The sequence below is a fragment of the Marivita hallyeonensis genome, assembly GCF_900129875.1.
GTDB lineage: Bacteria > Pseudomonadota > Alphaproteobacteria > Rhodobacterales > Rhodobacteraceae > Marivita > Marivita hallyeonensis.
Genome location: NZ_FQXC01000002.1, coordinates 227,521 through 340,266, shown reverse-complemented (window position 1 = coordinate 340,266; position 112,746 = coordinate 227,521). Strand labels below are relative to the sequence as shown.

Here is a 112,746-nt window from a genome sequence, read left to right as displayed (position 1 = left end):
GGACAGGTTCGGAAATACCGTCTACAAGCATGACCAGCGCGTGTGCGAGGATTGCACGCTTGCAAGCCTGCAACCGGGGCAGGGCCCGACGGTGCGCAGCAACCGCGAACGTGTGATGAACGCGGTGACCGCGTATCAGCTGACATCGATGATGCAGGGCGTGGTCGAGCGGGGCACCGCGCGCAAGACCGTCAATCTGCCTGTCCCGACAGCGGGTAAAACCGGAACAACCAACGATGCGAAAGATGTGTGGTTCGTCGGCTTCACCTCGAACATCGTGGCAGGGTGCTACATCGGATTCGATCAGCCGCGCAGCCTTGGCAGCGGCGCTTCGGGTGGCGGCATGTGCGGCCCGGTGTTCAATGCCTTCATGCAGAAGGCCGTGGCCAAATACGGCGGCAGCCGCTTCCGCCCGCCCGAGAGCTGTCAGTTCATTAACATCGATCGCAACACCGGCGCGCGCCTCTCAGATGGGGCCAGCGGAGAGAATGTGGTGGCCGAATGCTTCCGTGAAGGCGAAGAGCCGATCTTCGGGATTCAGTTCGATGGCGGCTTTGCCATGGGGTCGAATTTCGAGCTCTACAGCTCCGACGGTCAGTCGGCGAGGCAGGTCACGACATCGAGCGGTGGCACAGCCATCGTGGGTCCGAAAGCCAGCTTTGGCACGCTGAGTTCGGGCGGTCTGTACTGATCCACCCGCCATCCTGTACCGCGTCCGTGCCTTCTTGAAGGGGGTGGACGGCTGGTCTATCACCATCGAACCGAAGGCCCGAGCAAACAGGATCGCCAATGCGCGCTGAAATCCAGAACGTCGTCGAACAAATCGAGAAATCCGTGAAGCTGCTTGAGCAGCGGCTGGATTGGGAGACGGCGCAGCATCGTTTGGAAGAGTTCAACGCCCGCGTTGAAGATCCGAACCTGTGGGATGATCCGGAGGCGGCGCAAAAACTCATGCGCGACCGTCAGATGCTGGTGGATGCCATCGAAACCTACACGTCGATCAAGCAGGACATGTCCGACAATGTCGAAATGATCGAGCTGGGCGAAATGGAGGATGATCAGGAGGTCATCACCGACGCCGAAAACGCGTTGAAAGCGCTTGCTGAGAAGGCTGCGAAGAAAGAGCTTGAAGCGCTGTTGGATGGCGAAGCCGATGGCAACGACACGTTTCTCGAAATCAATTCGGGCGCAGGGGGGACGGAATCCTGCGACTGGGCGTCGATGCTGGCGCGGATGTATGTCCGCTGGGCCGAGGCACATGGATACGAAGTCGAACTTCAGTCCGAGCAGGCGGGCGAAGAAGCCGGGATCAAATCGGCAGCCTACAAGATCAGTGGTCCGAACGCTTATGGCTGGCTGAAGTCAGAATCTGGCGTGCACCGGCTTGTGCGCATCTCGCCCTTCGACAGCGCCGCCAAGCGACACACGTCGTTCTGTTCGGTCTGGGTTTATCCGGTGGTCGACGACAATATCGAGATCGAGGTGAACCCCGCCGATATTCGCATCGACACGTTCCGATCCTCCGGGGCAGGGGGGCAGCACGTGAACACCACGGACTCCGCCGTGCGGATCACGCACCATCCCACCGGGATCGTTGTCACAAGCTCCGAGAAATCGCAGCACCAGAACCGGGACATCGCGATGAAAGCGCTCAAGTCGCGTCTCTATCAGCTAGAGCTTGATCGCAGGCATGCCGACATCAACGCAGCGCATGAAGCCAAGGGGGATGCGGGTTGGGGCAACCAGATCCGGTCCTACGTCTTGCAGCCCTACCAGATGGTGAAAGACCTGCGGACGAACTACGAAACCTCGGACACCAAGGGTGTTCTGGACGGCGATCTTGACCCGTTCATGGCGGCAACGCTGGCGCAGAACGTGTCCGGCAAGTCGCGGGCCGAGGCGCGCAGCGACTGAACCTCTGGCAAAGTCGAAACACGTGACGGTTGCCAAACGGTCCGCAAGTCGCTTTCATGGCAAGGCGCTTCGGAACATTTGGAGGCCCCATGAACACCCCCCCAGCCTTGGGTGTGCCGGAATTCGGCACGGTGACGCTGTCCACGTTGCGCGAAGCGCTCAGGCGGGGATGGGCCGATATGAAACGCGCACCCTTCTATGCGTTCATCTTCGCGGGGTTTTATGTCCTGGCGGGTTGGTTGATCCTTTGGGTCACGATGAGCACCGGCACCACCTTCTGGCTTGTTCTGGCCGCCATCGGCTTCCCGTTGATCGGACCTTTTGCGGCGGTCGGCTTCTACGATGTCAGCCGGCGGCTTGAATACGGCGCGCCGCTGAAAACATCCGAGGTGTTCGGCGTGATCCTGAACCAGTCGCGCCGGCAACTGCCGTCGATCTGCGCGATCATTATTATGGTCTTCCTGTTCTGGTTCTTCATTGGCCACATGATTTTTGCGCTGTTTCTTGGGCTGAGTACGATGACAAATGTCTCAACGTCCCTGGATGTCTACCTCACGGCAAACGGGATGATGATGCTCATTGTCGGTTCGATCGTGGGCGCACTTTTTGCGACCTTACTGTTCAACATAACGGTTCTGGCGCTGCCGCTCCTGCTCGATCGGGAAGTTGATTTCGTCACCGCGATGATCACGTCGTTCCAATACGTGCTGAAGCATCCGGTTCTCATGCTGGGCTGGGGCGCGTTCATCGCAGTTGTGACCTTCGTGTCTTTGTTGCCCGGTTTCTTGGGGCTGTTCATCACGCTGCCGCTTTTGGGCCATGCCACCTGGCATCTCTATGATCAGGTCAGAACGCCGGACACACCAGCGCCTGCCGGCTGAAGCACTGTCGTCACTGCATATGACCTGAGTCAAAGCCGTAATCACATGCCGAGCTTAGCATGTGTTTGTGGGCGCACGCAGCCGCGCGCGTTCATGGACACTTTTGTCCAGTTTGGAGGAGACTATGAAACAGAAAGTGCTACACACAGTTCTTGCGACTGCACTGTGCGCCGGGTCTGTGGTCATGGCGCAAGACGCTGACATTGGCCAAAGAACCTACGAGCAGTATTGCGCAACCTGTCACGGCATGGATGGGTCTGGTGGTGGGCCACTGACGGAAATCATGACGGCATCTGTCCCGGACCTGACGGGATTGGCGGCGGCGCATGAGGGGCAGTTCCCCATGCTCGACGTTATTCACATCATTGACGGGCGCACCGGCCTTCGGGCGCATGGAGGGCCGATGCCGGTCTATGGCGCGCTTTTCGACGAGGAAAGCCATAGCGGCACCGAATACGGTGACGTGCTCTACACACGCGGCAAAGTTCTATCCATCGCGTATTACCTCGAGTCGATCCAGAAGTAGGGAGCCACGGGGCATGCAGGTGTCCCCCATGCCTGCATGTCCTACCCGTTGGTTTCGCGTCCCATACTGACCAGTCGACCGCGCAGTTCCGTAGCGCGGGCGTCGCCGCAATCGAGTGCGAAAATGTAGGCATGGGTCAGGAAAAACCCGACGGCATCGTCGTCCGTGCTTTGCTCTGCCGCGTCTTCGTAGAGGGCCATCAAAGCGCGTTTGTCACCTTTAGCGTGCGCCTCGAGCAGCGCTTCGTGCAGCGACTGCGTCACGTTGCGCTTCGATGGTCCGCAAGGCGTTTCGCCGCCCATCTGTGGAAGCAATGCGTTGGCCCATCCATCGCCGGTGAGAAACGTCCACCGTCAAATCCGGGTGCGCGCCGTCCGCGCTGCATGCCTTCCACGACAAAGATGTCTTCCTCGAACACCACTTTCCACTGTGCGGTGTTGCGACGCCGAAGCGTTTCATCGGTGTCCTCTGAGGCGTAGTAGATATGGACGTATTCTGTGGTCTTCTCCGGTCCGTCCGGCAGCAGAATGATCGCATAGGCATGATCCCGATGAACGCCGAGCAAGACGTTCGGAAAGACCGAAAGGTATTCCGCACCGGCGTCCCACTTCTCGCCCAGCCCGACGAAATCCGGGAAGGTCGTCCCGGCCTCATCCGCAAGCTGGCGATAAACCAGAGTGCCCTGACCGGACGTCGTGCCCTCGATCTCGATGTTGTAATGGTCCTCAAGCCGCGAGTAGCTGTTCAGCCCCGGATGCACCCAGGGCAGGTGGTAGCTTTCGCAGTAGTTCTCCACCGCCAATTTCCAGTTCCCGTTCACGGTCAGATTGAACGTGCTGTCCTGTCCTCCGTGTACCATCGGCTGGTCGAATTCAGCCCATCGCGCAATCACCTCGCGCATCGCGTCTCCGAAATCCGGCGCGTCGCCCGAGAGGTTGATCCAAACCACATCGAGCCAGATGTGACTGCGGACTTCGATCAGGCCAAGCGTGTCGCGATCCATCTCCGCATGCGCATTCTGGCCGGGCCCGCCGACATGCGGGGTGGCGACGAGCTTGCCCTGCGTGCTGTAACACCAGGAATGGTAGGGGCAGCGAATGGCCCCTTCGATCTTGCGGGGCGCCTCGACAAGGATCATCCCGCGATGGCGGCAGATGTTCTGGAAAACCCGAACCACGTCATCGCGCCCCCGGATCAGGAGGAGCGGAATGCCGACAAACGTGATCGGCACCGCATCACCCGGGCTTGGCACATCCGACGCAACGGCAAGCCCCGCCCAGCCGGCTCCGAACAACGCGTCCCGCTCTTCGTCGAATTGGGTTGGATCGGTGTAGTGCGCGTTTGGCAGGCCGCGTGCCTGTGCCGTCGGTTTCTGCACGTCTGCCAGAGTTGGATCGATCACGGTCATGTGCGCCTCCCAAAGCTCAACTGGGGGCATCGTGGCGTATTGACCAACATCTGATCGCGCCCATTCACGACACGGGACGATCTGAATCGACGCCTCCGGGTTTACTGAAACGGCTCGCCGACGCGCAGATGCGTGCGCACGAGCGGCTTGAGATCCGTCGCGCTGCAGAATCCGGTCTGGCGCGCGGCGGTAAGAACTTTGCGCGTGTCCCGGCCAAGGAAATCGTAAATCAGCCGCGCCGCGCGTGCGCCGGTCGGGCTTTCACCCACGGTGCGCACTGTGTAACCCACCCAGTAATTGTTCTCATAAGACGGCACTTGCGCGAGAAAGTTGAATGTCATTGTCAAAGCCTTCCGGCGGCTGACAAGCCCCGCAATGCCACGTTCCTGCGCCATGAGGAGCCCGCGAAACTCACGCGCCGGCGCGTCAGTGGGCAGACCCAACTGCTCCATCCCGGCCTTTGCTTCATACCCGCGCAGGAATGTCGCATCATCTTTGCGATACACGTAGACCAGCCCCCGCAGAAAGCGCGTTTCGTCGAGGAAGCTTTGCCGGTGAAATTGGTAAAACCCACTTGGCAGGAGCGCTTCGGGAAAACCTGATAGACCCGCAGAAAGGAAGTCCCGGATTTCCGGATGGCTCAACAACGCCGGCTTGGTGCTTTCAATGCTTTCCAGCGGTTCGAGAATGATCCGCGCATCGACGCCGAAATAACTGCAGATCCGAAACAAGACGTCCGGACGCGGAAAGCTTTCTCCGGAGAGATAGCGGTTGAATTGTGTCCGATTGATCCCGAGCTCCCGGCACAGCGCAGAGATGGACGGCGTCGTGCGGGCCAGTGTGCGAAGGTTCGCGCCAAGTGTGTTGCGCAGTTCTGACGGACTTGGCGTCTTCAAGGACAGCTCCATGATTGCATTCAGCACAAAACTACGGCACTGGTATTTAACTGTAACGTGTCTGTCTAATATTCAACTCTCGGAAAACGTGTATTTCGCGGGTTCAAACCAAGTTTGACGCATATTGGCATCAAGGTTGATGCTAACCAGCGTCAAGGTCAATTAATTTCTGACACAAATATTGAGCCGCCGACGCGGAATTCGACATGTCCCGAAAGTCCAAAAATTAACACATTGGAGACCTAAGATGGGGAACCAAAAATATGACAACGCAGAATATGTTTGGTGTCGTGCTCTGGTCCGACGCAAACGCGCAGAAAGCCGTGATCTGGTGTGAAGACCAAGGGGAACTGGCCTATTACACACCCTGCGAAGGCAATCTGCATGACGCCCCTGCGCTCGATGCGGGCGACCTGATTCAATTCGACGTGGTGATGCAAAAGAACATGCGTCGTGCCAAGAACCCGCAACTTCTTGAGCCGTCGCACTCTCCCAATCTGCCTTCACGATTACGCGCGACACGCGAAACCGCGCAGCTGGTCGCGAAAGAAGACAGCCCGAAGGTCGTCGATCTGGCGCAATATCTCGAACCCGTGCGGGACACGCGGATCCTTCGATCCGGTTAAAGCGTCAGGCGCCGCGGGACAACGCCGCAACGCCGGTGCGCGCGATCTCGACGAGCCCCAAGGGGCGCATGAGGTCCGCGAAGGCGTCGACTTTTTCGGATGTTCCGGTGATCTGAAAGACAAAGCTGTCGAGCGTGCTGTCCACGACATGGGCGCGAAAGATATCCGCAAGACGCAAGGCTTCGACCCGTTTGTCGCCGCTGCCTTCGACCTTGATGAGGGCAAGCTCGCGCTCGACTGAACTGCCTTCCACGGTAAGATCGTGCACCTCATGCACCGGAACGATCCGGCCCAGCTGTGCCTTGATCTGTTCGATCACCTGCGGCGTGCCCGTGGTGACAATCGTGATGCGCGAGAGGTGTCCCTGATGATCCACCTCGGCGACCGTCAGGCTTTCGATGTTGTAGCCACGGCCGGAAAAAAGCCCGATGACACGGGCGAGCACGCCTGCTTCGTTGTCAACCAGCACAGCCAATGTGTGCGTTTCCTGTACGTCCGAAAACGTCGGTCGCAGATTGTATGCGGAATGCTTGGTCGACCCTTTTTTGATCTTGAGCGCTGACATGATGTTCTTCTCTGGTTCCAAAATATCTCGGGGGTGTGGGGGCAGAGCCCCCACGCGGTCGGACCGGCGATAGCCGGTCCGATACGATTACACCATCACAGCGCCTTTTGACCCAATGGCGTCCTTGGTGCTGGCTTCGCCCAACAGCATCTTGTTGTGCGGCTCGCCGGACGGGATCATCGGGAAGCAATTCTCGTGTTTCTCGACGAGGCAGTCGAAAATCACCGGACCGTCGTAATCGAGCATCTCCATGATCGCATCGTCGAGGTCCGCAGGGTCCTTGCACAGGATGCCTTTGCAGCCAAAAGCCTCGGCCAGCTTCACGAAGTCGGGCAGGGCCTCGGACCAGGAATGCGAATAGCGCTCGCCGTGCAGAAGCTCCTGCCACTGTCGCACCATGCCAAGGCGTTCGTTGTTCAGAATGAATTGCTTCACCGGAAGGCGGTACTGCACCGCGGTACCCATTTCCTGCATGTTCATCAGCCAGGAGGCTTCACCGGCCACGTTGATCACAAGCGCATCAGGGTGGGCCACTTGAACACCGATAGACGCAGGCGTGCCGTAGCCCATGGTCCCAAGGCCGCCCGAGGTCATCCAGCGGTTCGGATCCTCGAAGCCAAGGTATTGCGCTGCCCACATTTGGTGTTGGCCGACTTCGGTGCAGATATAGCGGTCACGGCCCTTGGTCAGCGCCTCGAGCCGATCCAGCGCATGCTGTGGTTTGATCGTCTTTGCGGACGGTTTGTATTTGAGGCAGTCGACCTTCCGCCACTCGTCGATCCGCGACCACCATTTCGACAGGCCTTCGCGGTTCACCTTGCGGCCACGTGACTTCCAGACCTTGAGGATATCTTCCAGCACATGCGCCACGTCGCCGATGATCGGATAGTCGACGCGGATCACTTTGTTGATGGAGGACGGGTCGATATCGACATGCGCTTTCTTCGACTTCGGGCTGAACGCATCGATGCGGCCGGTGATGCGGTCGTCGAACCGCGCCCCGATATTGATCATCAGATCGCAATCGTGCATCGCCAGATTGGCCTCGTAAAGGCCATGCATGCCCAGCATTCCAAGCCAGTTCTTGCCGGATGCTGGGTAGCAGCCCAACCCCATCAGCGTTGAGGTGATCGGAAAGCCAGTCGCTTCGACCAGTTCGCGCAGCAGCTGGCTTGCGGCCGGACCCGAGTTGATCACACCGCCGCCAGTATAGAATACCGGCCGCTCCGCACGCTCGATGGCTTCGACGAGCTGGGTGATCGTCTCCATGTCGCCTTTGACCTGTGGCTGGTAGTGGCTGACCGGCGCTTTGGCCTTTTCGGTGTAGGTCCCGCTGGCGAATTGCACATCCTTGGGAATATCCACCAGCACCGGGCCTGGGCGACCCGAGGTTGCGACATGGAAGGCCTCGTGGATAACGCCGGACAGCTTGTCGGTGTCCTTCACAAGCCAATTGTGCTTAGTGCAGGGACGAGTGATGCCCACGGTATCGGCTTCCTGAAAGGCGTCCGAGCCGATCATAAAGGTCGGCACCTGACCGGTGAGAACCACGATCGGGATCGAATCCATGAGCGCGTCGGTCAGACCTGTCACGGCATTCGTGGCACCAGGCCCCGAGGTCACGAGCACCACACCGGGCTTGCCTGTGGCGCGCGCATACCCTTCCGCGGCGTGCACCGCGCCCTGTTCGTGACGCACAAGGAAATGGCGAATGCCGTTCTGCTGAAAAATCTCGTCATAAATCGGTAGCACAGCGCCACCGGGGTATCCGAATACTGTGTCGACACCCTGATCCTTCAGGGCTTGAACCACCATTTTCGCTCCGGTCATTTGACGTGTCATCGCTATGCTCCGTTTTCAGACACTACGTTTCGTTACGCATAAAAAAGCCCCCGGTGTTCAGTCGGGGGCGCATGGGGTTCTATTGAGGTTCCGTTACCGGCCCATGCACCAACATCCTACGATGACGACTAGCTCGCGCATTTGTCGAAAGCTCCTTTTCGCGTGCGGGGACATTATGGGCATGGTCCGCGGGCGTCAACATCGAAACGCAGGAAAAAAGAACGCAGGATCGCAGAAAATTTGGCAAAAGTTGCGTTACGTCGCATCAATGTTGAAATTTTCGTTAATTCGCACGGAAAGCCATCCGGCACAGACGCACATGCGACTGCTCACCACACATCAACTGTGCGTCATCGCGCGGAGGTTCGGATTGATACAATATGGTTCGCCACGCTAGAGTGAACCGAACAGTTCAGTCATTGCGGCGAAAGGTAGATCACATGGTACGGCGTCAGAATTTCCGCATCGCTCGGTTTTCGATGGCACACGCGTCTGTATTGATGGTGCTTCTCGCTCTCGGCGCGACGCTGGACACCCAGGTCAGCCCCGCGGCGCAAGCCGCACTTGCGACACCGCAAGATCACGCGGAGCAGCCGCGCATCATAAAAGCGGCGTTTTGGTCGGTGTTCCAGTGCGATGAAGCCAAGGACGTCGACGTCTGATCAGCCGTTGACACCGGTTCCCTGCAGAACTCCGTGCTCAAGCGCATAGCGGGTCAGACCAGCGGTTGAACTGATCCCCAGTTTTCTCTTGATGTTCTTGCGGTGCGTTTCGACGGTCCGCACAGAGATATCGAGCGCGATGGCCACTTCCTTGTTCGATTTGCCTTGGGCAAGTTCGAGCAGAATCGTCTGTTCGCGGTTCGTCAGCGGTTCACGACCGCCACCGTCCGCAGGCGTCAACGCACCCTCGGCACCGGTGCACAGGTATTGCTCGCCGCGCATCACTGCGTCGATGGCGTTCTTGATCTCTTCCGTAGGCACGTCTTTCAGAACGTATCCCTTTGCCCCGTGGCCGAGCGCGGTCGAGATGTATTCCGGCGCATCATGCATCGACAGCACAAGCACGCGTGTCTCGGGACGTCGTTCCAGAACGATTTCCGTGGCCGAAAGGCCGTTCAATCCGGGCATGTTGAGGTCCATCAGCACGACATCAGGGCTCAGGATTTCCAGCCGGTCTATCAGAGCTTGTCCGTCTCCCAGTGTGGCGAGCACTTCGATATCGTCATATCCCTCAAGGATCGCCTCGATGCCTTCGGCGACCATCGGGTGATCGTCAACAATGACAACTCGGGTGCGTTCGCTCATGCCGGGGCCTCGGTGATCTGGGTCCGCCGCCGGTCTTCTGGCGGCAGGACATGGGTCAGCGGAATGTCGGCTTCGATAGTTGTGCCTTCCGAGGATGACAAGACACGCAGTTGCCCGCCCAGCTGGTCGATGCGCTCTTGCATATTACGCAACCCAATCCCGGGTCGGGCTTCGCGTCGGCCGGTCTGGAAGCCGCGCCCATTGTCTTCGATGCGCAGCGTTGCTCCGTCGCGGTGGCCGCGCAAGCTGATCTTCACCTGCGAGGCTTGTGCGTGCCGCTCCACGTTTGTCAGCGCTTCCTGGGCGATGCGGTAGAGCGCGATCTTGGCATCCTGATCCAGCCGGTTCCGGAAGACGACGGTGTCAAAATGTGTTTCGATTCCGTTTCTTGCGCGGAAATCTTCACTTAAGGATTTGATCGCGGGACCCAGTCCGAGATCATCCAGAACCCCCGGTCGCAGGTCGCGACTGATCCGGCGGACTTCGGTGATTGCGGTATTGAGGTTTTCGATGCCTTTCGCCAGCGGTTCGGACGCCGTCGCGTCTCCTTTCCTGGATCGGCGCAGAGCCACGTCCAAGGCGTATTTCACGCCAACGAGGATCTGGCTGATCCCATCGTGCAATTCGCGCGCGACGCGCCCGCGTTCCTCTTCCTGCGCATCGAGAACGCGCTGCGTGAGTTCCCGCAGTTTCGCGTCCGACAGTTTGCGTTCACGGACGTTCAGGAACACACCGGTCAGAAAAACCATCAGCAACGCCGCAAGTGTAATGGCCGAGATATAGACAAAGGTCTGCTGCACCCGCGCTTCGACTTCGGCGCGGGCAACGGCCACGGATTCGACCACGTCATCAATGAAGACACCGGTCCCGACAGCCCATCGCCAACTGGGAAAAGAGGTGACATAGGTGATCATCCGCGCTTCTTCGCCGCTGGATGGTTTCGGCCACAGGTGTTCGACGTAGCCAGCACCTTGGCGCGCTGTCTCGATGAACTCCTGCACGACCAACGTGCCTTCGCTGTCCTCCAGATCGAGCCAGTTTCCGTTGATCAGTTCGGTCTGCCGAGGGCTGACGAGGTTTGTGCCATCATAGTCATAGACGAAAAAGAATCCCTCATCCCCGTAGATCATCGCACTGAGGATCTGGGCGACCTGATCGCGCGCTTGCATATCGTTCGGCGGGGCAGAGCCGTAGATGAAGTAGAACCCGTTGCGGGCTTGCGTCACGTAGTTGCGCAGCTCGCGTTTCTTGGCTTCGATCAGTTGCGTCTCAAGAACCGCGATTTCCCGATCCGCCATTTCGCGCGACTGGTTGGCGACCAGCCATGCAATCGCAGCGGCGGACAGGATCAGCGGAACCGAGGCCAGGAGAAACAGTCTCTGACCGTTGGTGATGCGAAGGCGACTAAAGCTCCAAGCCATGATCAAGCGCTATCGCAGGCGAGGGACGAATCAAAGTCACGTTGTCAATCTGATAGCGCTATCGGTTTGAAAAAGTGACCGGATGCACCTCATTTTTTGGCGATCCTACGTATCTCTGGGTATTTGCATGCGACTTAAGTCTGTCTAGTGTCGCCGCTACTTAACGATCCGCGCGGGGGCGGACTTGCTGCCTTTGCGCATCCAGAACTCAGGGGAGGTAATACATGGATCGTCGTTCATTCCTACGGACGTCTACCGTCGGCGCAGGTGCTGCGGCCGCGACAACACTGGCAACACCACTCGTTGCTCAGGGCACACGGACGCTCACAATGGTCACATCCTGGCCGCGTGGCTTTGCGGTTCTCGATGATGCGGCCTCGTATTTCGAAACAATGGTGCGCGAAATGTCCGGTGGCAGCCTTGTCATCGACAAGAAAGCACCTGGTGAACTTGTGGGTGCGTTCGAAGTCTTCGACGCGGTGTCGTCCGGTCAGGCCGACCTTTACCACTCTGCCGACTACTACTTCATCGGTCAGCACCCGGGCTATGCCTACTTCACAGCCGTGCCGTTCGGTGGCACCGCTCAGGAAGTCACGAACTGGTACTACCATGGCGGCGGCGAAGAACTGCATGACGAGCTTGGTTCGATCTTCAACCTGAAAGGTCTGCTGGCGGGTAACTCCGGTTCGCAGTCCGGTGGTTGGTTCCGCAATGAAATCACATCCGCAGACGACTTCAACGGTCTGAAGTTCCGTATGCCGGGCCTCGGCGGTCAGGTTCTGACACGCATGGGTGCATCGGTTCAGAACATTCCAGGCGGCGAACTGTACCAGGCTCTGTCCTCCGGTGCTCTCGACGGTCTGGAGTGGGTTGGCCCGATGGCTGACGAACGCGCCGGTTTCCAGGAAGTCGCGAAGGTTTACTACACCGCTGGTTTCCACGAGCCGGGCTCTGCGCTTGCGGCATCGGTGAACCTCGACGTCTGGAACGAGCTGTCCGATCAGCACAAGGCGATCATGCGCTACGCCTCCATGGCGACCACGCATCTCCAGCTGTCCGAAACGCTGGCGAACAACGGTGCCGCTTTGGCCCGTTTGCAGGCACAGGGCGTCAAGACGCTTCAGTTCTCGGACGATGTCTGGGATGCCTTCGGCGCGGCTTCCGCGGAAGTCATGGACGAGAACATGGGCGACGAACTCTTCGCCAAGATCCGCGCGTCGTTCGAGGAAAGCCTCGCAACATCCGCATCCTGGATCAACAAGTCCGACGGCTACTACGTCGAACAGCGCGTGCGCGTTCTGGGCGGCTGATCTCGACTTTCGAGACACAAAAAACTGGGGGTCCCTGCTGTGCGGGGACCCTCCTTGGCGTATAACGCCCAAGACCGCAGGTCGGCACGGATCGTCCGGCATGGCGCAAGGGACGGGGGAATACCATGGAAGAGGTTCAGGCAGTCAGCTTTGGCACCGCCTTGGCAGCCTTGGGAAGCGGGATCGTCTGGGTGCTCCAGAACATCGCCGCGTCATTCTACAATTTCGGCTACGCGATCACGCATCCGTCGCTCTGGCTCGACTGGAGCGACAAAGAAGCCATCATGCGCTTCGTGTATTACGGCGGGTCGGTCGAATTCTTCTTCGTGGTCTTCACCACATTCCTGATCGTCACGGCGATTGGCATGTGGCGCAACGATTTCATGTGGCTCTGCGTCCGTGGGCTCGAAGGCATGGCCAATACAATCGGCCGGTTCTTCGCCTGGGCCGGTCTCTTGATGGTGATCCAGCAGGTGGTCATCGTCTTCATGCAGCGGATTTTCACCCGTCCCGACATCTCGATGGGGTTCGGTATCCCGGTTGCCTTCGACATCTCGTGGTGGGCCGAAGAGCTCAAGCTTTACAACGCTTTGGTGGTCACGCTTTGCCTGACCTACACCTTCGTTCAGGGTGGCCATGTCCGGGTTGACCTGATCTATTCCGCCGTGTCGCACCGCACAAAGCGGGTGATCGACATGGTGGGCAGTCTGATCTTCATGATGCCGATGGCCATCATGATCTGGCTCTACGCTTGGTTCTTCATGTGGCGCCATCTAATCGTGCCCAATCCTTCCGCCTCCGAAAGCCTGGACCGGCTGCTGAACAAGTCTCGCGCGTTGCGCTGGAACGTCGAAACGATCGGCTTCAGCCCGTCGGGCTTCAACGGCTATTTCCTGTTCAAGGTTCTGCTGGTCGCGATGTGCGGCCTGATCTTCCTGCAAGCCGTGGCGTTCTTTTACCGATCCTTCCTCGAATGGAAGGAAGGTGAAGAGAGCGCAGACAAGTATCTCGACAAAGACGTGCTCGAACAGGGTGAAGAACCCTACGACCACGCGGAACTCTAAGGGCGGAGACAGTCATGCTTTTTGGACTTGATGGCGTCGAGATCGGCCTGATCATCGTATTCCTGACGCTTTTCGGCGCAATTCTGTCCGGCTTCCCCGTGGCCTTTGCCATTGCTGGTGCCGGTGCCATATCCTTTGGGATCATCGCTTCGCTAGACAGCGCGGGGCTGCTGATTCACCAGGCGATTGACACCTCGTCGGCGGCTTATGCCGCTTTGGTGTCTGATGGAGCGAACCCCAACTCGATTTCGATATTCCGAAATCCGGAGTTGCCGCGAATAGAAGAGCCCGTCTTCCCGCAAGGCTGGGAGGTCGCGATGGAGCGCAACGTCGCTTTCATCGTGAACCGGATCAACGAACGGGTTCTCGCGGGTCAGTCCATCGAGACGCTTCTGGCGGTTCTGATGTTTGTTCTCATGGGCATTGTGCTGGAGCGGTCGAAAATCGCGAACGATTTGCTCACCACTATGGCACGTGTTTTCGGTCCGCTTCCGGGTGGCTTGGCCGTGTCGATCGTCGTCGTGGGAGCTTTCCTTGCGGCCTCGACCGGCATCGTCGGGGCGACTGTTGTGACCATGGGGTTGCTGGCACTGCCGACGATGCTTCGCAACAATTACTCGCCTGAACTTGCCACGGGTGTGATTGCGGCGTCGGGAACGCTTGGGCAGATTATTCCGCCGTCAATTGTGATCGTCCTTCTGGGCACGCTGGCGGGGGACATCTATTCCGCGGCGCAGGAAAACCGGGCAGTCCTTGCAGGCTGTACCGATGCACTCACTTATCTGGGCGAACCTGCGGTGGTATCCGTCGGCACGCTGTTCCAGGCAGCGCTTCTGCCTGGTATCCTGCTTGCCGGGCTCTACGGGGCCTATGCTTTTGGCTTCGCAATGCTCAACCCGTCAAAAGCGCCGCCGGTCGAGCTTGGCTCGACAAACGCAGAACCCATTACACGTGGGGAGGGCCTGACCTGGTTCCTGTTTGTACCGGTTGCACTGGTGGCGGGAACACTTCTTCTGGGACAGGTCAACGTCATCGGTTCGCAATCCATGCAAGTGGACAGCTTTTCGGACGTAGGGCAGTCGGCGAGCCTCCGTACAAATGTTGGCCCGGAATGCCAGGCATCCATGATCGAGTTGCATGGTCAGGAAGCCTGGGACGCGGCGCAGGAAGAGCAGGCCAGCATCGACGCGGCCGGGGGTGTTGCGCAAAGCGTGCGTCTGACCGAGGAAGAAATGACGGCGGCCATTGCTGCGAAAGTTGCAAATGCTGCACCGATCGGAACCGGTATCGCAGTTCTCGTGGTTCTGTTTGGCCTCGCGCTCAGCATGGCCAGAGGCGTGTCGCCAAGTGCCGATCCGCGTCCCATCATTGTCGGCGCTGGCGGTCTGCTTTTGCTTTTGCTCGTCGATATCCTGTTCATTTCGCCGACGACATCGGCGATGGGCACTGTCGTTTTGATGGCGATTCCGTCGGTCATCGCTTTGTGGGGCACGACCTACGCGGTCAAGATCATGTCGAAGAACGAATTGATCCGCGTGGTGTTCCCGCCGCTGGTGCTGATCGTCGCTGTGCTCGGATCGATCCTTGGCGGCATCACCAACCCGACGCCGGCTGCGGCGCTTGGTGCGGCAGGTGCCATCATGCTGGCGGCTTACCGAAAGCTGAAAGAGCAGGACAAATCCGGCAAGATCATCATCAATTCCACCTTCGCGGTGGCGATCATGATCCTGATCGGCATCAACTTCGATTTGCGGATCAACCTTGACGAAGTGTCGGCGGAAAGCTGGATCGGCTTCCTCGTCGCCTATGCCGCCTACCTCTACGCTTTCTTCGGTCTGCTGTTCAGCTGCTGGGTGCTTTACCGAAGTGGCGTTCTCAGTCCAGCGGTGCGCGAAACGGCCAAAGTCACCAGCATGGTGTTCACCATCTTGATCGCGTCACAGCTGTTGAACCTCGTCGTGATCAGCTTCGGCGGTGAGCATTACATTCAGGACTTCCTGAAGAGTTTCGACAACGAATTCCGCGTCTTCCTGATCGTGATGCTGATCATGTTTGTCCTCGGCTTCGTGCTCGACTTCCTTGAGATCATCTACATCGTGGTGCCGATTGTCGGACCCGTGATCTACGGGGGATCGTTCGATCCGGCTTGGGTGACGATCATGATTGCAGTGAACCTGCAGACCTCCTTCCTGACACCTCCATTCGGCTTTGCGCTGTTCTATCTGCGCGGCGTCGCGCCGAAGGAAGTGACAACTGCGCATATCTATCGTGGGGTCATCCCCTTCGTGCTCATTCAGGTTGTCGGGCTTGCGATACTTTGGTTCTTCCCCGGCATCGTGACGATCATACCAGACTTGATCCCGAACTGATCTGCGCAGAACTCAAATACAAAAGGCCGCCCAGATCGGGCGGCCTTGTTGATTTCACAGACTTAAGCGTTACGCCGCGTCCGCGTCTTCCTTGGTGTCATGCTCTGTGCCAGCCTCATGCTCGGGCGGAGAGTATGTCGTGTAAAGACGCAGCATGCCGGTGCCGGTATTCTTGAAGTTGTGATACTTGCCGGACGGCACGATGGCGACATCGCCAGCCGAGATCTCCATCTCGTCGTCGCCAATCTTGGCTTTGCCCATGCCGTCGACGAAGTAGAGCAGCTGGTCGTGGCCTTCATGGGTTTCCCCACCGATTTCGCCACCTTCGGGGATCGCCATCAGGACCAGTTGCGTCTCGTCGCCGGTCCAAATCACCTCGCGGAATTGATCGTTGTCACGCGCCAGTTTGGCAATGGGCAGTACCAGTTTGTCTCGTTCAGCCATGTCTCGCTCCTTTCGAATATGCGAAAGGGTAACGCGCGCAATGGCAGAGCGTTCCGGAGTGCCGTCACAGATTCCGCAGGACCGCAGAGTGCGGTCGATTTTATGCGCGCAGATCCGGCAGCGAGATATTCGCGACCTGTTCGGCAATTGGATCGGTCGACATGGGATGCGTGTCCGCCGAATACGCATCTTTGTGCTTGAACGGCTCCCACGCGCCGTGGCGGTAGACTTCCAGGCCCGAGAAGGATGCTTTGTAGCCCATCTTGGGACTGCCCGGCACCCAATAGCCTAGGTAGACATAGGGCAGACCTGCTTCCCGCGCGATCTCCACATGATCGAGGATCATATAGGTGCCAAGGCTCTGCGCTGGCACGTCGGGGGCGTAGAACGAATAGACCATGCTCAAACCATCATCGAGCACATCCGTCAGGCACACTGCCTGCAAGTCACGCGTCTCTTCATTTGTGTACTCGATGACCCGCGACCGGATCGGTGTTTCTTCGACCATGGCTGCAAAGTCGAACACATCCATATCCGCCATTCCGCCGTCGGCGTGCCGGGCATCCAGATATGTGCGGAACAGATCGTACTGGTCTTCGGTCGCCCAGGCGCTGGACGCCCGACGGCGCAAATGATCGTTGCGCCGGATTGTTCGGCGCTGGCTGCGCGATGCGCGGAATTTCGCCACGTCAATGCGGGCCGATAGACACGCCGCGCAGTCCGAGCAGGACGGGCGATAGAGTACGTTCTGCGACCGGCGAAAGCCCTGCTTCGACAACCCGTTGTTCAACTTGTCCGCTTGCTCTCCCTGCAATGCCGTAAACAGCTTGCGCTCCATCCGACCGGGCAGGTACGGGCAAGGCTGTGGAGCCGTCACATAGAACTGTGGCGCAATGGGCAGCGAGTGGCGCATGAGTGTTCCGTCTTCGGTGTGTGGCAAACCGTAGCCCAACGGCTTCTTCCCGCCAACCCCCCAGAAAAGGGGGGCTAGCGCTCCAGCACAAGTCGCCCGTTTGCGATCTCGAGCCGGGCAAACCGGTTGAGATATTCCATGCCCAGAAGCGACTTGGTCATCTCTCCTTCGTTGACGAAGGCCCGGACGTTTCGGTCGTGAAAGGGACCCAGCGCCACATCGTCCAGCCGAACCGGCGCGGTGCGTACCACGCCATTTGCCGTCATCGCCTCAGAGTAGAAGATCATGTCTTCATCATCCAACCCGACCCGTGCGGCATCGGCCTGTGTCAGCACCATGCTTGTCGCGCCGGTGTCAACGACAAAGCGCACGGGTGTCTCGTTGATGTCCAGTGTCAGATAGTAATGCCCATCGGGGCCGCGCGGCACCTCGATCCGACCGGCATCGGTCATCACCATCTGCTGCGGATGGACCGTCTGTCGGATATCGCCCCACAACCCCACCGCCGCGACAGTGCCAAGAAAGATCAGACCCCACAGCGCCCCTTGCTGCAACGTCTTGTTCAGGCTCTGCCGGTTCTGGACAAAGAACCAGAACACCAGAACCGCGCCCAGCAGGACGAGATACGCCAGATTGCCATATTCCATCGTGGACATGCTGCTTCCTCACAAGGTCTTACATGAAATGTAGGGCGCAACCCGCGTATTTTGTAGGTCCGTGGCCTATCCGCCAAGGGTAAGGCCAAAACCCTGAATACCGTCCAGCACAAATTGCACGGAAAGCGCCGCCAACAACATGCCCAAAAGCCGCGTCACGACCACGATTCCGGTTTTGCCCAAAGCCCGTTCAATGGCCGTGGCGCTCAGAAAGAAGAGGAACACCAGCGTCAGCACACCGACCATGACACCCAGCACCGATACAATGCCGACCGTCCCGTCGGCTTCGCCGGTCAACAGGATGATGGACGCGATGGCCCCCGGACCGGCGATTAGCGGGATGGCGATCGGGAACACGGACGGGTCGGGCGCATCTTCGGCTTCCGCCTGATCCTCGCGGCGCTTCGTGCGGCGTTCGAACAACATGTCGAGCGCGGTCAGAAACAACAGGATACCGCCCGCAATCCGGAACGCGGGCATTGAAATACCGATGAAGACCAGCACCTGTTCGCCGAGAAACGCGAAGAGAAACAGCAATCCGGCCGCAATCACCGTCGCTCGCACCGCAATCGCGCGCCGCTGCTGCACTGTCATGCCAGGGGTGAGCGCGATGAAGATCGGTGTCAGGCCGATCGGGTCGATGACCACGAACAGCGTGACAAAGGCGGATATGAGGAAGGCGGGATCCATGACCGCTCGCTACCGGTGTGAGGCCCGTCTGGCAAGACGATGTCTCGGAACGCGCCTAGACCTGTTCCGCCATCTCCAGCTTCTCGAGCGCCTTTTCCCACAGCGCTTCGGCTCGGTGCAGACCCTCCATCACCTCGGCGTATTTCTTGTTCCAGGTTTCCAACTCACCGGTCCGCCCATCCTCGTAGAGCGCGGGGTCAGCGAGTTTCGTGGCAAGCTGCTCGCGCATCTGTTCGATTTTCTCCACCCGTGCTTCGCATTTGCGCACCTCGGCACGCAGGGCCAGCAGTGTGTCGCGGTCGGGTCGGGCAGGGCGCGCAGGCTTTGCCTTGTCGGTTTTCGCCGGCTTGTCTGCGGCAAGAAGCATCGTGCGATACGCGTCGAGATCGTCGTCGTAGGGCGCAACGGTGCCGTCTTTTACCAGCCACAAGCGATCCGCGACCATGGACAGAAGGTGCATGTCGTGGCTGACCAGAATGACCGCGCCGGAATACGCGGTGAGCGCTTCCACCAGAGCCTCACGGCTTTCGATGTCGAGGTGGTTGGTCGGTTCATCGAGGATCAGCAGATGCGGCGCGTCAATCGTGGCCAGAAGGAGCGACAGTCGCGCCTTTTGACCGCCCGAGAGCCGCCCGACCAGCGTCTCCGCCTGATCGGTCCCCAAACCAAATCCTGCCAGTCGCGCGCGATGCTTGCCCGGCACCTCATCCGGACGCACGCGCCGGAGATGATCGAGCGGCGTCTCGTCGACATGAAGTTCGTCGACCTGATGCTGCGCAAAGAACCCGATGCGCAGTTTCGACGACCGCGTGATCCGTCCCGCCATCAACGGCAACCTGTCGGACAAGAGCTTGGCCAATGTGGACTTGCCCTGTCCGTTCTTGCCCAAAAGCGCGATCCGGTCATCCTGATCGATGCGCAGGTCCAGCCGTTTCAGGACTTCCGTATCGCCGTAGCCCGTCACACCGTTCTCGACCCGGATAATCGGCGGCGACAGCTCATCCGGCTGCGGAAAGGAAAACACCCGCTTCGCCGCCTCTTCGGGTGCCGCGACCATGTCCATCCGTGCGATGGCTTTCAGCCGCGATTGCGCTTGTTTGGCCTTGTCCGCCTTGTAGCGGAACCGGTCCACATAGGACTGAAGATGGGCGACTCGCGCCGCCTGTTTCTTGGCAACCGCTGCCGCTTGCGCCCGCCGCTCGGCCCGCTGGCGCGCGAACTGGTCATAGGGGCCCTGGTAAAAGGTCAATGCGCGGTTTTCGAGATGCAGAATGGAACCGACGGCGCGGTTCAGAAGCTCCCGGTCGTGGCTGATGACGATGACCGTGTAGGGGTATTTCGCCAGATAGCTTTCCAGCCAGAGCGCCCCTTCGAGATCAAGATAGTTGGTCGGTTCATCGAGCAACAGCAAATCCGGCTGGGCAAAGAGAACACCCGCAAGTGCGACGCGCATACGCCAACCGCCAGAAAAGGCGGAACACGGCATCCGCTGCTCGGCATCGTCAAAGCCAAGGCCCTTGAGGATCGACGCCGCGCGCGCCTCGGCTGACCACGCGTCGATATCGGCAAGCCGCGTCTGCACCTCGGCAATCCGCGCCCCGTCGGTCGCTGTTTCTGCCTCGGCCATCAGGGCGGCCCGTTCGGTGTCGGCCTCCAGCACAGTGTCGATCAGAGACACGTCGGACCCCGGCACCTCCTGGCTGACGCCGCCGATCCGCGCACCGCGCGGGACCGAGATTGCCCCGCCTTCAAGTGCCAGCTCACCCCGTATCAACCGGAAAAGCGTTGTCTTGCCAGCGCCATTCGGCCCAACCAGACCAACCTTGTGGCCATCGGGAATAACCGCCGATGCGCCCTCGAACAAAGGTCGCCCGTCCACGGAATAGGTGATGTCCTCGATCTTCAACATGCCCCGCCCATAGCAACGGTCGCCTGAACAAACCAGCACCTCTCTCTTCTTCGTTTCAAAAATACCTCGGAGGTGCGGAGGCAGAGCCTCTGCGAGCCCCGGCAGGGGCTTTCCAATGCCAGACCTGCGTGTTAACGGGCGCGTCAAACACAACCCTCAAAGGATGGAGCGACCCAAATGGCCCTCGAACGGACCTTCTCGATCATCAAACCCGACGCCACCCGCCGCAACCTGACCGGCAAGATCAACGCCAAGTTCGAAGAAGCGGGCCTGCGCATCATCGCGCAGAAGCGCATTCATCTGACCAAGGCACAGGCGGGCAAGTTCTACGCCGTCCACGCCGAGCGTCCGTTCTACGACGAACTGTGCGAATTCATGGCGTCCGAACCGATCGTGGCGCAGGTTCTGGAAGGCGAAAACGCTATCTCGAAGAACCGCGAAGTCATGGGCGCCACTAACCCTGCGGATGCAGCGCCGGGCACGATCCGCGCCGAGTTCGCGGAATCCGTGGGCGAAAACTCGGTCCACGGCTCCGACGCACCCGAAACCGCTGCAGAAGAGATTGCCTTCTTCTTCTCAGGCCTCGAACTGGTCGGTTAAACCCAATCCCCGTAGGTCGGACAAACGTGTCCGACCTACCGCTTCTGGCCGACGCCGATCTGGTCCAGAAACCGCTCGATCCCGGTCGGCACCGCATCCGACCGTGCCGCCACTTCGGCCTTCAGCGCATCGAACCGTACGCGCAGCGCCTTCTTCTCCTCCCCCTTGCAATCGTTCCACGGCCGTCCCTGCAAACCCATATGCAGGACGTAGTAACCGATGAAATGCGGACGTATCCCGGACAGGAGCAACCGCTTGTAGGCCTCATCTGCGCCCATCTCGCGCAGTGCTTCTGCCGATGGGATGCCTGCCTTAGCGCAGGCCTCATCCATGGCGGGGCCCAGATTGCGGATGGAGGAGACGGGTTCTGCCATCACACCGCCTCCGCCAAAAGTGCTGCGAACCGGCAAAGCCGCTGCAGCGCGTCTTCGAACCATGCATCGTCAACCGTCATCGCCACGCGCACATGCCCTGCCGCCGATGTGCCAAAGCTTTCGCCGGGCATGACAGCGATGTACTCTGCGTCGAGCAAAGCGTTGGCAAAGGCTTCTCCGGAGAGGCCGGTCGCGCGGACGTCCAGCATGACATACATCGCGCCCTGCGCCGGGACCGCCTGCACCAGTTGCTGACCCTTAAGCACCCGCGCCGCAATCTCCCGCCGGCGCAGGAACGGGGCGGCCACCTCTGGTTCAAGTATGGGATTTCGCAACGCGAATAGTGCCGCATCCTGTATGAAGCCCGGCACGCCGTAGGTCGTGTTTGTCGCCAGATCGACAAGTGCCGAAATGGCGTCTTCGGGTCCGATCACCCACCCACAGCGGCTTCCGGTCATGGCGTGGCTTTTGGACATGGAGCCGATCACCAGCGTGCGCTCAACCATCCCTGGCAAGGCCCGCGGCGACAGATGCGCGCCATCCCAGACCTGCGTGTCATACACCTCGTCCGAGATCAGCCACATGTCGCAGGTCTTCACGACATCGGCGATCATCTCAAGCGTGTCGCGCGGGTAGACCGCGCCAGTGGGGTTGTTCGGCGTATTGATCAAGAGCGAAGCCGCGCCGTTGGCGGCGGCCTCAAGATCCGCACGATCAGGCAGAAATCCTGTCTCGGCCTCGGTCGGAACCGCGCGCGGAACCGCTCCTGCCGACCGCACGACGCCGGGATAGGTGGCATAGAAAGGGTCCACGATCAGTGTCGTATCGCCGGGTGAACAGGCTGCCATATGCGCGGCAAAGAGTGCCGCCTGACCGCCGGGCGTAATCAGAACATTCTCGCGTGTTGTCGCAACCCCGCTTTGTGCGGTCACCCGCGCCGCCACCGCGTCGCGCAGCGCGCTCACACCTGGGACCGATGCATAGCCCGTGTGCCCTCCCACGGCGCTGTCATACATGGCGCGCAGGATCGACGGGTCTGTACGAATGTCATGCTCGCCAATGGTCAGCTCGATCACGTCGTCACCCGCCTCGACCATCGCGCGAGCGCGGTAGAACACGTCCCACCCGTCCGACCCGCCGCCATTCAGCGTGGTGATGCGGTGCGATAGCGTTGGCATACCTGTCTCCAAAACCTTTCGCGTTTCCTGCCAGAGCCTGCCGCGGAAAGTCCAGTTCAGTCTTCGAGTGGCACATCCCCCATCAGGTAACGCGGTCCCGCGCCTCGCTGCGCCGCCCGGTCCACCGGGTTATAGAGCGCGCAGCTCTCCAATGAGAGGCAGCCGCACCCGATACACCCGTCAAGCCGCTCCCGCAGCGCCTGCATCTGCAAGATGCGGGCGTCCAGAACGGTGCGGAACTCGGCTGACAAACGCGCCCAATCGGCCTTGGTCGGTGTTCGCTTCTCGGGCAGCCGGGCCAGCGCATCGCGGATCTCCGCAATCGAAAACCCGAGGCCTTGTGCGATCATCACGAATGAAAGGCGACGGATGTCAGACCGCGCGAACTGACGTGTCCCGCCCGCGGTGCGAAACGGACTGACGAGCCCCTGATCTTCGTAAAACCGGATGGCCGAGACATTCAGACCAGTGCGCGTCGCGATTTGCCCGATACTTAACCCACGATTTCTTAAATCATTCATATATTTGGATTCTTTTCGGTTGATCTAAACAATTGTTGATATCCTACGCTAATCGCATCTCACCGAAAAGGATAAAGGACCCTCCGCCATGACCACACGATTGGAACATATCAATATCTCCGTCCCCGACGCCCGTGCCACGGCCGAAGTGCTTGGCACGCTCTTCGGTTGGGAAACCCGGTGGGAGGGCGACACCCCCGGCAAGGGATATTCTGTCCATGTTGGAACGGGCGACAGCTACATCGCGCTTTACAGCCCCGGTCACGCCATGTCCGATCACCGTCCCAAGAAGTACACGCAATACGGCGGACTGAACCATATCGGACTGACGGTCGACGATCTGGATGCCGCAGAGGCCAAGGTTCGTGCAGCGGGGTACATGCCACATCTCCATGCCGATTACGAGCCCGGACGGCGGTTCTATTTCGATGGTCCGGACGGCGTTGAATACGAGATCGTCAGCTACGCCTGAGACGCGGTTTCGAAACCGTGTGACCAAGCGTTTTCTAAATTGCTTGGTCCGACGCTTTGACGACACACAGGGAAAAACACTTGACCCAATGCGCTGCCCGCCGCTAGGCACGTGGCATGACCAAGATCGCAACATCTATTTGCTGCATTATCCGCTAACCCATCTGGCGGACCGGTCCTCTATTCCCTTCACGAACAGACCTTGATACGTCCGCCGCGATACCGCTCCGCGAGGACTTCGCCATGACCATCCGCCTGACAAACACGGCAACGCGCAAGAAAGAGGAGTTCGTCCCCCTCGATCCGAAAAACGTGCGCATGTATGTCTGCGGACCCACTGTCTACGACCGCGCGCATATCGGAAACGCGCGCCCAGTCATCGTGTTCGATGTGTTGTTCCGGCTCCTGCGCCATGTCTACGGCGCGGATCACGTGACCTACGTCCGCAACTTCACCGACGTCGATGACAAGATCAACGCGCGTGCCGCCGACTCCGGTCGCTCGATCGGCGAGATCACCGCCGAGACGACGCAGTGGTACCTCGATGACATGGCCGCCATCGGCGCGCTAGAGCCGACGCACATGCCCCGCGCAACCGCCTACATCGCCGAGATGATCGCGATGATCGAAGACCTGATCGCCAAGGGCCATGCCTACGAGGCCGAGGGTCATGTGCTTTTCGCCGTCGACTCGTGGAAAGACGGCTACGGCAAGCTGTCCGGTCGGTCCGTCGATGACATGATCGCAGGCGCCCGGGTCGAGGTCGCGCCCTACAAGCGCAACCCGATGGACTTCGTCATGTGGAAGCCGTCTTCGGACGATCTGCCCGGATGGGACAGCCCGTGGGGCCGGGGGCGTCCCGGATGGCACATCGAATGCTCTGCCATGGCCTATGATCTGCTGGGCGAGAGCTTCGACATCCACGGCGGTGGCAACGATCTGTTGTTCCCGCACCACGAGAACGAGATCGCGCAATCGAAATGCGCGGGCCACGGCTTTGCGCGCTACTGGCTGCACAACGAGATGTTGCAGGTCGAAGGCAAGAAGATGTCCAAGTCGCTGGGCAATTTCTTCACCATCCGCGACCTGCTGGATCAGGGTGTCCCGGGTGAGGTGATCCGGTTCGTGTTCCTGTCCACGCATTATCGGAAACCGATGGATTGGACGGAAAAAAAGCGGAAGGAAGCCGAGGCTACGCTTCGAAAGTGGCGCGACTTGGCCGCCAGAGCAGATCTACTGGACCCGCCGAAGCCCGTTCCGACGGTTGTCGACGCATTGCGCGATGACCTGAACACCCCGAAAGCTCTTACTGAACTGCATAGACTTGCTGCCGAAGCGTCTGACAAGGCAGGGCCTCATCTTGATCTTTTCGTTGTTTCTGCTCGGCTATTGGGCCTCTTGACGGAACAACTTGCCGGTTGGCACGAGACAAAGATTGACCTGTCCGATTACGCGAACCGGCTGTCGCAACTTCGCGCAGATGCGATGGCGACTAAGGATTTCAGCGCCGTGGACGCCATGAAAGCGGCATTGTCGGATGCTGGCGTCGAAGTCCGAATGTCAAAAACTGGGGTCGAGCTTGTCCCGGGGTCGAGCTTCGATGCTACGAAGCTGGAGGGCGTATAATGGCAAATCCCTTGACCCACTGCGCCTGGCGGCACGCCGGGCCGCGCCCGACCCTCCCCCCGGGAGGGCGCATTGGCTATCCGCTCGTACCAAGCCAATGGCATGCGCGTGACGCCGCCTCACACCGATCGACCGACAGATGCGCCCACCCAGGGTCGGGCGCTGCCCTAACCGCGGGAATGACCCGATGACCAAGGAACGCCTCACCCTCTACGACACCACGCTTCGCGACGGCCAGCAGACGCAGGGCGTGCAGTTTTCGACGCCGGAGAAGCACCGCATTGTCGAAGCGCTGGACGCGTTGGGCATCGACTACATCGAAGGCGGCTGGCCCGGGGCGAACCCCACTGACAGCGCGTTCTTCGAAGAGGTGGGCCACACCCGCGCCAAGATCGCGGCGTTTGGCATGACAAAGCGGGCAGGGCGCTCAGCAGAGAACGACGATGTGCTGGCCGCCGTGATGAACGCGGGCACACCTGCGGTGTGTCTGGTGGGCAAGACGCATGACTTCCACGTCACCGCCGCGCTCGGGATCAGTCTGGACGAAAACGTGGAGAACATCCGCGCGTCGATTGCACATATCGTGGCGCAGGGGCGCGAGGCTCTCTTCGACGCGGAGCATTTCTTCGATGGATACAAAGCAAATCCCGAGTATGCGCTGACCTGTCTGAAAGCGGCTCATGACGCCGGGGCCCGGTGGGTTGTGCTTTGTGACACCAATGGCGGTGCGCTGCCGACTGAGGTGGGAGAGATCACTGCTGCAGTCATCGCGGCCGGGCTCCCCGGTGACCGTATCGGAATCCACACCCACAACGATACCGAAATGGCTGTCGCGGCCACGCTGGCCGCCGTGGACGCGGGCGCGCGCCAGATACAGGGCACGCTCAACGGTCTTGGCGAACGCTGTGGCAACGCGAACCTGACGTCACTCATCCCGACGCTGCTGCTCAAAGAACCTTACGCCAGTCGCTTTGAAACGGGTGTCACGCCGGAAGCGCTGGAAGGCATGACACGGATCAGCCGCATGTTGGACGAGGTTCTCAATCGCGTGCCGTTCAAACAATCCGCTTACGTCGGATCGTCGGCTTTTGCCCACAAGGCCGGGCTGCACGCCAGCGCGATCCTCAAGGATCCGTCAACATACGAACATGTGGAACCGGCCAGCGTCGGCAACCGGCGGGTCATTCCGATGTCGAATCAGGCGGGCCAGTCCAACCTGCGTCGTCGTCTGGCGGAAGCCGGGCTGGAGGTGCCGGACAAGGATCCGGCCCTGGCCCGTATCCTCGACCGCATCAAGGCGCGGGAGGCGGATGGGTATTCCTACGACACGGCGCAGGCGAGCTTTGAACTTCTCGCGCGGGACGAGCTGGGCCAACTACCTGATTTCTTTGAGGTAAAGCGGTATCGCGTGACGGTGGAGCGGCGTAAGAACAAGTATAACAAGATGATTTCACTGTCTGAGGCCGTGGTCGTCGTGAAGGTGGACGGTGAAAAGAAGCTCTCTGTGAGCGAGTCGATGGATGACCTTGGCAATGACCGGGGGCCGGTCAACGCCCTGGCTAAGGCGTTGGCCAAAGACCTGGGATCCTATCAGGAGATTATCGACGATATGCGGCTTGTCGACTTCAAGGTGCGGATCACGCAAGGCGGGACCGAAGCCGTGACGCGGGTGATCATCGACAGCGAAGACGGCAGCGGACGCCGGTGGTCAACCGTAGGGGTGAGCGCGAACATCATCGATGCGTCTTTTGAGGCCTTGCTGGATGCGGTGCGCTGGAAGCTTATTCGGGATCGGGCATGATGTTCCATATGGTTACCAATAAATCTTAACTCTACACATGAAGATATGATCACAACATACTGTTTAAAAAGATTTAGCGAGATTTATGTGATCAATGAGCTTTGATTCCGATCTCACGGCCTGCGCGCAGCTTGTCGAACGCGGCGACCCGGATCGTTTCGCGGCGACGATGGCGGCGCCTGTGGGCGCCCGGAAAGTTCTGTTCCCGATTTACGCGTTCAACGTCGAGGTGTCGCGCGCGCCATGGGTGACGCAGGAGGTGCTGATTGCAGAGATGCGGCTGCAATGGTGGACCGATGCGCTGGACGAAATCGCCTCCGGCGGCGTCGTGCGGCGGCATGAGGTGGTGACGTCCCTTGCGCATGTTCTGGACGCTGAGGCGGCCAACACTTTGAAAAACGTGGTAAAAGCGCGGCTGTGGGATGTTTATCGCGATCCGTTTGAAGATCAGGCGGCATTTTCAAAATATCTCGAAGATACGGCCGGCTCTCTTTTCCTCGCCGCCGCGCAGGCGCTTTCCGGTGAGATGCCCAAGGCGTTGAAAGATTTGGGATTTGCGAGCGGTTTGGCGCAGTTCCTGCGCGCTGTGCCAGAGCTCGAACGGCTGGGGCGCATTCCCTTGGTTGACGGTCGGAGCGACGCTGTGAAAGCCCTGGCCACCGACGGTCTCTCGCGGCTGGCCGACGCACGGCGCGCGCGGGGTGCGGTGCCACCGGTGGCGCGTCCGGTTGGCCTTGCGGCGTGGCAGGCAGGGCCGATCCTGAAACAGGTTCAAGCCGACCCTCAGCGCGTGGCGAATGGGACGCTTGGTACGGCAGAAGCGTACAAGAAGGGCCGTTTGATGTGGCAGGCTTTCACCGGGCGTTGGTAGAGTCGGCTCAGAATTCGAGTGTCACTGCACACCCAAGTCCCGTTGCAATGAGGTCGAGCGGGTCGGCCTGATCGTCGATCATTTCCTTTGCCAGACCCACCGCAACGGCAGCGGCACAGCCGGCCGCCTTGTTGTTGGTCTCCGTGGCGACGATATGCGAGACCGCCGCGCCGGCGGCAAAATGTGCGGCCTTGTCGTAGTGCTGACAGGCGGTCAGTCCGGGCAGGGCGGCAAGAAGGCTTAGGGCAAGAGGGCGAAGCATAGAGACACCATTCTGGTTGCAGGTGTCTTGGGTGATGCAGGTCTCGTGTGAACACGCGCTTAGCGCACGCGTCTTAAGTGGTTCGCATTTTACGGATCAGACCGCTTCTTCGCGCGGTCTCAGGACCAGCCAGATCAACGCGCCGCCCGCGAGCATGAGAAACGGGGCCATGGCCATGTTCACGGCGCTCCACCCCTCGACCGGGGATCCGCCAGAACAATTCAGCAATCCGCCGGAGGCGAGAGAGGCGACGGTGACGCCGCCGAAGACAAGAACGTCGTTCATGCCCTGTACGCGTCCGCGCTCATGCGGTTCGTGCGCAGCGGTCAGCATCGTTGTCGCGCCGATGAACCCGAAATTCCAACCAAACCCAAGAAGGATCAGGGCGATATAGAAATTCTCAAGCGCCACGCCCTGCAGCGCGACGGCCCCAGCGGCGGCGAGAATCACCAGCCCGGTCGCCACGATCTTTTCGACCCCGAAACGCACAATGAGGTGACCCGTGAAGAAAGACGGCGCGAACATTGCGAGCACGTGCGCCGAGACGATGTCGGCAGCATTTCCCGCGGTGTAGCCGCACCCGACCACGGCCAGCGGTGTCGATGTCATGACAAGGTTCATCAGAGCGTAGGTGACCATCCCGCAGATGATCGCGACAGCGATGCGGGGTGTGGTGATCAATTCCAATCGGGTGCGTCCCTTCGGTGCGTCGTCGGCCGGGGCTTCGGGAATCGGAATGTCGAGGAACCAGAAAACGATGGCGCCGATCAGGTTGAGTGCGATGATGGCGGCGTAGGTGCCGAGGAACGGGATGACGTAGGCGTCGGTCGTCGCTTTCACCAGTTGCGGGCCAAGGATCGCCGCACACAGACCGCCCGCCATGACATAGGAAATCGCCTTGGGGCGGAAGGCCTCCGACGCGGTGTCCGCCGCGGCGAAACGGTAGAAGCCCTGCGCCGACATGTAGATGCCGGTGAGGAAGCTGCCGAGAAGGAAGACCGGGAAGGACGCGATATAAAGCCCGTATGCGCCCACTGCACCACCCAGTGCGCCACCCAAGGCGCCGACGGTGAAGCCTGCCGGACGACCATATTTCTGCATGAAGCTCGAAATCGGCGAGGCCGTGATCATCGACCCAAGCACGATAAGCGAGATCGGCAAGGTCGCAAAACAGATGTTCGACGCCAGTGACTGGCCGGCGAGTCCACCGACGGTGAAGACCATCGGCATTTGCGCGCCAAGAATCGCCTGCGCGATCACCAGAACGGTGACGTTCCGTTTCGCGCGGGCATGCTGACGGGCGTCGTCGGCGGTGATCTGGTCGGTGGCACTCATTTGGGAAGGCGTAGGGGCAAATCCCAATTGCTGCAAGTGGACCGGTAGAGTTGTGGCGCTTTGCCTCGTCATTGGGTAAGCGATGCAATGATGAGGGATTTCAACGGTACAGACCGCCCCGGTGCAGGGCAGATCGCGATCCTTGGCGGGTCCGCTGAGGCGCGAGATCTGGCGCAGCAGTTGGGTGCGCGCGCGCGGTTGTGGTTGCCAGCGCGTGACCGGGTGACAGGGCAGGGCAGAGCCCGCCAGACGGGGTTTGCCGAATGGGCGTCGGGCGCGTCCGCACTGATCATTGCCCCGCATCCTTGTGATGTGGAGTCGCTGCGTCTTGGCGCGTCCATGGCAGGTGCTTTGTCGATTCCGCATCTCACCCTGATGCGTCCGGCCTGGCGGCCGTCACGGCGGGATCACTGGGTCTCGGTCCGCACCGTGCGTGAGGCGGCGCGCCACATTCCGGTAGGCGCGCGCGTGCTGGTGACGCTTGGCCGTCCCGTGCTGCCGGAGATGAGCGCATTTCGCCACGCGCATGCGTTTGTCAGACAGTTATCGCGCCACAATCGTGTCTTCCCGCTACGTCACGGTCGATTTCTGCACGGCGATCCGCCGTTCACCGTGGCCCACGAGATCACCGTGATGCGCAGGTTCCGGATTGACGCGGTGCTGACGCGGAATGCAGGGGGGACCGGTGGCTGGCCCAAGGTTGCAGCGGCGCGGGCGTTGGGACTGCCGGTCTACATGATCGCGCGGGAACGGGTGCCTACGGGTCCGACGGTGAGCCGGGTCGAGGATGCCGTGAGATGGAGTGAGGCCGCGCTATGGTTGGACGTCTGATAGAAACCGACGCCTGTGTTGCGGAAGGCGTTGCCTGGCTGACGGCGCAAGAGCCGCGCTTTGCGGACGCGGTCGCGCAGACCGGACCATTGCCGTTGCGGCGGCGCCCGGACGGGTTCGCGCAGCTTCTGAGCGCGATCGTCAGCCAACAGGTCAGCGTTGCCTCTGCACGCGCCATCTGGGCCAAGCTCGAAGCGGCCGATGCGGTTACTCCCGAAGCTGTTGAGGCGCGCGGGTTCGACGGCATGAAAGAGCTGGGCCTCAGCCGCCAGAAGGCGCGATATGCCTGCGCCTTGGCCGAGGCGAGGATCGACTATGACGCGTTACGGCTCGCGCCGAACGAGGACGTCGTCAAGACGCTGACGGCGGTGACGGGGATCGGTGTCTGGACGGCAGAGATCTATGCGATGTTCAGTCTTGGCCGGGCGGATGTCTTTGCCCCCGGTGATCTGGCTTTGCAGGAAAGTGCCCGCGTTTTGTTCGACTTGCCGGAGCGTCCTCGGGAAAAAGCCCTGCGGGAGATGGCCGAGGCGTGGAGTCCCTGGAGATCGGTTGCGGCGCGCGCGCTCTGGGCCTACTACCATGTGGCGAAAGATCGAGAGGGGATCGCATGACACGGGTGTTGAACGCAGGCCGCAAGGAAGCAGTGTCCGGAGAGACGCGATCAGCGGTCGTTTTCCTGCACGGCTATGGGGCGAACGGGGCGGACCTTCTGGGATTGGCTGACCCTCTGGGTGAGCATCTGCCCGACACGCTGTTCGTGGCTCCGGACGCGCCCGAGGCCTGTGCCGGTGCCCCCTTTGGTTTTCAGTGGTTCCCGATTCCCTGGATCGACGGATCGTCGGAAGAGGAATCGATGGCGGGTATGGCACGCGCGGTCGATGATCTGAACGCGTTTCTGGACGCGCTCATGGTCGATGAGGATTTGTTGCCAGAGCAGGTGGTGCTGTTCGGCTTCAGTCAGGGGACCATGATGGCGTTGCACGTGGCCCCGCGCCGGGACGAGGCCGTGGCCGGGCTGGTCGGCTTCTCGGGCCGGTTGCTAGCGCCGGAGCTGCTGGCGGACGAGGTGGTGAGCCGCTTCCCCATCCTTTTGGTGCACGGCGATCAGGATGATGTTGTGCCGGTCCAATCCCTTCCGGCAGCGGCCGAAGCGTTGCAAGGCGCCGGATGGGAAGACGTCTACGCACACATCATGAAAGGCACGGCGCACGGGATCGCGCCGGATGGCCTGTCGGTCGCGCTGGCCTTTATGCGGGACAAGTGCAGTCTCTGAGCTTACGGTCAGGTCGCTGCATCCTCGGCTTCGGCCGAGGCGAGAATATCCGGATGTTGAGCCACGAAGTCGCTGTAGTGGTCGGGAAAGCGGTGAGCGAAGAGGGCGAGATGCGCGCGGAACGCGTCCATGCGGCCGAGGCGCAAACTTAGCCAGATACACCGTTTTAGTGGGCGTTGCGCTTGCGGGAACAGGTCGACTTTCTGTTGGAACGCCCAATACGCGCCCTCCAGGTCGCGTCGGTCTGAACTCAACGCGATGCAAAGATCCAACAGTCGCGCCTTGTGCCGGAATGGCGCCGCGTCAATGGCGGCGCGCGTTTCTTGCAGCAGGTCGGGCGCCTGGATGTCGAAGTGGCGGCCCAAGCCCACGATTTCGTCCATGAGGTGAAAATACCTGTCGCGGTAGGCGTCAAAGCTGTATCTGTCCGCCGTTTCGAGGCTGGCGTTCGAATAGGCGTCGCGCTGCGCGTGCACCTTCAGGATCGCACGCGCGATGCCATCGATGTCGCCGGGCGCCACCAATTCCCCATTTACTCCTGGGTGGATCAATTCACGCGGGCCGTAGTCCACATCGTAACTGATCACCGGACAGCCGTGTGTCAACGACTCGAGCAGAGCCAGGCCGAATCCTTCCGTTCGGGTTGGCGCCAGCGACATCAGCGAGGTTGCAAAGACTTGCTCGGCGTCCGGGGTATGGCCTCTCACGAACACACGTTCTTCGCAGCGATGGTGCTTGATCAATTGCTCGAGCCGGGCGCGACCGGTGCCGTCGCCGTAGATCACGTAATTGCAATCGGGGAGAAGGTGCATCACGCGGGTGAAGGCCTCGATGCAGTGGTGAATCGGTTTGCCGTCCAGATACAGACGCGACACGGTACAGATATCGCGGCGATTCTGGTCCAGCGGGGGCTGTCGGTCGACATAATGCGGGATCACGCGGATCGGAGCCCCGGGACGTAAATCGGCCTCCAGTCTGGCCTTGTGTTTATGCGTCGCCGTCACGATGGCGTCGCCGTCGAACTGATCGATCATCAATCGGGATCGCGGCATTATACGACCTTTCGGCGATCGATGATCTGCGTGCAAGAACAGCACCTTGCGCGACCCAATGAAAGGCGCGAGATAGGCGGAGGTGATGCCATCGATGAACACAACGCCGTCCGCGGGAAAGGCGTTTTGCGCCAGTGTCTTCTGCAACTGGAATTCGTCGCTGCAGCGTTGCCGGGTGACGGTGTTTTCGGCGGACAGGAAGGCCTTGTTCTCGTGCCGCGTGGACGCGATCAACCGGCCGTCTGCATAGAACATCCTTTCGACCACCCCGTCACCGAAACGCGACAGGCTTTCAACCAAGATGCCGTCAAAATACTTCAATCGCGTGTCGCGGGAAGGATCGGTCAGCACCCTCCGGATCGTCAACAGGCCAGCGGCGGTTGCCTCGGACGTGTCCTGCATGACGAGTGCGTGACCCGCGAAATAGCTGTGACGCGTCTTATGGCCGGGTTTCGTTTCCTTTAGGTCCCAGTCCGGAAACCGGGTGTGGTTCGATACGTTCGAACGGTGATCGTCCGGCGCGCTTAGGTCCACGAGGGATTGAAAGCGTATCCGGGTGTCGAGCACCCCATCGCTTTGCAGATGCGCGAAGTTGATCCGCTGGTTGACGCTGTGGTGCAGGCCGACAAGGGTCACAGATGTGTTGTCGCGCGCGGCAAACAGGTTCATCCGGCGATAGATCGCATGGATCTTGCCGCCTCCGACGTCCGTGCCAAGCCGCGGCACGATACAATAGACTGATGTGGGCGGAGCGTGGGACACGGATCGTCAGGACTCGACTTCTGGGTGTTCCGAGTGTGCCTACGCCATGCCGGGATCGCAATTCTGGAATTGGATGACTTCGCGGAGCGGCGGCACGGAGGCGGGCCTCAATAGCGATAGGCCCCGGTCTGGAACGTTTGCACGGTCGCCGCTGACACTGAATTACAAACGCCGGTCAGTAACCGCGCCAAATCCAGCCGCCACCCAGAATGCGACTGCCTTCGGTTTCGTAGAACACGCAGGCCTGGCCCGGTGACACGCCTTCTTCGGGCGTCAGCAACTCCACCTGTGCCTCGGTGTCCGACACGGGCCGGACAATGGCCTCGCGCGGCGGGCGGGTGGAACGCACCTTGACGGATACGTGCCACTCATCGCGGCTGGTGAATGGGGCGTCGCCCAGCCAGTTGATTTCACGCACCGGCACAATGCGGGTCGAGAGCATGTCTTTCGGCCCGACGATGACCTGCTTGGCGTCAACATCGAGTTTGACCACGTAAAGCGGCTCTTCCAGCCCGCCGATGCCGAGGCCGCGCCGTTGTCCGATCGTATAATGGATGACGCCGTTGTGCTGACCGAGAACGCGCCCGTCCGCATGCACGATCTCGCCCGGTTCCGCCGCGCCGGGGCGCAGCTTTTCGATGACACTGGCGTAATTGCCGTTGGGGACGAAACAGATGTCCTGGCTGTCAGGCTTGTCAGCCACTTGCAGACCGTAGCGCGCCGCCAATTCGCGTGTCGCATCTTTCGACGGCAGATGGCCCAGCGGAAAGCGCAGGTAGGCCAGCTGTTCCGGGGTGGTCGAGAACAGGAAGTAGCTTTGATCGCGGTTGGCGTCCTCAGCGCAATGCAGTTCGGGCCCCTGCGCGCCGATCTTGCGCTGAATGTAATGGCCCGTCGCCATGCAGTCGGCCTCGAGGTCCTTGGCGGTTTCCAGAAGGTCCTTGAACTTCACCCGTTCGTTGCAGCGGATGCAGGGAACTGGCGTCGCCCCGGCGAGATAGCTGTCGGCAAACTCGTCGATCACCGCGTCCTTGAAGATGTTTTCGTAGTCCAGAACGTAATGCGGGAAGCCCATATCCTCGGCGACCCGGCGCGCGTCGTGAATATCAATGCCGGCGCAGCACGCGCCTTTCTTGGCCAGAGCCGCGCCGTGATCGTAGAGCTGGAGCGTCACGCCGACCACATCATAGCCTTCTTCGGCCAGCTGAGCCGCCACGACCGAGCTGTCCACGCCGCCGGACATCGCGACAACGACGCGCGTCTCGGAGGGCGGCTTGGCAAAGCCCAATGAATTCAGCTGCGGCGCGTCGAGGGCCATGAGGGTCTCCGGAGGTCGGGGTGGATCGGGCGAAATATAGGCAAATGCTACGTAGTCTCAACCCTTCGCTTCACGTCGCATTAAGGCTGCAAGCGGTAACACCGACCCAGCACAAGATTATGGCCGCGGGAAAGGGCCGAGGGATGTATTTGAAGAAAGCGGATGGGCCACGCACCGTGACCCTGTCGGATGGGTCGATCCTCACGCGGGCGGATTTGCCGCCCTCGAACACTTACCGTTGGGTCGCGTCGCGCAAGGCGATCGTTGTGGATGCGGTGGTGCATCACTTGATCACACGAAAGGAAGCGTTGGACCGCTATGCGTTGAGTGAAGAAGAGCTCGATAGCTGGATTGGGGCGGCCAAGAACCATGGCCGCGAAGCCCTGAAGGCAACAGCCGTGCAACGATTTAGGTAATCGTGACGAGTTAATGCAATCTAAGGTTGTTTCAAGTCCTGTCCCGATGATAACCTCAGATTAACCTTTTCACTCCAGTGTCGCATCTGCCGGACGCTGATATAGCGGAGAACCCTGATGCGTGTGCTCTTGGTCGAAGACGACCCAACAACTTCAAAAAGCATCGAACTGATGCTGGGCAATGCCAATCTGAATGTCTATTCCACCGATCTCGGGGAAGAAGGGATCGATCTGGCCAAGCTTTATGACTACGATCTGATCCTTCTCGATCTGAACCTGCCGGATATGAACGGTTTCGATGTCCTGCGACAGTTGCGTCTGGCGCGCATTGAAACGCCGATCCTGATCCTTTCCGGCAACGATGCCAGCGACGACAAGATCAAGGGTTTCGGCTTTGGTGCCGACGATTACCTCACTAAGCCATTCCACCGCGAAGAGCTGGTTGCGCGCATTCACGCGATCATCCGACGGTCCAAAGGGCATTCGCAATCGATCATCCGCACCGGCAAGGTCGAGGTGAACCTCGACGCCAAGACGGTGCAGGTCGAAGGCAATGCGGTGCATCTGACCGGCAAGGAGTATCAGATGCTCGAACTTCTCAGCCTGCGCAAAGGCACGACGCTCACCAAAGAGATGTTCCTCAACCATCTCTATGGCGGCATGGACGAACCGGAACTCAAGATCATCGACGTGTTCATCTGCAAGCTGCGCAAGAAGCTGGCAGAAGCCACCGGCGATGGCAGTTACATCGAAACGGTCTGGGGCAGGGGTTATGTCCTTCGCGATCCGGACACCGCGGATACCGGAAAGATCGCCATAGGCGCGTGATCGGCGCGTCGTCGTTGTGTGGTCCGCGACATGGGTCCTCCTTCAACTTGCCTCGAGGCTTTCTTGATCCTGTGAAATCGTTGCGGGCGAAGGCGGTACCGGAACACGCCGGACATCATTGAAACTGGACCCCGCAGCGCACCGGCCCTATCACTCTGTTCAGATGCGTGCAGCGGGGGGCGTATGGCGAACGAGGAAAAACCGGTCGAGGATCTGTCCGATGCCGAAGCGCGTCTTGAACTCGACCGATTGGCGCAAATCCTTGGGCAGGCCAACGTGGCGTATCACACCGAAGATGCGCCAGAGATTTCGGATGCCGAATACGACCGGCTAAAGCGCCGCAACGCCGCCATCGAAGCCCGCTTTCCCGACCTCAAACGCAGCGACAGCCCCAGCGATCAGGTGGGAGCTGCGCCGGCCGAGGGCTTTGCCAAGGTACGCCATGAACAGCGGATGATGTCGTTGTCGAACGCGTTTGACGATGGCGATATCGAGGATTTCGATCAACGCGTGCGTCGGTATCTTGGCCTCGGCGAAGACGCCGAACTGGCCTACACCGCAGAACCAAAGATCGATGGGTTGTCGTTGTCCCTGCGCTATGAAAACGGCGCTCTGGTCCAAGCCGCGACACGCGGCGACGGGGCCGTAGGTGAAAACGTTACCGCCAATGCCCGCACAATCGATGATATCCCCGAAACACTGACAGACGCGCCCGAGGTGCTGGAAGTCCGCGGCGAGGTCTATATGAGCCACGCCGATTTCGCGGCACTGAACGAACGGCAGGCCGCCAAGGGCAGCAAGACATTCGCAAATCCCAGAAACGCGGCGGCGGGATCGCTTCGGCAACTTGATGCGTCCATCACGCGGGACCGCCCGCTCCGTTTCTTTGCCTACTCCTGGGGCGCACTGTCCGAGCCGCTGGCAGAGTCGCAAACCGGCGCCCTCGGTCGGTTGGCGTCTTTGGGGTTTCAGACCAATCCGCTGACGAAACGGTGTTCCGGCCCTGCCGAGATGATTGCCCATTATCGCAACATCGAAGAGCAACGCGCCACACTGGGCTACGACATCGACGGCGTGGTCTATAAAGTGGATGACCTGTCGTTTCAGGACCGGTTGGGCTTTCGGTCGACCACGCCGCGTTGGGCGATTGCGCACAAATTCCCCGCCGAACTTGCCTGGACGCGGCTCGAAGCCATCGACATTCAGGTTGGCCGCACCGGTGCGCTCAGCCCCGTGGCGCGCCTGACGCCGGTCACCGTCGGCGGTGTCGTGGTGTCGAACGCCACGCTTCATAATGAGGACTACATCGCCGGCCGCGATGCCAATGGGACGCCGATCCGGGACGGCAAAGACATTCGCGTCGGCGACTGGGTGCAGGTCTACCGCGCGGGTGACGTGATCCCGAAAGTGGCTGACGTCGATCTTGAAAAACGCCCAGACGGTGCCGAACCTTATGCCTTCCCGACCGTCTGCCCGGAATGCGGCTCGGACGCGGTGCGCGAGGAAGGCGATGCGGTGCGGCGATGCACCGGCGGCCTTATCTGCCCGGCACAGGCGGTAGAAAAGCTCAAACACTTCGTGTCGCGCGCGGCGTTCGATATCGACGGGATGGGCGCAAAGCAGGTCGAGCAGTTTTACGGTGATTGCTGGATCTCTGAACCTGCGGATATCTTCACGCTGAAGGATCGCTACGGCAGTGGCATGCAGCAACTCAAGAACCGCGAGGGCTGGGGTGAGAAATCGGCGAACAACCTGTTCGACGCTATTGATGCGCGGCGCAGTATCCCATTGGGCCGCCTGATCTTTTCGCTGGGCATTCGTCACGTCGGCGAAGTTGTCGCGAATCTTCTGGCGCGCTCCTACGGCACGTGGGAGGCGTTCCTGTCCGCCATTGATGGCGCCAGAGACCAGAGCGGTGAGGCGTGGGACGGGCTGATTGGGATCGATGGGATCGGCACGGTGGTGGCGACCTCTCTGGTGAAAACTTTCGCACAAGAGGCCGAGCGCGCGTCGATTGACCGGCTGGTCGCGCATCTTGACGTGCAGGATGCGGAACGTCCTCAAACCGAGGGCAGCCCGGTGGCGGGAAAGACAGTCGTGTTCACCGGCTCTCTCGAACGGATGACGCGGGCCGAGGCCAAGGCGCGGGCCGAGGCGTTGGGTGCCAAAGTCTCCGGCTCGGTATCGGCAAAGACGGACCTTGTCGTGGCCGGTCCGGGGGCCGGGTCGAAAGAGACCAAAGCGCGGGAATTGGGTGTCGAGATCATCGACGAGGATGGCTGGTTCGATCTGATCGAGGGCGCATGAGCGGCGGGCGGCCAGAGGTTCTCTTCCCGCTCTTCGCCGATCTGAGCGGTCTGGCCGGGGTTGGCCCGAAAACCGCTGCCGCGCTTGATCACCTGGACATAGAAACGCCGCGCGACCTGCTCTACACGCTGCCGCATTCGGTGGTCGATCGCCGCCTGCGCGATACCGTCCAGGGTGCAAAGCTTCCCGCCACGCTAACCGTGGAAGTGCAGATCGGCCAGCACAGGCCAGCGCATAAGAAAGGCGGACCCTACCGGGTGCAGGTGGAGGACGCGAAGACCGCCTTCCAGATCGTGTTTTTCCACGCGCGCGGCGATTACGTGGCGCGGCTTTTGCCCTTTGGCGCGCGACGGATCGTATCCGGTCGGGTCGAACTCTTCGACGGCATGGCGCAGATGGTGCATCCCGATCACGTGTTGGAGGTGTCCGAAGCCGAAACCTTGCCACCGTTCGAGCCGATCTACCCGCTCACGGCCGGTGTGACGCAGAAGACGATGGTCAAAGCGGCACGCGACGCGCTGTCACGCGCGCCTGAGCTTGGCGAGTGGGCGGACCCGCAATTGGTCACGCGGGAAGGCTGGCCGACCTGGCACACCGCGATGGAGGCGGCGCATGCGCCACAGGGCAATGCGGAGCTGTCCGCCGACAGCCTCGTGCGTCGGCGCTTGGCCTATGACGAGCTTTTTGCGCATCAGCTGACGCTGGCGCTCGCGCGGGCCAAACGCCGCGCCAAACCGGGGATAGAAACGGTGGGCAATGGCGCTTTGCGCAGGAAAGTGTTGGCGGCTCTGCCATATCAACCGACCGGCGCGCAGATGCGCGCGATTGAACAGATCACCGATGACATGGCCGCGCCGAAACGCATGAATAGGTTGCTGCAGGGCGATGTCGGCTCGGGTAAAACCTTCGTGGCTTTCATGGCCTTGCTCACCGCGGTCGAGGCGGGCGGGCAGGGTGTGATGATGGCCCCGACCGAAATCCTTGCCCGGCAGCATCTGGACGGGCTGCAACCGTTGGCCGAGGACGCGGGCGTGGTGCTCGAACTGCTGACGGGTCGTGATAAGGGGGCGGACCGCAAGGCCAAGCTTGCCGCGCTGGCGCGGGGCGATATCCAAATCCTCGTAGGCACACATGCCGTGTTTCAAAAGGATGTGGAGTTTGCCGATCTGCGACTTGCCATTGTGGATGAACAGCACCGTTTTGGCGTGCGGCAGCGGCTGGAGTTGGGGCGCAAGGGGCACGCTGTGGACGTGCTGGTGATGACCGCGACACCAATCCCACGGTCGTTGGCGTTGGCGCAGTATGGCGACATGGATGTGTCGGTACTGGACGAAAAACCGCCCGGGCGCACCCCGGTCAAGACGGCATTGCTGTCGAACGAGCAGATGGACAGCGTGGTGGAACGTCTGCGGCAGGCCGTGGCGGAGGGTCGGCAGGCCTATTGGGTGTGTCCGCTGGTCGAGGAGAGTGAGCTTTCTGATCTGACGGCTGCGGAAGACCGGTTCAAACGCTTGCGGGCCGCTTTGGGCGAGGGCGTGGTCGGGCTCGTCCACGGTCAGATGCCGCCCTCCGAGAAAGACGCGGCCATGGCGCGGTTCGTGGCGGGCGAGACCGGCGTGCTTGTGGCGACGACCGTGATCGAGGTGGGGGTCAACGTGCCGAACGCGTCGATCATGGTGATCGAGCGGGCCGAAACCTTCGGGCTGGCGCAGCTGCACCAGTTGCGCGGCCGCGTCGGACGCGGGGCGGCGGCCTCAACCTGCCTTTTGCTCTACCAGCCGCCACTGAGTGAAAGTGGGCTCAAGCGGCTGACGACCTTGCGTGAAACAGAAGACGGGTTCCGGATTTCCGAGGTTGATCTGGACATGCGTGGAGCTGGCGATGTTCTGGGTGTGGCCCAATCCGGATTGCCGCGGTTCCGGATTGCCGATCTGGAACGTCAGGCGGGATTGATGAAAGTCGCGCAGGACGATGCGCGCAAGCTTTTACAGGACGATCCGACGCTGAAATCGACGCGCGGAGAGGCCGCGCGCGTGTTGCTTTACTTGATGAAGCAGGATCAGGCGATCCAGCTGATTTCGGTGGGTTAACCACTTTTGTTCTCAAATGTTCTCAAAAAGTTCTTTACTTGGTGTGCGGGATATGAGAACAAAGCGGCAACAAGGAGGACATCACAATGATGCAGCGGATCAAAACCACGCTTCACACAGCAAAGGCCCAGACCAATACGGCGCTTCTGCAGGACGCGCTTGGGGCGATGTCGCTGATTGTCATGCTGGTGGCCGCGTTGCATCTGCCGGTGCTTGTCTGACCCTGTTACCTTTTTCTGCCTGCGTGCTCCCGCCCGATAGCTTTCGCATCTTGTCCCAACTGTGATGCACCTGTCCCAAGCGAAGGTTGCCTGCCTTCACAAGCTTTGACGGCCCCAACGAACACGCGACTTGCCGCCGCCTTCAGTTCCCTGAAGTGCGGCGGTTTTTTTTATCGGATTATGGGATCAGGCGGTTTGCGTTTCCGCCAATTGCGCCGCCGCTTCGCACGCGGCATCCAGCGTCAGCAGGATGGAAGCGTGGCGGTTCTTGTAGGAAACGGCAGGGCGCAGCACCTCAAGCCCGTCAAATGGGGCCGACGGCGTCGGTCCGTCCTCTTTCAGCATCGCACGCAATTCGGCGCGGGCCTGCGTGACCTGCTCCAGTGTGGTGCCGATGATGGCCCCACCAACCACCGACGCGGCGGCTTGACCCAATGCGCAGGCTTTGACGTCCTGTCCAAACGCGCTGACCTTTCCGTCCTCCAACGTCAGATCGACGGTCACTGTCGACCCGCAGAGCGGCGAACGTTTCTTGACCGTCACAGCGGGCGCATCCAGCCGCCCGTGATGCGGGATGTCTGCCGCAAGCTCAAGAATGCGGGCGGAATAGAGTTTGATCAGATCGGTCTCGCCAGACATGGCTTTCCCTTTCGCGGTTCTCCTCATAGATAGGCGACCAAGCGGCGGATGCAAAAAGGTTTTTCCCCATGACATTTGATCCTGCGACTTTGGTCTATAATGATGCGGGGCTCATCCCGGCGATTGCACAGGACGCCGCAAGCGGTGAGGTCTTGATGATGGCGTGGATGAATGCCGAGGCAGTCGCGCGCACGCTCGAGACAGGGCGCGTGACCTATTGGTCCCGGTCGCGGGAGGCGTTCTGGGTCAAGGGCGAAAGCTCGGGCCACGTGCAGGAGCTTGTCGCCCTGCGCGTGGATTGCGACCGGGATTGCCTCTTGGTGACGGTGAACCAGACCGGGCCAGCCTGCCACACGCTCCGCCGGTCGTGTTTTTATACCGAAGTTCAGGACGGCGCCGAAGTGGAGATCATGGCACCTGTGACAGCCTAAGCGTCTGCATATTTTTGAAAAGAAGAAGCGCTACGCGTGATCAGAGCCCGACCATGGAGCGGATCTCGGACGGTGTTTTTCCGTCAGCACGATAGGCCGCAATCGCGCGCGCATCGTCGCGTTTCGCAAGGCGTTTTCCGGCCTCGTCGCGGATCAGCTTGTGGTGATGGTAGATGGGTATCGGCAATCCAAGCAGCTGTTGGAGAAGCACATGGATTGGCGTGGCGGTCGCCAGGTCCTCGCCCCGGATCACATGCGTGATGTCTTGCGCCGCGTCATCGACAACGACGCTGAGGTGGTAGGCGGCGGTGCGCGTGTCGCGCCTCGCCAGAACCACATCGCCGATCTGGTCGATGAAATGCTCGGCGGTTAACCTTAAGGCCGGGTGAATGCCGGTCTCCTCATATTGCCGAAGAGCGCCTGCCTGTGTCATCGCCTTGCGCATGTCGAGCCGCACTGCATCGGTGTCGGTTCTGTCCTCCCAAAGCCGGTCGCGGCAGGTGCCAGGATAGATCACACCATCAGGTCCGTGCAGAGGCGCGCCCTCCTGCGGTGCGGACATGGCGCGACGGATATCGCCCCGCGTGCAGGAACAGGGGTAGAGCACACCCTTGTCCGCCAACACCGAAAGCGCGGCGTCGTAGGCCGCCGTATTCTGTGATTGCTTCAGAACCGGTTCCTCCCACCGGACCCCGAGCCACTCCAGATCGTCGTAGATCTGTGCCTCGAAGGCCTCGGTGCAGCGCGCAGCGTCGGTGTCTTCGATGCGCAGAAGGAACCGTCCTCCGGCCTCTTGTGCCATGTCATGCGCAAGCAGCGCGGAATAGGCATGCCCCAGATGCAACTGGCCGGTCGGGCTGGGCGCAAAGCGGGTCACGAACCGCATGGCACGCCTAGTGGTCTTCGTCCCGGCGGTAGCCGTAGGTGCGGGCGCGGCGGTCTTCGGATTTCTGGTAGATGAGGATCCACGCAAGAAGGATGAACATCGGATGGGTCAGTCCGCCCGAGAAGATGATCGCGGGCACCCAGATGATGAAGACAACAATGGCGGTGATCACGCGGCCGGTCAGAAGGATCGACACTGGCGGCAGAAAGAGGGCCAGAACGTAGTTCATGCGTATTCCACCTGTGCCGCGAGCCATGCGGACCATGCGGCTTTGGCGCGGTCGGTATAGGCTTTGTACCGGTCCTTGCGGCCACGACGTCCGCCCTTGAGGCCATCAACCGGGCGGAAGAGGCCGAAATTCACGTTCATTGGTTGGAACGTCTTTGCTTCCGCACCGCCAGTGATGTGATGGATCAGAGCGCCATGCGCGCTGTCCTGCGGCACGGTCGGCAGCGGCGCACCGGAGAGTTCAGCCGCGGCCATGCGCCCGGCGAGCAGACCCATGGCGGCGGATTCGACATACCCTTCGACACCCGTGACCTGACCGGCGAAGCGGATGTTCGGCCTGGACCGCAGGCGCATCTGCGCATCGAGCAGCGTCGGGCTGTTCAGGAACGTGTTGCGGTGTATCCCGCCAAGGCGTGCAAAACTGGCGTTCTCAAGGCCTGGAATCATCTTGAAAACAGAAGTTTGTGCGCCGTACTTCATCTTCGTCTGAAAGCCGACGATGTTGTAGAGAGTCCCCAGCGCATTATCGCGGCGGAGTTGCACCACGGCGTAGGACTTCGTTTCCGGATCATGCGGGTTGGTGAGACCCACGGGTTTCATCGGCCCGTGTCGCAACGTCTCGCGGCCGCGTTCGGCCATCACTTCAATCGGCAGGCACCCGTCGAAATATCCCGCCGTCTCACCGTCGTGAAACTCGGTTTTATCCGCCGCGAGCAGCGCATCGATGAAGGCCTCGTACTGGTCGCGATCCATCGGGCAATTGATATAAGCGCGGCGCTCTTCCTCGGTCTCGCCCTTGTCGTAGCGCGACTGCAGCCAGGCTTTCGACATGTCGATGCTGTCGGCATAGACGATGGGCGCGATGGCGTCGAAGAAGGCTAAACGGTCGGTTCCGGTTTCCTTCTGGATCGCTTCACCCAAAGCCGCGCTGGTGAGCGGGCCGGTCGCGATGATCCAGTGGCCTTGATCAGGCAGGTCGGTGACTTCCTCGTGACTGACCGACACGTTTGGATGCGCGTGCAGGCGTTTGGTGATCTCGGCAGAGAAGGCATCGCGGTCCACGGCCAGCGCGCCACCGGCGGGCAGACGATGCTGATGCGCGGTATCGATAATCAGGCCACCGGCCTCGCGCATTTCCCAGTGTAAAAGACCCACTGCGTTCTGTTCGTGATCGTCCGAACGGAAGGAGTTCGAACAGACCATCTCACCCAGATCGCCCGTCTTGTGGGCGAAGGTTTCGACCTTGGGCCGCATCTCGTGGATAACAACCTGGATGCCGCGATTGGCGGCCTGCCAGGCGGCCTCGGACCCGGCCATGCCGCCGCCGACGATATGAAGTTCCTGTGTCATGCGGGCGATGTATGTTCTTGAGCGGTGTTTGTCACGTCACTGATCGGGGGCAACCAGCCCAAGACCGCGCAGGTAGATGCCAACGGCGGATTCAAGTAGGTCTTCTGGTGGGAACGGGGACTTGGTGCCGGGCGAGTTCCGCGCGAAAAGCTCGACCACGCCGTGGCTCATCGCCCAGATATGGGCCGAGAACATCGTGGCCGGTGGGCGCTTGTCGGGTGGGATGTGTTGCGACAGGTCTTCGGCGGCTTTCTCCAACACGCCGCGCGCACGGGCTGAGGCGGCGGCGAGTTCCGGGGTGCGGTTGACCGAGATCCCACTTTCAAACATCGCAATATAATGGCCGGGGTATTTTCGCGCAAAAGCTAAGTATGCGCGGCCCGTCGCCTCGAATGCTGCTAGGGCCGAGGGTTGGCCGCTGTCATAGGCGTATTGCATGACGTCCGCAAAAATCTCGTAACCCTGCAACGCGGCTTCGGCGATCAGGTCTTCACGGCCTTCGAAATGGCGATAGACAGCAGCAGGGGTCACGCCCGCCTGCTTGGCCGCTTCCGACAGGGTAAACCCGGTCGGACCCTTCTCGGTAATCAGTTCAAGCGCCGCGTCGACCAGCGCTTGCCGCAGATTGCCGTGATGGTACCCACGCTTAGGCATCCCAGATGTCCGGTCCGCCGCAGACTTTGTCATCGACACTCCCTACGGCCTTTGCGTCCTTGCGCGCGTAGTCGAGCTGCGACAGCACGCTTCGGATTGCGTTGATGCGCGCGCGGCGTTTGTCGTCGGATCGCACAACGGTCCAGGGTGCGTGGTCGCTGTGGGATTTGTCGAAGGTTTCGCGAATGGCATCCGAATAGGCGTCCCAGCGTTTGAGCCCTTCGACATCGATCCAGCTTAGCTTCCATTGCTTCAGCGGATCGCTCTCGCGCGCCAGGAACCGTCGTAGTTGTTCGGCGCGTCCAACATTGAGCCAGATCTTGAACAGGTGAATCCCGTCATTCACGAGCATCTTCTCAACGTCCGACACCTGCCGGAAGAAATGCTGACGCTGCTCCGGCGTGCAGAACTCGAAGACATGCTCCACAACGCCGCGGTTGTACCAACTGCGGTCGAAGAACACGAGTTCGCCAGCGGCGGGCAGGTGGTCGATGTAGCGCTGGAAATACCATTGCGTGGCCTCGGTCTCTGTCGGTTTCGACAAGGCAACAACGCGTGCGCCGCGAGGGTTAAGGTGTTCCCTGAACCGTTTGATTGTGCCGCCTTTTCCAGCAGCATCGCGTCCCTCGAACACGATGGCGACGCGGGCACCGGTGTCCCTGGCCCAGGCCTTCATTTTCACCAGTTCGGTTTGCAGCGCGTAGAGATCCTTTTCGTAGGCCTTGCGCGGCATACGATCCGAATACGGATAATGCGGATTGATGATGTCACCTTTCTCCGCGCGTTTGATCGCGTTCCGGATGCTGTCGGGCGCATCGTTCTCGAAGAAGGCGCTGATTGCGCCGTCAAACGGAAGGTCCATACTCGGTCTTTCTGTAACTGCTCTTACAGGTGAATATGGGATGTTAATCCGATTAACGCAAACCCGCGCGTGCGGCAGCGCGGTTGATTGCGGCGATGACCTCGGGTTCGGCAGAGTGATGCGGCATGTGTCCGATACCTTCGAGAACGGTCAGGTTTGCGCCGTCGATCTGGTTGGACAGCGGGATCGAGTGGATTGACAGCCCCACAGTGGTGTCCGCGTCGCCGTGCACGATCTCGGTGGGCACGTCGATTTCGCCGTATCGGGTGTGCAGCGCTTCGATTTCGCCCAGCAGATTCGCGCGCTGCATGGCGTTGGCCCGCATGGACACGCGGCGCAATGTCAGAGGCGCGCCGATATGCTCTGCGTAGCCTTCCGGCGCTTCCTGCGGGTGGAACACGCCGTCGATCGCTTCGCTGACGATGCTCGTCGGCGTGAAGGCGGTAATCGCGGGCACGACCGTGGCGCTGCCGATCGGGTTCGACGTGACCTGATAGAAGGTGCTTAGCCCGGTGGTCCATGGGTTCGACGCTGCGGCGGTCAAGACGAGGGCCGAGATGTTATCGGGCCGTTCGACCGCCCAAGCGAGCGCAACGGCGCCGCCATAGGACTGCCCGAGAACAATCGGCTTTTCGAGACCAAGCTGCAGCGACGCATCCGACAGCAGGATCGCCTGTTGGTTAATCGAGGTGCCCTCAAGATTCACGCGTTCGGTGTACCCAAGGCCCGGGCGGTCAAAGGCGGTGACGCGATAGCTGTCGGCGAGCTTGTCCACAAGGGAGAAGGTGAAATCCCGCAAATTGCCAGATGCGCCGTGGATCAGGACGATGTCGGGGCCGGAGCCTTTGGTTACGTAATGGACCTGCGTGCCATTCACATCGACAAACTGCCCGACGGGCGGGAACGCCTCTTCGGCCTGCGCTTCGCGATACTGCGCGGTGCAAGCGGTGGTCAGCATCAAGATGGCCGCGCATCCGGCCAGTACCCCAAACGTCCGTAACGCCAAAACGGCCTCCTACGTGTCGCGCAGGTCCGTACGGGCTGCGCCGATCAAATCGATATCAAATGGAGTCGTTAAGTAGATCTCGGACACCCAGTTGCCATAGAGCAAATGCGCGTGACTGCGCCAACGGTTCTGCGGGATCTGGCTTGGGTCATCATCCGGATAATAATTGGCGGGCACGTTGATCGGCGTGCCGTTGGCAACGTCGCGGTCGTATTCATCCTTGAGCGTACCGCTGTCATATTCGAAGTGGTTGAAGACATAGAGCGCCCGGTGATCTGGGTCTTCGACCAGACAGGGGCCGGTTTCGGCGCTGTCGATCAGAATAGGCAGACTGGCGTTTTGAATGTCCTCGCGGCGCAGTTCGGTCCAGCGGCTGACCGGGATCACCATGTCGTCCGAAAACCCGCGCAGGTAAGGGGACGCGGGCGCGAGGTTCTTGTGACGGATGCAGCCGAACGCCTTTTGCGGTAGGTCGATTTTCGGCACGCCGTGGAAGTGGTTGATCATCGCCATGCCACCCCAGCAGACACCGAAGGTCGAATGCACATGGGTCTGGGTCCAATCCATGACCTGCGTGAGCTCTTCCCAGTAAGTCACTTCTTCAAATGGCAAATGTTCGATTGGCGCGCCTGTGATAATCAGGCCGTCGAATTTTTCGCCACTGTCGGCAACCTCGGCAAACGGGCGGTAGAAGCTTTCCATGTGCTCTGCCGCAGTGTTGCGTGTCTGGTGTTCCGACATGCGGATCAGGTTGAACTCGATCTGCAGCGGCGTCGCGCCGATCAGACGCGCGAACTGGTTCTCGGTCTGGATCTTCTTGGGCATCAGGTTGAGCAGCGCGATGCGCAACGGGCGGATGTCCTGCTTTGCGGCCAACTCTTCCGACATCACCATCACGCCTTCGCGCTTCAGCACGTTATAGGCGGGCAGGTTGTCGGGCAGTTTGATGGGCATGGGTCAGGGCTTCCGTTGGTCGAGCGCGTCGGCGATCAGGGCATCGAACGTATGTGCATCACGGGCATCTGCAAGGGCGTGGGCCTCAAGAGTGATCCCCCAGTTCTGCGCCATCGCCTCGTAGCGCGGATGACGGTGTGCCAGCGCCTGGGCATAGGTCCACCGGATGAAGGCATCTGGATCAACGTCTCCCGGTTTGACGTTGTTTTCCCGCAGATATTCGTCCCAGGTGCGCGTCAGGAACTCGGGCTGATAGGCCATCGGTTTCGGCGCCTTGTCGAAGCGGCGGATGAGCTCTTGCGTGTGGGCGTCGTCGCCTTTGACCCAGACCATCAGCGCGCGCTCGGATAGTGCCTGCAGGATCGGGTCGTTCGGATCGGTCGGATCGACCCATTCGCAGATCGAACCGCCGGTGTCGCAAACGAAATGCGGATATCCGTAGAGATCCTGCGCCCGGTCGATGAAGTATCCTGTGTCCAGAAGCGCCGCCATCTCGGCGCGGCGGAACTGCTCCTGCCGCTTGCGATATTCCTCAATCGGCACGCCGCCCTTGGCCGGGTCACCGGGCTTGCCCAGATATGCCGCGACAGGGGCGAGGTTGTTGAAGCTGAGGTTGGAGCCGATGTAGATCGAGTCGGTCATCAGCAGATCGCGCAGGAACGGGACCTTCATCGCCTCGCGTTTGGCGTTATCGGCGATGTATTCACCCATGTACCGAGTGCCGATGCGGTAATCGATGGAATAGTGAAACCAGGTACCGGTCGCGCGTAACATGTTGGACAGGTGTGTTTTGCCCAGACCGGACATGGCGAACAGGACGACGCGCTTGTTCGGTGCGTCATGCCAGTGCTGTCCCGAGGTATAGATCATGCCGCGTCTTCCCGAAATCCCGTGTCGCTTGGGATTAGCGGTGAGGGGCGGGGGCGTCAAACGGTTGTCGCGCAGCGGCGCCAGAGACGTCCGTCAATGATGCTCAGACCCAACGCGAGGATCGCAAAACCAAGGTATTCTCCGGGATGCAGCGTTTCGTTTCGAACAATGGCACCCAGCGTGATCGCCACGGGCGGGATGAGCAGCGTAACCAGCATCAGGTTCCCGCTGCCCGCCATGCCCAGCACGCGGTAGTACAGCAGGTAGGCAAAGGCTGTTGCGATGATCGCGTAGTACCCGATCGCGGCCCAGGTCGTCAGGTCCAGGGCGAGGGTCGGAGCGCCTTCAACCGAGATCGCCAGAGGGATCATCACCAGTGACGACCCGGTCAGCATGCCTGCCGCTGCAATCACGGGCGGCACGCCGCCCAGCATCTTGCGCGCCCAGGCACTTGCAAACGCGTAAGAGACGGTGCCCGCGACAATGGCAAGCTGGGCAAGGGAGGTGGTGTCGAACTGCCTCAGCGCGTCAAGACCAATGGCCAGACACACGCCGCAAAAGCCAAGCGACACGCCGAGCGCCTTGCGCGGGGTCAGACGTTCATCGGCAAAGACCATCGCAGCGACCAGCACTCCGAACACGGCCGTGGCCGCGTTGAAGATCGAGGTCAGCCCTGTGGGGATGTAGAGCTGTCCCCACGCCATCAGGCTGAACGGGATGACATTGTTCAAAAGGCCCATCACCAGAAACGCGCCCCAGATCCGCGGGCCCCTGGGAATGGTCAGGCCTCGCAGACTCACGACACCCCAAAGCACCAGCATCGCCCAGAACGTCCGGTGCAGCACAGAGGTCAGTGGTCCGATCTCGTCCAATGCCGTTCGGATGGCGAGGAAAGACCCGCCCCAAATCACGCCGAGAAGGGTCATTTCGGCCCAGGCACGGCTGGAAAGGCTTGTTTGCGGTGTCATGATCCGGCTCTACCCGCGTACTGCGTCTCAGGCGACCCGAATCCTGCGCAAGGCACGAAAAAACCCTGCTAGGACGCGCCTGACAGGGTTCTTTTAAATTGGCTTGTTTACGCTTTAGAAATCGACGGTCAGAGAGACGCCGAAACCAAGAGCGGAGTTGTCGTCGAACTTTGTGCCGGAGCCATCTTCGGCTTCGCCAACCCAAGCGTATTCAACACCACCGCGCAGGGTCATGTTGTCCATCTTGTACTGTCCACCGACGCCAAAGCTCACAAAGCCGTCACGCGGCGACAGACGGGACACTTCATCGCCGTTCTGTGCTTCGTATTTGACCTGCGCAAAGCCAGACATGTCTTCGGTGAACTGGCGGCCGATCCCGAGCGTCCAGGTCACGCGGTCATTGTCGAAGCCGGTGACCGCGCCGCCGGTTGCCCCTTCGTATTCCGGCGTGCGGACTTCCCATTTCGACCATTCGACCCACTTGACCTGACCAAACACCAGTGTGCCCGGCGCAATGCCCGATTGGACATCAAGCGCGACCGTCTGTGGCATGGTGACTTTGGTCTCACCATTATCGGCGTCGATCCCGAGGCCAGGAATGGTTTCGCTGGTCGAGAAGTTGTGCTCGATTTCGCTTTGCCAGGACAATGCAACGCGCAGCGCGATGTCCGGAATCTCGTAAGCAACACCAAGGATCGCGCCCCAGTCGCCGACACGGTCGCCGCTGGCATTGAATTCCATCGATGTGCCGAAGTTCTGCGCGGCACCGCCAAGGGTCTGGGCACGGGCGCCAAGGGTCTGTGCCTCTGCGCCCAAAGCCGCGGCCTGTGCTCCGAGCTCTTGCGCCAGTGCGGCGTCGCCTGCTGCGCCCGCTGCCTGTGCCTGTGCACCCAGCGCGGCTGCTTCGGCGCCGAGCGCTTGTGCTTGCGCACCAAGCCCTTGGGCGTTGCGGCCAACGGCGCTGCGAACCAGAAGGTCGGGGATGGTAATCTGCGCATCGCTTTCGACGTAGCGCGTACCGGCGAAGACCGACACGCGGTCCGTCACGCGGTACTTGCCGACGAGCGCGATCTGGTCACTGTCCCAATCCGCCGTGAGGCCGGAATAGATGCCCTGAGTGTATTCGGCACCGGCGCCATAGGGGTTGTTCACGTAAAGGCCGAAAGTCAGCTTTTCGGTGAAGTTGTTCTTATAGGCAAACCCGTAGTTCGTGTAATCGTTCGCCATGTTGCCGGTGTCATCCTCACCGCCACCGGCCGCTGTCAGCGCAGCGGTATACGTGCCCGAGACTTCGGGCATGACGTGCGAAAAGCTCAGCTGCAGCCGATCGTTTTCGGAGAACAGAAAACCGTAATCGTTGTTGGATCGCTCAATGCCGCCTGCCGAAGCAGCGCCCGCAGCGATGGTGAGCGCAAGTGCGCTGGTGGTGACGTATTTCATCCGGACCCTCATCCCTTGGATACTTCCATCTGTATTCTGGTGACTTCTTATTCTGCTGCATGGCGTAGCGAAACGCCTCTCGAACGGTCAATTTTGACCAAGCGTCATGTAATCCTTTGTGCCGTAGCGTTACAAAGGAGTCACAACCGGGTGCTTGACCAGATATTGTAATAATTCGCGCCAAAGATGAGCGCAGCACCCAGCAGAACAAACGGGTCGAGCGGTTCGGCATAAAGCAGCATCCCGACAATCGCGATCACCGGCAGCCGCGTGAAGTCGATGGGCATGACGATTGTGGCTGGCGCAAGCGACAAGGCGATCGTCAGGCAGAAATGCGCGACCAACCCTGCGACCGCAATAACCACAACCCAAGGCAGATTTCCCCAAGTCGGCAGAGCGACATCGCCATCAAATCCTGCGAATGCGATGCCAAGACCTGCTTGCATGACTGTCAGATAAAAGAGGATGCAGGTGATCGTCTCCGTGCGGGTCAGTTTGCGCGTCAAAACGGCCGATCCGGCAAAGCCGATCGCGGCGAGCGCAGCGGTCAGGATGCCAATCTCGAACGTGTCCGGGCTTGGCCGTGTGACGATGAGGATACCGAGAAAACCAATCACGGCTGCAATGGCCTGCGACCGCGTGAGTTTCTCGCCCAGAACCAGCGGGGCCAACAGCATCACCCAAAGTGGGGATGTGAATTCCAAGGCAAAGACCTGCGCCAGCGGAATGACAGTGATCGAGTAAAACCACAGGTTCTGTCCTGCGAAGTGACTGACGTTTCTAATGAAATGCAGACCGGCTTTCTGCGTGCGCACCTCATGCAGTGTCCGTGCAAAGAGCGCCACGGTCACGACGATGACGATCCCGATCAGGCTTCGGTACATCATGATTTCGAACGTATCGAGATCGAGGCTCACGGCGCGCCCCGCAATCGCCATGGCCGTGAAGGACACGATGGCGCCGATCATCCAGAGGCAGGCACGCAGGGTAGGAGACATGGTCATCCGCGCAGCGTTACGGCCAGTCTGTCGCAGCTGCAAGTCGCTTCATCAGTCGCGCGGCAGGTGGCAGCAGCCTTCGAGGAAGCGGCGTTTGCCCGGCGCGATCAGCTGCATGGTGATCGACCAGCCATAGGAGCGGTCGCTCATACCGTCATTGCATGTGGCACCTGTCAGGGTGGCCTCGATCACCTCGTTTCGATCCGTCGCAAGTGTCACGAGCGCGGGCGCGCCCAACCGGCCTTCAGCCACCGAGGCGCTGTCGAATGTGAAATCGGTGTCGCCGTCCTCTGGGTGCGAATAGCGTGCGGTGTTTCCATAGAGGCCCAAGGCCCAGAATGGCTCCGTGCCGCCACAGATAAGACCTTCCGGAACAGACGTCGCGTCGATGCGTGGCACCTCATCCCGATCAAGAAAGCGCGTCGAAACCCAACCGTCGCGTTCATTCAGAGCGATACGTGCCCAGTTGCCGGAAGGATCAAACCCCAGAACCTCGACCGCGCGGGAATCGTGCGCGAGGTCGCCGATATCCTGGCTGCTGGCGGACGGCGCGCTGCGGATATTGAGGACATCATACGCCGCGACGCCGGAAACCCGGTGATAGCTGGGTTCCGCCGTCGCCACTGCGGGCACGAGGAGTGCAAGCAGCACAAAGACGCGCATCATTCCCATTCAATCGTGCCCGGCGGCTTCGACGTGATGTCGTAGGTGACGCGATTGATGCCTTTCACCTCGTTGATGATCCGCGTCGCGGTCTCGCCGAGGAAGTCGTGGCTGAACGGGTAGTAATCCGCTGTCATCCCGTCAACCGAGGTCACGGCGCGCAGGGCACAGGCATAGTCATAGGTCCGTCCGTCCCCCATGACGCCCACGGTCCGCACCGGCAGAATGGCGACGAAGGCCTGCCAGATTTCGTCGTAGAGCCCGTGCTTGCGGATCTGGTCGATATAGACCGCGTCGGCCTTGCGCAGGATCTCCAGCTTTTCGCGCGTGATCTCTCCCGGGCAGCGGATGGCAAGGCCGGGGCCGGGGAAGGGGTGCCGCCCGATGAAGCTGTCGGGCAGACCGAGTTCATGGCCCAAGGCGCGCACTTCGTCCTTGAACAACTCGCGCAGCGGTTCGACGAGCTTGAGCCCCATCTTCTCGGGCAACCCGCCGACATTATGGTGCGACTTGATCGTGACCGACGGGCCACCGCTGAAGCTGACTGACTCGATCACGTCCGGGTAGAGCGTGCCCTGCGCGAGGAATTCCGCGCCGTCGATCTCGTTGGCGTATTTCTGGAAGACGTCGATGAAGAGCTTGCCGATGGTCTTGCGTTTTGTCTCGGGGTCGCTGACGCCTTCAAGCGCACCGAGGAACAGCTCCTGCTCCTGCGCGTGGATCACAGACAGGTTCATGTGATCGCGGAACATCGCGACGACCTCGTCGGCCTCATTCAGCCGCAAAAGCCCGTGATCGACAAAAACGCAGGTCAGCTGATCACCGATAGCGTCATGCAGAAGCGCCGCCGCGACCGAGGAATCGACCCCGCCCGAAAGTGCGCAGATCACCTTCTTGTCGCCGACCTGCTCCTTGATCTTACGGATCGCTTCTTCGCGATAGGCCCCCATTGTCCAGTCGCCGGTGAAGCCGGCCAACTGCACGAAATTCTGGTACAGGGTCCGCCCATTTGGCGTGTGATGTACCTCTGGGTGAAATTGAACCGCGTAGAAATGCCTGTTCCGGTCAGCGGTGATGGCGAAAGGCGCGCCCGGCGATGTTCCCAGAACCTCAAAACCCGGAGCGATTTCAGAGACATGGTCACCATGGCTCATCCAGACCTGTTCGCGCCCCGAACCATCCATGAACCAGCCCGACAGCAGGTCGCTTCGTGCGTCACTTGGCACCACATAGGCGCGGCCAAACTCTGCCGTTGCGTGTTCCCCAGCTTCGACCTTGCCGCCCAGATCATGCATCATGACCTGTTGCCCATAGCAGATACCAAGGATCGGAACGCCCATCTCATACGCCGCTTTCGGCGGGCGCGGAGAGCCGTCGCGCATCACGCTGTCCGGGCCACCCGAAAAGATGATCGCTTTCGGCGCGAACTCGGTCAGAAACGCGTCCGTGACGTTTTGGTAAGGGTGGATTTCGCAGTAGACGTTCAATTCACGCAGGCGGCGCGCGATCAATTGCGTCACCTGGCTGCCGAAATCGATGATGAGAAGGCGGTCGTGGTCGGTCGGTACTGTGCTCATGAAAGCGCAATAGGGCTGCTCTGCAAGACGCGCAAGAGCTTCGCGGCCAATTCAGTCGATTAGAACGTTGATGAGCGTTGCACCGACAATCCAAATGGCGAAGGCAAGGAATACGGCCATGCCCATACTGTAAAGCCCAGCGACCACGCCGCCGAGAAAGGCCACGACGCCGAGTCCTCCGATCAGTCCCATCAGGGGTGTCTTCTTCCTTTTCCAATCCATGAATGCCCTCCATCGATTGCCGCGCAATCTAGCATACAGCGCCCCGGGATCTTTGATCTGGCGCATCGCGGAATGTCGCTTTCGCCACGCACAGGCCGCAATCCGCCCGCGCGGCGCGGGGCCTGCATATTATGCAGGTCTCAGAGACGGCTGGTGGGACGGGACGTTCCCGATGGAGACAGGTATGGCAGAGGCAACAACGCGCAAACGGGCACGGGGCGGCGGCGGTGCGGCGCGCCGCGCGGAACGCAGCGCGGTTTCGGTGGACACAGCGAAATACATCGAACGCAACATCCCGAATTTCGAGATCCTGAACGAAGAAGCGCTCGACATCATCGAGGCCAATGCAGAGACCGTGCTCGAGGAAATCGGGGTCGCCTTCGTCAACAATTCCGCAGCCCTTGATTTGTGGCGCGAGGCGGGGGCTGACATCACCGGCGAACGCGTTCGCATTCCAAAGGGGCTGGCGCGGAAGCTGTGCCAGACGGCGCCGTCGACATTCACCCAGCACGCCCGTAACCCGCAACGCAACGTCGAGATCGGCGGTCGCAGCCTCGTGCTGGCACCGGTCTACGGACCGCCTTTCGTGCATGACGCCTCCGGAGGGCGCCGCTATGCAACGATGGCGGATTTCGAGAAATTCGTGAAACTGGGCTACATGTCGAAATGGCTGCACCATTCCGGCGGGACCGTTTGCGAGCCGACAGATATCCCCGTGAACAAGCGCCATCTCGACATGCTGATGGCGCATATGACGCTGTCGGATAAGCCGTTCATGGGCTCCGTCACCGAACCCAGCCGCGCGCAGGACAGCGTGGAGATGTGCGAGATTCTGTTCGGCAAGGACTTCGTGCAGAACAACACCGTGATGACCTCGCTCATCAACATCAACTCGCCGATGACCTTCGACGATGTGATGATGGGCGCGCTCGAAGTTTACGCACGGAACAATCAGGCCTGCATCATCAGCCCCTTCATCGTCGGTGGCGCTATGGCACCGGTTTCGGTCGCGGGCACCCTGACGCAGGTTCTGGCCGAAGTCATGGCGGGCATCGCATACAGCCAGCTCGTCCGTCCCGGCGCACCGGTTATCTTCGGCGCCTTCGTGACCTCCATCGACATGAACTCAGGTGCCCCCACCTTCGGCACGCCCGAGGCCAGCCAGATCACCTACGGTGCCGGACAACTGGCACGGCGCATGGGGCTGCCCTTCCGCTCGGCAGGGAGCTTTACCGGCTCCAAACTCCCCGACGCGCAGGCGGCTTACGAGACGGCCAACAGCCTCAACATGGGGTTGCTGTCTGGCGTCAATTTCATGCTGCACGCCTGCGGCTGGCTCGAAGGTGGACTGGTCGCGTCTTTCGAGAAGTTCGTCATGGACGCCGATCAGCTTGGTGCGTTGCACAAGATGGCGCAAGGGATCGCGGTGGACGAAGATGCGCAAGCGATGGGCGCGATTGCCGAGGTTGGCCCGGGCGGGCACTACCTTGGGTGCGCGCACACGCAAGCCAATTTCAAGACGGCGTTCTGGCGGTCCGAGGTGTTTGATTTCAAACCCTACGAGACATGGTCCGAGGAGGGGGCTCGCGACACGATGGCGCTTGCGGCTGAGCGTGTTCAGCGCTTGCTTGACACGTACCAGCAGCCTCCGCTCGATCCGGGAATACACGAGGCGCTGAAAGACTTTGTTGCGGCGAAGAAAGCCTCCATGCCGGACGCTTTCATGTAAATCCCGGTCGCTCGATCTTGGCGTCGACCTGCGCCTGCAGCAACTGCGTTTCGCCCATGATCGCGGTCAGCACATCCACATGACGGGCGATGCCATAGCAGGCATCGCCCGTTTTCCGTTGCTCGTTCATCTCGGCTTCCATGGCCATAAGTTTAACCAGAGCTGCGCCAGTGCGCGGCAGAACACCATAGCCCAGAAGGCGGGGCAATCGTGCGTCGCGGCGGTAATCCTGAGCCCCGATACGAGCGGCGCGGATCAAAAGCCGCGGGCGGCGCAGAGTCGTGATCTGTGTGAGTAAGTCTTGCATGCGTTTTCCCCAGTCAGAAGCGAGATGTGCCCAAAGGCGCTGGGGGTGTATGTCGCACAACCGGAGGTAGTGTTGCGCTGCGCCCGAACCTGCGCGCGGTCGCGTTAGGTATTGTTTACGAATTGGAAACAAAAGGTTTCACACATCTGAAAGTTAACAAATCAGAAACAAATACATCTTTAGGTTGAAAGTGTCTGTGGAAAAGCCTGGGGATTGTTTTTGACAGACTGATAATTTGGGGGACCTCATGAGTGAACTGCAGCATGTTCAATCACCAGTAAGTTTTGCCACACTATTGCCCGACGCCGCGCGTCGGTATCTGGCACATACAACCGATGGCCGACCGATCCGCGACATCGCGCGGGAGGCGGGATGCCATGCCTCGACCGTCCTGCGGCAGGTCCGCAAGACCGAGTCGATGCGTGACGACCCTTTGGTCGACAAAGCGCTGTCCGTCACCGAGGGGGACGACGTCGATTCACCCTGTTCCGACGCGGTTCTCGACGCAGCCGCCACAGCCCTGCGGGACTTGTGCAAACCCGGCGCGATGATGCTGTACACCGTCGACGTGTCGCAGCCGGCGATTGTGCAAACAACCGGCGAAGGGGACGCGTGCGTCCTGTCCACACTCACGCTTGCCATCGCGGCCGCATTGGTGATGCGCGGGTGGATAGCGCAGGATGGTGGAACTGGCGTGAAACGCTACAAGGTCACGCCCGACGGTCGTGCATCATTGCCCGCTTTGGTTGCCACGCGGGATCGTCGGGCGTCGCGAGACATGGAAAGCGTGCTTGACGACTTTTCCGATCACAAACCGGACCGACGCTCGCGGGATCGCACGCAGGCCAACGGGCCGGGATCCGAGAGCCCGCTCATGGCCCTGGCGCGGCGGCGCGGGTCGGATGGGCAGCCGTTCCTGTCGTCAGAACATCTTGCTGCGGGCGACCGGCTGCAAGAGGATTTCGCGATTTCTGATTTCGCCAAAACGGACCTGTTGGGATGGGAAACGCCCGACTCTCTCAATCCGCTCTACGCACGCGCCAACGCGACTGAAGATCACCGGCGCAAGGACGCGACGCTGCGCACACTGGACGCGGTGCGGGATTTGGGACCGGGGCTAAGCGATGTGGTCGTGCGCTGCTGCTGTCTGCGCGAAGGGCTGGAAGCGACCGAGAAACGCATGGGCTGGTCGGCGCGGTCCGGCAAGGTTGTGCTGCGCATCGCGCTGCAACGTCTCAGCTTGTTCTACGCCACAACACTGTCGAAAGAGGGGGTGCTCATCGGCTAGCGGCACGTACATCGCTCCGGCTCGACGGGTGCGAGAGGAACTCGATACGGTGGGAATTTGAAGCCGCAATGCGGCTATGCAACACTGGTACTACCTCCCGCGAATACATATGCTAGGGGATAAGAAATCTCACTTTGCGGGGAAAAACCGTTGCGAGACCTCAAGATACCTGAACAGCGCCACCCGGAGAAGGCCCATCGCCCGGACAATGTGCAGCCCAAAAAGCCAAGCTGGATCCGCGTGAAAGCGCCCAGCGGTGACGGCTACGAGAAAACCCGCCAGATCATGCGCGAGCACAAACTGGTGACGGTCTGCGAAGAAGCGGGTTGTCCCAACGCGGGCGAGTGCTGGGGGCAGGGGCACGCCACCATGATGATCATGGGCGATATCTGCACCCGCGGATGCACCTTCTGCAACATCGCCACCGGCCGACCGGACGCGCTTGACGCGTTCGAGCCGGGCCGCGTGGCCGACGCCGTGCAGAAGCTGGGCCTCAATCACGTGGTCATCACTTCAGTGGATCGCGACGATCTGGAAGACGGGGGTGCCGCCCATTTCGCGCAGACCATCCGCGCCGTGCGCCACCGGTCGCCGGACACCACGATCGAGATCCTGACCCCAGACTTCATCAAATGCCCGCCAAGCGCGCTGGAGACGGTGGTCGAGGCGCGCCCGGATGTGTTCAATCACAACCTCGAAACGGTACCGGGCCTCTATCCGGAGGTTCGGCCCGGTGCGCGCTACTTCCACTCCCTGCGGCTGTTGCAGCGGGTCAAGGAACTCGATCCGTCGATTTTCACCAAATCCGGCATCATGGTGGGCCTCGGCGAGGATCGCCAGTCTGTCATGCAGGTCATGGATGACATGCGCGCGGCCGATGTGGATTTCCTGACCGTCGGCCAGTACTTGCAGCCGACACCGAAACACCATGCTGTCGACCGGTTCGTCACACCCGAAGAGTTCGCGTCATACGAAAAGGCGGCGTTTGGCAAAGGCTTCCTGATGGTCTCGGCCACGCCGCTGACCCGATCATCCTATCACGCGGGTGATGACTTCGCCCGCCTGCGCGCCAATCGGGAAGCAAAGCTCGCAAACGCCTGATCATTGGTTATCGCGGCAATGCCTTGATGTAAGCGGCCACCGCTTGCCGGTCGCTTGCGCTTAATTGCGCGAAATTTGTCACCACATCCGCCATGCTTCCGCCTGCGCTGTCGAAATCCGGGGTGAAGCCGGTCTCCAGGTAATACGCGACGTCCGCCGCTGACCACGTCAACTCGTCCGGCGTCAAGGCCGGAATGGTTCCGCGCCCCGACGGATTGGGCGCGCCCGCCATCCACGCCGCGCGGTCCAGCCCACCAAGCGCATCGCGCGGGGTATGGCACTCACCGCAATGCGCGAGCACCTCGACGAGGTACCGGCCACGTTCAAGCTCGGGCGACGGGACGTCGGTCACCACCCAGTCGTCATTCAGATACAGAGTTTTCCACACACCCACCGCGCGGCGGATGTTGAACGGAAAGCCGATGTCATGCGGCGCGCTTGGCGTCGCGTCGGCAGGCAGCGTCTGCATGAAGGCCCAAAGGTCCACCACGTCCTGATCGGTCATGCCCGCGTAAGAGGCGTAGGGAAAGGCGGGGTAGTAGTGCTGTCCGTCCGGCGACACACCGGCGCGCAGTGCGGTGGCAAAGTCGTCAAGCGTCCAGTCCCCGATCCCGTGCGTCGCGTCCATCGAGATGTTGGGCGCAACGAAGGTTCCGAAATCCGACGCAAGGCGGTGTCCGCCGGTCAGGACGCGCTTGGCATCGCCTTCGGCATCGTCCGCCGCGTGGCACGAGGCGCAGCCAGACGCGATGAAGACCACCTCGCCATTGGCCACATCCCCCGTCAGCGCGGCCAATCCGTCGGTTTCATCCGGCACGGCCCGGGTCACGAAAAGCCCGGCGGCCGCCACAGCGGCCAGTCCGGCCGCACTCCAGATCAGGCCGCGCCGCATGTCGGATCAGTTGGCTGGTGCGCGATGTGTGTCGTGGCAGGCCTTACAGGTGCCGCCGATCTGACCCAGAAGCGGACCAAGCGCCTCTTGACCATTGCCCGCCGAAGCCTGCACTGCCTGAGCCGCTGTTCCGAAATCCGACCACTTGGAGAGGAAATCGTCGTTCTGCTCCCAGATTGTTGTCTGCGCGCGGGTGCCGTCGATGGCCATGTCGTTGGATCCTTCGGGCCACATCGGTCCTTGTTGGATCATCGACACCGCCACCAGCGTGTCGGCGGCCGCCTGCGCAGCCTCGGCGCTGTATTCGGTTTCGCCTTTCGCCATGCTGCCCAGAATGCCAAGATTGATGGCCATGATCCGGAACTGGCCCTGTCGCGCTTTCAACTGGGCGGAAAAGTCGTCTTGTGCGTAGACGGCTGTGCCTGACACCATGGCTGCCAACGCAATCGCAGTTTTAAGATGTTTCATTCTCACGCAACTCCCTGAAATATTATATCCGTTGAAGTAGTATGCACGGCAAAAAGCTCAAAATAATTGTGAGAATCTGCGGACGGGGTCCCGTTTCATGCACAACCTGAACTGGGATGATCTGCGCTTCGTCTTGGCCGTGGCCGAGACCGGATCGGTGAACGCCGCCGCCAAGGCGCTATCCGTCAACCATGCGACCGTGCTCCGCCGAATCGCGGCTTTCGAGGATGCCTGCGGTGGCCCCGTGTTCGAGCGTGAGAAGTCGGGCTACCGGCTGCGTCCCGACCGCGCGCAGGTGATCGAGGCCGCACGCCACGCTGCGCAACATGTGTCCGCTGCTGAAGCCTTGATGCGCGGTGGAAGCGCGGGCGTGGCCTCCATTTTGCGCATCACTTCCACGGATACGCTGTGCCAGACACTCCTGCCAAAGATCTTGCCCGCCTTGGCGCGGCGTGCCGCGCCGGACCGTCTGGCGATCCTGTCGTCCAACGCGCATCTCGACATGGCGCGGTTGCATGCCGACCTCACAATCCGACCCGCCGCGACCTTGGCGGACGACCTGTTCGGAAGGCAAATCGGCCTGATGCGCTTTGGCGTCTTCAGCCGAGAGGGCGTAAAGGGACCGTGGTTGGGGCTGGCGGGGCCGCTGGCGAATTCTGTGCCGGCGAAATGGATGGCCGGGTCGGTGGCAGCAATCGACATCGCAGCGACGTCCGACAGTTTTGCCGTACTGGCCCGAATGGCGCAGGAGGGCGCGGGTCAGGTCATTTTACCCTGCCTGATCGGCGATTCCACACCGCGGCTCAAAAGGGTTGAGACCCGGATGCCCGACTTCACCGTCCCCGTCTGGGTCGCGTGTCATCGTGATCTGGCGGGAAGCGAGAAGCTGCGCTCACTCATGGGTTCAATCGAAAAGCTTTTCGTCCCGCATCAGGCAGCCTTGGCCGGGGATGATCCGCGCGGCTAGCGCACCACACGGTTTGGGACGCGTTCCGCATCCAACAGCATCCATGCCGGCCAACCAACCCAGCGTTCGATGACGAACACGGTCAAACAGATCAGCGCAATCACCAGCACCAATTTGACCCTCCCGAGGCTCACCGGATGTCGTGCCCATTTCGCCATACGAAGAAGCTGCAGAACAGTCATGCCTCGGGGAAACGGACCTTACCGATATAGGGCAGGTTGCGATTGCGCTGCGCGTAGTCGATGCCGTAGCCCACGACAAATTCGTCCGGGATCGAAAACCCGATCCAGTCCGCCGCCACATCCGTCTCCCGGCGCGACGGTTTATCGAGCAGGGCAATAGTGCGCAGCCGCCCCGGTTTTCGCGAGGCCAAGAGGCCGGTGACGTGTTTCAACGTGTGGCCCGTATCGACGATATCCTCGACCACCAGCACGTCGCGCCCTTCGATCTGACCGCGCAGGTCTTTCAGGATACGCACCTCGCGGCTCGATTCCATGCTGTCGCCATAGGACGACGCCTCAAGGAAATCGACCTCGACGGGTAGGTCCAGTTCGCGCACCAGGTCGGCGATAAACACGAAACTTCCGCGCAGAAGCCCCACGACGACCAGCTTGTCGGTGTCCTTGAAGTCTGCCCGGATCGCCACGCACAGCTCTTCGATGCGCGCCGCGATGGCCTTGGCCGAGATCATTTCGTCGATGACATAAGGACGCTCTGACATAGGTTTTCCTTGATTTTTCGGGCGCAGAATACGACATCCCCGGCCACTGTCACGATCAAAACCATAAAGAGCAGATGCCCACGCATTCCGAAACCAAAACACTGCCTTACACTGCGGAACAGATGTATGATCTGGTGGCCGATGTGAGCAATTATCCGAAGTTCCTGCCTTGGACCGCTGCCGCGCGCATCCGCTCTCGCGAGGATCGTGGGGACCATGAAGAGATGTTGGCGGATCTCGTGATCAGTTTCAAAGTCTTCCGCGAACGCTTTGGCAGCCGCGTGGTGCTCTGGCCGGAACAGCGCAAGATCGACACCGAATACCTCGACGGCCCGTTCCGGCACATGCACTCCAACTGGTCCTTCAAGGATGTGGAGGCCGGGTGCGAGGTGACGTTCTACGTGGATTTCGAATTCAAGAACCGTATCCTGCAGGGGGCGGCTGGCATGTTCTTCTACGAGGCGATGCAGCGTATCGTCCGCGCCTTCGAGCGTCGCGCGGCAGAGCTCTACGCCTGAAGAGCCGCGCGGCAGGATCACCCGCCGCGCGCGCCCGTGTCACGATGCGTGGTCGTAGGCCCGTTCGCCGTGCACCATGATGTCCAGGCCCGAGTTTTCGGTCTCTTCGTCCACCCGCAACGGCGTGATGGCCTTGACGACAAAGACCAGCACCACGCTCACCACAACGGTAAACACGCCGACAATCGCCAGTGATCCGATCTGCGCGGCAAAACTGCCCGCGCCGAAGACGGCGATCATAATCGTGCCGAAGATGCCGCCGACACCGTGCACTGCGAACACGTCCAACGTGTCGTCGATCTTCAGCTTGTTCCGGATCAGATTGACCGCTTCCTGACACAGGACACCGGCCACCGCGCCGATGATGAGCGCTTCGACCGGACCAACAAAGCCAGAGGCCGGCGTGATCGAGGCCAGACCCGCAATCGTCCCAGTGACCATGCCCACAAGCGACGCCTTGCCGAACTTGATCTTTTCCCACAGCGCCCATGTCAAAGAGGCCGTCGCGGCAGAGATATGTGTCACGGTCAGCGCCATCGCGGCCCCGCCATCGGCGGCCAGTTGAGACCCGCCATTGAACCCGAACCATCCGACCCAAAGCATCGCGGCCCCGATCATCACGTAACCGGGATTGTGTGGAGGCGTGGTCTGGTTCTTGCGCGGCCCAAGGAACACCGCAAGGACAAGCGCCGCGATACCGGCCGTTTCGTGCACAACGATGCCGCCTGCAAAGTCGCGCACACCGGTTTCGCCGAAAATGCCGCCATCCGACAGAAAGCCTCCGCCCCAGACCCAATGCACCACCGGCGCGTAGCAAAGCAGCATCCAAAGCGCCGAGAAAAGCAGCACAAACCCGAAGCCAACCCGCTCAACGTATGCACCGACAATGAGCGCAGGCGTGATGATCGCGAAGGTCATCTGGAAGGCGAAGAACAGAACCTCGGGCAGGGTGCCTGACAGGTCGTCGGCGCTGACGCCCAAGAGGAACATCTTGCCCAAGCCGCCCCAATAGGCGCCGCCGTCACCGAAGGCGATGGAGTAGCCGACGGCAAGCCACAGAACGCTCATCAAACAGGCAATGGCGTAGCAATGCATGAAGACGCTGAGTACGTTTCGCGCCCGCACGAGGCCGCCGTAAAACAGGGCAAGCCCCGGCAATGTCATGAATAGCACAAGGGCTGTGGCCACAATAATCCAGGCCGTATCGGCTCCGTTCATCTGTCCCGATCCTTTTTCTTGAAGGGTTTTGCCCGGCTCAAAGCGCATCGGTGGCGCGGAAAAAAGAGGCAACCGCGCCAGTGCGCGCCAAATTTTCAGGCAGACATGGTTTTGATCAAATAATGGGCAAAAAAGGCCCAGAACGATCAGGAAGTAATCAAAGTTCGCCCAACGCACGCAGCAAGAGCGCCAATGCATGCTCCGTCGCCGCGTCTCTGACCTGCGCGCGGCCGCGTGCGCCAAACTCCACCGTTTCGCTTTTCACCGTGTCGGCGGTTGCGATTGCGAAACAAACGCGGCCTTCCGGCTTGTGCTCTGACCCGCCCGGACCCGCGATGCCGCTGATGGCCACCGCGACAGACGCGCCCGCCGCGTTCAACGCGCCTATGGCCATTTGCTTGACCACAGGCTCCGAAACCGCGCCACAAGTATCCAAAGTCGATGCCGACACGCCAAGCAGATCGCGTTTCGCGTCGTTGGAATAGGTGACAAAGCCGCGGTCGAAAATGTTCGACGATCCGGCAACATCGGTGATCGCAGCCGCCACCATCCCGCCGGTGCAGCTTTCCGCCGTGGTCACGGTCGCGCCCGCCGCCATCGCGCGGTCGAGCAGCTCGGTTGCCAAGGCCCGGCTCACATAAGCACCAGATGGGCAAAGGCAGCCAGTGCGCTGACACCGATGGCCGCAAAGACGCCCGCGACCACGTCATCGAGCATCACACCCATAGCGTCATTCCGCGCATCCGCTTTGCCAACCAGCCACGGTTTGGTGATGTCGAAAAGGCGGAAGAGCACAAATGCGGCCAGCCAGCCGGGCCACAGTCGCTCCAGCGGAGCTTGCATCATCATCGCGCCGTAAGCGACTGGAAACAGGGCAATCCATTGCCCCACGACTTCATCGATGACGATGTAGGACGGGTCGTGATCGGGCTGCCCCTCCGTCACCGCGCGCGTGGCGATCAGGCCCGAGATGAAGGCAAACACCGTCAGGTTGACCAGAAACCAGAACCCGCCAATCGACAGGATTCCATAGGCCACCGGAAGCGCAGCCAGTGACCCCCAGGTGCCCGGCGCGGGTCTGAGCAATCCAACCCCGAAAAACGTGGCAACAAGCTTCATCATGCCGAGATCAACGCTGCGGTTGCGAGGCTGGCAATGCCTTCGCCGCGCCCGGTGAAGCCGAGTCTTTCCGAGGTGGTCGCCTTGACCGAAATCCGGTCTGCGGGAAGGTCCATGATCTTTGCCAGCGCGGCCGTCATCGCCCCTGCATGTGGGCCGATTTTCGGGTATTCGCACACCAGCGTGCAATCCACATTCGAGATCTCGTACCCTTCGTTTCGGACCAGCTCCACGGCGTGACGAAGGAAGATTTCGCTGGCGGCACCCTTCCATTGCGGATCGGATGGCGGGAAGTGGCGTCCGATGTCACCCTTCGCCAACGCGCCATAAAGCGCATCAGTGATCGCGTGCATCCCCACGTCGGCGTCGGAATGCCCCATAAGAGCCTGATCGTGCGGAATTTTCACGCCGCAGAGAATGACATGATCACCGGGACCAAACCGGTGTACATCATAGCCGTTGCCCAGCCGAACGCGCATGGAAAGCTCCCTGACAAGTTGGCCGGATGTGTACGGTGTGTCCGTGGCCTGTGCAATCGACTCGCGCTCACTGCCTATAAATTAGGCAGATCGGCTTTGGCGGTCTGTTTTTCAGGCTAATATCATTGAATGGTTGCACGCCACGGCGTAGCTCAATCTCATCTGATCAAGGATTGCCGTCTTGTCTCCGACAGACCCTCGACTGTTGATTTCGCCGCCCGTGCTTCTGGCACCGCTGGCCGGGATCACTGATCTTCCGTTCCGAACGCTGGTGTCGCGGTTCGGAGCCGGTCGAGTCGTGTCCGAGATGATCGCAAGCGGAGAGTTCCTGACCGCGCGCCCCGGCGCCCGCGAGAAGGCCGAATTGGGCGCAGAGTTCGAAAACACATCCGTCCAGCTTGCCGGTCGCGCACCCGAGGCCATGGCTGAAGCCGCGCGCATGGTCGAAGACATGGGCGCTCGGGTGATCGACATCAACATGGGTTGCCCCGCCAAGAAGGTGGTGGGCGGCTACTCCGGCTCCGCCTTGCTGCGCGACCTCGACCACGCCTGCCGGCTCATCGATGCAGTTGTCAGCGCGGTCTCGGTGCCCGTCACGCTGAAAACGCGGCTGGGCTGGGATGACGCCAGCCTCAACGCCGCGGAACTGGCCGTTCGGGCCGAACAGATCGGCGTGGCGATGCTTGTGATCCACGGGCGCACACGCTGCCGGTTCTATAAGGGACACGCCAACTGGCGCGCCATCCGCAAGATCAAAGAGGCGGTCTCGATCCCCGTGATCGCAAACGGCGACATCGTGGACACGCAAACCGCGCGTATGGCGCTCAAGCAAAGCGGCGCGGATGGCGTCATGATCGGCCGCGGCGCGCAAGGGCGTCCCTGGCTGTTGGCGCAAGTGGCGTCTGAGATCTATGGCACGGCGGCACCTCATGTTCCGTCCGGGCCAGAACTCGTCGATATGGTCTCCGGCCATTACGACGCGATGCTGGGCTTCTACGGCAAGGACCTCGGCACCCGCGTCGCCCGCAAGCACCTTGGCTGGTACATGGATGACGCCGGAACGGAAGCCGGATTGCGCAAGACCATCCTGACCGCGAGAGAACCGGCCTTTGTCTTCGCGGCCCTGCAGGACGCGCTTCTGTCCGACAGGAAGCAAGCGGCATGAAAACCGAGGATTTCAACGTGCCAGAGGTCGATGCGACATCCATCTGGTCGTCATTGCCAGCCCCGGCCATCGTCATCGACGCGGATGAGAACATCGTCGACATGAACCCCGCCGCGGAAGGCTTCATGAACAACTCCGCAAAGTGGTTGCGGGGTCAACCGATCTGGGATCGCCTCACCGTCGATGCACCGATGGAGAAAAGCCTCGCCCGTGCCCGCAAGAACGGCACGCCGCTTTTCGTCAATGACGTCGATATCGGGCCCGGAACCCGACCGCCGCTGGTCTGCAACCTGCAGATCGCCCCGGTGCAGGGCTATGAGGGGTGCATGATCCTTTTGATCAGCCCCCGCGAACTGGCCGGTCGCGTCAATCAAAGTCAGACCGTCAAATCCGCCGCGAAATCCGCCATCGGCATGGCAGAGATGCTGGCGCACGAGATCAAGAACCCGCTAGCGGGCATCACCGGTGCCGCCCAATTGCTGAGCATGAACCTCAGCAACGGCGATCTGGAACTGACCGATCTGATCGTGGCCGAGACGCGCCGCATCGTGAAATTGCTGGGGCAGGTGGAGCAATTCGGCAATCTCTCCGCCCCCGAACGCAAAGCGGTCAACCTGCACGACGTGCTCGACCGCGCGCGCCGTTCGGCGCTTCTGGGCTTCGGCGCGCACATGAAGATCGTCGAGGATTACGACCCGTCGCTGCCGCTCGCCCTTGGGGACGGCGACCAGTTGCTGCAGGTTTTCATGAACCTCATCAAGAACGCGTCCGAGGCCGCCGATCCCAAACAGGGCGGAACAATCCGGCTACACACCTATTACGAACACAGCTACAGCCTGCGCCGCGCCGACGGGTCCGGCCAGTCTCTTCCACTTCAGGTCGAGGTCATCGACGACGGGCCGGGCCTGCCGCCAGAAATCAAAGGCGACGTCTTTGATCCATTTGTGTCTGGCCGCGAGAACGGCACCGGACTCGGTCTCGCCTTGGTGAGCAAGATCATTTCCGACCACGATGGATGGGTCGCCGTGGACTCGATCCCGGGCAAAACCAGATTTCGCATTTCGCTGCCCTTGGCACCGCGGACAAAGAAGGAGTCAAACTGATGGATGGCACAGTTCTTGTTGCAGATGACGACCGCACGATTCGCACGGTGTTGACGCAGGCGCTGACCCGCGCGGGCTGCAAAGTCCACGCCACGTCGTCGCTGACGACGTTGATGCGCTGGGTGGCCGAGGGCAAAGGCGATGTGGTGATCTCGGACGTGATGATGCCGGATGGCAACGGCCTCGAAATGCTGCCGAAGATCTCGCAAGACCGCCCGGAACTGCCGGTGATCGTGATCTCCGCCCAGAACACCATCATGACGGCGATCCAGGCCGCCGAGGCAGAGGCTTATGACTACCTGCCCAAACCATTTGACCTGCCCGACCTGATGAAGCGCACGGCCAAGGCGCTCGACAGTCGCATGCGCGCGCCGCGGTCAGCACCGGACACGCCAGCCGACAATGGCCCCGATGACCTTCCCCTGATCGGCAAGACACCGGCGATGCAAGCGCTTTACCGGCTCGTGGCCAAGGTCATGAACACGGATCTGCCGGTCCTCATCTGCGGCGAGTCTGGCACGGGCAAGTCTCTTATCGCTCGGGCGCTGCACGATTTCTCGGACCGACGGTCCCTGCCGTTCGTCACCGTGACGGGCAGCGATCTGGCCGACATCGAAGGCCCCGCGCGCATCCTGGCGCGGGTGCGGGGCGGGACGCTTCTTATCGACGAACTGGCCGACGTGCCAGACGAGGTGCAGGCGCGCATCGTCCGGATGATGGACGGGCCGGGTGAACACGTCCCACGCTTCATCGCGACCAGCCAGACCGATCCGGGGCAGGGCATCTCGAACAGTGGTGTCCGCGAAGATCTTTATTACCGCATCAGTGGCGCGACGATTTCCGTCCCGTCGCTGCGCGAACGGGTCGACGATATCGCGCTTTTGAGCGAACACTTCCTGACCCGCGCGGAAAAGGACGGTGGTGCCAAGCGTTGGCTGTCCGAAGACGCCGCCGATCTCTTCCGCGCCTATAGCTGGCCCGGCAATGTCCGGCAGTTGGAGAACGTGGTGCGTCGTCTCAGCCTCACATCGCGTGCGGACGAGATCAGCCGCGCCGAGGTTGAAAACGTGCTGGGCAACCAGCCGGACACCGGCCCGGTCCTGCGTGGCGGTGACAGCGAAAAGCTTAGCGCGTCGGTCGCGCGGCATCTGCGCCGATACTTCGATCTTCATGGAACAATGCTGCCGCCGCCGGGCCTCTACCCGCGGATCCTTCGCGAGATCGAAGCCCCGCTGATCGAGATTGCGCTCGAGGCAACGGGCGGCAATCAGGCAAAATGCGCGGATTTGCTTGGCATTAATCGAAATACACTCAGAAAGAAGATCACGGATCTGGATATTCAGGTGACACGCCGCCGCAAATTGATGTAAAACTGCCACATAATAGTGCCTCGCCGGTGACGCAGTGGGACGGGGCTACAATATTTGGTGGTGGCCGGGCTGCGCGGCACATCTAGGCGGGGGTTGGCTGTGGCCACCTGGGCACGCTCTTTGACTTGGACACGGCTGAGCCGGTTGCGCCGCCAGCGGCGCTACCAGAACGCTGTGACGCTTGGTTTGGTGTTGCTAGGCCCTATCCTCGCGATTGCCACGATCCTTGTTCTCGGGCCACTCGATACCGGCACTGGCGCGCAGCTGAACCTGCGATTGGTTCTTCTGGCGGACCTGATCTACGTCCTGCTTCTCGCTGCGCTGGTGCTCAGCCGCGTGGCGAACCTGATCGCGGCACGCCGCGCCAAATCCGCCGGGTCGCGCCTGCACCTGCGCCTGACCGGTGCGTTTGCGCTGATGGCGCTTCTTCCCACGATCACCGTCGCGGTCTTCGCTGTCCTGACGATCAATATCGGGCTCGAGACGTGGTTTTCCGAGCGCGTGCGCAATGTCGTCGGGGCCTCGCTGTCTGCGGCAGAGGCCTACGAGCAGGAACACCGGGAAGGCTTGACCCAGGATGCCCGTGCTCTGGCCGGGTTCCTCGATGCCAATCGCCGCGCCACATTCATCATGGACGACGGCGAATTGCGTCAAGCGCTCAGTCAGGGCCAGGCGCAGATCCAGCGCGGGCTGCGGGAGGCCTATGTCATTGATGGCGCAGGCGAAATCCGGGCGCGGGGCGAGCGGTCCTACCTCTTTGACTATGAGCGACCGACCGAGGCCAATTTTGATGAAGCCAACGAGACCGGCATTTCGCTTGTCCCTGATTGGGATAACAACGAATTCCGCGCTCTTGTCCCGCTGCGGGCTTTCGCGGACCGCTATCTCTTCATCACGCGCGAAGTGGACGGGCAGATTCTGAACCTGCTCGACGACACCCAGGAAACCGCACGGTTTTATCAGCAACAGGAAAACGACCGGGGCCGCGTCCTGTTTGATTTCGCGTTGCTTTACCTGGGCTTTGCCTTCCTCCTGATCCTCGCCGCCGTCTGGTTGGGTCTCTGGTTCGCCGAACGGCTAAGCCGCCCCGTGGGCCGCCTCACCAGCGCCGCGCAGCAGGTGGGGTCAGGGGACCTCGATGTGAAAGTGATCGAAGACGACGGCGACGATGAGATCGCCATGCTAGGTCGCTATTTCAACCAGATGACGCGACAACTCAAGGGCCAGCGCGAAACCCTGCTCGACAACACCCGCCAGATCGAACGGCGCCAGCGCCTGTTCGACTCCGTCCTGACCTCGGTCACGTCCGGCGTGGTCGGGTTGGACGAGGACGGGCGGGTCACCTTCGTGAACCGGTCCGCCGAGCGCCTTCTCGGCTGGCATGAGACCCAGAAGACGGTACAGATCACCGTCGCCGTGCCTGAGTTCGGGCCTCTCTTCGACCGGCTGCGCGAACAGGGCATCGAGACGGCACAGGAAGAGATCAAGGTGAGTCGGGAAGGCCGGTTGGAAAACCTGCTGGTGCGTCTCTCCACCAGACGCCGCGAAGACGGCAGCCTCGAAGGCTACGTGGTCGCCTTTGACGATGTGACCGATCTGGTCAGCGCACAGCGCATGGCGGCCTGGGGTGACGTGGCGCGTCGCATCGCGCATGAGATCAAGAACCCTTTGACGCCCATCCAACTGTCCGCCGAACGCATCCGCCGCAAGTTCCGCCGCCAACTGCCCGAGTCCGATGCCGGCGATCTCGAACAGATGACAGACGTGATTGTTCGTCAAACCAATGACTTGCGGCGCATTGTTGATGAGTTCTCCAAGTTTGCGCGTATGCCGGAACCGGATCGCAAGCCTGAGGACGTCGTCGACATCCTTCGCGGAGCGATTCTTTTGCAAGAGACCGGTCAACCCGACGTGCGGTTCACTGTCGATCTTCCGAAAGAACCGATCCCGGCCGAAATCGACGCCACAATGATTGGACAGGCGTTCATAAACCTTGTGAAGAACGCCGGAGAAGCGATTGAAACCTATCAGGAAAGCGGCTCCGAAGACGGGTTCAGCCCCGAAATCCGTGTACGCTGCGAACTGACCGATGGCACCGCCGAGATCCGCATTTCCGACAACGGCATCGGGCTCCCCGAAGACACATCCCGGCTGTTCGAACCTTACGTGACGACGCGCGAAAAAGGCACCGGACTGGGACTGCCGATCGTCAAGAAGATCATCGAAGAACATGGCGGGACGCTGGTGCTGGAACCGGCAGAGCCGTTCGGAGACACCGACCGCGTCGGCGCGATGGCGGTGATCCGGCTGCCGGTGCTCGATGCAGGCGCGGTGATACAGACGACCGAGTCCGACGCAGCCGCACGGCTCGCGGACCGACAAGACGACGAGATGTAACGAGGACCTTTAGACAAGGGTGAGGCGATGAGCGACATTCTGATTGTAGACGACGAACGCGATATCCGTGAACTGATCGGGGATATCCTCGAAGACGAAGGTTATACCACCCGGCTTGCGGGCAACTCCTCCGAGGCGATGAACGAGATCAACGCCGAGGAACCCGCGCTGTTGATCCTCGATATCTGGCTGAAGGACAGCAAGATGGACGGGATCGATATCCTCAAGACGGTCAAGCGCGACAACCCGGATGTGCCGGTGGTCATCATCTCGGGCCACGGCAATATCGAGATCGCCGTGGCGGCGATCAAACAGGGGGCCTATGACTTCATCGAGAAGCCGTTCAATATCGACCAGCTTCTGGTGGTGATCCGTCGTGCGATGGAAACCAGCCGGTTGCGCCGCGAAAACCACAAGCTCAAGCGGCGCGAGACCGAGGTGGCGCAGATGGTGGGCGAATGCGGAGCCTACCGCACGCTGGTGTCGAACCTTGACAAGGTGACCAAATCCAACGGGCGCGTCCTGCTGTCGGGGCCGGCGGGCAGCGGCAAGGAAGTCGCGGCGCGCTATATCCACGCCAATTCGAACCGCGCCAGTGCGCCGTTCGTCACCGTGAATTGCGCGGGCGTAGCACCCGAGACGATGGAAGAGGTGCTGTTCGGCCGCGAAACGCCCGAGCGCGGGGTCGAACCGGGGCTTCTGGAGCAGGCGCATGGCGGGGTGATCTATTTCGACGAGGTCGCCGACATGCCGGTCGGCACGCAGTCCAAAATCCTGCGCGTGCTGGTGGATCAGCAGTTCCAGCGCGTCGGTGGGGCGGACAAGGTGCGGGTGGACCTGCGCGTGATCTCATCGACCAACCGCAACCTGCAGGACGCAATTGCGGCGGGGACGTTCCGAGAGGAGCTTTATCACCGGCTCAACGTGGTGCCGATCTCGGTCCCGAGCCTCGAAGACCGGCGCGAGGACATCCCGATGCTGGCGCGGCACTTCGTGGAGTTCTTCAACCAGAGCCAGGGTCTGCCGGCGCGGGGGTTGAGCACAGATGCGGTCGCGCTCCTTCAGACGATGGTCTGGCCGGGTAACGTGCGGCAGCTCAAGAACCTGATCGAACGGGTGCTGATCCTGGGTGAGGGGACGGGCGACATTTCGGCCCGCGAACTGCCGCAGGACACGGCGCCTACGGCGGACGAGGAGGGCCGGGTGGTCCTGTCGGGCACGCTGGCCACCATGCCACTCCGCGAGGCGCGCGAGGCGTTCGAACGGGAATACCTGCTCACCCAGATCAACCGCTTCGGCGGCAACATCAGCCGCACGGCGAGCTTCGTCGGCATGGAACGCAGCGCGCTGCACCGGAAGCTGAAGTCGCTGGGCGTGGTCACAAGCTCCAAAGCGGGCAGCCGGGTCGCGTATCTCGAAGAGGGGGCCGAAGCAGCGTCGTGAGTGGATAGGTCCGTTTTGGCCATATTGTTTCGCACGCGAAACATTGGATCCGAAGTGGACCTATTAAGTGTTTGTTAAGGTTCGGGTGTTTACGGCGCGCGGCATTCGGAAGTTCGCTGTATGTGCCTGAAGGCCGATGCTTACTACTAGAAAATGGGAGTTTACACGGACCCAGAGGATACTTAATCCGTCCGGACCTCATCCAGTTCTAACCCGTTTCCATCTATGGATACCAAGGCGTCGCTTTAAAACCGCAAGCCGAAAAAAATCATCGCAAGAGGAACCGGAGAGACAGCGAACACGATGGTTATGAAGGTTGCGATGGGTGAGAAAATCCTGCTCAGGCCAACGATCATCATGATGCCGCCTCCGCCTCCGATGATGGAGTTTCCCGGTGTGTTAACCGCCAGCGCCAGCGCGATGTAGCGATAGCGCAGGCCAAGGCTCACTGCGCGTTTCGATTGTCCATCGAGCAGCATCGCCAGCCGCTCGTCGCCTGACAAGGGAGCTGCGCTGGCGACAAGCGCCGCAGCCCGGCGCATACGCAGAAGGGCCAAAAACCGCTCTAACGCGCCGATCGGCAGAAAGCGCCCGATTGTGAAGGCAAGCATCATCGACGCCACCGTGGAGACGTAAATCAGCGGGGCGATACTCGGGCCGAAAGCGGCCAGCATCGCAATTCCGATCTCTGCTCCCGGCACGAAAGGAAGTGCGAGCAACCCGATATAAGCCACCGACCCCCACATGATAGCGCGGTGCACCTGCTGTTCGTTATCGGGCCGGATCTGCAGGCTCAGGGCGTCCCGGATCTCATGCGCCCCCCAAGTGGCGAGCACAATCACCGCGATGAGGATCGCAACGCGCAAGAGAAGTGCGCGCAAACGCAAACCGGTTGGTGCCATGCGCCTTGCCTCAGCCGGAGATGTTTTCGTCTACGGGGGTTACAGAATTGCCCACTGCCGTGATCTCGATCTGGTTGGTCCAGTACCAGCGCCGCGTGGTCCAGGTGCCATCGACAACGACGTCGTCGCCATCAACCCTGCCGTACCAGACCACGGTATGTGGCGCGTCAGGACAAATGGTGCGCGCGGTAAAATGGATTACACCGTCGATCTCTTTCGTTTGATAATCGGACCAGCCAAAGTCGCAGTAATTCTGGCAATCGACCGACTGAAACTTGCCGTCTCGAAACACGATGAGGTCCTCAAGAACGGCTCCGCTGTTGGGGTCTGTTCCAAGGATGTCAAAAGACCTCCCATCAAGAGCGCCACTCGCCGTCCATGCCCCTTCGGGCACTTGGAAATCCGGAATATCTTCGTTCATGACGGTCAGTGTTGCAGCGCCTGTTCCGAGCGTCGCCAGGGCGATGGCCGCGACTTGTAGGATCTGGGGCATGGTGGTCTCCAAATGACTGAGAAAATGTAGTCCGGCAACTGCGATAAAACGATACTGCGCTACACCGTCGATTTCAATCGCAGGAAACACGCGGCGCAATGTTTGCTAGACCGTTTGTACGCACTTTAGGCAGGCGGGCGAGAAAACGTTTGGTTACAGGCCTGGCCCGGTGTCCCGGTGCCAGGATTTGTCTTGTCGCGCACGCAGGTTGCGAGTGAATGCGCGACAAGACAAGGCGCCCTAGTCGACACTCAGAACCTCGGTGAACATCGCGGCATAGGCCGGACGCGCGAGGGCCACGCCCGCCTCGAGCTCGGGGTGTGGCGACAGTGTCGTCATATACCCGACGTCTAGCATCGACAGGTACGACTGACCGTCCTCTTCGTAAAAGGCGATGTTGCCACACGGCATCAGGGCGAGGTTGTGCAAGCCCGCCGCGGCAACGTAGCCACGCATCGCGTTGAAGCAGATCTTCATGCCGACGGCAGCGCCGCCCATCATTTCGAATTCGCCGTTGAGCGACCAGTCATCGCTCATCGCGATGAAATCGCGGATCAGCGTGGCGGCCTCCTGCGGTGTCTGCTCCAACTCGTGAATGATGAAGTGTTCGGACACTTCTGCACGGGCCGCTGGCGCGAAAGCCAGGCTGGCAACCGCGACGACCGATAGGGTCTTGAGCATCGTTTTCATTTGGTGAACTCCTTTCGATTTGAGAAATACGGGAATAGTGCGGCCGGCCCCTTCGAACCGGCGCGGAGGCGGTCTCAGTGGTGGTTTTCGGCCATGAGGACGCGGAACGTGGCCCTGATCCGGTAGCTGCCATCGGGCTGGCGGAACGGAGCGAGGGCTGCAGCGTGTGCTGCATCAAGCGCCTCTTGGCCACTGACCTCGGCGGCCTTCGCGGCGACGCCGGACGATCCAAGACCCTTTTGCGCGGTGGCAAGGTCCGGGTAAGACCATGGCGCGTCCACATCGAAAACCTCCACTGGGGTCAATCCGGCAGAGGCCGCCAGCTCTTCCAATTTACCCGGAACTGACAGCGCAAATGGTCCATTGGCATTCGGCGGGGCCGGGGGCAGCAGGGGCTTGAGTGCCGCCACCAGTGCTGTGGCCTCCATTGTTTCGGGCGCGCCCCACGTCATGGTGAAAACCCTGCCTCCTAGCCTGGTCACACGGCGGGCCTCTTTCAACGCAGTGGTGGGATTGGCGGCATACTGGAACGAGTTGAAACCGGACACGACGTCGAAGCTGTTGTCTTCGAACGGCAATTCCTCGAGATCGCCATGCACCAGATGCGCGTTCGGCAACCGGCTCCGGGCCACTTCGAGCAGCGCGGTAGAGGCGTCGATGCCAGACACGCGTGCTCCGAGGTCCGCGGCAAAATACAAAGCCATACCCGCACCGCAGCCCGCGTCCAGCAGCCGTGTTTCAGAACCCACAACCGCTTTGTCGAAGACCGCGTGATAGGCCGGGGCACACTGCGCCTCTTGAATGTTGGCCCAGTCCGTGGCGCGCAAGCCCCAGGCTCGTCCGTTGGTCTCCCCGCTGCGCGCGGGTGTGGTCGCCATGGTGGTGTCGATCACAGTCATCGGTCTTTCCTCCTTAGATGGCGCGGTCGGAAGGCACATCTTTCCCGTTCGGTCGAAAATCGACACGCTGCGGGTGGCCCGCCATGATTTCAGCTCAGGTCTGTTTCTCGGCCGCCCATCCACGGGTCGACCGTCTTTTATTCGGTACGCTCAGATCGAAAGCTGCATGAATTTTCAGCGCCTTGGCTTGAGATTCTCGCCGTCACTGAAGCTTTTTTCTGGACGTGGGAACATCTTCAGCGCGATGGTCACTTCAGTCCAGCGAAACGATTTCAGGCCCGCATGAGCCAAATTCAGCTACATAAGATGGACCTCAACTTATTGGCGACGTTCGAGGCGCTGATTGAGGAGGGCAGCGTCGCGGCGGCGGCGGATCGACTTCATCTGACGCCCTCTGCGGTCAGCCACGCGCTGGGGCGTTTGCGCACGCAATTCGACGACCCGCTTCTGGTACGGATCGGCGGCAAAATGCAACCGACGCCCAAGGCGCTCCTTCTGGCAGATGAACTGTCGCCCGTGCTGCGTGGGTTGCGTCGTGCGCTTGAGCCGCAAGCTCCCTTCGATCCAGCCACCAGTGACCGCGTCTTTCGGATTGCTCTTCACACCTCACCCACCTTCATGGCGCAGATGACGACGGACATCCTGAGAGCCGCGCCGAACGTCATGATCGAGTGGGTTCGCATCAAACCGAGCAACCAGAATGATCTGGCCGACGGGTTGATCGACCTTCTGCATGTCGGCGGCCCGGCGTATTTGATGGATGGGATTGCGTCCATCGATCTCTCGCCAGTCACGTTTTTCAGTTTCGTGCGAAACGGCCATCCTGTGACCAAGGAATGGAGCACGGAGAACGCCGCGAAGTACAGGTATCTTCAAGTCGCGGTCGAAGACACGGGCGGCACGCCGATCGAAAAGGAGCACAGGGTTCTCAACCGTCCAAGAACATTGGGCGGCAAGGTGCATGATTTCTCCCTTATCGGGTCTATGCTTGCCGCAACAGATCTTATCACCACACAACCGAGCTTCGTTATGGCAGAGATGTGGACGCGCTATGACCTGCAAGTGCTTGAACCGGTTGCGGCACCCAAAGACTTTCCAATGCGTTTTGCCTGGTCCGCCCGCAACGCTTCCGACCCCGGAAACAACTGGCTGCGCGACACGGTGATCGCAGCGTATGAAGACCACCAAGCCGACATTAACCACAAGCTTGGTGCAGTCATGATCCCGCTTCGCAACTGAGAGAGGCCTCGGTCTTCTGTGCTGTGGTATGGGATTGCTCATCCCACTGACCGCAAGTTTGAATTTGCTCAGGCCGAACCGTCACGGGAATGTTTGGTCTTCTAGATTTGCAATGAATACCCTGATGGAATGGCCGAGGTACGTGGTGACTCGTAAGCGACAATTTGAAACGCGTTCTGTACCTTGGCTTGGTCGCGTCTATTGTTAGCGTGGACGAGCTAGGAATTTGCTACCGCAGCGAGTGGCCGATTTGGCAAAGCTGCGTTCTTTAGTTTGGTCATAACGACCGAGCCTACGAGACTACCGGGCGTTTTTTGTCAAAGTTGGTCTGACGGCCGCGACTAAGTCTTGCTCGCAAGCTGGGCTCTTTCGGCGATCGTCTCATAGGCACCGATGACAAGCGATCTGAGCCATTTGCTGCCCGGGTCTTGCGACAGGCGTGCGCTCCAGAAAAAGCGAAAGGTGATGTCCGGCAGATCGATTGGCGGGGTCTTGGCGATCAGGCCATAGGTCTGAACATCTTGGGCCATGAAAAGCTGGGCTGAGGTGCCAAGCATGTTCGTCCGCGCAAGCAGAGGTGCCACGCCCGAAAACTCCGGCAGATGCGCCCCGATGCGGCGTTCGAGCCCATCGCGTTTTATCTTGTCCTCCACGGTCTGGCGCGCCGCGTTGGACAATCCCACCATGACATGAGGCCAGTCGAGCCACGCCTGCTTGTTCCAGTTCTCTGCCGCCGGGTGGTCTTTCCGCATGTAGGTATAGCGCTTGAGTGTCGGCATGACCTGCTCCATCAGACCTTCCGGCAGGGGTGTGTCAGCGCCAAGAAGTGCCAGATCGATCTCCTCGTCTGCGACCGCCTGATAGAGATGCGGACCCAGACCCACCCATTCCACGGCCACGTTCGGTGCCTCCTTGTTAACCCGTGCAAAGACCTCGGCGATGAGCGCCGTAATCGCCGGGACAGCGACGCGGAAGCGTCTGGTGCTGGTCTCGGGGTCGAAGGCGCGCGGGGGCGCGACCACCTGTTCGATCTGCCGCAGGATGGGGCGGACGTCCTTAATCATCTGCAGCGCAAAGGGCGACGGTTGCATCTTGCTGCCGACCTTGACCATCAGCGGATCACCCACCTGATCGCGCAATCGGGCCAGCGCGTGGCTGACGGCGGATTGCGTGCGGCCCACCTTTTCGGCGGCCTTGGTGACGCTGCCCGTGTCCATCAGCGCCTCGAACGTGACCAGCAGGTTCAGGTCTATCTTGCTCAGATTAATTTTGCTCATGAGGCATGCAGACTGTTCGTTATATTTCGAAAAAACACGCCGCTAACGTGTCGTCATTCCCGCCGGGCGCGGGTCAAATCCAGAAAGGAGTACGACATGTTCGAGGAAAAAAAGAAAGTTGCAATGCGCGGCGCGGCGAGCGCTCTTGCGTTAGGGGTGCTCGTGGCCGGGTCCGCACAGGCAGACGATGGCGGCGCGGCCGGCGTCTCGATGGTCTCGAGCGCGTTCTACGCGGCGCTGAACGACATGCTGGCTGGCACTCCGGTCTCGAACGAGATCGCGCCGCTCTGGCTTGACGCAGACGGCGTCACCGCACAGCACCCCATCGGCGGGCGCGACATAGGGCTCAACACCCTGGCCGGAGCTTTCGACGGCGTGGCAAGCCTTGCGGAGGGAGGAGAGATCGCGCTTCAGGATCAGGCCATCGCCATCTTTGGTGATACCGCAGTCGAAACCGGGGTCGAGACGGGCCAAGCCACGCTGGCAGGCAAAGAGATCGCGCTCGAATACCGGGTGACCAACGTCTACACGCGGACCGAGGATGGCTGGCGCATGGTCCATCACCACACCGATCTGTCGGCGCCCATCATCGACCTGCTCGCAAGCCTGCATCAGTAGGCGTCCGCAAAAGCGCCCGTCATGGAGGCGCTTCTACACAGTATCGAAACACCAAGCTCCGGGGCAACGCAGCCCAGGTCGACTTCACCGGCGCTTCGGTCTGGCACGAATTGGCCATCGCCTCTCCCGAGGCCAGGGTGACCCAGACCGAGCGCCCCTAATTGCGTTGGTGGGCAAGACATTCGGCCATGATCGGAAAGCTCTTCGCCCACCGCGAAAGCCTGCCCTTGCTAGGGCCGACCGCAGAGAGCTTTGGGAACATGAGCGGGCTCGACGAGTACCGTACCGTTTCGGCCTATAGTCGCAACACTGCGAAGTTTCGTTCAATCGTGCCGGCAGATCGATCGCTGGTTTTTTCCACTGCGAGCTCACCGCAGCCTAAGCCACGTCAGACCATGCCAATTGCCACACTGTCGTTTATGTCCCTGAAGCGAACGGTTACGTCGTCCTGCACAGCCGTCCTCGCGTGCCCGCACTCCGCTGATAAACGTGTTCGAAGGACTGTTAAGACAGTTTTATTGTCCCCCGTACCAGAGATCATCCGCGCGTAGTCAAGGGGCGCAACTCCGCCGCATGAGCACTTGCGAGGCTGTTGCCATTGTGGACAAAGCCCACCATTGCCGAATTTTACTAATGTGTCCCAGTCGGTTTGGTCGACCCGCAGTGAGGGGTGACGTTGGATTGATCAGCTCTCATACCGGGTCTGGCCGCGGCGGTTGGTGTCGACGGGCAGGGTGACGTGTAGTGGCTGGTGGGCGCGTTGCGGGCAGGCGGTGCGGGGGCAAACGTGGCAGCTTGTGCCGATCTGCGCGAAGAGCGTGGGGTCCTCCATGTTGAAGCGCGAGGCGTAGCCGACCTGGTGCGCCTGATCGATGTCGCAGCCGATGGCGACGACGAGGCGGCGTTCGCCGAGCCTTGCGCCGACGACGGGGCGGTCGGAAGTGCGCGACAGGGTGAAGAAGCGGCCGTTGTCCGGCATCTCTACAAACTGCGGAAGGAGTTGCCCGGGCACCTGAAACGCGCCGTGGATGTCCCAGACCGGGCAGGCGCCGCCCTCTTCTGCGAGCGTGATGGTGGTGGCGTTGAAGCGCTTGGACACGTTGCCTGCGCGGTCGACGCGGAGAAAGAAGAACGGGATGCCGCGCTGGCCGTCGCGCTGCAGGGTGGTAAGGCGCTGGCAGACCATTTCGAAGCTGACGCCAAAGCCCGAGATGATGCGGTCGATATCATAACGCGTGGCTTCGGCCAGCGTCAGGAATTCGGTGTAGGGCATTAGCAGCGCGGCGGCGAAGTAGTTCGTCAGTTCGACGGTGAGCCGCGCTCGGCCTGCGTCCTCGGTAATACCGCTGGCGGCGACATAACTTTGCACGGTCTCACGCGCTTCGAGAAGGCCAATGACATGGGCCAGTTGGAAGACGCGGTTCGGGTGGTCGAGTGCTTCGGACAGGTGCACGATGCCGTCGCTTTCGCGAAAGAGCCGCAGCGCACCCGGCATGTCGGAGAGCTTCTGAACCGTGCTGGTGACACTGTGCTCCAGCCGCAAATGGCGTTTCAGAAGCGCGTACATATCGTCATGGGATCCGCCGAGACGCGCGCGCAGGTCTTCGGCCTGCCGTTCGAGCGGGTCGAAATGGTTTTCGTGGGCGCGAAACACGTCGTGGATCGCGGTTTCGGGTGTTTTGAAGTGGATGTCGCTGGCAGCGGTCTGACCGGCCAGTTTCCGGAACTGGTCCGCCATGGAGCGATGCGTCTGTTGGAGCTGCAGGAATCGGTCGACCAGTGTGGGCGCGTGATCGAGCGCGCCGCGCAGCTCGGCCAGGTCGGGCGGATCGTTGGCGAAGACCGGGTCGCGCACGGCGGCGCGCAGATCAGCGAGCTTGGTCGCCTCGGTATTGGTGACGAGGCTGCGCATGTCGACGCCGTAGGCTTCGGTGAGCGCGACAAGCACCTGCACGGATAGGCTGCGCTGGTTGTTTTCCAACAGGTTCACATAGGCGGGCGAGACGCCGAGACGCTGAGCCATTTCGGCCTGCGTGTGTTTGTGCTGGCGGCGAAGTTGCCGCAATTGGGGGCCAACAAAGGTCTTGCTCATGTTTACAACATTACAAATACAAAAGTTGTAAAAGCAAGAATTAACGCGATGACCGCAATCTGCGTGAAATTATATTTCGTACAGGTATGTATCTGCCAAGTCCGAAGAGGAAGTGGCGGCGTCTATGGTCGTCGGGAGCGGGCTTCGATATTGGGAGGATATTACATGATCTACAAGATGACACGTCGTGCAGCACTGGCCGGGGTGGCCTCGATTGCGATGATCGCCGCAGGCGCCACATCCGCTTTGGCCGAAGGTTGGAAGCCGCAGAAACCCATCGAAATGGTTATCATGGCCGGTCAGGGTGGCGGGGCGGACCGTCTGGCGCGTCTGTTCCAGTCGATCATCCAGAAGGAAAACCTCGCCTCGATGCCGGTCCTGCCCGTGAACAAAGGCGGTGGTTCGGGCGCGGAAGCGCTGCGCTACCTCAAGGACAATGAGGGCGACGCGCACAAGATCATGGCTACGCTGAACAGCTACTACACCACGCCGATCCGCAACGACATTGGCGTCGATATCGAAGAGTTCACGCCGATCGCGCGCATGGCGCTGGATACCTTCGTGCTGTGGGTCAGCGCAGACAGCGATATCCAAACGATGGATGACTGGGTTGCTGCGGTCAAAGCGTCCGGCGGCGAATGGAAAATGGGCGGCACCGGCACCGGGCAGGAAGACAGCCTCGTGACCGCGATGCTGGAAAAGGAATTCGACATCAAGGTCACCTATGTGCCGTTCAAAGGGGGCGGTGACGTTGCGAAGAACCTGGTCGGTGGTCACATCGACAGCACCGTGAACAACCCGTCCGAGCAGATGGGCTTCTACCAGGCCGGCAAGTCGCGCCCCATCGCGGCCTTTACACCGGAGCGGCTTGACGTGTTCCCGGATGTGCCGACAGCGCGCGAGCTGGGTCATGACATCGTCTACTGGATGCAGCGGTCCTTTGTGGCACCGAAAGACATGCCGGCAGAGGCGGTCGCCTATTACACCGAGATGTTTGAAAAGCTGAGCCAGACCGAGGAATGGCAGCAGTACACCACGGACAAGGCCCTGATGGCCGACTTCCTGTCGGGCGATGAGCTTCAAGCATACTTCATCGAAGAGCGTGACAAGCACGCCGCCATCCTCGCCGACATGGAAGGCGACGGGTCTTCGTAAGGCCGCTTTGCCGAGAGCCAAAGCGCGACCAAGCGGGCCGGGGCCGAAAGCGCCCCGGCCTCTTTTGGCACCCGGATTGGGGTGATCCGGGCCAAGCACCAAGACATTCGGGGAGACGGCTATGCTTGTAGCGGACAGGGTGATCGCCATCGCGATCATGGGCCTTTCAGCCTATTTCATGTGGCATGCGGTGGAATTGCCGATCGGGTGGAACGGTATGACAGGCGGTCCGGGTGGGGGCGCGTTTCCGTTCTGGCTTTCGCTGATCATGATGCTGTGTGCCGCGGGTATCCTTGTCCGGAGCATCGGCCGGCACGATGGCGGGCAGTCTTTCTTCGATGGGGTGATGCTGAAATCGGTCATCCTTGTTGTGGTCGCGCTATTCGCGACGATCGCGCTGATCCCGGTTGTGGGAGCTTATATCGCGATCCCGCTGTTCATCTTTTGGTACGTCAAGGTTTTCGGACGGCATTCCTGGTTGCTGACCCTGTGTCTGACCATTGGCACGCCGCTGTTTCTGTTCTTCTTCTTCGAAGTGACGCTCAAGATCCTGCTGCCCAAGGGGATCACTGAGCCGCTGTTCTTCCCGCTTTACGCAATGTTCTTCTGATCGGGGGTCGATGACATGGAAACGCTTGCGCTTCTGGCCGACGGGTTTGCGACATCTCTGTCGCCGCTCAATCTGATGATCGTCATCCTCGGCGTGACGGCGGGGCTGTTTATCGGCGCGATGCCGGGGCTGGGATCGGTGAACGGGGTGGCGATTGTACTGCCGCTGACATTCATCGTGCCGCCCTCGTCGGCGATCATCCTGCTCTGCGCGATCTACTACGGCGCGATGTACGGCGGCGCGATATCGTCGATCCTGCTGGGGATACCGGGCGCATCAACGGCGGTGGCGACGACCTTTGACGGTCGGCCGATGGCGCAACAGGGTAAGGCCGGGCTTGCGCTGATCGCGGCGGCGGTGGCCTCGTTCGTCGGTGGAACGATCTCGGTCGTACTGTTCACACTGTTTGCCGTACCGTTGGCGGACCTCGCGCTGGCCTTCGGGCCCGCCGAGGAGTTCGCCTTGGTGTTGCTCGCATTCACGACATTCGTGGGACTTGGCGGCGACGATGTGCTGAAGACCATCGTGATGATCTGTCTTGGGTTGGTGCTGAGCACCGTCGGGCTCGATCTGATTTCGGGGTCGCCGAGATTGGTGTTTGGCGACCTGCCGGGATTCTATGCGGGGATCAGCTTCCTCGTGCTGGCGATTGGAGTCTACGGGATCGGGGAGATCCTTTACACGCTTGAGACTTCGCGCACCGCGCCGTCGGTTACGCCGGCGAAAATCACGTTCAAAGAGCTGGGGGCCGGGTTCAGGGCGATGAATCGCATGTGGAAGACCATGGGCACGGGGTCGTTCCTTGGCTTCTTTGTCGGCATGCTGCCCGCGGCGGGAGCGACTCCTGCATCGCTGATGGCCTATGGGATTGCGCGGTCGACATCGAAACAGCCCGAGACCTTCGGCAAGGGCAATATCGAAGGCGTTGCCGCGCCGGAGACCGCGAACAATGCGGCTTCGACGGGCTCGCTCTTGCCGATGCTGACGCTGGGCATTCCGGGCTCGCCGACGACCGCCCTTCTGCTGGGCGGCATGGTGATGTGGGGTCTGATGCCGGGGCCGATGTTGTTCATCGAACAGCCGGACTTCGTCTGGGGGCTGATCTCGTCACTCTACACCGCCAACTTCGCTGCCGTGGCGATCAATATCGCGCTGATCCCGCTCTTTGTCTGGGCACTGCGGATGCCGTTCACCGTGCTGTGCGCTCTGGTGATGGTGCTGTGTATCGTCGGGGGCTTTGCGCCGAGCCAGAAGATGCATGACGTCTGGCTGATCGCGGGCTTCGGTGTGGCGGGCTATCTTTTGCGGAAAGCGGACTACCCCCTGGCCCCCTTGGTGCTGGCGCTGGTGCTAGGTCCGCTGATGGAAAAGAGCTTCCGTCAGACGCTGATCGCGGAGCAGGGGAACGTGCTTGCGTTTGTCGAAAGACCGCTGTCGGCGACGTTTATTGCGCTCGCGGCGCTTTTCTTTGTGCTCCCGCTTGTTAAGTATCTGCGCAAGGGTGGACGTCGGAGCGTGGCTCCGGCGGAATAGAAGACTGACTGAATAAAGGGGACGGGGCGATGGCAACGACGATGAAAGCCTTGCTGGCAAAGCACGCGGCAGACAGCCTGGCAATCGGAGCACCGGGGCGTGGATGGCTGACTTACGGAGGGCTGCGCGATCTGTCTGCGGAGGTAAGCCGTGCGCTGCGCGGGTTTGGAATCGGGCCGAGTGACCGGGTCGCCATCGTCCTGCCGAACGGACCGGAGATGGCGTCGGCCTTTGTCACCATCGCGCAGGCGGCAACGACGGCTCCGCTGAACCCGGCCTATCGCGAGGACGAATACGCCTTTTACCTCGAAGATCTGAACGCAAAGGCCATCGTGCTGGCCGATGGCTATGACGGCCCGGCCTATGCGGCGGCCAAGTCGCTTGGGCTGATGATCCTGCGGACGGTTGTGGACCCAGATCAGCCTGCGGGTACCTTTACCCTTTCGGTCGACGGTGCTGCGGGCGAAGCCGTACCGCCGCGCGATCCGTCGGAGAACGATGTGGCGCTGATCCTGCACACGTCGGGAACGACATCTCGCCCGAAGATTGTGCCGCTCTTGCAGTCAAACGTTGCAGCCTCGGCGCAGAATATCGCGGCGTCCCTGAAACTGTCGGCCTCGGATCGCTGCCTGAACGTGATGCCTTTGTTCCATATTCACGGGCTGGTCGCGGCTGTGTCGGCCTCTCTGTCCGTCGGCGCGTCGATCTGGTGCGCGCCGGGGTTTGACGCGCTGCGCTTCTTCGGCTGGATGAAGGACGCGCGGCCCACATGGTACACGGCGGTGCCGACGATGCATCAGGCGATCCTCACACGCGCCAAGCGCAATGCCGATGTGATTGAGGACGTGCCGTTGCGGTTCTTGCGATCCTCATCGGCATCCTTGCCGGCGCAGGTCATGGAGGCGCTGCGCGAGACCTTCAACGCCCCTGTGATCGAGGCCTATGGCATGACAGAAGCGGCGCACCAGATGTGCTGCAACCCGTTTGACCGGCAGAAGCCGGGTGCGGTTGGCGTCGCGGCCGGACCGGAGGTGAAGATCGCGCATGAGACGGAGAATCGTCTCATCGAGGGTACGGGTGAGGTCGTTATCTCGGGGCCGAATGTAACACCGGGATATGAGAGCAATCCGGACGCCAATGCGAAGAACTTCTTCGAGGCGGAGGGGCAGCGCTGGTTCCGCACAGGCGATCAGGGGGCGTTTGACGAGGATGGGTTCCTGCATCTCACCGGGCGATTGAAAGAGATTATCAATCGCGGCGGCGAGAAGGTCTCGCCGCTCGAGGTGGATGGCGTGCTCCTGGATCACCCGGCCATTGCGCAGGTGGTGACCTTTGCATTGCCGCATCCAAAACTCGGGGAAGAGGTCGCGGCGGCCGTGGTGCTGAAGGAAGGGTCCGAGGCGTCGGAACGCGATATCCGCGATTTCGCGGCGGAACGCATGGCCGATTTCAAGGTGCCACGCAAAGTTGTCATCATGGACGAGATCCCGAAAGGGGCCACCGGCAAGATGCAGCGGATCGGTATGGCGGAGAAGCTGGGGCTGGTGGAACCGGCCTGATCGCCGATCTGATGTCGGCACGCAAGAGCGGCGCCGGGAGCCTCCGGCGGGAGTTTATTGGGCAAGATGAAGGAGGAGCGGTTCGCGGTGACGCGGCGGATCGCTTTTGGGGTGAGCGATGAAGATTTGCGTGTTCGGAGCGGGCGCGATTGGCGGCTATATGGGGGTCAAGCTGGCGCAGGCGGGGGCGGACCTGAGCCTGGTGGCGCGCGGGCCGCATCTGGCGGCGATGCAGGAGAACGGTCTCAAGCTGATCGAAGAAGACGGTGAGGCGACGGTCGATGTATCGGCATCGGACGATCCGTCCGCTCTCGGCGTGCAGGATTACGTGATCGTCACGCTCAAGGCCCATTCCGTGCCAGGGGTCGTCGATAAGATGCAACCGCTGATTGGGCCGGAGACCACGATCGTGTCGGGCGTGAACGGCGTGCCGTGGTGGTACTTCCACAAGCTGGGCGGGCAATACGACGGCACGCGGCTCGAGACGGTCGATCCGGGGAACAAGCAGTGGGACGGGTTCGGTCCGGACCGGGTTCTGGGCTGCGTGGTCTACCCGGCAGCGGAGGTGATTGAACCCGGCGTCGTCAAGCATATCGAGGGCAATCGGTTTTCGCTGGGTGAGCCGGACGGGTCGAAGTCCGAGCGGGCCATGGCGTTATCGAAGGCTTTGTCGGCGGCAGGATTGAAGGCGCCGGTGCGGCCGCGGCTGCGGGACGAGATCTGGGTCAAGCTGTGGGGCAACCTGTCGTTCAACCCGATCTCGGCCTTGACGCATGCGACGCTCGATGTGCTCTGCACCGAGCCGGGCACGCGGGCCGTGGCGCGGGGCATGATGCTCGAGGCGCAGGAGATTGCCGAAATGCTGGGAGTGAAGTTCCCGATCGATGTGGAGCGGCGCATTGACGGCGGGGCCGCCGTGGGCGCGCACCGGACATCGATGTTGCAGGACCTCGATCAGGGGCGTCCGATGGAGATCGACGCCCTGGTCGGGTCGGTGCAGGAATTGGGTCGGATCGTCGGGGTGCCGACGCCGACCATCGACACGGTGCTGGCGCTGGTGCAGCTGCGCGGCAAGGTGGCGGGGCTTTATTGAGGCGCACAGCAGCACGCGTTTGTTCGAACGAGCCTACAATCTGGCCGGCAGTTCGGTTTCCGGATGGTGTTCGTGGGTTTGAAACACAAGAGGCGCATCTGTGTTGTCCGAGCCGGATGCGTGCGCCTCGATAAACCTGCCTATGTAATAGAGTCCTTCGTAGAATCGCGATTTGGGGTATCCGTTCAATCGGTCCTGCGCAGCTTCGACATCGGTGTCGGATTGAGAGGTCTTGGCACACAGAATGCGCTCTGGCGGATCGAACGTGAGCGGTTCCAGCGCGAAGCGTGTGCAACCAAGCTGTCCTTCGTGCAAGACATAGGTCCCTGATCCGTGGAGAAAGAGATGCGATCCGCGCCACCAGCCAGTGTCTGGGAAAAGTTCGATCGAGGATGTGTTCGCCCCGTCGCTGATTGTGAAGGTTCTGTGCCAATCACTGTGAAGACCGAACATCCCCTCTACTGTCATCGAGGCGCTCTTCTGTGTGCCGAGGCGGACGGTCGCTTCGTAAGACTGCGTGCACGATGCCAAGACGCAGACGGCTCCAATCATCGCTAGGAGATTGCGGAACACGATCACCACTGCACCGCGTTGTTCACTTTATCTTTTCAAATGGCCGTTGCCGGATATGCGGTTGGAAGACCGACATGTCTCAGTCGTAAGCCGCCGTCACGATCACCTCGACCTTGAGCACATCGCGGGCCAGCTTGGCCTCGCCACAGGCGCGGGCGGGGGCGTGGCCTTCGGGCACCCAAGCGTCCCAGACGGCGTTCATTTCGGCAAAATCCTTCATATCGGACAGCCAGATGATCGCCTGAAGGATCTGTTCGCGCGACGATCCGGCCTGTTGGAGAAGCGCGTCGACACGGGCGAGGCAGTCTTGTGTCTGTTCCGTGACCGTGTCGCCTGCGCCCACCTGACCGCAAAGGTAGACCGTGCCATTGTGCTTGACGATCTTCGACATGCGTTGGCCGATTTCCATGCGTTCGATCATGTGATGTCTTCCTCTTGATCCCTGTTGAGCGAGACTTGCTGTCCGCTGGCGGATTGTCCAGAACGTATGTGGGTCATCTGGGAGGGGTGTCATGGGCCCGAGCATCATCATCACGGGCGCGGGAAGCGGGATTGGCAAAGCCTGCGCCGAGGCGTTTCTTGGCGACGGGTGGCGCGTCGGGCTGATCGGGCGGCGCGAGGGACCGTTGCAAGAGATTGCGGATCGATATGAGGACGCATTGCCACTGCCCTGTGATGTTGCGGATGCGGCGGCGGTCGAGACCGCATTTGCCACCGCTGTCGCAACCTGGGGGCGCATCGATGCGCTTTTCAACAATGCTGGCGTGGGCACTTTCGGGGCGACGATCGACGAGATCGCCTTGGACGACTGGCAGCGCTGTGTCGACATCAACGTGACAGGGAGCTTCCTCTGCGCGCGGGCGGCGTTTGCGCAGATGCGTCGGCAGGACCCGCAAGGTGGACGGATCATCAACAACGGGTCGATCTCGGCCCATGTGCCGCGGTGGGGATCGGTGCCGTATACGGCGACCAAACACGCGATCACCGGGCTGACGCGGTCTCTGTCTCTGGATGGGCGACCCTTCAACATCGCCTGCGGTCAGATCGATATCGGCAATGCGGAGACCGAGATTGTCGCGAACCTGCGCGCGCAGGCCGAGGCGGCAGGACAACCATTTGACGCGACGATGGACGTGACACATGTGGCATCGTCGGTTCTGCACATGGCCAAGTTGCCCCTGGACGCCAATGTTCAGTTCATGACGGTCATCGCGACGACGATGCCCTATATCGGGCGCGGGTAATTTCCGCTTGGATTCCCTTTGGGCTTCGTGCGTTTATACCGCCAGAAAACACAGGGAGGAGATATCCATGATAAAGCGCGCATTTCTGAAGCTCGCTGGGACGACAGCTGTGGCGGCGGTGCTGGCCACCGGCGCCTTGGCGCAGGAGGTCACGCTGCGGATGCACCAGTTTCTGCCAGCGCAGGCCAATGTGCCGAAAAACGTGCTCGTGCCTTGGGCCGAGCGGGTGATGGAGGCGTCCGGCGGGCGGATCGAGATCCAGCACTTCCCGTCGATGCAGTTGGGGGGCACGCCGCCGCAACTGATCGACCAGGCCATCGATGGCGTGGCCGATATCGTGTGGACCGTGGCGGGCTACACGCCGGGCCGCTTCCCGCGGGCCGAGGTGTTCGAGCTGCCGTTCACCATGACCGATGCCGGTGACATGTCGGCGGCCTATTGGGAATTGGCGGAAGAGCAGATGATGGATCAGGACTTTGCCGATTTCAAAGTGCTGGGCGTCTGGGTGCACGGCCCGGGGGTGATCCACTCGGCTGATCCGATCGAAAGCCCCGAGGATCTGAACGGGGTCAAGCTGCGCGCTCCGACGCGGGTGACGACAAAGCTGTTCGGCAACCTTGGTGCAACCACCGTGGGCATGCCTGTACCCGCGATTCCTGAATCGCTTTCCAAAGGTGTGGTCGACGGTGCGGTGATCCCGTGGGAAGTGGTCGGCGCTTTGAAAGTGGCCGAGCTGGTGGAGAACCATACCGAGTTCGAGGGCAACGCGATTTACACCACATCCTTTATCTTCGCGATGAACAGGGATGCCTACGAGGCGCTGCCGGATGACCTCAAGGCGGTGATCGACGACAATTCCGGGCTGGAGTTCAGCCGGATGGCCGGGGCGCAGATGCAATCCGACGATGGACCGTCGCGTGAGGCGGCGCTCGACGCAGGCAACAACGTCATCACGATCTCGGAAGAGGCGGCGGCGCCCTGGCGTGCGGCGGCCGAGGCGACCACGGCGGAGTGGATTGCCGAAATGAACGAGAAGGGCATCGACGCCGAGGCGCTCATTGCGCGCAAGGACGAGCTGCTTGAAAAGCACAACACGCAGTAAGGCGTGGCGCGCTGCCCGGGCATCGTGTCCGGGCAGCGGTCGATACGGGCAGGGGGCATCAGCGGCATGAAGACGGCGATTGAACGTCTTGCGCGGATCATGGCGGTTCTGGGGGGCGTTGTACTAACCCTTCTGGTGATTTTGACCTGCGTGTCGGTTCTGGGCCGGGGGCTCAACACGTTCGGGCATTCCGATCTTGTCACCGACGGGTTCGGTGCCTGGCTGATTGGCACCGGAGTCGGGCCGGTGACGGGCGATTTCGAACTGGTGGAGGCGGGCATAGCCTTTGCGATCTTTGCGTTTCTGCCGATCTGCCAGCTTTATTCCGGGCACGCGACCGTGGACATCTTCACCTCGGCCATGTCGGAGCGGGTGAACCGCTGGTTGCAGGCCTTCTGGGAGGTCGTCTTGACGCTGGTCATCCTCCTGATCACCTGGCGGTTGAGCGCCGGGATGATGGACAAGATCAACAACGGTGAGACGACGTTTTTGCTGCAGTTTCCGATCTGGTGGGCCTATGCGGCGAGTTTTGTCGCGGCGCTGGTTGCGTCGGTGACGGCGATTTTTTGCGCCATCGGGCGAGTGACACTCGCGGCGACGGGGCGGTCGATCCTGCCTGCAAGCGGATCTGACGCCCTATGAGCATGCTGGAACTGGGCATCTGGTCGTTCCCGGTGCTGTTGGCACTGATCTTTCTGCGCGCGCCGATCGGGCTGGCCATGATGCTCTGCGGGATTGGCGGGTTGTGGCTGGCCCTGGGCAGCCCGGATGTGGTGCTGGCGCGACTGAAGTCCGAGACATATTCAACGTTTTCCAGCTATTCGCTGTCGATTATTCCGATTTTCTTGTTAATGGGCCAGTTCGCGACCCTGTCCGGCATGTCGTCGGCTTTGTTCAAGGCGGCGGAGTCGTGGCTTGGGCACCGCAAGGGCGGTGTTGCCATGGCATCGGTCGGGGCGTGTGCCGGGTTCGGTGCGATCTGTGGATCGTCTCTGGCAACGGCGGCGACGATGAGCCGGGTGGCGTTGCCCGAACTGCGGCGCAATGGATATTCCGGCGGGTTTTCGACCGCCACGCTCGCGGCGGGTGGCACGTTGGGTATCCTGATCCCGCCGTCGGTGATCCTTGTCATCTATGCGATCCTGACCGAACAGAACATCGCGAAGCTGTTTCTCGCGGCCTTCATCCCCGGGCTTCTGGCAGCTTTGGGTTACATGCTGACCATCTCACTCTATGTGCGCCGCCACCCGGAGGCCGCGGGGATGCGCGAGGCGGTTCCTTATGCGGAGCGGTTGCGCGCGCTGATCGATGTCTGGCCGGTTCTTCTGGTGTTCGGGCTTGTCGTTGGTGGTATCTACCTGGGTTGGTTCACGCCCACCGAAGGGGCCGCCGTGGGGGCTGCGGGCACCGGACTGATTGCGCTGGCGTCGGGCAACCTGACCTGGCACGTGTTCAAGCAGAGCATCATTCAGACGGCGGTGGCGACCGCGATGATCTTTTTCATCGTGCTGGGGGCGTCGTTCTATAACGGTTTTCTGGCGCTGACACAGGTGCCGCAGGAATTGTCGAACTGGGTGGTGGACATGGGCTTGAGCCCGTTCATGGTGCTGTCGCTGATCCTTCTCTTCTACCTGATTTTTGGCTGCCTGATGGACAGCCTTTCGATGATTCTCTTGACGATTCCGATCTTCTTTCCGGTCATTTCGGTCATGGATTTCGGCTTTGTCGATCTTGCGGCGATGCAGGCGGAAGCGGCGCGGGAGGTGCTGGCAGTCGGCATACCCGAGGGCATGACGCAGGACATGCTCGGATCGATCGAAGCGGCGATTGCGAGCGGGGTGGAATTGACCCGAGAGCAGATGCAGGCGCTCGACATTCGTGTCACGCAGGGCATGGCCAATCGGATCGAAGCCGAATGGGTGGCGATCTGGTTTGGCATCCTTGTTCTGATCGTCGTTGAGGTTGGCCTGATCACGCCACCGGTGGGGATGAATCTGTTCATTATCAACTCGATGGACAAGGACACGCCGATGATGGCGACCTACAAGGCGGTGATCTGGTTCGTGGCTTCGGACATCGTCCGGGTGATCCTGTTGGTGATGTTCCCGGCGATCACGTTGTTCTGGTTGTACTAAGCCCCGCGTCTTCGGTTGTCGGGTGGCGCTGAGGGATACCGCCGCTTGGGAACGGCCCTTGCGATCCTGAGTGTCGCTGCTAACCTCGCCGGACCGAGACGAGGAGAGGGAGAGCGGTCGTTCAAAGGCCGCCCGTTCCGTAGAACTGGGTATTAACACATGCCGGTCCGGCTGTTATACGCCGAATTGGTAAGAAACTATTACCAAAGGACCTGGGGAGGGTCCGACAACAACCTGGGAGGGTTATCATGACCATTCGTACTTTTGCTGCGGCTGCGGCTGCCAGCATTGCCCTGACGTCTGCTGTGAGCGCGCAGGAAACCTTTGAGATGACGTCCGCCTTCGGGAAGAACCTGCCGATCCTCGGCACCTCGGCGGTGAACTTCACCGAGAAGATCAACTCCATCTCCGAAGGTGTCGAGTTCGAGCAGTTCGATCCCGGTGAGCTTGTCCCCGCGCTTGAAGCGCTTGACGCGGTGTCGAACGGATCGGTTGACGCAGCCTACACCACATCCGGTTACTGGCAGGGCAAGATCCCTGCGGCGTCGCTCTTTGCGGCTGTGCCGTTTGGTCCGGAAGCGGGCGAATTCCTGGCGTGGATGATGTATGACGATGGCGCGACGCTGTTCCAGCGCATGTACGACGAGAACGGCTATAACGTGCACGTCATTCCCTGCGGTTTGATCGCGCCGGAAACGTCGGGCTGGTTCAAGAACGAAATCAATTCGCTGGCCGACCTCGAAGGTCTGAACATGCGCTTCTTCGGCCTTGGCGCGGAAGTGATGCAGCGTCTGGGCGTGTCCACTTCGCTTCTGGCCGGTGGTGACATCTTCCCGGCGCTGGAGCGCGGTGCAATTGACGCGACCGAATTCTCCATGCCGCGGATCGACGCGCGTCTGGGCTTCCACAACATTGCGAAGTTCAACTACTTCCCGGGCTGGCACCAGCCTGCGACCCTGTTCGAGTTGCTGATCAACAAGGATCGCTGGGACGATCTGGACGAGCGCAGCCAGGCGCAGATCGAGATCGCCTGCATGGCGAACATCACCGACAACTACGCCGAGGGTGAAGCCACCAACTTTGAAGCGATGCAGGACAACGTCGAAAATAACGGCGTGACCATCAAGCAGTGGCCGCCAGAGATGCTCGCCGCGTTCGAGAATGCGTGGAACGAAGTGGCCGCAGAACTGGCCGCAGAGGATGCGTACTTTAAGGAAGTCTGGGACGACCTTCAGGAATTCCGCGCCGGGTACAAGACCTGGGGCGACACCATCTACCTGCCGCGTCCGCGCAACTGATCCTGCGCTGAACGTGTGAGGTTTGCTCTGGCCCGGGTCGACCGGGCCAGAGTTTTGCACGGGGTGGAGTATGACCCCGTGTGATCCGGCGCCGCGCGCGCCACGTCATATCTGGGGAGGGGGCCGTATGGACAAGGCCGAGGAAGTCGTCGCACCGGACGGCAGCATTGCGATCACCGATCCGGGGGAGGCCGGGCGCGAACATCATAACCGGGGCGACCGGTTCATCGTGCAGGTGTCCAACTTTTTCGCCTGGCTGTTCCCCATTCTGATGCTGGTCATCTGCGCCCAAGTGGTGTTGCGGACGCTTGGGCGCTCTGAAATCGGACCGGGCAACCAGGCTTGGATGGACGACCTGCAATGGTGGATCTACGGCGCCGCTGTGCTGATCGGGATCGGTTACGCGGTCACGACGAACAGCCACGTGCGGGTCGACATCTTCTATGACAACTTCCCCAAGCGGAAGAAGTACAAATACGAGATCTTCGCGCTAGGCTGGTTGTTTCTGCCCTTCATCATCCTGTGCTGGGACGTGACACTCGGCTACGCGATCGCCTCGGTCGCTGCCGACGAAGGATCGGACAGCCCGAACGGGTTGCACAATCTCTGGATGCTCAAGGTCTTCATGAATGTCAGCTTCCTGTTCGTCGCCGTGGCGATCTGGGCGGCCTATATACGCTACCTGTCGGGCCTGACCGACCCCGTCTTGTGGAAGAAACTGCTCTTCGCGTTTCCGTCGACGATGTTCGCCATCAACCTTGCGATCTACTACGCGCTGTGGTGGGCGGTCTACCTGACAGGGCCTGCGGACATGACCACCCGCGACGTGGGGCGGCACGCAATCTTTGGCGAGTTCGACCTGGGTCCCTGGGAAATGAAATATACCATCGTCATCACCATCGTGCTGACGCTTGTGGTGATCGGTGTCGCGCGTCTTTTGGACCGCAGCGACAGCGCTACTGAATAAGGGGCGGAACCATGCTGAGCTTTATCGGTCAGTTCCTGACCTTGAACGAGGTCGCGGTCCTCGCGATGTTCCTCACCTTCATCTGGATGCTGTTCCGCGGCATCCCGGTGGCGATGGCGCTTGTTGGCGTCAGTCTTGTTTTCGTGCTGATCGCCGAATTCTTCCTCGATCCGTTCCGGTCGAGTTTCCGCGACATCATCGAGTTCGATCGCACGGGCATTTCGTACCAGCGCTTGCAGGCGCTGTCGGGGCGTCTGTTCGGCAATATCGTCAAGAACCCGGTTCTTGTCGCGCTGCCGATGTTCATCTTCATGGGGCTGATGCTGGACCAATCCGGTGTGGCGCAGCGCATGATGCATGCGATGCAGAAGCTGTTCCGCGGTCTCAAAGGGGGCCTGTCGCTGACCGTGATGCTAATCGGCATCATCCTCGCAGCGTCCACTGGCGTGATCGGGGCGTCGGTGACGCTTTTGGGCGTGATGGCGCTGCCCGCGATGATGCAGCAGAACTACTCCAAGCCGATTGCGACGGGCACGATTGCCAGCGCCGGGACCTTGGGCATCCTGATCCCGCCGTCGATCATGCTCGTGATCATGTCGGACCAGTTGGCGATCAGCCTCGGCGACCTTTTCATGGGGGCGTTGTTTCCGGGGTTGATCCTTGGCGCGCTCTACATCGTGTTCATCGTCGTCTACGGTCTGATCAACCCAAAGGCCATGCCCGCGCCCGAGCGGACGGAGGACGTGGGTTGGGCCGAAGTGAAGGAAGTGCTGCTGGCCGTTGTGCCGCCAATGCTGCTCATCCTGCTGGTGCTCGGGTCGATCTTTGCAGGGTTCGCGACGCCGACCGAAGCCTCCGGTTTGGGCGCGATGGGCGCGACGCTGCTGGCGCTGGCGAACAAACGGCTGAACCTGAAGGTGCTGCGCGATGTGAGCCGGTCGACGCTGAATACGTCCGGCTACATCGTCGGTATCTTCCTGGCGGCGAACTTCTTTGCCTTCGTGCTGCGCCGCTATGGCGGGGACGAGATCGTGCAGAACATGGTTCTGTCCGCCTTCGACGATCCCTACATGACAGTCGCCTTCATCCTGTTCATCGTGTTCCTTCTGGGCTTCCTGCTCGACTGGATCGAGATCACCATCATCATCATGCCACTGATGCTGCCGATCATTCTGGCGCTCGATCTCGCGGTGCCGGGCTTTGATCAGGTACGCGACCCGTCGGTGGTCTGGTTCGCGATCCTCGTGGCGGTGACGTTGCAAACCTCGTTCCTGACACCGCCCGTCGGGTTTGCGCTCTTCTATCTCAAGGGGGTCTGCCCGCCCGGTGTGACACTGGGGCATATCTACAAAGGGATCATCCCCTTCGTGCTCTTGCAGCTGACCGGGTTGCTGATCGTCTTCTACTACCCGGCACTCACGACGTGGCTGCCGTCTGTGGCCTACGGGAACTGACACCGAAAACGCGGGCCAACCTCGGCCCGCGTTTTTCCTTGTTTCGGTCAGTCATCCTGATCCTGGGCATCTTGCGTTTCGCCTGAGCGATCTTGATACGCGATTGTCGAGCTTGCGGGGCGGGATATCCCGTCGACCCAATCGAATCGGTGAATATTCTGGCCGGCGCTTTGCACTCTTCCGAGGCCCTGACGGTCTGCCGTTAGAACTCTACGAGACTTCCTGACCATTGAAATCTTTGAGCTTTGCTTTGTCAAAATTTTCCTTGCTTCTTTTGGAACGTTCCAATATTTGGTATGGAACGTTCCAAAACTGGAGCATCGGGGGGCTCGCATGACCAAGGTTGTTCCAGTTGCAGAGGCGGTTTCGCGGATTGAGGACGGGGCGGTGATGACGGTTTCCTCGTCGTCTACCTTGGGCTGCCCCGATGCGGTTTTGGCTGCCATTGGTGCGCGTTTCGATGCCGAAGGTCACCCGCGCGATATCACCTCACTCCATCCGATTGCAGCAGGCGATGTTTATGGCGTGAAGGGTATGGATCACATCGCGAAGAACGGATTGCTGTCCCGGGTCTTGGCAGGTTCGTACCCTTCTGGGCCTTCAAGCGTAGAGATGCCAGAAATCTGGAAGATGATCGTAGAGGACCGTGTTGCGGCCTACAACGTACCATCGGGGATCCTGTTCGACATGCATCGTGAGGCCGCGGCGCATCGTCCGGGTGTACTGACTGAAGTTGGGATTGATACCTTCGTCGATCCGCAGCGGCAGGGTTGCGCGATGAACGAGCGCGGGGCTGCGGCACCAATTGTCGATCGGGTCCAATTCGCCGGAAAAACATGGCTGCACTTTCCCAACGTAGTGCCCACTGTCGCCATCATCCGCGCCACCACAGCCGACGAGCGGGGCAATCTGACGTACGAACACGAGGGGGCCTATTTGGGCGGTTTGGAACAGGCGATCTGTGTACGGAACAATGGCGGTCTGGTAATCGCCCAAGTGAAACGCGTGACCGCGAATGGTTCGCTCCGTCCGCATGATGTGCGGGTCCCGGGCCATCTGGTTGACTGCGTGGTCGTGGATCCGGATCAGAAACAGACCACGGAAACGCTCTATGACCCTGCGATCTCGGGCGAGATCATGCGCCCTTGGGACAGCTTTTCACTGGCGGTGCATGGCGTCGAGAAGGTGATCGCCCGCCGTGCGGCACAGGAATTGAAGCGTGGCATGACGGCCAACCTCGGGTTTGGGATCAGTGCCATGGTGCCGCGTGTGTTGCTTGAAGAAGGCCATCCGGATGCCGTGACCTGGGCCATTGAACAAGGGGCAGTCGGGGGCGTGCCGCTGACCGGTTTTGCGTTTGGCTGTGCGTCGAACGCGGACGCCTATGTCCCGTCGCCACAACAATTCATCTACTTTCAGGGCGCTGGCTTCGATGTCTCGTTTCTGTCGTTTCTCGAGATTGACGTGCAAGGCAATGTCAACGTCTCGAAACTGGGCAAAAAGCCATATCTGACAGCCGGTTGCGGCGGGTTTGTGGATATCACCGCAAAGGCCAGGAACATCGTGTTCTCGGGGTGGTTCGAGGCGGGTGCAAAAATCAGTCTGTCGAACACCGCCATCAACATCGAGGCACCGGGCAAGTTCACCAAAATGGTGGACGAGGTTGAGCATGTTACGTTCTCGGGCCAGCGGGCACTGGAGCAGGGCCAAAACGTTATCTACGTGACCGAACGCTGCGTGATCGAGCTGACCGGCAACGGTTTGATCGCGACGGAAATCATGCCCGGGATTGATCCGCAGGAACACATCGTGGGCGCGTCCCGAGGCCGGGTCCAGGTGGCGGAGAACGCGCGGCAGATGCCCAAAGAGCTGCTGTCAGAAGCGCCCATGGGGTTGGTCCTGTGAGCGAGATTACCTGCTCATATGACGGCGCCATTGCCGTGCTGAGGCTAGCCAACGAAGCCAAGCTGAACGCGCTGACCATGACCATGTTGCGCCAGCTTGAAGATCATCTGACAGCCGTTGAAAGGGCTCCGGAAATCCGGGCGGTGATCCTGACCGGAGCGGGGCCCAAGGCGTTTTGCTGTGGGGCGGACATTGCCGAATGGGGTCCGCTGAGCCCTGCCGACTTTGCCCGTTTCTGGGTGTGCGAAGGGCATCGCGTGTTCGACCGCTTGGCGACACTTTCCAAACCGACGATCGGGGCCCTCAACGGCCACGCATTCGGCGGGGGCCTCGAGCTTGCGGCGTGCTGTGACATCCGGGTTCTGGCACCACGCACCACGCTGGCCTTGCCAGAGGGTAAGGTTGGCATTGTGCCGGGGTGGTCCGGCACCCAAAGGCTGACGCGGTTGTTGCCTGAACCTGTTGTTAAGGAAATGGCGCTTTTTGGACGTCGGATCACTGCCGAGCGGGCGCAAGCCCTCGGGTTTTCTGCCGACATATCGGAAGATGTTCTTACCGCCGCCAATGACATTGCACGTTCACTTCAAGACATGTCCCCGCGCGCCAACATGCTCGCCAAGGCGATGATCCACGGCGCTGTCGGAGAAGACAGAGCCGCTGCAATTGAAGTCATGGCAAGCGCTGCCGCCGCTGCGAGCGACGACAGAAACGAAGGCGTGACCGCCTTCCTTGAGAAACGCGCGCCCAAATTCACCGGACTCTGATTCATGAACGATTTAACAATCAACACAGCCATCCAAACCGCCTTACCAGCCACCTTTCTTGGTCGTCATCTGATCGACGGGAATTGGGTTGAAGGGGCCGAGACATTCCAGCGCGTGTCGCCCTCCCACGATACCGTTGTGAGTGTCTCGGCCAAGGGCGATGCGGCTGTGACAGCGGATGCCATTGCGGCGGCTCGCAAGGCTTTTGATGCTGGTGTCTGGAGCCGCATTTCCGCCAAGGAACGCTCTGCCGTGCTGTTGAAAGTGGCCGATCTGATCGAAGCCAACGTCGAACGCATTGCCGTGCAGGAGACGCTGGAAAGCGGCAAACCCATCAGCCAGGCGCTTGGCGAAGTGGCGGGGGCCGCGGACCTGTGGCGCTATGCTGCTTCGTTGGCCCGGACCTCTCATGGGGACAGTCATAACAGCTTGGGCGCGGATATGCTGGGCGTGGTTGTCAAAGACCCTATCGGCGTGGTGTCGATTATCACGCCCTGGAATTTCCCGTTCTGGATCCTGTCACAAAAGCTGCCCTTTGCGCTGGCGGCAGGGTGCACGGTTGTCGTGAAACCTTCTGAGATGACGCCGTCCTCAACGGTGATGATGGGTGAGTTGCTGATCGAAGCGGGACTTCCCGCAGGGGTGTGCAACATCGTGCTTGGCCATGGTGAGCCTGTTGGCAGTGTGATGTCGACACATGCCGACGTTGATATGGTGACGTTCACCGGTTCCACCGCTGTCGGCAAGATGATCACTGAAGCTTCGGCGGGCACACTCAAAAAAGTTGCGCTGGAGCTTGGTGGCAAGAACCCCCAGGTCATCATGCCCGATGCAGATTTGGAGAATGCCGCTGACGCGGCGACCTTCGGCATCTACTTCAACGTTGGCCAATGCTGCAACTCGTCAAGCCGGATCATTGTTCATGAGAGCATTGCCGAGGGCTTCGTTGCGCGTGTGGTGGCGTTGTCACGCAAGGTGAAATTCGGTGACCCGATGGACCCCGACACGCAAGTAGGCGCGATTGTGACGGCCGAGCATCAGACGAAGATCGACGGCTACGTGAAAGAAGCCGTTGCGGCGGGGGCCAAGCTTGAGCTTGGCGGCGGAGCGCTCTCGGTCGAGGGGCTTGGCCCGCAATTCTACCAACCGACAGTCATCAGCAATGTGACGCCCGATATGCCGATTGCCCGTGAAGAAGTGTTTGGTCCGGTTCTGACGGTGCTGACCTTCAAGACGCTGGAGGAGGCCATCGCGCTGACCAATGACAGTGAGTACGGTCTGTCGGCAGGAATTTGGAGCAATGACATTCACACCTGCCTTGAATACGCCCGCCACGCAAAGGCAGGCACGGTTTGGACGAATACCTGGATGGATGGCTATCCGGAGCTGGCGTTCGGCGGGGTCAAACAGTCCGGTCAGGGCCGCGAGATCGGCCGCTACGGCTACGACGAGTTTCTTGAGGTGAAATCCTTGGTGATGCGCGTGGGACGCGACAGCCGAAAACCTTGGGTGAAGGCAAGCGCGTAATCAATGCGCTTGAAATGATACGCGAAATGGGAGGTATCCAAATGCGTTCTTACATGAAGACAACAGCAATCGCGCTGGCCTTAACTGCAGCTGCAGGTGCAGCAAAAGCAGACGGGCATGGCGTTGAAGTCCTGCATTGGTGGACGTCTGGTGGCGAAGCCGCCGCGCTCAACGTGCTTAAAGGTGATCTGGAAAGCCAAGGCATTGCCTGGACCGATATGCCTGTCGCTGGTGGTGGGGGTGAACAAGCAATGACCGTGCTGCGCGCCCGCGTCACAGCCGGAAACGCGCCGACCGCAGTTCAGGGTCTTGGCTTTGACATCCTCGACTGGGCCAACGAAGGCGCACTTGCCAACCTCAACGAAGTTGCCGCCGCCGAAGGGTGGGACAACGTGGTGCCAGCAGCATTGCAGCAATTCGCCAAAGTTGATGGTGCATGGGTCTCCGCTCCGGTGAATGTGCACTCCACCAACTGGGTCTGGGCCAACAAGGCCGTTCTGGACGCCAATGGGATTTCCGTTCCTGAGACCTGGGAAGACTTTGCCGCGGCACTGGAAACGCTGGCTGCCGCTGGCGTGATTCCGATCGCCCATGGGGGTCAGCCCTGGCAGGATGCCACCGTGTTTGACGCAGTCGCCATGTCTGCACTCGGCCCCGATGGCTACAAAGCCGCCTTCATCGATCTCGACCCGGAAGCACTTGCCTCGGATGAGATGAAAGTCGCTTTCGACCGGATGGCTGTGATCCGCGCCAATTTGGACGAGAACTTCTCGGGCCGTGACTGGAACCTCGCAACAGCGATGGTGATCAACGGTGAAGCCGGTTTCCAGATGATGGGCGACTGGGCCAAGGGTGAGTTCCTGAATGCGGGCAAAGTCCCGGGCGAGGATTTCCTCTGCTTCCGCTTCCCGGGCACGCAGGACCAAGTCACGTTCAACGCCGACCAATTCATGATGTTCGATCAGGGTGGTGCGGTGTCGGCTGAACAGGCGGCACTTGCCTCAGCCATCCTGTCGCCCTCATTCCAGTCCGCATTCAACGTGGTCAAAGGGTCTGTTCCAGCGCGGACGGACGTGTCCGATGCTGACTTTGACGCTTGCGGCAAGCAGGGCATGGCCGACCTCGCAGCAGCAGCTGAAAGCGGCAACCTCTTCGGTTCCATGGCCCACGGCCACGCCAATCCGGCTGCCGTCAAGAACGCCATGTATGACGTGATCACTGCGCACTTCAACGGAGAGTTCGATAGTGAAACCGCACTCGACGAACTCGTGACTGCTGTCGAAATCGCCCAGTAACTCCGAGACGATCCTCCCCGTGGTGGGGCGGCGATTGGTGCCGCCCTACCACACCCAAAGCTTTTAGATCGTCCAGCCTAAAGAGGGGGCGCGTTATGGCACATTCTGCCGACGTGGATTTCAAAACGCGACTTCAATCCTGGTTGCCGAAACTCGTGCTTTCACCGTCGCTGGCCATGGTTCTCGTCTTTGTCTACGGGTTCATCATCTTCTCGGTCTATCTGTCATTCACGGACAGCCGATTGTTGCCCTCTTATGGTTGGGTCGGCTGGGAAAACTATTCCAAGCTCTGGCGCCTGAGCCATTGGAAAATTTCCCTTTCGAACATGGGTATCTTTGCCGCGCTCTACATTTCCATCTGCACCATCCTTGGGCTCGGCCTTGCGATCTTTCTTGATCAGAAAATCCGGGCAGAGGGCGTGATCCGCACCGTCTACCTGTATCCGATGGCGCTGTCGTTCATCGTGACCGGGACTGCATGGAAATGGTTTCTTGATCCCGGGATCGGGCTTGAAAACGTCCTGCAGACCTGGGGTTGGGAAAGCTTTGAATTCGACTGGATCAAGAACCGCGACTTCGCGATCTACACCGTTGTTCTTGCAGCGGTCTGGCAGACGTCCGGCTTTGTCATGGCGATGTTCCTCGCTGGTCTCCGCGGGATCGACAACGAGATATTGAAGGCCGCACAGATGGACGGCGCGTCGAACTGGAACCTCTATCGCCGGATTATCATTCCGCAGTTGAGACCCGCATTCCTGTCGGCGTTCGTGATCCTCAGCCACCTTGCAATCAAGACGTTTGACCTTGTGATTGCCCTGACAGGTGGCGGCCCTGGCCGAGCGACCGAGTTGCCCGCGACGTTCATGTATTCCTACACGTTCAGTCGCAACCAGATGGGCATTGGTGCCGCCTCTGCCACGATCATGTTGATGACCGTCGCGGCGATCATGATCCCCTATCTTTACGCTGAATTGCGGGAGAAGAAGTGATGTCCCTCGCCACTCAAGATTCCGCGATCCGCACAGGCCGTGTGACTCGGACGCTGATCTATCTCGTTCTGCTGCTCTTTGCTCTGTTCTACATGCTGCCACTTTACGTGATGGTGGTGAACTCGGTTAAACCGCTCGACGAGATCACCGGCGGTGGCATGATGAACCTGCCGCAGGTCTTCACGCTGGAACCCTGGGCCAAGGCTTGGTCCTCTGCCCAGATCGGCGTCGATCCAACAGGTCTGAAGCCGTACTTCTGGAACTCCATCAAGATGGTGGTGCCGGCTGTGATCGTCTCAACCGTTTTGGGCGCCCTCAACGGGTATGTGCTGACGAAATGGCGCTTCCGGGGCGATACGATCCTGTTCGGCCTGATGCTCTTTGCCTGCTTCATTCCGTTCCAAATCGTGCTGATTCCGATGGCACGGATGCTGGGCCTGATGGGCATGGCCGGGACCACCTGGGGGCTGGTGCTGGTGCATGTGGTCTACGGGATCGGGTTCACCACGCTCTATTTCCGCAACTACTACGCCGTTTTCCCGACCGAACTCATTCGCGCAGCCCAGATCGACGGCGCGGGGTTCTTCCAGATCTTCTGGCGCATCCTTCTGCCGTCCTCAGGTCCCATCGCTGTGGTCTCGATCATCTGGCAATTCACGAACATCTGGAACGACTTCCTGTTCGGTGCCTCCTTTGCAGGGGCGGATAGTCAGCCAATGACGGTTGCGCTCAACAACCTCGTACAGTCATCGACCGGCGTGAAAGAATACAATGTTCACTTTGCTGGCGCGATCCTCGCTGCCCTTCCAACCCTGCTCGTCTACATCGTCGCCGGCCGCTACTTCGTGCGCGGCCTGATGGCGGGCTCCGTGAAAGGATAATCACATGGGCTTTCTCGACATCGACAACACCACCAAGTCCTACGGCGCGGTTGAGGTTCTTCATCAGGTCCATATCTCCATTGAAGAAGGCGAGTTTCTTGTTCTTGTCGGCCCATCCGGTTGCGGCAAGTCCACACTGCTGAACATGATCGCCGGGCTCGAAGAGATCAGCAGCGGTGAAATCCGGATCAAGGATCAGGTGATGAACGGGGTCCACCCGTCCAAGCGCAATATCGCGATGGTGTTTCAGAGCTACGCTCTTTATCCCAACATGACGGTGGGCCAGAACATCACCTTTGGGCTTGAGATGCACGGCATTCCCAAGCCAGAGCGCGAGAAGGCGATGAAAGAAGTGGCCGAGTTGCTGCAGATTGAGCAGTTGCTCGACCGCAAGCCCGGGGCGCTGTCAGGTGGTCAACGTCAGCGGGTGGCGATGGGTCGTGCGCTGGTGCGCGACCCGGATGTATTTCTGTTCGACGAACCGCTCTCCAATCTGGATGCCAAGCTGCGCGTCGACATGCGCACGGAGATCAAAAAGCTGCACCAGAAGTTGGGCACAACAATCGTCTATGTCACCCATGACCAGATCGAAGCCATGACGCTCTCCACGCGGATCGCGGTGATGTATGGTGGGTATGTTCAACAGCTGGGAACGCCTCAGGAAATCTACGATAGCCCGGCGAACATCTTTGTGGCGACGTTCATGGGATCGCCTGCGATGAACGTGATGCCCGCAAAAGTCGCGCTAAAGGATGGCAGGCCCTTTGCGGTTGTCGAACTTCATGACGGGACACCGGCAGAGCTGCCCTTCAGCCAGGATAATCTGGCAGCGTGGGACGGGCGCGGCATCATGCTGGGTATCCGGCCAGAGACGATCACGGATGAAGACGCGGCGGACCGTAAATCCTCCAACATTGCGCCGATGACAAACCGGATCACGGTGACAGAGCCCGCAGGTTCCGACACCTTCGTCACGATGACGCTCGGTGGCAAAGACGTGATTGCGCGTATGCGCTCGGACGCTGACGTTCGTCCCGGAGCAGATTTCAAGTTTAGCGTGAACATGGAGAAGGCTGTCGCATTCGATCCTGAAACCGAAATGCGTATCGCTCCCTGATGGACGCAGATGTCATCATAATCGGGTCTGGCATGGGGGGCGCCACACTTGCTGCCGCCTTGGCCCCAACTGGCCGCCGGATCCTGATTCTGGAGCGCGGGGAGCATTTACAACCTTCCGCCATTGATCGGGATCCGGATGCGATCTTTCGCGACGGGGTCTTTCGCCCGGATGAAGAATGGCTGGACGGGGCGGACCGGCCTTTCAATCCCGGCAACTACTACAATGTTGGCGGCAATTCCAAATTCTACGGTGCTGCGCTGATCCGGTACCGGGAAGCCGACTTTGGTTCAGTTGCACACCCCGGCGGTACGACGCCCGGCTGGCCGATCGACTACGGTGAGCTTGAAGCCGACTACCAGGCGGCTGAAGACCTCTATCACGTGAGGGGCAGTGCCACGGGGGATCCCACCGAGCCTTATCATTCAGGGTCTTACCCTTATCCGCCTGTCCCAGATGAGCCCGATGTCGAAATCTTACGCAGCCGCCTTTCCCGAGTGGGGCTCCGGCCGTCTCCCATTCCGCTGGGCGTGGATCTGACCGTTTGGTTGTCCGGCGGCCAGACCACCTGGGATGCGTTCCCCAACACTGGGCGCGGGAAAATGGATGCCGAGACGGGCGGGCTCGCAATGGCGCTGAGCCACAGGAACGTCACCTTACGCACAAGGTGCACCGTTGAGGCGCTCGAAGTCGACGACACAGGCCGTGTCATTGGGGCAAGGCTGGGGCAGGGCGAGACCTTGACGTCATCCATCGTCGTTGTCGCGGCAGGGGCTGTTCAAACGGCTGCACTGCTGTTGCGATCGGCCAACGAAAACTATCCTAGCGGTCTCGCAAACCGGTCTGATCAGGTCGGCCGGAATTTCATGAACCACAATTGTTCGGCGGTTCTGGCTTTGCATCCTTTCCGAAAGAACCGCAGCGTTTATCAGAAGACATTGATGCTGAACGACTTCTACCTGCCAACGGGTGACCGTCCTGCTTTGGGCAACGTTCAGATGCTGGGCAAGGTGACGGGGCCGATCCTTGCCGCCAATTCCGGGTTGCCGCGCTGGCTCGCCGATTTCGTGGCGGCGCGCAGCTTTGACTTCTACGCCATGTCCGAGGACTTGCCGAATTCCGAAAGCCGGGTGACGCTTCGGAACGGGAAGATCAAACTGGACTGGCAGCGCTCCAATTGGGCTGCGCATGAGCAGCTTGTAAGAACACTCAAATCGAAGCTGCGGCAGGCTGGTTTTCCGGTCGTTGTCTCCAAGCCGTTTGACCGCCGCACGCCCTCCCACCAATGCGGAACCGCGCGGATGGGACATGCGCCCACCACAAGCGTCGTCAACAGCTACTGTCGCAGCCATGACCACTCGAACCTCTTTATTGTCGATGCGTCGGTTCTGCCGACGTCGGCGGCCGTCAACCCGGCGCTGACGATCGCTGCCCTCGCGCTCCGTGCGGGGCGCCACATCGCCGAGACGGAGCTTGTCGCTTAATGCCCCAAGGATACGACTTCATCATTATTGGCGGCGGATCCGCGGGTTCGGCCATCGCCGCGCGTTTGTCTGAAGATCCAAGCGCGCGGGTCTTGCTGCTCGAAGCGGGCGGAAGCGACCGCCACCCGTTTTTTCATCTGCCTGCGGGATTTGCGAAGATGACCAAGGGCATAGGGTCATGGGGGTGGTCCACAACGCCGCAAAAGGCGATGAAACACAAGGTGTTCAATTACACCCAAGCAAAAGTCATCGGCGGCGGATCTGCCATAAACGCGCAGATTTACACCCGGGGTGCTGCGCAAGACTATGACGAGTGGCGTCAAATGGGCTGCGACGGATGGAGCTTTGAAGAGGTCCTGCCGTATTTCAAGAAGTCCGAAGACAACGACACATATGATGGCCGCTATCATTGCAAGGGCGGCCCTTTGGGGGTTTCGATGCCCGCCGCGCCCTTGCCGATTTGCGATGCTTTCATTGAGGCCGCGGGCCAGCTCGGAATTCCAAAAACCACGGATGTGAATGGAGAAAAGCAGGACGGGGCAGGGTATTACCAGCTGACCCAGAAGAAAGCGCGGCGGTCATCGGCGGCGATGGCGTTTCTGGGTCAGGCGAAGGGCCGATCCAACCTCACCGTCCGTATGAAAGCGCAGGTCAAGCGCATCCTGGTCGAACACGGTTGCGCCAAGGGTGTCGAGATGGCGGACGGAACCAAGATCACTGCAGATCGGGAAGTGATCTTGTCATCGGGTGCGATTGGGTCGCCGCGTCTGCTGCAGCTCTCGGGGATCGGTCCGGCGGATCACCTGCGAAGCCTCGGCATCGACGTGGTATATGACCAGCCGAATGTCGGGGAAAACCTGCAAGACCATCTTGATCTCTATTCCATTTGCGAGGTCACGGGACCGCACACCTATGACCGTTATGCCAAGCTGCACATGTCCGCGCTGGCGGCGTTGCAATATGTCTTTACCCGCAAGGGACCTGTCGCCTCCAGCCTCTTTGAGACCGGCGGGTTCTGGTATGCGGACGAGAACGCCCGTTCCCCCGATATCCAGATGCATCTGGGTCTTGGCACGGGGATCGAGGCGGGCGTCGAGGCAATGCCCAATGGAGGTGTCACGCTCAACGCCTGTCACCTGCGGCCTCGGTCGCGTGGCTCTGTGCGGCTGCAAAGCGCCAATCCAAAGGACATGCCGCTGATCGACCCGAACTACCTGTCTGATCCTTATGACCTTGAAATGTCGATCCGGGGCTTGAAACTGGTACAGGAGATACTCGCTCAGTCCGCGCTCAGCAATTTTATTTTCGCTGAACGGTTGCCGGGACCGGAAGTAAAAACGGACGAAGACTACTTCGATTTCATCTGCGTCCACTCCAAGACCTCGCACCATTGTGCGGGCACCTGCCGAATGGGCAATGATGAGGCGGCGGTGCTCGACCCGCGCCTTCGCTTCAACGGGCTTGATGGTCTCCGTGTGGCCGATGCCTCGGTCATGCCAACGGTCAATTCTTCCAACACCAATGCTACGTCTATCATGATCGGTGAGAAAGCCGCCGACATGATCAAACAAGATCAGGGAATGCCACTATGATCCGGCACATCGTTCTTACCAAATTCAAACCAGAGACGTCTGAAGAGACCATCAATGGGATCTATAGCGGCCTGTCAGCGCTGGCTGACAGCCTGCCGAACGCAAGTGGGTTCACCGGTGGACGCTCGGAGAGCCCCGAGCAGATCGAACGCGGCTACATGCACGGTTTCGTCATCGATTTTGAGAGCTGGGACGCGCTGCAAAACTATGCCGATAACGAGGCGCACAAAGCTCTTGGTGGTCAGCTTGTGGCGAACGCGGTGGGCGGAATCGATGGTATTTTGGTTCTCGATCTCGATGTCTAGGTTGATTGGAACGCGGTCAGTTGGAGAAACAATATGAAGCAGCGTCCAACCATCCTTGATGTGGCCAAGGAAGCCGGGGTTTCGAAATCCACGGTGAGCCTGGTCTTGCAGGGCAGTTCCGCCGTCAAGGACGAGACGCGCAAGTCGGTGCGGCAGGCAATGGTCGATATCGGTTATGTCTACAACCGTTCGGCTGCGACGCTGCGTTCTGCCAGCTCCGGGCTGATCGGGCTTGTGATCAACGACCTGCGCAACCCCTTCTTCACGGAGTTTGCGGCGCTCTTTCAGATGGAACTGGCAAAGGCCGGCTTTGCGACGGTGCTGGCAAATACCGACGAGGATCCAAAGCTGCAGTCACAGATGATTTCGTCGCTCGTTGAACACGGGGTTTCCGGGTTTGTCATTTCACCTAGCTACGGGGACGAGGCTGCAACGCTCGCGGTCTTGGACGCGGCGAACACGCCGACACTTCAGGTTTTCCGTTCGCTCGAACGTGTCGAGGGAACATATCCGTTTCTCGCGCCTGACTATCTGCATGGCGGGCGGCTCGCGGCAGAACACCTGATTGCACAGGGTTGCAAGAATATTGCGTTCTTGGGCGGGCTTGAAGGCCGCCCCGTGACCCGCGAAAGGATGCAAGGCTACCTGGCCGTATTGGCCGAACGTGGTCAGAACCCTGTGATCCTTACGGGCCAGGCGACACGCGCCTTCGGCAAGTCCTTGGCAAGAAGGCTGCAAGACGAGTTCCCAGAGGTCGACGGCGCAATATGCTTTAACGATCTCGTTGCTTTGGGGGTGCTTTCCGCTTGCCCGGATCTGGGCATTAAAGTTGGGTCCGATCTCCGGGTTGTGGGTTTCGACGACATCGAAGACGGACAGGACAGTTATCCTCCGCTGACCACCATAAGCTGCGATATCCCGGATTTCGCGGCCTCGACCGCCAAACAAATCGTCGCCTGGATCAAGGACGGAGTAGCGCCGCCCTCGACGGCGCGTAGCCCTGTGCGGCTTGTCGTCCGGGCGTCCAGTAGCGCGTAACACAACGAACAGGAGCGCATGATGACCGTCGTGAACGTGGCTGTCCTTGGGGCAGCGGGGTGGATGGGCAAGGTGCACACCATGGCCTACCAGACCTTTCCGCATTTTTTTGGAACGGAGGGCGGCACGGCTCATGTCGCGGCTCTGGTCGTGGCGAATTCTGCGGCTGCGAAAGACGTCGCGCTCCGGGCGCCGGGAGCAAAGATTCTGGACCGCTGGGAAGAGGCTGTGAATGACCCCGATATCGACCTGATTGATATCTGCCTGCCGGACAATCTGCATTTTGACGTCGCCAAAGCCGCGTTGCTAGCGGGCAAACACGTCTCTTGTGAAAAACCGCTTGCCGACACGGCGCAGCAGGCCCGCGAACTGGCCGACATTGCCCGTGAGAAGGGCGTCATAACGCGCGTCGGTCATGCTTTCCCGCGCAACCCGATCCATGACCGCGCAAAGGAAATCATCGATGCCGGAGAGATTGGCGAGATCAAACTCTTCAAAGCCTGCCAGCATATCGATGTCTATGGCGATCCGTTGGCGCCCTATATGTGGCGGGCCAACGGCGCGCTGGCGCCGACCGGGATCATTGGCGACACGGGCAGCCATGTCTTCAGCTTCATGGAGTTTCTCGTAGGGCGCGTGTCATCGCTGATTGCAGACAGCTACATCACCACGCCGAAACGTCCCATTGTCGAGGGTCTGGACCTTGGTGGCGCCGCACCCGATGTGGCCCAGCACACCAAATGGGGCGATATCACGAACGCCGATGGGACCAACGTCCTGTGCACATTTGAAAACGGTGCCAAAGGTTTGGTCGACTTCAGTCGCGTCGCCACAGGACGCAAATTTATGCAGACCTATGAGGTCTACGGAACCAAGGGTAGCCTTGCCTACACCTTCGATGAAGTGAACCGTCTTCGGTTCTATTCCAATGACGATCCCATCGGGCGAAGGGGTTTTCGTGAAATCGATGTGGGCCCCGAACACCCGACCTATGGTGCCTTTCTGCCGCTGCCAAACTTTGCGCTTGGTTACAACGAAAGCAAAATCATCGAAGCGGCCGAAGTCATCAAGTCGATCACCACGGGCACGCCTATGTGGCCCACGTTCGAAACGGGACACCATATCTGCCAGATCGTTGATGCCTGCATGACCTCCTCAGAGCAGCGTGTCTGGGTCGATATCTAGACCCGAGAAAGGAAGACCCAAGTGGCCCTCTGTGTCCCACAAGACATCCTCGATGCGTTGACCGACGTGGCAATGCCACGGCTGAGCTCTGAACCGGGTGCAGCCGAAATGCTGGTCGTCAACAGCTACACCATTCCACTGCACCGCGCTGGCGCCATCGTCGTCGGGAGCGGCGCTGCGGGACTGCGCGCTGCTGTGGAGATGAAGCGGCGAAACGTGGATGTCGTCATACTCAGCCAAAGCGCGTGGGGCGGAACATCCGCCTGCTCAGGATCCGACAAGCAAACGCTGCACACCGCCAACACCAAGGACCAGGGCGACAACTTTTTCGATCTGGCCGCCTCGATCGGTGCGGGCGGCGCGATGGACGAAGATATGGCCTATATCGAAGCGGTCGGTTCGGTCCGTGCGATGGCATCGCTTCAATACCTTGGCCTTCCTCTGCCGCAGGATCACCTGGGCGGCACGCTGCGCTACCAGACAGATCACGACGAGGTCGGTCGTGCGACGTCTTGTGGGCCGCGCACATCCCGGTTGATGGTCAAGGTCTTGGCCGAAGAGGCGATCCGCCTGGGCATTTCGTTTTTCAACCAAACGACTGTCGTCAAGGTTCTCAGGGATAAGGGCCGTGTTTGTGGTGTGCTGGCGATCCGTTCCAAGGACAGCACCGAAACAAATCCCTATGGTCTTACGGTCTATGCCTGTTCCGCGCTGGTCCTGGCTGCTGGCGGGCCGGGCGAGCTATATCGCGACAGCGTTTTCCCGAACGGTTGTTTCGGAACACTCGGTCTTGCACTTGAGACAGGGTTGGAACTGACCAACATTACTGAAAACCAGTTCGGTATCGGCACGCGGAGAGAAGGGTTCCCGTGGAACCTCTCCGGCACCTATGTGCAGGTCATCCCGCATATCTATTCGGTTGATGCCGACGGGGGCGAACATCACTTTCTGGCCGAGTACTACCGCTCGACCCAAGAGATGGCCTCAAACATTTTTCGCAAAGGCTATCAATGGCCGTTCCATGCGAGCCGAATGCTGGATTTTCAGTCAAGCCTCATTGATTTGGCAATCTTTCGGGAAGGACAAGCCGGGCGGCGGGTCTTCATGGACTTCAATCGCAACCCACTTGCGATTGATCGGGATTTCAGCCTCGATCGGCTGGATGACGATGTGGCGTCCTATCTGCGCAGCGCGGGGGCAAATCAGGTTTTGCCCATTGATCGGTTGCGCCACATGAACCCGCTCGCGATTGAACTTTACAGGCGCTACAAGGTCGATATCACCAAGGACCCGCTGGAATTCGCGGTCAACCACCAGCACATGAATGGCGGAATCGCCGTCGACACATGGGGGTGTACCAATGTGCCGGGCATCTACGCCGTGGGTGAGGCCGCAGGCACCCATGGTGCAACACGGCCAGGGGGGTCGGCGCTCAATGCCGGACAAGTGTTCGGAACGCGCGTGGCCGAGCATATCGGCGCACTTGGCGCACCGACGTGTACAGACGACGTGACCTCCGCAGTGGCCCATGCCGTTGAACACCTCCAGAAGGTGCTCACCAACAATGGCCGCCTGTCCGTCAAAGGTGTTCGCGCGGAAATCCAGGCGAGGATGAGCGACAAGGCGGGCATATTATGCACCCCCACCGACGTGGCAGCGGCACGTCGTGAAGCCCAGCGATTGAACAGCGAAATCAGACAGCACGGCATCACCGTGTCGCGCCCATCCGAGGCCGCACGTGTCCTACAGTGGCAGCAAATGGCCTTGGCGTCAGAGGCCGTGCTCGCAGCGCTCGACACCTATATTGCACAAGGTGGCGGAAGCCGTGGAGCGCGCGCAATTTGCGACCCCGAGGGCGAGGCTTTGCCCCAAACTGTCAAGGGACCCATCGCCGATGCCCGCTTTCGTGCGGAACGGGACGCCGACAAACAAGAACAATTGATCGTGCAGTACGATGGCGACCATCTGGTCGTGTCCTCGCGTGCAAATCGCAAGCATGGTGGCGCAAGGTCGTTTTTTGAAAGAGACTGGCCGGCGTGGTTGACCGGTGACATCTTCCACTCGAAGGAACTGAGTCCCAAACGCTGACCATCAAAGCGGGTCGGGGTTTGGCCGTCGGAGAAGCTATGATCGTGTTGGCAGCGGTCGGGGAGGACATGTAGTGCCGCCGCTTTTCCGGCAACGCCTTCAACGCAGCGTCGCACAATGGGTGCTTCATGTGATCGAACGGGTGCTGATCCTGGGTGAGGGGACGGGCGACATTTCGGCCCGCGAACTTCCGCAGGACACGGCGCCCACGGCGGACGAGGAGGGCCGGGTGGTCCTGTCGGGCACGCTCGCCACCATGCCGCTCCGCGAGGCGCGCGAGGCGTTCGAACGGGAATACCTGCTCACCCAGATCAACCGCTTCGGCGGCAACATCAGCCGCACGGCGAGCTTCGTCGGCATGGAACGCAGCGCGCTGCACCGCAAGCTGAAGTCACTGGGCGTGGTGACAAGCTCCAAAGCGGGCAGCCGCGTCGCGTATCTCGAAGAGGGGGCCGAAGCGGCGTCGTGACTGGATAGGTCCGTTTTGGCCCTATTGTTTCGCACGCGAAACATTGGGTCCGAAGTGGACCTATTAAGTGTTTGTTAAATTTTGAATATTCCTGTTGATCCGGTCCTGAGCACGTTGGCGCCAGGTCTACCGGGTCTCCACATTTCGCAAACGCGGCGCGTGAACGTGGCTGCGGACGACCATCGCCGCGATCGCGCCTGCAATTGTACCGAAAAGATGCGCTTCCCATGAGACACCCGGCTGGCCGGGGAGAACGCCCC

Annotated in this window: 111 protein-coding genes and 2 pseudogenes (2 of these 113 cut by a window edge); 61 read left to right on the top strand and 52 right to left on the bottom strand. The window is 60.6% G+C overall.

The features are described from left to right. The 4 genes from BUA42_RS07315 to BUA42_RS07300 form a co-directional block, all read left to right on the top strand. Nucleotides 1-691, top strand: partial view of a penicillin-binding protein 1A gene (locus tag BUA42_RS07315; protein WP_072777056.1) — the end only. Its footprint begins 1,862 nt before the window's first position; 691 of the gene's 2,553 nt are visible here — the last part of the coding sequence; its start codon lies beyond the left edge, outside the window; it ends in the stop codon at nucleotides 689-691. Between the two features lie 98 nt (nucleotides 692-789). Beyond that, nucleotides 790-1,914, top strand: coding sequence for a peptide chain release factor 2 (prfB, locus tag BUA42_RS07310; RefSeq protein ID WP_072777055.1), 1,125 nt, complete (start codon nucleotides 790-792; stop codon nucleotides 1,912-1,914). A gap of 89 nt (nucleotides 1,915-2,003) precedes the next feature. Next, a complete protein-coding gene (locus BUA42_RS07305; RefSeq protein WP_072777054.1) occupies nucleotides 2,004-2,795 on the top strand; it encodes a DUF2189 domain-containing protein in 792 nt (263 codons plus the stop codon). Between the two features lie 124 nt (nucleotides 2,796-2,919). After that, complete coding sequence (locus BUA42_RS07300) at nucleotides 2,920-3,321, top strand: c-type cytochrome (protein WP_072777053.1); 402 nt, start codon at nucleotides 2,920-2,922, stop codon at nucleotides 3,319-3,321. Nucleotides 3,322-3,362: 41 nt separating this feature from the next. On the opposite strand, the gene BUA42_RS07295 is transcribed toward BUA42_RS07300, so the two are convergent. The 3 genes from BUA42_RS07295 to BUA42_RS07285 all read right to left on the bottom strand — a co-directional run bounded on the left by BUA42_RS07295 (nucleotide 3,363) and on the right by BUA42_RS07285 (nucleotide 5,637). After that, nucleotides 3,363-3,584 carry a hypothetical protein gene (locus BUA42_RS07295; RefSeq protein ID WP_143152640.1) on the bottom strand — a complete coding sequence of 74 codons (222 nt, stop codon included), beginning with the start codon at nucleotides 3,582-3,584 and terminating at the stop codon, nucleotides 3,363-3,365. Further along, nucleotides 3,581-4,729, bottom strand: a complete 1,149-nt coding sequence (locus BUA42_RS07290) for an aromatic ring-hydroxylating oxygenase subunit alpha (RefSeq protein WP_072777051.1) — start codon at nucleotides 4,727-4,729, stop codon at nucleotides 3,581-3,583. Before BUA42_RS07290 ends, BUA42_RS07295 begins: the two co-directional genes overlap by 4 nt. A gap of 101 nt (nucleotides 4,730-4,830) precedes the next feature. Next, the gene (locus BUA42_RS07285) at nucleotides 4,831-5,637 is read right to left on the bottom strand and encodes a helix-turn-helix domain-containing protein (RefSeq protein ID WP_072777463.1); all 807 of its coding nucleotides are present in this window, start codon (nucleotides 5,635-5,637) and stop codon (nucleotides 4,831-4,833) included. Between the two features lie 251 nt (nucleotides 5,638-5,888). On the opposite strand from BUA42_RS07285, the gene BUA42_RS07280 reads away from it, so the two are divergent. After that, complete coding sequence (locus BUA42_RS07280; RefSeq protein ID WP_084066151.1) at nucleotides 5,889-6,251, top strand: hypothetical protein; 363 nt, start codon at nucleotides 5,889-5,891, stop codon at nucleotides 6,249-6,251. Between the two features lie 4 nt (nucleotides 6,252-6,255). On the opposite strand, the gene ilvN is transcribed toward BUA42_RS07280, so the two are convergent. Next, nucleotides 6,256-6,816 carry an acetolactate synthase small subunit gene (ilvN, locus tag BUA42_RS07275; protein WP_072777050.1) on the bottom strand — a complete coding sequence of 187 codons (561 nt, stop codon included), beginning with the start codon at nucleotides 6,814-6,816 and terminating at the stop codon, nucleotides 6,256-6,258. An 87-nt stretch (nucleotides 6,817-6,903) separates the two neighbouring features. After that, nucleotides 6,904-8,658 carry an acetolactate synthase 3 large subunit gene (locus BUA42_RS07270; RefSeq protein WP_072777049.1) on the bottom strand — a complete coding sequence of 585 codons (1,755 nt, stop codon included), beginning with the start codon at nucleotides 8,656-8,658 and terminating at the stop codon, nucleotides 6,904-6,906. 440 nt (nucleotides 8,659-9,098) lie between these two features. Here BUA42_RS07270 and BUA42_RS07265 point away from each other — a divergent pair, with 440 nt between their 5' ends. Further along, complete coding sequence (locus tag BUA42_RS07265) at nucleotides 9,099-9,320, top strand: hypothetical protein (RefSeq protein WP_072777048.1); 222 nt, start codon at nucleotides 9,099-9,101, stop codon at nucleotides 9,318-9,320. Here BUA42_RS07265 and BUA42_RS07260 read toward each other — a convergent pair whose 3' ends face one another. Beyond that, nucleotides 9,321-9,965, bottom strand: a complete 645-nt coding sequence (locus tag BUA42_RS07260) for a response regulator transcription factor (protein ID WP_072777047.1) — start codon at nucleotides 9,963-9,965, stop codon at nucleotides 9,321-9,323. After that, a complete protein-coding gene (locus BUA42_RS07255) occupies nucleotides 9,962-11,386 on the bottom strand; it encodes a cache domain-containing protein (protein ID WP_072777046.1) in 1,425 nt (474 codons plus the stop codon). Before BUA42_RS07255 ends, BUA42_RS07260 begins: the two co-directional genes overlap by 4 nt. A gap of 224 nt (nucleotides 11,387-11,610) precedes the next feature. Here BUA42_RS07255 and BUA42_RS07250 point away from each other — a divergent pair, with 224 nt between their 5' ends. The 3 genes from BUA42_RS07250 (at nucleotide 11,611) to BUA42_RS07240 (ending at nucleotide 16,129) form a co-directional block, all read left to right on the top strand. Beyond that, nucleotides 11,611-12,696 (top strand): TRAP transporter substrate-binding protein, encoded by a 1,086-nt coding sequence (locus tag BUA42_RS07250; protein WP_072777045.1) that lies wholly within the window; start codon nucleotides 11,611-11,613, stop codon nucleotides 12,694-12,696. A gap of 125 nt (nucleotides 12,697-12,821) precedes the next feature. Further along, a complete protein-coding gene (locus BUA42_RS07245; RefSeq protein ID WP_072777044.1) occupies nucleotides 12,822-13,760 on the top strand; it encodes a TRAP transporter small permease subunit in 939 nt (312 codons plus the stop codon). Nucleotides 13,761-13,774: 14 nt separating this feature from the next. After that, nucleotides 13,775-16,129, top strand: a complete 2,355-nt coding sequence (locus BUA42_RS07240; protein ID WP_072777043.1) for a TRAP transporter large permease — start codon at nucleotides 13,775-13,777, stop codon at nucleotides 16,127-16,129. Nucleotides 16,130-16,198: 69 nt separating this feature from the next. Here BUA42_RS07240 and BUA42_RS07235 read toward each other — a convergent pair whose 3' ends face one another. From BUA42_RS07235 to BUA42_RS07215, 5 genes are all read right to left on the bottom strand, one after another. Next, a complete protein-coding gene (locus BUA42_RS07235) occupies nucleotides 16,199-16,573 on the bottom strand; it encodes a cupin domain-containing protein (protein WP_072777042.1) in 375 nt (124 codons plus the stop codon). Between the two features lie 100 nt (nucleotides 16,574-16,673). Then, nucleotides 16,674-17,486, bottom strand: a complete 813-nt coding sequence (locus BUA42_RS07230; protein WP_072777461.1) for an arginyltransferase — start codon at nucleotides 17,484-17,486, stop codon at nucleotides 16,674-16,676. 74 nt (nucleotides 17,487-17,560) lie between these two features. Then, nucleotides 17,561-18,142, bottom strand: a complete 582-nt coding sequence (locus BUA42_RS07225; RefSeq protein ID WP_072777041.1) for a retropepsin-like aspartic protease family protein — start codon at nucleotides 18,140-18,142, stop codon at nucleotides 17,561-17,563. Nucleotides 18,143-18,208: 66 nt separating this feature from the next. Next, complete coding sequence (locus BUA42_RS07220) at nucleotides 18,209-18,832, bottom strand: MarC family protein (RefSeq protein ID WP_072777040.1); 624 nt, start codon at nucleotides 18,830-18,832, stop codon at nucleotides 18,209-18,211. A gap of 55 nt (nucleotides 18,833-18,887) precedes the next feature. Further along, on the bottom strand, nucleotides 18,888-20,741 hold the full coding sequence (locus BUA42_RS07215) for an ABC-F family ATP-binding cassette domain-containing protein (protein WP_072777039.1): 1,854 nt from the start codon (nucleotides 20,739-20,741) through the stop codon (nucleotides 18,888-18,890). Between the two features lie 177 nt (nucleotides 20,742-20,918). Between BUA42_RS07215 and ndk the strand changes: the two genes are divergently transcribed. Further along, nucleotides 20,919-21,341, top strand: coding sequence for a nucleoside-diphosphate kinase (ndk, locus tag BUA42_RS07210; protein WP_072777038.1), 423 nt, complete (start codon nucleotides 20,919-20,921; stop codon nucleotides 21,339-21,341). 35 nt (nucleotides 21,342-21,376) lie between these two features. Here the strand turns inward: ndk and BUA42_RS07205 are convergent, their stop codons facing one another. Genes BUA42_RS07205 through soxR form a run of 3 tightly spaced genes read right to left on the bottom strand, consistent with a single transcriptional unit; the run spans nucleotide 21,377 to nucleotide 23,414 of the window. Continuing rightward, on the bottom strand, nucleotides 21,377-21,715 hold the full coding sequence (locus tag BUA42_RS07205) for a TfoX/Sxy family protein (protein WP_072777037.1): 339 nt from the start codon (nucleotides 21,713-21,715) through the stop codon (nucleotides 21,377-21,379). Further along, on the bottom strand, nucleotides 21,715-22,893 hold the full coding sequence (locus tag BUA42_RS07200) for a pyridoxal phosphate-dependent aminotransferase (protein ID WP_072777036.1): 1,179 nt from the start codon (nucleotides 22,891-22,893) through the stop codon (nucleotides 21,715-21,717). The genes BUA42_RS07205 and BUA42_RS07200 overlap by 1 nt, the downstream gene beginning before the upstream one ends. Before the next feature lie 56 nt (nucleotides 22,894-22,949). Continuing rightward, nucleotides 22,950-23,414: a redox-sensitive transcriptional activator SoxR gene (gene soxR, locus BUA42_RS07195; protein ID WP_072777035.1), complete on the bottom strand. Its 465-nt coding sequence runs from the start codon at nucleotides 23,412-23,414 to the stop codon at nucleotides 22,950-22,952. A gap of 88 nt (nucleotides 23,415-23,502) precedes the next feature. Here soxR and BUA42_RS07190 point away from each other — a divergent pair, with 88 nt between their 5' ends. The 4 genes from BUA42_RS07190 (at nucleotide 23,503) to BUA42_RS07175 (ending at nucleotide 28,183) form a co-directional block, all read left to right on the top strand. Next, the gene (locus tag BUA42_RS07190; protein WP_072777034.1) at nucleotides 23,503-23,886 is read left to right on the top strand and encodes a VOC family protein; all 384 of its coding nucleotides are present in this window, start codon (nucleotides 23,503-23,505) and stop codon (nucleotides 23,884-23,886) included. 242 nt (nucleotides 23,887-24,128) lie between these two features. Further along, the gene (gene cysS, locus BUA42_RS07185; protein WP_072777033.1) at nucleotides 24,129-25,511 is read left to right on the top strand and encodes a cysteine--tRNA ligase; all 1,383 of its coding nucleotides are present in this window, start codon (nucleotides 24,129-24,131) and stop codon (nucleotides 25,509-25,511) included. A 187-nt stretch (nucleotides 25,512-25,698) separates the two neighbouring features. Then, nucleotides 25,699-27,312 (top strand): citramalate synthase, encoded by a 1,614-nt coding sequence (cimA, locus tag BUA42_RS07180; RefSeq protein WP_072777032.1) that lies wholly within the window; start codon nucleotides 25,699-25,701, stop codon nucleotides 27,310-27,312. A gap of 94 nt (nucleotides 27,313-27,406) precedes the next feature. Next, a complete protein-coding gene (locus BUA42_RS07175) occupies nucleotides 27,407-28,183 on the top strand; it encodes a phytoene/squalene synthase family protein (RefSeq protein ID WP_072777031.1) in 777 nt (258 codons plus the stop codon). A gap of 7 nt (nucleotides 28,184-28,190) precedes the next feature. Here BUA42_RS07175 and BUA42_RS07170 read toward each other — a convergent pair whose 3' ends face one another. Both BUA42_RS07170 and BUA42_RS07165 read right to left on the bottom strand, forming a co-directional pair. After that, a complete protein-coding gene (locus BUA42_RS07170) occupies nucleotides 28,191-28,445 on the bottom strand; it encodes a hypothetical protein (RefSeq protein ID WP_072777030.1) in 255 nt (84 codons plus the stop codon). 96 nt (nucleotides 28,446-28,541) lie between these two features. After that, nucleotides 28,542-29,780: an MFS transporter gene (locus BUA42_RS07165; RefSeq protein WP_072777029.1), complete on the bottom strand. Its 1,239-nt coding sequence runs from the start codon at nucleotides 29,778-29,780 to the stop codon at nucleotides 28,542-28,544. 90 nt (nucleotides 29,781-29,870) lie between these two features. Here BUA42_RS07165 and BUA42_RS07160 point away from each other — a divergent pair, with 90 nt between their 5' ends. From BUA42_RS07160 to BUA42_RS07150, 3 genes are read left to right on the top strand one after another with little or no spacing between them, the layout of a single operon-like run. Beyond that, a complete protein-coding gene (locus tag BUA42_RS07160; RefSeq protein ID WP_178346869.1) occupies nucleotides 29,871-30,611 on the top strand; it encodes a precorrin-6A/cobalt-precorrin-6A reductase in 741 nt (246 codons plus the stop codon). After that, nucleotides 30,596-31,225: a DNA-3-methyladenine glycosylase family protein gene (locus BUA42_RS07155; protein ID WP_072777027.1), complete on the top strand. Its 630-nt coding sequence runs from the start codon at nucleotides 30,596-30,598 to the stop codon at nucleotides 31,223-31,225. Before BUA42_RS07160 ends, BUA42_RS07155 begins: the two co-directional genes overlap by 16 nt. After that, nucleotides 31,222-31,887, top strand: a complete 666-nt coding sequence (locus BUA42_RS07150) for an alpha/beta hydrolase (protein ID WP_072777026.1) — start codon at nucleotides 31,222-31,224, stop codon at nucleotides 31,885-31,887. Before BUA42_RS07155 ends, BUA42_RS07150 begins: the two co-directional genes overlap by 4 nt. An 8-nt stretch (nucleotides 31,888-31,895) precedes the next feature. Here BUA42_RS07150 and BUA42_RS07145 read toward each other — a convergent pair whose 3' ends face one another. After that, nucleotides 31,896-33,701, bottom strand: a complete 1,806-nt coding sequence (locus BUA42_RS07145; protein ID WP_143152639.1) for a glycosyltransferase — start codon at nucleotides 33,699-33,701, stop codon at nucleotides 31,896-31,898. Nucleotides 33,702-33,876: 175 nt separating this feature from the next. Continuing rightward, nucleotides 33,877-35,019, bottom strand: a complete 1,143-nt coding sequence (mnmA, locus tag BUA42_RS07140; RefSeq protein WP_072777024.1) for a tRNA 2-thiouridine(34) synthase MnmA — start codon at nucleotides 35,017-35,019, stop codon at nucleotides 33,877-33,879. Nucleotides 35,020-35,162: 143 nt separating this feature from the next. Here mnmA and sciP point away from each other — a divergent pair, with 143 nt between their 5' ends. The 5 genes from sciP (at nucleotide 35,163) to BUA42_RS21435 (ending at nucleotide 40,881) form a co-directional block, all read left to right on the top strand. Continuing rightward, entirely contained in the window at nucleotides 35,163-35,435 is a 273-nt protein-coding gene (gene sciP / locus BUA42_RS07135) for a CtrA inhibitor SciP (protein ID WP_072777023.1), read from the top strand. A 117-nt stretch (nucleotides 35,436-35,552) separates the two neighbouring features. Further along, nucleotides 35,553-36,263 (top strand): response regulator transcription factor CtrA, encoded by a 711-nt coding sequence (gene ctrA / locus BUA42_RS07130; protein ID WP_072777022.1) that lies wholly within the window; start codon nucleotides 35,553-35,555, stop codon nucleotides 36,261-36,263. A 183-nt stretch (nucleotides 36,264-36,446) separates the two neighbouring features. Further along, nucleotides 36,447-38,570: an NAD-dependent DNA ligase LigA gene (gene ligA, locus BUA42_RS07125; protein ID WP_072777021.1), complete on the top strand. Its 2,124-nt coding sequence runs from the start codon at nucleotides 36,447-36,449 to the stop codon at nucleotides 38,568-38,570. Continuing rightward, nucleotides 38,567-40,660 (top strand): ATP-dependent DNA helicase RecG, encoded by a 2,094-nt coding sequence (recG, locus tag BUA42_RS07120; protein WP_072777020.1) that lies wholly within the window; start codon nucleotides 38,567-38,569, stop codon nucleotides 40,658-40,660. The genes ligA and recG overlap by 4 nt, the downstream gene beginning before the upstream one ends. An 86-nt stretch (nucleotides 40,661-40,746) precedes the next feature. Beyond that, a complete protein-coding gene (locus tag BUA42_RS21435) occupies nucleotides 40,747-40,881 on the top strand; it encodes a hypothetical protein (RefSeq protein ID WP_281249779.1) in 135 nt (44 codons plus the stop codon). Between the two features lie 186 nt (nucleotides 40,882-41,067). Here BUA42_RS21435 and BUA42_RS07115 read toward each other — a convergent pair whose 3' ends face one another. Then, entirely contained in the window at nucleotides 41,068-41,520 is a 453-nt protein-coding gene (locus tag BUA42_RS07115) for an iron-sulfur cluster assembly scaffold protein (protein WP_072777019.1), read from the bottom strand. Nucleotides 41,521-41,588: 68 nt separating this feature from the next. On the opposite strand from BUA42_RS07115, the gene hisI reads away from it, so the two are divergent. Next, entirely contained in the window at nucleotides 41,589-41,951 is a 363-nt protein-coding gene (gene hisI / locus BUA42_RS07110) for a phosphoribosyl-AMP cyclohydrolase (protein WP_072777018.1), read from the top strand. Nucleotides 41,952-41,991: 40 nt separating this feature from the next. Here hisI and gluQRS read toward each other — a convergent pair whose 3' ends face one another. From gluQRS to BUA42_RS21135, 14 genes are all read right to left on the bottom strand, one after another. Further along, entirely contained in the window at nucleotides 41,992-42,837 is an 846-nt protein-coding gene (gene gluQRS, locus BUA42_RS07105) for a tRNA glutamyl-Q(34) synthetase GluQRS (protein ID WP_072777017.1), read from the bottom strand. Nucleotides 42,838-42,844: 7 nt separating this feature from the next. Further along, nucleotides 42,845-43,066 carry a hypothetical protein gene (locus tag BUA42_RS07100; RefSeq protein WP_072777016.1) on the bottom strand — a complete coding sequence of 74 codons (222 nt, stop codon included), beginning with the start codon at nucleotides 43,064-43,066 and terminating at the stop codon, nucleotides 42,845-42,847. Then, a complete protein-coding gene (gene trmFO, locus BUA42_RS07095) occupies nucleotides 43,063-44,415 on the bottom strand; it encodes a methylenetetrahydrofolate--tRNA-(uracil(54)-C(5))-methyltransferase (FADH(2)-oxidizing) TrmFO (protein WP_072777015.1) in 1,353 nt (450 codons plus the stop codon). The genes BUA42_RS07100 and trmFO overlap by 4 nt, the downstream gene beginning before the upstream one ends. A gap of 36 nt (nucleotides 44,416-44,451) precedes the next feature. Next, the gene (locus BUA42_RS07090) at nucleotides 44,452-45,069 is read right to left on the bottom strand and encodes a TetR/AcrR family transcriptional regulator (protein WP_072777014.1); all 618 of its coding nucleotides are present in this window, start codon (nucleotides 45,067-45,069) and stop codon (nucleotides 44,452-44,454) included. Continuing rightward, nucleotides 45,062-45,931, bottom strand: coding sequence for a polyphosphate kinase 2 (ppk2, locus tag BUA42_RS07085; protein ID WP_072777013.1), 870 nt, complete (start codon nucleotides 45,929-45,931; stop codon nucleotides 45,062-45,064). The genes BUA42_RS07090 and ppk2 overlap by 8 nt, the downstream gene beginning before the upstream one ends. A 52-nt stretch (nucleotides 45,932-45,983) precedes the next feature. Continuing rightward, nucleotides 45,984-46,889 (bottom strand): alpha/beta fold hydrolase, encoded by a 906-nt coding sequence (locus BUA42_RS07080; RefSeq protein ID WP_072777012.1) that lies wholly within the window; start codon nucleotides 46,887-46,889, stop codon nucleotides 45,984-45,986. A 57-nt stretch (nucleotides 46,890-46,946) separates the two neighbouring features. Further along, nucleotides 46,947-47,891: a homoserine O-succinyltransferase gene (locus BUA42_RS07075; RefSeq protein ID WP_072777011.1), complete on the bottom strand. Its 945-nt coding sequence runs from the start codon at nucleotides 47,889-47,891 to the stop codon at nucleotides 46,947-46,949. Nucleotides 47,892-47,894: 3 nt separating this feature from the next. Further along, nucleotides 47,895-48,761 carry an ATPase gene (locus BUA42_RS07070; protein ID WP_072777010.1) on the bottom strand — a complete coding sequence of 289 codons (867 nt, stop codon included), beginning with the start codon at nucleotides 48,759-48,761 and terminating at the stop codon, nucleotides 47,895-47,897. Nucleotides 48,762-48,817: 56 nt separating this feature from the next. Beyond that, a complete protein-coding gene (locus tag BUA42_RS07065) occupies nucleotides 48,818-49,729 on the bottom strand; it encodes a DMT family transporter (protein ID WP_072777009.1) in 912 nt (303 codons plus the stop codon). Nucleotides 49,730-49,843: 114 nt separating this feature from the next. Next, the gene (locus BUA42_RS07060; RefSeq protein ID WP_072777008.1) at nucleotides 49,844-51,169 is read right to left on the bottom strand and encodes an outer membrane protein transport protein; all 1,326 of its coding nucleotides are present in this window, start codon (nucleotides 51,167-51,169) and stop codon (nucleotides 49,844-49,846) included. A gap of 140 nt (nucleotides 51,170-51,309) precedes the next feature. After that, nucleotides 51,310-52,167, bottom strand: a complete 858-nt coding sequence (locus BUA42_RS07055) for a DMT family transporter (RefSeq protein WP_072777460.1) — start codon at nucleotides 52,165-52,167, stop codon at nucleotides 51,310-51,312. A 51-nt stretch (nucleotides 52,168-52,218) separates the two neighbouring features. Then, a complete protein-coding gene (locus BUA42_RS07050) occupies nucleotides 52,219-52,830 on the bottom strand; it encodes a COG3650 family protein (protein WP_072777459.1) in 612 nt (203 codons plus the stop codon). Beyond that, nucleotides 52,830-54,407, bottom strand: a complete 1,578-nt coding sequence (gene guaA / locus BUA42_RS07045; RefSeq protein ID WP_072777007.1) for a glutamine-hydrolyzing GMP synthase — start codon at nucleotides 54,405-54,407, stop codon at nucleotides 52,830-52,832. The genes BUA42_RS07050 and guaA overlap by 1 nt, the downstream gene beginning before the upstream one ends. Before the next feature lie 51 nt (nucleotides 54,408-54,458). Further along, nucleotides 54,459-54,629 carry a hypothetical protein gene (locus BUA42_RS21135; RefSeq protein ID WP_178346868.1) on the bottom strand — a complete coding sequence of 57 codons (171 nt, stop codon included), beginning with the start codon at nucleotides 54,627-54,629 and terminating at the stop codon, nucleotides 54,459-54,461. Between the two features lie 184 nt (nucleotides 54,630-54,813). Between BUA42_RS21135 and BUA42_RS07035 the strand changes: the two genes are divergently transcribed. Continuing rightward, nucleotides 54,814-56,358 (top strand): trimethylamine methyltransferase family protein, encoded by a 1,545-nt coding sequence (locus BUA42_RS07035; RefSeq protein ID WP_072777005.1) that lies wholly within the window; start codon nucleotides 54,814-54,816, stop codon nucleotides 56,356-56,358. On the opposite strand, the gene BUA42_RS07030 is transcribed toward BUA42_RS07035, so the two are convergent. Beyond that, a complete protein-coding gene (locus tag BUA42_RS07030) occupies nucleotides 56,351-56,665 on the bottom strand; it encodes a DUF6477 family protein (RefSeq protein ID WP_072777004.1) in 315 nt (104 codons plus the stop codon). The genes BUA42_RS07035 and BUA42_RS07030 overlap by 8 nt on opposite strands. Nucleotides 56,666-56,912: 247 nt before the next feature. Between BUA42_RS07030 and BUA42_RS07025 the strand changes: the two genes are divergently transcribed. Beyond that, nucleotides 56,913-57,953, top strand: a complete 1,041-nt coding sequence (locus tag BUA42_RS07025; protein ID WP_072777003.1) for a DUF6456 domain-containing protein — start codon at nucleotides 56,913-56,915, stop codon at nucleotides 57,951-57,953. Nucleotides 57,954-58,103: 150 nt separating this feature from the next. After that, nucleotides 58,104-59,054, top strand: coding sequence for a lipoyl synthase (lipA, locus tag BUA42_RS07020; RefSeq protein WP_072777002.1), 951 nt, complete (start codon nucleotides 58,104-58,106; stop codon nucleotides 59,052-59,054). A gap of 7 nt (nucleotides 59,055-59,061) precedes the next feature. Here the strand turns inward: lipA and BUA42_RS07015 are convergent, their stop codons facing one another. Next, entirely contained in the window at nucleotides 59,062-59,946 is an 885-nt protein-coding gene (locus BUA42_RS07015; RefSeq protein ID WP_072777001.1) for a c-type cytochrome, read from the bottom strand. Nucleotides 59,947-59,952: 6 nt separating this feature from the next. Then, nucleotides 59,953-60,414: a c-type cytochrome gene (locus BUA42_RS07010; protein ID WP_072777000.1), complete on the bottom strand. Its 462-nt coding sequence runs from the start codon at nucleotides 60,412-60,414 to the stop codon at nucleotides 59,953-59,955. Between the two features lie 97 nt (nucleotides 60,415-60,511). Here BUA42_RS07010 and BUA42_RS07005 point away from each other — a divergent pair, with 97 nt between their 5' ends. Further along, nucleotides 60,512-61,381, top strand: coding sequence for a LysR family transcriptional regulator (locus BUA42_RS07005; protein WP_072776999.1), 870 nt, complete (start codon nucleotides 60,512-60,514; stop codon nucleotides 61,379-61,381). Here BUA42_RS07005 and BUA42_RS07000 read toward each other — a convergent pair. Together BUA42_RS07000 and hpt are read right to left on the bottom strand one after the other, a co-directional pair. Further along, nucleotides 61,378-61,563: a hypothetical protein gene (locus BUA42_RS07000; protein WP_072776998.1), complete on the bottom strand. Its 186-nt coding sequence runs from the start codon at nucleotides 61,561-61,563 to the stop codon at nucleotides 61,378-61,380. The two genes, BUA42_RS07005 and BUA42_RS07000, sit on opposite strands and share 4 nt — an antisense overlap. Next, nucleotides 61,560-62,102, bottom strand: a complete 543-nt coding sequence (gene hpt, locus BUA42_RS06995; RefSeq protein ID WP_072776997.1) for a hypoxanthine phosphoribosyltransferase — start codon at nucleotides 62,100-62,102, stop codon at nucleotides 61,560-61,562. The genes BUA42_RS07000 and hpt overlap by 4 nt, the downstream gene beginning before the upstream one ends. 74 nt (nucleotides 62,103-62,176) lie before the next feature. Here hpt and BUA42_RS06990 point away from each other — a divergent pair, with 74 nt between their 5' ends. Further along, entirely contained in the window at nucleotides 62,177-62,620 is a 444-nt protein-coding gene (locus tag BUA42_RS06990; RefSeq protein WP_072776996.1) for a type II toxin-antitoxin system RatA family toxin, read from the top strand. A 39-nt stretch (nucleotides 62,621-62,659) separates the two neighbouring features. On the opposite strand, the gene BUA42_RS06985 is transcribed toward BUA42_RS06990, so the two are convergent. The 4 genes and pseudogenes from BUA42_RS06985 to ispF all read right to left on the bottom strand — a co-directional run. Continuing rightward, nucleotides 62,660-63,838 (bottom strand): ammonium transporter, encoded by a 1,179-nt coding sequence (locus BUA42_RS06985; RefSeq protein ID WP_072777458.1) that lies wholly within the window; start codon nucleotides 63,836-63,838, stop codon nucleotides 62,660-62,662. A gap of 157 nt (nucleotides 63,839-63,995) precedes the next feature. Continuing rightward, nucleotides 63,996-64,475 carry a CinA family protein gene (locus BUA42_RS06980; protein WP_072776995.1) on the bottom strand — a complete coding sequence of 160 codons (480 nt, stop codon included), beginning with the start codon at nucleotides 64,473-64,475 and terminating at the stop codon, nucleotides 63,996-63,998. Continuing rightward, a complete protein-coding gene (locus BUA42_RS06975; protein ID WP_072777457.1) occupies nucleotides 64,472-64,957 on the bottom strand; it encodes a phosphatidylglycerophosphatase A family protein in 486 nt (161 codons plus the stop codon). Before BUA42_RS06975 ends, BUA42_RS06980 begins: the two co-directional genes overlap by 4 nt. Then, nucleotides 64,957-65,436: pseudogene (gene ispF / locus BUA42_RS06970) on the bottom strand (2-C-methyl-D-erythritol 2,4-cyclodiphosphate synthase); the annotation flags it as partial. The gene BUA42_RS06975 and the pseudogene ispF, both read right to left, overlap by 1 nt. A gap of 202 nt (nucleotides 65,437-65,638) precedes the next feature. Here ispF and dusB point away from each other — a divergent pair. From dusB to ntrX, 5 genes are all read left to right on the top strand, one after another. Beyond that, nucleotides 65,639-66,601 (top strand): tRNA dihydrouridine synthase DusB, encoded by a 963-nt coding sequence (gene dusB / locus BUA42_RS06965; protein ID WP_425435028.1) that lies wholly within the window; start codon nucleotides 65,639-65,641, stop codon nucleotides 66,599-66,601. After that, nucleotides 66,598-67,704 carry a two-component system sensor histidine kinase NtrB gene (locus BUA42_RS06960; RefSeq protein ID WP_072776993.1) on the top strand — a complete coding sequence of 369 codons (1,107 nt, stop codon included), beginning with the start codon at nucleotides 66,598-66,600 and terminating at the stop codon, nucleotides 67,702-67,704. The genes dusB and BUA42_RS06960 overlap by 4 nt, the downstream gene beginning before the upstream one ends. Then, nucleotides 67,704-69,074, top strand: a complete 1,371-nt coding sequence (locus BUA42_RS06955) for a response regulator (protein ID WP_072776992.1) — start codon at nucleotides 67,704-67,706, stop codon at nucleotides 69,072-69,074. The genes BUA42_RS06960 and BUA42_RS06955 overlap by 1 nt, the downstream gene beginning before the upstream one ends. A 99-nt stretch (nucleotides 69,075-69,173) precedes the next feature. Then, a complete protein-coding gene (locus tag BUA42_RS06950) occupies nucleotides 69,174-71,471 on the top strand; it encodes a sensor histidine kinase NtrY-like (protein WP_084066148.1) in 2,298 nt (765 codons plus the stop codon). A gap of 27 nt (nucleotides 71,472-71,498) precedes the next feature. Next, nucleotides 71,499-72,914, top strand: coding sequence for a nitrogen assimilation response regulator NtrX (gene ntrX, locus BUA42_RS06945; protein ID WP_072776991.1), 1,416 nt, complete (start codon nucleotides 71,499-71,501; stop codon nucleotides 72,912-72,914). A gap of 245 nt (nucleotides 72,915-73,159) precedes the next feature. Here the strand turns inward: ntrX and BUA42_RS06940 are convergent, their stop codons facing one another. The 4 genes from BUA42_RS06940 to BUA42_RS06925 all read right to left on the bottom strand — a co-directional run bounded on the left by BUA42_RS06940 (nucleotide 73,160) and on the right by BUA42_RS06925 (nucleotide 75,898). After that, a complete protein-coding gene (locus BUA42_RS06940; protein ID WP_072776990.1) occupies nucleotides 73,160-73,816 on the bottom strand; it encodes a hypothetical protein in 657 nt (218 codons plus the stop codon). A gap of 10 nt (nucleotides 73,817-73,826) precedes the next feature. Next, nucleotides 73,827-74,309: a hypothetical protein gene (locus tag BUA42_RS06935; RefSeq protein ID WP_072777455.1), complete on the bottom strand. Its 483-nt coding sequence runs from the start codon at nucleotides 74,307-74,309 to the stop codon at nucleotides 73,827-73,829. A gap of 240 nt (nucleotides 74,310-74,549) precedes the next feature. Next, entirely contained in the window at nucleotides 74,550-74,999 is a 450-nt protein-coding gene (locus BUA42_RS06930) for a DUF302 domain-containing protein (RefSeq protein ID WP_072776989.1), read from the bottom strand. Between the two features lie 74 nt (nucleotides 75,000-75,073). Next, complete coding sequence (locus BUA42_RS06925) at nucleotides 75,074-75,898, bottom strand: class I SAM-dependent methyltransferase (RefSeq protein WP_072776988.1); 825 nt, start codon at nucleotides 75,896-75,898, stop codon at nucleotides 75,074-75,076. Nucleotides 75,899-76,204: 306 nt separating this feature from the next. On the opposite strand from BUA42_RS06925, the gene BUA42_RS06920 reads away from it, so the two are divergent. Next, on the top strand, nucleotides 76,205-77,137 hold the full coding sequence (locus tag BUA42_RS06920) for a LysR family transcriptional regulator (protein WP_072776987.1): 933 nt from the start codon (nucleotides 76,205-76,207) through the stop codon (nucleotides 77,135-77,137). Between the two features lie 341 nt (nucleotides 77,138-77,478). On the opposite strand, the gene BUA42_RS06915 is transcribed toward BUA42_RS06920, so the two are convergent. Beyond that, complete coding sequence (locus tag BUA42_RS06915; protein WP_072776986.1) at nucleotides 77,479-78,414, bottom strand: LysR family transcriptional regulator; 936 nt, start codon at nucleotides 78,412-78,414, stop codon at nucleotides 77,479-77,481. Between the two features lie 96 nt (nucleotides 78,415-78,510). Between BUA42_RS06915 and BUA42_RS06910 the strand changes: the two genes are divergently transcribed. After that, on the top strand, nucleotides 78,511-79,032 hold the full coding sequence (locus BUA42_RS06910; RefSeq protein WP_072776985.1) for a nuclear transport factor 2 family protein: 522 nt from the start codon (nucleotides 78,511-78,513) through the stop codon (nucleotides 79,030-79,032). A gap of 685 nt (nucleotides 79,033-79,717) precedes the next feature. Here the strand turns inward: BUA42_RS06910 and BUA42_RS06905 are convergent. Continuing rightward, on the bottom strand, nucleotides 79,718-81,124 hold the full coding sequence (locus tag BUA42_RS06905; RefSeq protein WP_072776984.1) for a helix-turn-helix domain-containing protein: 1,407 nt from the start codon (nucleotides 81,122-81,124) through the stop codon (nucleotides 79,718-79,720). 165 nt (nucleotides 81,125-81,289) lie between these two features. On the opposite strand from BUA42_RS06905, the gene BUA42_RS06900 reads away from it, so the two are divergent. From BUA42_RS06900 to BUA42_RS06880, 5 genes are all read left to right on the top strand, one after another. After that, complete coding sequence (locus BUA42_RS06900) at nucleotides 81,290-82,279, top strand: Bug family tripartite tricarboxylate transporter substrate binding protein (RefSeq protein WP_072776983.1); 990 nt, start codon at nucleotides 81,290-81,292, stop codon at nucleotides 82,277-82,279. Nucleotides 82,280-82,400: 121 nt separating this feature from the next. Further along, nucleotides 82,401-82,889, top strand: coding sequence for a tripartite tricarboxylate transporter TctB family protein (locus BUA42_RS06895; RefSeq protein ID WP_072776982.1), 489 nt, complete (start codon nucleotides 82,401-82,403; stop codon nucleotides 82,887-82,889). Nucleotides 82,890-82,904: 15 nt separating this feature from the next. Further along, the gene (locus BUA42_RS06890; protein WP_072776981.1) at nucleotides 82,905-84,422 is read left to right on the top strand and encodes a tripartite tricarboxylate transporter permease; all 1,518 of its coding nucleotides are present in this window, start codon (nucleotides 82,905-82,907) and stop codon (nucleotides 84,420-84,422) included. A gap of 29 nt (nucleotides 84,423-84,451) precedes the next feature. Continuing rightward, complete coding sequence (locus BUA42_RS06885; protein ID WP_072776980.1) at nucleotides 84,452-85,981, top strand: acyl--CoA ligase; 1,530 nt, start codon at nucleotides 84,452-84,454, stop codon at nucleotides 85,979-85,981. Between the two features lie 118 nt (nucleotides 85,982-86,099). After that, a complete protein-coding gene (locus BUA42_RS06880) occupies nucleotides 86,100-87,074 on the top strand; it encodes a 2-dehydropantoate 2-reductase (RefSeq protein WP_072776979.1) in 975 nt (324 codons plus the stop codon). A gap of 33 nt (nucleotides 87,075-87,107) precedes the next feature. Here BUA42_RS06880 and BUA42_RS06875 read toward each other — a convergent pair whose 3' ends face one another. Then, entirely contained in the window at nucleotides 87,108-87,542 is a 435-nt protein-coding gene (locus BUA42_RS06875; RefSeq protein ID WP_143152638.1) for a hypothetical protein, read from the bottom strand. Between the two features lie 184 nt (nucleotides 87,543-87,726). Beyond that, nucleotides 87,727-88,068 (bottom strand): RidA family protein, encoded by a 342-nt coding sequence (locus tag BUA42_RS06870; RefSeq protein WP_072776977.1) that lies wholly within the window; start codon nucleotides 88,066-88,068, stop codon nucleotides 87,727-87,729. 91 nt (nucleotides 88,069-88,159) lie between these two features. On the opposite strand from BUA42_RS06870, the gene BUA42_RS06865 reads away from it, so the two are divergent. The 21 genes and pseudogenes from BUA42_RS06865 to BUA42_RS21530 form a co-directional block, all read left to right on the top strand. Further along, entirely contained in the window at nucleotides 88,160-88,891 is a 732-nt protein-coding gene (locus BUA42_RS06865; RefSeq protein ID WP_072776976.1) for an SDR family oxidoreductase, read from the top strand. 67 nt (nucleotides 88,892-88,958) lie between these two features. After that, nucleotides 88,959-89,993: a TRAP transporter substrate-binding protein gene (locus BUA42_RS06860; protein ID WP_072776975.1), complete on the top strand. Its 1,035-nt coding sequence runs from the start codon at nucleotides 88,959-88,961 to the stop codon at nucleotides 89,991-89,993. Nucleotides 89,994-89,996: 3 nt separating this feature from the next. Continuing rightward, nucleotides 89,997-90,635, top strand: coding sequence for a TRAP transporter small permease (locus BUA42_RS06855; protein WP_342715968.1), 639 nt, complete (start codon nucleotides 89,997-89,999; stop codon nucleotides 90,633-90,635). After that, entirely contained in the window at nucleotides 90,632-92,128 is a 1,497-nt protein-coding gene (locus tag BUA42_RS06850; RefSeq protein ID WP_072776974.1) for a TRAP transporter large permease, read from the top strand. Before BUA42_RS06855 ends, BUA42_RS06850 begins: the two co-directional genes overlap by 4 nt. A 248-nt stretch (nucleotides 92,129-92,376) precedes the next feature. Further along, complete coding sequence (locus tag BUA42_RS06845; protein WP_072776973.1) at nucleotides 92,377-93,426, top strand: TRAP transporter substrate-binding protein; 1,050 nt, start codon at nucleotides 92,377-92,379, stop codon at nucleotides 93,424-93,426. A 127-nt stretch (nucleotides 93,427-93,553) separates the two neighbouring features. Next, a complete protein-coding gene (locus tag BUA42_RS06840) occupies nucleotides 93,554-94,393 on the top strand; it encodes a TRAP transporter small permease subunit (RefSeq protein ID WP_072776972.1) in 840 nt (279 codons plus the stop codon). Between the two features lie 11 nt (nucleotides 94,394-94,404). Continuing rightward, nucleotides 94,405-95,847 (top strand): TRAP transporter large permease, encoded by a 1,443-nt coding sequence (locus BUA42_RS06835; RefSeq protein WP_072776971.1) that lies wholly within the window; start codon nucleotides 94,405-94,407, stop codon nucleotides 95,845-95,847. Nucleotides 95,848-96,180: 333 nt separating this feature from the next. Next, nucleotides 96,181-97,752, top strand: a complete 1,572-nt coding sequence (locus tag BUA42_RS06830; RefSeq protein ID WP_072776970.1) for an acyl CoA:acetate/3-ketoacid CoA transferase — start codon at nucleotides 96,181-96,183, stop codon at nucleotides 97,750-97,752. Beyond that, a complete protein-coding gene (locus BUA42_RS06825; protein ID WP_072776969.1) occupies nucleotides 97,749-98,516 on the top strand; it encodes an enoyl-CoA hydratase/isomerase family protein in 768 nt (255 codons plus the stop codon). Before BUA42_RS06830 ends, BUA42_RS06825 begins: the two co-directional genes overlap by 4 nt. A 3-nt stretch (nucleotides 98,517-98,519) precedes the next feature. Beyond that, complete coding sequence (locus BUA42_RS06820; protein WP_072776968.1) at nucleotides 98,520-100,043, top strand: aldehyde dehydrogenase family protein; 1,524 nt, start codon at nucleotides 98,520-98,522, stop codon at nucleotides 100,041-100,043. Nucleotides 100,044-100,084: 41 nt separating this feature from the next. Beyond that, nucleotides 100,085-101,338 (top strand): ABC transporter substrate-binding protein, encoded by a 1,254-nt coding sequence (locus BUA42_RS06815; RefSeq protein ID WP_072777453.1) that lies wholly within the window; start codon nucleotides 100,085-100,087, stop codon nucleotides 101,336-101,338. Between the two features lie 95 nt (nucleotides 101,339-101,433). Further along, entirely contained in the window at nucleotides 101,434-102,327 is an 894-nt protein-coding gene (locus BUA42_RS06810) for a carbohydrate ABC transporter permease (protein WP_072776967.1), read from the top strand. Beyond that, complete coding sequence (locus tag BUA42_RS06805) at nucleotides 102,327-103,208, top strand: carbohydrate ABC transporter permease (RefSeq protein WP_072776966.1); 882 nt, start codon at nucleotides 102,327-102,329, stop codon at nucleotides 103,206-103,208. The genes BUA42_RS06810 and BUA42_RS06805 overlap by 1 nt, the downstream gene beginning before the upstream one ends. 4 nt (nucleotides 103,209-103,212) lie before the next feature. Beyond that, on the top strand, nucleotides 103,213-104,325 hold the full coding sequence (locus BUA42_RS06800) for an ABC transporter ATP-binding protein (RefSeq protein WP_072776965.1): 1,113 nt from the start codon (nucleotides 103,213-103,215) through the stop codon (nucleotides 104,323-104,325). Next, on the top strand, nucleotides 104,325-105,809 hold the full coding sequence (locus tag BUA42_RS06795) for a GMC oxidoreductase (RefSeq protein WP_072776964.1): 1,485 nt from the start codon (nucleotides 104,325-104,327) through the stop codon (nucleotides 105,807-105,809). Before BUA42_RS06800 ends, BUA42_RS06795 begins: the two co-directional genes overlap by 1 nt. Next, complete coding sequence (locus BUA42_RS06790) at nucleotides 105,809-107,401, top strand: GMC family oxidoreductase (RefSeq protein WP_072776963.1); 1,593 nt, start codon at nucleotides 105,809-105,811, stop codon at nucleotides 107,399-107,401. The genes BUA42_RS06795 and BUA42_RS06790 overlap by 1 nt, the downstream gene beginning before the upstream one ends. After that, the gene (locus tag BUA42_RS06785; RefSeq protein ID WP_072776962.1) at nucleotides 107,398-107,706 is read left to right on the top strand and encodes a Dabb family protein; all 309 of its coding nucleotides are present in this window, start codon (nucleotides 107,398-107,400) and stop codon (nucleotides 107,704-107,706) included. The genes BUA42_RS06790 and BUA42_RS06785 overlap by 4 nt, the downstream gene beginning before the upstream one ends. Before the next feature lie 33 nt (nucleotides 107,707-107,739). Further along, complete coding sequence (locus BUA42_RS06780) at nucleotides 107,740-108,744, top strand: LacI family DNA-binding transcriptional regulator (protein ID WP_072776961.1); 1,005 nt, start codon at nucleotides 107,740-107,742, stop codon at nucleotides 108,742-108,744. Between the two features lie 21 nt (nucleotides 108,745-108,765). Further along, a complete protein-coding gene (locus BUA42_RS06775) occupies nucleotides 108,766-109,929 on the top strand; it encodes a Gfo/Idh/MocA family protein (protein WP_072777452.1) in 1,164 nt (387 codons plus the stop codon). Nucleotides 109,930-109,950: 21 nt separating this feature from the next. Continuing rightward, complete coding sequence (locus tag BUA42_RS06770) at nucleotides 109,951-112,017, top strand: FAD-dependent oxidoreductase (protein ID WP_072776960.1); 2,067 nt, start codon at nucleotides 109,951-109,953, stop codon at nucleotides 112,015-112,017. A 127-nt stretch (nucleotides 112,018-112,144) separates the two neighbouring features. Further along, nucleotides 112,145-112,486: pseudogene (locus BUA42_RS21530) on the top strand (helix-turn-helix domain-containing protein); the annotation flags it as partial. A gap of 126 nt (nucleotides 112,487-112,612) precedes the next feature. Here BUA42_RS21530 and BUA42_RS06760 read toward each other — a convergent pair. Next, nucleotides 112,613-112,746 carry the 3' end of a rhomboid family intramembrane serine protease gene (locus tag BUA42_RS06760; RefSeq protein WP_143152636.1) on the bottom strand. Its footprint extends 466 nt past the window's final position, so only the last 134 of its 600 coding nucleotides appear in the window; its start codon lies beyond the right edge, outside the window; its stop codon occupies nucleotides 112,613-112,615.

Bases quoted from the DNA above. Each gene is read 5' to 3' on its own strand.
- BUA42_RS06920 (WP_072776987.1), top strand. From the start codon at position 76,205: ATGGACCTCAACTTATTGGCGACGTTCGAGGCGCTGATTGAGGAGGGC.
- BUA42_RS06960 (WP_072776993.1), top strand. From the start codon at position 66,598: ATGAAAACCGAGGATTTCAACGTGCCAGAGGTCGATGCGACATCCATC.
- BUA42_RS07305 (WP_072777054.1), top strand. From the start codon at position 2,004: ATGAACACCCCCCCAGCCTTGGGTGTGCCGGAATTCGGCACGGTGACG.
- BUA42_RS06905 (WP_072776984.1), bottom strand. From the start codon at position 81,124: ATGAGCAAGACCTTTGTTGGCCCCCAATTGCGGCAACTTCGCCGCCAG.
- BUA42_RS06860 (WP_072776975.1), top strand. From the start codon at position 88,959: ATGATAAAGCGCGCATTTCTGAAGCTCGCTGGGACGACAGCTGTGGCG.
- ilvN (WP_072777050.1), bottom strand. From the start codon at position 6,816: ATGTCAGCGCTCAAGATCAAAAAAGGGTCGACCAAGCATTCCGCATAC.
- BUA42_RS07280 (WP_084066151.1), top strand. From the start codon at position 5,889: ATGACAACGCAGAATATGTTTGGTGTCGTGCTCTGGTCCGACGCAAAC.
- BUA42_RS06830 (WP_072776970.1), top strand. From the start codon at position 96,181: ATGACCAAGGTTGTTCCAGTTGCAGAGGCGGTTTCGCGGATTGAGGAC.
- guaA (WP_072777007.1), bottom strand. From the start codon at position 54,407: ATGAGCACAGTACCGACCGACCACGACCGCCTTCTCATCATCGATTTC.
- BUA42_RS07230 (WP_072777461.1), bottom strand. From the start codon at position 17,486: ATGCGCCACTCGCTGCCCATTGCGCCACAGTTCTATGTGACGGCTCCA.
- BUA42_RS07165 (WP_072777029.1), bottom strand. From the start codon at position 29,780: ATGAGTGCCACCGACCAGATCACCGCCGACGACGCCCGTCAGCATGCC.
- BUA42_RS07220 (WP_072777040.1), bottom strand. From the start codon at position 18,832: ATGGATCCCGCCTTCCTCATATCCGCCTTTGTCACGCTGTTCGTGGTC.
- BUA42_RS07005 (WP_072776999.1), top strand. From the start codon at position 60,512: ATGCACAACCTGAACTGGGATGATCTGCGCTTCGTCTTGGCCGTGGCC.
- BUA42_RS07205 (WP_072777037.1), bottom strand. From the start codon at position 21,715: ATGGCAGAACCCGTCTCCTCCATCCGCAATCTGGGCCCCGCCATGGAT.
- BUA42_RS06780 (WP_072776961.1), top strand. From the start codon at position 107,740: ATGAAGCAGCGTCCAACCATCCTTGATGTGGCCAAGGAAGCCGGGGTT.
- BUA42_RS06875 (WP_143152638.1), bottom strand. From the start codon at position 87,542: ATGACAGTAGAGGGGATGTTCGGTCTTCACAGTGATTGGCACAGAACC.
- gluQRS (WP_072777017.1), bottom strand. From the start codon at position 42,837: ATGCGGTTCGTGACCCGCTTTGCGCCCAGCCCGACCGGCCAGTTGCAT.
- BUA42_RS06885 (WP_072776980.1), top strand. From the start codon at position 84,452: ATGGCAACGACGATGAAAGCCTTGCTGGCAAAGCACGCGGCAGACAGC.
- BUA42_RS07225 (WP_072777041.1), bottom strand. From the start codon at position 18,142: ATGTCCACGATGGAATATGGCAATCTGGCGTATCTCGTCCTGCTGGGC.
- BUA42_RS07265 (WP_072777048.1), top strand. From the start codon at position 9,099: ATGGTACGGCGTCAGAATTTCCGCATCGCTCGGTTTTCGATGGCACAC.
- soxR (WP_072777035.1), bottom strand. From the start codon at position 23,414: ATGAATGATTTAAGAAATCGTGGGTTAAGTATCGGGCAAATCGCGACG.
- BUA42_RS07285 (WP_072777463.1), bottom strand. From the start codon at position 5,637: ATGGAGCTGTCCTTGAAGACGCCAAGTCCGTCAGAACTGCGCAACACA.
- BUA42_RS06990 (WP_072776996.1), top strand. From the start codon at position 62,177: ATGCCCACGCATTCCGAAACCAAAACACTGCCTTACACTGCGGAACAG.
- BUA42_RS06940 (WP_072776990.1), bottom strand. From the start codon at position 73,816: ATGGCACCAACCGGTTTGCGTTTGCGCGCACTTCTCTTGCGCGTTGCG.
- BUA42_RS07160 (WP_178346869.1), top strand. From the start codon at position 29,871: ATGAGGGATTTCAACGGTACAGACCGCCCCGGTGCAGGGCAGATCGCG.
- BUA42_RS07190 (WP_072777034.1), top strand. From the start codon at position 23,503: ATGACCACACGATTGGAACATATCAATATCTCCGTCCCCGACGCCCGT.
- BUA42_RS06925 (WP_072776988.1), bottom strand. From the start codon at position 75,898: ATGACTGTGATCGACACCACCATGGCGACCACACCCGCGCGCAGCGGG.
- BUA42_RS06930 (WP_072776989.1), bottom strand. From the start codon at position 74,999: ATGAAAACGATGCTCAAGACCCTATCGGTCGTCGCGGTTGCCAGCCTG.
- BUA42_RS06810 (WP_072776967.1), top strand. From the start codon at position 101,434: ATGGCACATTCTGCCGACGTGGATTTCAAAACGCGACTTCAATCCTGG.
- BUA42_RS07025 (WP_072777003.1), top strand. From the start codon at position 56,913: ATGAGTGAACTGCAGCATGTTCAATCACCAGTAAGTTTTGCCACACTA.
- BUA42_RS06910 (WP_072776985.1), top strand. From the start codon at position 78,511: ATGTTCGAGGAAAAAAAGAAAGTTGCAATGCGCGGCGCGGCGAGCGCT.
- BUA42_RS07030 (WP_072777004.1), bottom strand. From the start codon at position 56,665: ATGCAAGACTTACTCACACAGATCACGACTCTGCGCCGCCCGCGGCTT.
- sciP (WP_072777023.1), top strand. From the start codon at position 35,163: ATGTATTTGAAGAAAGCGGATGGGCCACGCACCGTGACCCTGTCGGAT.
- cimA (WP_072777032.1), top strand. From the start codon at position 25,699: ATGACCAAGGAACGCCTCACCCTCTACGACACCACGCTTCGCGACGGC.
- BUA42_RS07075 (WP_072777011.1), bottom strand. From the start codon at position 47,891: ATGCCCATCAAACTGCCCGACAACCTGCCCGCCTATAACGTGCTGAAG.
- BUA42_RS06890 (WP_072776981.1), top strand. From the start codon at position 82,905: ATGGAAACGCTTGCGCTTCTGGCCGACGGGTTTGCGACATCTCTGTCG.
- BUA42_RS07155 (WP_072777027.1), top strand. From the start codon at position 30,596: ATGGTTGGACGTCTGATAGAAACCGACGCCTGTGTTGCGGAAGGCGTT.
- BUA42_RS07300 (WP_072777053.1), top strand. From the start codon at position 2,920: ATGAAACAGAAAGTGCTACACACAGTTCTTGCGACTGCACTGTGCGCC.
- BUA42_RS07115 (WP_072777019.1), bottom strand. From the start codon at position 41,520: ATGTCTGGCGAGACCGATCTGATCAAACTCTATTCCGCCCGCATTCTT.
- BUA42_RS07270 (WP_072777049.1), bottom strand. From the start codon at position 8,658: ATGACACGTCAAATGACCGGAGCGAAAATGGTGGTTCAAGCCCTGAAG.
- BUA42_RS07245 (WP_072777044.1), top strand. From the start codon at position 12,822: ATGGAAGAGGTTCAGGCAGTCAGCTTTGGCACCGCCTTGGCAGCCTTG.
- BUA42_RS21435 (WP_281249779.1), top strand. From the start codon at position 40,747: ATGATGCAGCGGATCAAAACCACGCTTCACACAGCAAAGGCCCAGACC.
- hpt (WP_072776997.1), bottom strand. From the start codon at position 62,102: ATGTCAGAGCGTCCTTATGTCATCGACGAAATGATCTCGGCCAAGGCC.
- BUA42_RS07000 (WP_072776998.1), bottom strand. From the start codon at position 61,563: ATGACTGTTCTGCAGCTTCTTCGTATGGCGAAATGGGCACGACATCCG.
- BUA42_RS06895 (WP_072776982.1), top strand. From the start codon at position 82,401: ATGCTTGTAGCGGACAGGGTGATCGCCATCGCGATCATGGGCCTTTCA.
- recG (WP_072777020.1), top strand. From the start codon at position 38,567: ATGAGCGGCGGGCGGCCAGAGGTTCTCTTCCCGCTCTTCGCCGATCTG.
- BUA42_RS06955 (WP_072776992.1), top strand. From the start codon at position 67,704: ATGGATGGCACAGTTCTTGTTGCAGATGACGACCGCACGATTCGCACG.
- BUA42_RS07055 (WP_072777460.1), bottom strand. From the start codon at position 52,167: ATGTCTCCTACCCTGCGTGCCTGCCTCTGGATGATCGGCGCCATCGTG.
- ligA (WP_072777021.1), top strand. From the start codon at position 36,447: ATGGCGAACGAGGAAAAACCGGTCGAGGATCTGTCCGATGCCGAAGCG.
- BUA42_RS06915 (WP_072776986.1), bottom strand. From the start codon at position 78,414: ATGAGCAAAATTAATCTGAGCAAGATAGACCTGAACCTGCTGGTCACG.
- BUA42_RS06845 (WP_072776973.1), top strand. From the start codon at position 92,377: ATGACCATTCGTACTTTTGCTGCGGCTGCGGCTGCCAGCATTGCCCTG.
- BUA42_RS06880 (WP_072776979.1), top strand. From the start codon at position 86,100: ATGAAGATTTGCGTGTTCGGAGCGGGCGCGATTGGCGGCTATATGGGG.
- BUA42_RS07010 (WP_072777000.1), bottom strand. From the start codon at position 60,414: ATGAAACATCTTAAAACTGCGATTGCGTTGGCAGCCATGGTGTCAGGC.
- BUA42_RS07240 (WP_072777043.1), top strand. From the start codon at position 13,775: ATGCTTTTTGGACTTGATGGCGTCGAGATCGGCCTGATCATCGTATTC.
- ctrA (WP_072777022.1), top strand. From the start codon at position 35,553: ATGCGTGTGCTCTTGGTCGAAGACGACCCAACAACTTCAAAAAGCATC.
- BUA42_RS07150 (WP_072777026.1), top strand. From the start codon at position 31,222: ATGACACGGGTGTTGAACGCAGGCCGCAAGGAAGCAGTGTCCGGAGAG.
- trmFO (WP_072777015.1), bottom strand. From the start codon at position 44,415: ATGACACAGGAACTTCATATCGTCGGCGGCGGCATGGCCGGGTCCGAG.
- BUA42_RS07015 (WP_072777001.1), bottom strand. From the start codon at position 59,946: ATGCGGCGCGGCCTGATCTGGAGTGCGGCCGGACTGGCCGCTGTGGCG.
- BUA42_RS06790 (WP_072776963.1), top strand. From the start codon at position 105,809: ATGCCCCAAGGATACGACTTCATCATTATTGGCGGCGGATCCGCGGGT.
- BUA42_RS06900 (WP_072776983.1), top strand. From the start codon at position 81,290: ATGATCTACAAGATGACACGTCGTGCAGCACTGGCCGGGGTGGCCTCG.
- BUA42_RS07260 (WP_072777047.1), bottom strand. From the start codon at position 9,965: ATGAGCGAACGCACCCGAGTTGTCATTGTTGACGATCACCCGATGGTC.
- BUA42_RS06795 (WP_072776964.1), top strand. From the start codon at position 104,325: ATGGACGCAGATGTCATCATAATCGGGTCTGGCATGGGGGGCGCCACA.
- BUA42_RS06815 (WP_072777453.1), top strand. From the start codon at position 100,085: ATGCGTTCTTACATGAAGACAACAGCAATCGCGCTGGCCTTAACTGCA.
- BUA42_RS06870 (WP_072776977.1), bottom strand. From the start codon at position 88,068: ATGATCGAACGCATGGAAATCGGCCAACGCATGTCGAAGATCGTCAAG.
- cysS (WP_072777033.1), top strand. From the start codon at position 24,129: ATGACCATCCGCCTGACAAACACGGCAACGCGCAAGAAAGAGGAGTTC.
- ntrX (WP_072776991.1), top strand. From the start codon at position 71,499: ATGAGCGACATTCTGATTGTAGACGACGAACGCGATATCCGTGAACTG.
- BUA42_RS06805 (WP_072776966.1), top strand. From the start codon at position 102,327: ATGTCCCTCGCCACTCAAGATTCCGCGATCCGCACAGGCCGTGTGACT.
- BUA42_RS07235 (WP_072777042.1), bottom strand. From the start codon at position 16,573: ATGGCTGAACGAGACAAACTGGTACTGCCCATTGCCAAACTGGCGCGT.
- BUA42_RS07215 (WP_072777039.1), bottom strand. From the start codon at position 20,741: ATGTTGAAGATCGAGGACATCACCTATTCCGTGGACGGGCGACCTTTG.
- BUA42_RS06840 (WP_072776972.1), top strand. From the start codon at position 93,554: ATGGACAAGGCCGAGGAAGTCGTCGCACCGGACGGCAGCATTGCGATC.
- ppk2 (WP_072777013.1), bottom strand. From the start codon at position 45,931: ATGGACCTTCCGTTTGACGGCGCAATCAGCGCCTTCTTCGAGAACGAT.
- BUA42_RS06850 (WP_072776974.1), top strand. From the start codon at position 90,632: ATGAGCATGCTGGAACTGGGCATCTGGTCGTTCCCGGTGCTGTTGGCA.
- BUA42_RS06835 (WP_072776971.1), top strand. From the start codon at position 94,405: ATGCTGAGCTTTATCGGTCAGTTCCTGACCTTGAACGAGGTCGCGGTC.
- BUA42_RS07250 (WP_072777045.1), top strand. From the start codon at position 11,611: ATGGATCGTCGTTCATTCCTACGGACGTCTACCGTCGGCGCAGGTGCT.
- BUA42_RS07090 (WP_072777014.1), bottom strand. From the start codon at position 45,069: ATGCCTAAGCGTGGGTACCATCACGGCAATCTGCGGCAAGCGCTGGTC.
- BUA42_RS07290 (WP_072777051.1), bottom strand. From the start codon at position 4,729: ATGACCGTGATCGATCCAACTCTGGCAGACGTGCAGAAACCGACGGCA.
- BUA42_RS07170 (WP_072777030.1), bottom strand. From the start codon at position 28,445: ATGCTTCGCCCTCTTGCCCTAAGCCTTCTTGCCGCCCTGCCCGGACTG.
- BUA42_RS06975 (WP_072777457.1), bottom strand. From the start codon at position 64,957: ATGAAGCTTGTTGCCACGTTTTTCGGGGTTGGATTGCTCAGACCCGCG.
- BUA42_RS07035 (WP_072777005.1), top strand. From the start codon at position 54,814: ATGGCAGAGGCAACAACGCGCAAACGGGCACGGGGCGGCGGCGGTGCG.
- BUA42_RS07100 (WP_072777016.1), bottom strand. From the start codon at position 43,066: ATGAACTACGTTCTGGCCCTCTTTCTGCCGCCAGTGTCGATCCTTCTG.
- BUA42_RS07200 (WP_072777036.1), bottom strand. From the start codon at position 22,893: ATGCCAACGCTATCGCACCGCATCACCACGCTGAATGGCGGCGGGTCG.
- BUA42_RS07060 (WP_072777008.1), bottom strand. From the start codon at position 51,169: ATGAAATACGTCACCACCAGCGCACTTGCGCTCACCATCGCTGCGGGC.
- BUA42_RS21135 (WP_178346868.1), bottom strand. From the start codon at position 54,629: ATGGATTGGAAAAGGAAGAAGACACCCCTGATGGGACTGATCGGAGGA.
- BUA42_RS06800 (WP_072776965.1), top strand. From the start codon at position 103,213: ATGGGCTTTCTCGACATCGACAACACCACCAAGTCCTACGGCGCGGTT.
- BUA42_RS07255 (WP_072777046.1), bottom strand. From the start codon at position 11,386: ATGGCTTGGAGCTTTAGTCGCCTTCGCATCACCAACGGTCAGAGACTG.
- BUA42_RS07175 (WP_072777031.1), top strand. From the start codon at position 27,407: ATGAGCTTTGATTCCGATCTCACGGCCTGCGCGCAGCTTGTCGAACGC.
- ndk (WP_072777038.1), top strand. From the start codon at position 20,919: ATGGCCCTCGAACGGACCTTCTCGATCATCAAACCCGACGCCACCCGC.
- BUA42_RS07050 (WP_072777459.1), bottom strand. From the start codon at position 52,830: ATGCGCGTCTTTGTGCTGCTTGCACTCCTCGTGCCCGCAGTGGCGACG.
- BUA42_RS07070 (WP_072777010.1), bottom strand. From the start codon at position 48,761: ATGATCTATACCTCGGGACAGCACTGGCATGACGCACCGAACAAGCGC.
- BUA42_RS06865 (WP_072776976.1), top strand. From the start codon at position 88,160: ATGGGCCCGAGCATCATCATCACGGGCGCGGGAAGCGGGATTGGCAAA.
- BUA42_RS06935 (WP_072777455.1), bottom strand. From the start codon at position 74,309: ATGCCCCAGATCCTACAAGTCGCGGCCATCGCCCTGGCGACGCTCGGA.
- BUA42_RS07065 (WP_072777009.1), bottom strand. From the start codon at position 49,729: ATGACACCGCAAACAAGCCTTTCCAGCCGTGCCTGGGCCGAAATGACC.
- prfB (WP_072777055.1), top strand. From the start codon at position 790: ATGCGCGCTGAAATCCAGAACGTCGTCGAACAAATCGAGAAATCCGTG.
- BUA42_RS06775 (WP_072777452.1), top strand. From the start codon at position 108,766: ATGACCGTCGTGAACGTGGCTGTCCTTGGGGCAGCGGGGTGGATGGGC.
- BUA42_RS07080 (WP_072777012.1), bottom strand. From the start codon at position 46,889: ATGCTGACCACCGCTTGCACCGCGCAGTATCGCGAAGCGCAGGCCGAA.
- hisI (WP_072777018.1), top strand. From the start codon at position 41,589: ATGACATTTGATCCTGCGACTTTGGTCTATAATGATGCGGGGCTCATC.
- mnmA (WP_072777024.1), bottom strand. From the start codon at position 35,019: ATGGCCCTCGACGCGCCGCAGCTGAATTCATTGGGCTTTGCCAAGCCG.
- BUA42_RS06785 (WP_072776962.1), top strand. From the start codon at position 107,398: ATGATCCGGCACATCGTTCTTACCAAATTCAAACCAGAGACGTCTGAA.
- BUA42_RS06985 (WP_072777458.1), bottom strand. From the start codon at position 63,838: ATGAACGGAGCCGATACGGCCTGGATTATTGTGGCCACAGCCCTTGTG.
- BUA42_RS06820 (WP_072776968.1), top strand. From the start codon at position 98,520: ATGAACGATTTAACAATCAACACAGCCATCCAAACCGCCTTACCAGCC.